113 protein-coding genes, 1 tRNA gene, 1 other RNA gene and 1 other annotated feature (2 of these 116 running past the window's edge) are annotated in these 114,093 nt (G+C 56.9%); of the genes, 63 read left to right on the forward strand and 52 right to left on the reverse strand.

Annotation, left to right across the window (positions count from 1 at the left end):
* Positions 1-39: the final stretch of an HMP-PP phosphatase gene (cof, locus tag RT657_RS10785; protein WP_313654430.1), read on the forward strand. The gene continues 783 nt to the left of window position 1, outside the view; the window shows 39 of its 822 coding nt (coding positions 784-822); its start codon lies off the left edge, out of view; its stop codon occupies positions 37-39.
* Between the two features lie 34 nt (positions 40-73).
* Here the strand turns inward: cof and RT657_RS10790 are convergent, their stop codons facing one another.
* Positions 74-1,108 (reverse strand): PLP-dependent cysteine synthase family protein, encoded by a 1,035-nt coding sequence (locus RT657_RS10790; RefSeq protein ID WP_313654433.1) that lies wholly within the window; start codon positions 1,106-1,108, stop codon positions 74-76.
* A 116-nt stretch (positions 1,109-1,224) separates the two neighbouring features.
* On the opposite strand from RT657_RS10790, the gene RT657_RS10795 reads away from it, so the two are divergent.
* The 5 genes from RT657_RS10795 to amtB all read left to right on the forward strand — a co-directional run bounded on the left by RT657_RS10795 (position 1,225) and on the right by amtB (position 7,165).
* Complete coding sequence (locus RT657_RS10795; protein ID WP_313654434.1) at positions 1,225-1,686, forward strand: Lrp/AsnC family transcriptional regulator; 462 nt, start codon at positions 1,225-1,227, stop codon at positions 1,684-1,686.
* Positions 1,687-1,710: 24 nt separating this feature from the next.
* Positions 1,711-3,480: a SmdA family multidrug ABC transporter permease/ATP-binding protein gene (locus RT657_RS10800; protein ID WP_313654436.1), complete on the forward strand. Its 1,770-nt coding sequence runs from the start codon at positions 1,711-1,713 to the stop codon at positions 3,478-3,480.
* Entirely contained in the window at positions 3,473-5,248 is a 1,776-nt protein-coding gene (locus RT657_RS10805; protein WP_313654437.1) for a SmdB family multidrug efflux ABC transporter permease/ATP-binding protein, read from the forward strand. The genes RT657_RS10800 and RT657_RS10805 overlap by 8 nt, the downstream gene beginning before the upstream one ends.
* A 257-nt stretch (positions 5,249-5,505) precedes the next feature.
* Positions 5,506-5,844 carry a P-II family nitrogen regulator gene (gene glnK / locus RT657_RS10810; RefSeq protein ID WP_003850469.1) on the forward strand — a complete coding sequence of 113 codons (339 nt, stop codon included), beginning with the start codon at positions 5,506-5,508 and terminating at the stop codon, positions 5,842-5,844.
* Between the two features lie 34 nt (positions 5,845-5,878).
* Positions 5,879-7,165 (forward strand): ammonium transporter AmtB, encoded by a 1,287-nt coding sequence (gene amtB / locus RT657_RS10815; RefSeq protein WP_313654439.1) that lies wholly within the window; start codon positions 5,879-5,881, stop codon positions 7,163-7,165.
* Positions 7,166-7,210: 45 nt separating this feature from the next.
* Here amtB and tesB read toward each other — a convergent pair whose 3' ends face one another.
* Positions 7,211-8,074 carry an acyl-CoA thioesterase II gene (gene tesB / locus RT657_RS10820; protein WP_313654441.1) on the reverse strand — a complete coding sequence of 288 codons (864 nt, stop codon included), beginning with the start codon at positions 8,072-8,074 and terminating at the stop codon, positions 7,211-7,213.
* Positions 8,075-8,264: 190 nt separating this feature from the next.
* Between tesB and RT657_RS10825 the strand changes: the two genes are divergently transcribed.
* Positions 8,265-8,822 (forward strand): YbaY family lipoprotein, encoded by a 558-nt coding sequence (locus RT657_RS10825; protein WP_313654443.1) that lies wholly within the window; start codon positions 8,265-8,267, stop codon positions 8,820-8,822.
* A 36-nt stretch (positions 8,823-8,858) separates the two neighbouring features.
* On the opposite strand, the gene RT657_RS10830 is transcribed toward RT657_RS10825, so the two are convergent.
* Positions 8,859-9,170 carry an MGMT family protein gene (locus RT657_RS10830; protein WP_313654444.1) on the reverse strand — a complete coding sequence of 104 codons (312 nt, stop codon included), beginning with the start codon at positions 9,168-9,170 and terminating at the stop codon, positions 8,859-8,861.
* Between the two features lie 175 nt (positions 9,171-9,345).
* Between RT657_RS10830 and ffs the strand changes: the two genes are divergently transcribed.
* An RNA gene (ffs, locus tag RT657_RS10835) (signal recognition particle sRNA small type) lies at positions 9,346-9,442 on the forward strand.
* Positions 9,443-9,574: 132 nt separating this feature from the next.
* Here ffs and RT657_RS10840 read toward each other — a convergent pair.
* The 3 genes from RT657_RS10840 to RT657_RS10850 all read right to left on the reverse strand — a co-directional run bounded on the left by RT657_RS10840 (position 9,575) and on the right by RT657_RS10850 (position 10,693).
* A complete protein-coding gene (locus RT657_RS10840; RefSeq protein WP_313654647.1) occupies positions 9,575-9,793 on the reverse strand; it encodes an HHA domain-containing protein in 219 nt (72 codons plus the stop codon).
* A gap of 21 nt (positions 9,794-9,814) precedes the next feature.
* Complete coding sequence (gene tomB / locus RT657_RS10845) at positions 9,815-10,192, reverse strand: Hha toxicity modulator TomB (RefSeq protein WP_313654445.1); 378 nt, start codon at positions 10,190-10,192, stop codon at positions 9,815-9,817.
* Between the two features lie 147 nt (positions 10,193-10,339).
* The gene (locus RT657_RS10850; protein WP_313654446.1) at positions 10,340-10,693 is read right to left on the reverse strand and encodes a hypothetical protein; all 354 of its coding nucleotides are present in this window, start codon (positions 10,691-10,693) and stop codon (positions 10,340-10,342) included.
* A 337-nt stretch (positions 10,694-11,030) separates the two neighbouring features.
* On the opposite strand from RT657_RS10850, the gene RT657_RS10855 reads away from it, so the two are divergent.
* From RT657_RS10855 to RT657_RS10865, 3 genes are read left to right on the forward strand one after another with little or no spacing between them, the layout of a single operon-like run.
* Complete coding sequence (locus RT657_RS10855) at positions 11,031-11,696, forward strand: metal ABC transporter ATP-binding protein (RefSeq protein WP_313654447.1); 666 nt, start codon at positions 11,031-11,033, stop codon at positions 11,694-11,696.
* Complete coding sequence (locus RT657_RS10860) at positions 11,693-12,532, forward strand: metal ABC transporter permease (protein WP_313654449.1); 840 nt, start codon at positions 11,693-11,695, stop codon at positions 12,530-12,532. Before RT657_RS10855 ends, RT657_RS10860 begins: the two co-directional genes overlap by 4 nt.
* 15 nt (positions 12,533-12,547) lie before the next feature.
* Complete coding sequence (locus tag RT657_RS10865) at positions 12,548-13,426, forward strand: metal ABC transporter substrate-binding protein (protein WP_313654452.1); 879 nt, start codon at positions 12,548-12,550, stop codon at positions 13,424-13,426.
* A 45-nt stretch (positions 13,427-13,471) separates the two neighbouring features.
* Here RT657_RS10865 and ykgO read toward each other — a convergent pair whose 3' ends face one another.
* The 4 genes from ykgO to RT657_RS10885 form a co-directional block, all read right to left on the reverse strand.
* A complete protein-coding gene (gene ykgO / locus RT657_RS10870; RefSeq protein ID WP_111140302.1) occupies positions 13,472-13,612 on the reverse strand; it encodes a type B 50S ribosomal protein L36 in 141 nt (46 codons plus the stop codon).
* A gap of 3 nt (positions 13,613-13,615) precedes the next feature.
* Positions 13,616-13,876 (reverse strand): type B 50S ribosomal protein L31, encoded by a 261-nt coding sequence (locus RT657_RS10875; protein ID WP_313654453.1) that lies wholly within the window; start codon positions 13,874-13,876, stop codon positions 13,616-13,618.
* Positions 13,877-14,075: 199 nt separating this feature from the next.
* Entirely contained in the window at positions 14,076-17,231 is a 3,156-nt protein-coding gene (locus RT657_RS10880; protein ID WP_313654455.1) for an efflux RND transporter permease subunit, read from the reverse strand.
* 16 nt (positions 17,232-17,247) lie between these two features.
* A complete protein-coding gene (locus RT657_RS10885) occupies positions 17,248-18,447 on the reverse strand; it encodes an efflux RND transporter periplasmic adaptor subunit (RefSeq protein ID WP_313654456.1) in 1,200 nt (399 codons plus the stop codon).
* A gap of 141 nt (positions 18,448-18,588) precedes the next feature.
* Here RT657_RS10885 and acrR point away from each other — a divergent pair, with 141 nt between their 5' ends.
* Complete coding sequence (acrR, locus tag RT657_RS10890) at positions 18,589-19,227, forward strand: multidrug efflux transporter transcriptional repressor AcrR (RefSeq protein ID WP_313654457.1); 639 nt, start codon at positions 18,589-18,591, stop codon at positions 19,225-19,227.
* On the opposite strand, the gene rsmS is transcribed toward acrR, so the two are convergent.
* The 3 genes from rsmS to RT657_RS10905 are packed head-to-tail and all read right to left on the reverse strand — an operon-like array spanning position 19,224 to position 20,218.
* Positions 19,224-19,376, reverse strand: a complete 153-nt coding sequence (rsmS, locus tag RT657_RS10895; RefSeq protein WP_128086417.1) for a pleiotropic regulatory protein RsmS — start codon at positions 19,374-19,376, stop codon at positions 19,224-19,226. The genes acrR and rsmS overlap by 4 nt on opposite strands.
* Before the next feature lie 8 nt (positions 19,377-19,384).
* A complete protein-coding gene (locus tag RT657_RS10900; protein WP_313654461.1) occupies positions 19,385-19,630 on the reverse strand; it encodes a hypothetical protein in 246 nt (81 codons plus the stop codon).
* A 57-nt stretch (positions 19,631-19,687) separates the two neighbouring features.
* Positions 19,688-20,218: a primosomal replication protein gene (locus RT657_RS10905; protein ID WP_313654463.1), complete on the reverse strand. Its 531-nt coding sequence runs from the start codon at positions 20,216-20,218 to the stop codon at positions 19,688-19,690.
* A 57-nt stretch (positions 20,219-20,275) separates the two neighbouring features.
* Between RT657_RS10905 and RT657_RS10910 the strand changes: the two genes are divergently transcribed.
* The 6 genes from RT657_RS10910 (at position 20,276) to htpG (ending at position 26,561) form a co-directional block, all read left to right on the forward strand.
* On the forward strand, positions 20,276-20,665 hold the full coding sequence (locus RT657_RS10910) for a DUF454 family protein (RefSeq protein ID WP_313654464.1): 390 nt from the start codon (positions 20,276-20,278) through the stop codon (positions 20,663-20,665).
* 144 nt (positions 20,666-20,809) lie between these two features.
* Positions 20,810-21,361, forward strand: coding sequence for an adenine phosphoribosyltransferase (gene apt, locus RT657_RS10915; protein WP_313654466.1), 552 nt, complete (start codon positions 20,810-20,812; stop codon positions 21,359-21,361).
* A 156-nt stretch (positions 21,362-21,517) separates the two neighbouring features.
* Positions 21,518-23,596, forward strand: coding sequence for a DNA polymerase III subunit gamma/tau (dnaX, locus tag RT657_RS10920; protein WP_313654468.1), 2,079 nt, complete (start codon positions 21,518-21,520; stop codon positions 23,594-23,596).
* Positions 22,938-22,999: a sequence feature (DnaX frameshifting element), on the forward strand. Its footprint overlaps the gene before it by 62 nt.
* Positions 23,597-23,651: 55 nt before the next feature.
* Complete coding sequence (locus RT657_RS10925; protein ID WP_313654469.1) at positions 23,652-23,984, forward strand: YbaB/EbfC family nucleoid-associated protein; 333 nt, start codon at positions 23,652-23,654, stop codon at positions 23,982-23,984.
* On the forward strand, positions 23,984-24,589 hold the full coding sequence (recR, locus tag RT657_RS10930) for a recombination mediator RecR (protein WP_140917132.1): 606 nt from the start codon (positions 23,984-23,986) through the stop codon (positions 24,587-24,589). Before RT657_RS10925 ends, recR begins: the two co-directional genes overlap by 1 nt.
* A 97-nt stretch (positions 24,590-24,686) precedes the next feature.
* Positions 24,687-26,561 (forward strand): molecular chaperone HtpG, encoded by a 1,875-nt coding sequence (gene htpG, locus RT657_RS10935; RefSeq protein ID WP_313654472.1) that lies wholly within the window; start codon positions 24,687-24,689, stop codon positions 26,559-26,561.
* Positions 26,562-26,594: 33 nt separating this feature from the next.
* On the opposite strand, the gene RT657_RS10940 is transcribed toward htpG, so the two are convergent.
* Positions 26,595-27,464, reverse strand: a complete 870-nt coding sequence (locus RT657_RS10940) for a LysR substrate-binding domain-containing protein (protein ID WP_313654473.1) — start codon at positions 27,462-27,464, stop codon at positions 26,595-26,597.
* A 187-nt stretch (positions 27,465-27,651) separates the two neighbouring features.
* On the opposite strand from RT657_RS10940, the gene RT657_RS10945 reads away from it, so the two are divergent.
* The 4 genes from RT657_RS10945 to RT657_RS10960 all read left to right on the forward strand — a co-directional run bounded on the left by RT657_RS10945 (position 27,652) and on the right by RT657_RS10960 (position 31,719).
* Positions 27,652-28,527 (forward strand): DUF6024 family protein, encoded by an 876-nt coding sequence (locus RT657_RS10945; RefSeq protein WP_313654474.1) that lies wholly within the window; start codon positions 27,652-27,654, stop codon positions 28,525-28,527.
* A 114-nt stretch (positions 28,528-28,641) separates the two neighbouring features.
* Positions 28,642-29,286: an adenylate kinase gene (gene adk, locus RT657_RS10950; RefSeq protein ID WP_313654475.1), complete on the forward strand. Its 645-nt coding sequence runs from the start codon at positions 28,642-28,644 to the stop codon at positions 29,284-29,286.
* A 113-nt stretch (positions 29,287-29,399) separates the two neighbouring features.
* A complete protein-coding gene (hemH, locus tag RT657_RS10955) occupies positions 29,400-30,359 on the forward strand; it encodes a ferrochelatase (protein WP_313654476.1) in 960 nt (319 codons plus the stop codon).
* Between the two features lie 58 nt (positions 30,360-30,417).
* Positions 30,418-31,719, forward strand: a complete 1,302-nt coding sequence (locus tag RT657_RS10960; protein ID WP_313654479.1) for an inosine/guanosine kinase — start codon at positions 30,418-30,420, stop codon at positions 31,717-31,719.
* An 87-nt stretch (positions 31,720-31,806) separates the two neighbouring features.
* Here the strand turns inward: RT657_RS10960 and ybaL are convergent, their stop codons facing one another.
* On the reverse strand, positions 31,807-33,501 hold the full coding sequence (gene ybaL, locus RT657_RS10965; protein ID WP_313654481.1) for a YbaL family putative K(+) efflux transporter: 1,695 nt from the start codon (positions 33,499-33,501) through the stop codon (positions 31,807-31,809).
* A gap of 571 nt (positions 33,502-34,072) precedes the next feature.
* On the opposite strand from ybaL, the gene ushA reads away from it, so the two are divergent.
* Complete coding sequence (gene ushA / locus RT657_RS10970) at positions 34,073-35,797, forward strand: bifunctional UDP-sugar hydrolase/5'-nucleotidase UshA (RefSeq protein ID WP_409520991.1); 1,725 nt, start codon at positions 34,073-34,075, stop codon at positions 35,795-35,797.
* Between the two features lie 34 nt (positions 35,798-35,831).
* Here ushA and RT657_RS10975 read toward each other — a convergent pair whose 3' ends face one another.
* Positions 35,832-36,263, reverse strand: coding sequence for a multidrug/biocide efflux PACE transporter (locus tag RT657_RS10975; RefSeq protein ID WP_313654484.1), 432 nt, complete (start codon positions 36,261-36,263; stop codon positions 35,832-35,834).
* Between the two features lie 89 nt (positions 36,264-36,352).
* Between RT657_RS10975 and RT657_RS10980 the strand changes: the two genes are divergently transcribed.
* Positions 36,353-37,222: a LysR family transcriptional regulator gene (locus RT657_RS10980; protein WP_313654485.1), complete on the forward strand. Its 870-nt coding sequence runs from the start codon at positions 36,353-36,355 to the stop codon at positions 37,220-37,222.
* On the opposite strand, the gene ybaK is transcribed toward RT657_RS10980, so the two are convergent.
* The 3 genes from ybaK to copA form a co-directional block, all read right to left on the reverse strand.
* Positions 37,219-37,698 (reverse strand): Cys-tRNA(Pro)/Cys-tRNA(Cys) deacylase YbaK, encoded by a 480-nt coding sequence (gene ybaK, locus RT657_RS10985; protein ID WP_313654486.1) that lies wholly within the window; start codon positions 37,696-37,698, stop codon positions 37,219-37,221. The two genes, RT657_RS10980 and ybaK, sit on opposite strands and share 4 nt — an antisense overlap.
* 175 nt (positions 37,699-37,873) lie before the next feature.
* Positions 37,874-38,677 carry a TraB/GumN family protein gene (locus RT657_RS10990; RefSeq protein ID WP_313654487.1) on the reverse strand — a complete coding sequence of 268 codons (804 nt, stop codon included), beginning with the start codon at positions 38,675-38,677 and terminating at the stop codon, positions 37,874-37,876.
* Between the two features lie 70 nt (positions 38,678-38,747).
* Positions 38,748-41,258, reverse strand: coding sequence for a copper-exporting P-type ATPase CopA (copA, locus tag RT657_RS10995; RefSeq protein ID WP_313654649.1), 2,511 nt, complete (start codon positions 41,256-41,258; stop codon positions 38,748-38,750).
* 96 nt (positions 41,259-41,354) lie between these two features.
* Between copA and cueR the strand changes: the two genes are divergently transcribed.
* Positions 41,355-41,759 carry a Cu(I)-responsive transcriptional regulator gene (gene cueR / locus RT657_RS11000; RefSeq protein ID WP_313654488.1) on the forward strand — a complete coding sequence of 135 codons (405 nt, stop codon included), beginning with the start codon at positions 41,355-41,357 and terminating at the stop codon, positions 41,757-41,759.
* Here cueR and RT657_RS11005 read toward each other — a convergent pair.
* The 5 genes from RT657_RS11005 to tesA form a co-directional block, all read right to left on the reverse strand.
* The gene (locus tag RT657_RS11005; protein ID WP_313654490.1) at positions 41,747-42,193 is read right to left on the reverse strand and encodes an NfeD family protein; all 447 of its coding nucleotides are present in this window, start codon (positions 42,191-42,193) and stop codon (positions 41,747-41,749) included. The two genes, cueR and RT657_RS11005, sit on opposite strands and share 13 nt — an antisense overlap.
* Positions 42,193-43,107 carry an SPFH domain-containing protein gene (locus RT657_RS11010; protein ID WP_313654491.1) on the reverse strand — a complete coding sequence of 305 codons (915 nt, stop codon included), beginning with the start codon at positions 43,105-43,107 and terminating at the stop codon, positions 42,193-42,195. Before RT657_RS11010 ends, RT657_RS11005 begins: the two co-directional genes overlap by 1 nt.
* A 58-nt stretch (positions 43,108-43,165) precedes the next feature.
* Positions 43,166-44,023, reverse strand: a complete 858-nt coding sequence (locus tag RT657_RS11015) for a co-chaperone YbbN (RefSeq protein WP_313654492.1) — start codon at positions 44,021-44,023, stop codon at positions 43,166-43,168.
* Between the two features lie 79 nt (positions 44,024-44,102).
* Positions 44,103-44,876 (reverse strand): SDR family oxidoreductase, encoded by a 774-nt coding sequence (locus RT657_RS11020; RefSeq protein WP_313654494.1) that lies wholly within the window; start codon positions 44,874-44,876, stop codon positions 44,103-44,105.
* 30 nt (positions 44,877-44,906) lie between these two features.
* Complete coding sequence (gene tesA / locus RT657_RS11025; protein WP_313654496.1) at positions 44,907-45,533, reverse strand: multifunctional acyl-CoA thioesterase I/protease I/lysophospholipase L1; 627 nt, start codon at positions 45,531-45,533, stop codon at positions 44,907-44,909.
* On the opposite strand from tesA, the gene ybbA reads away from it, so the two are divergent.
* Together ybbA and ybbP are read left to right on the forward strand one after the other, a co-directional pair.
* A complete protein-coding gene (gene ybbA / locus RT657_RS11030; RefSeq protein ID WP_313654498.1) occupies positions 45,501-46,187 on the forward strand; it encodes a putative ABC transporter ATP-binding protein YbbA in 687 nt (228 codons plus the stop codon). The genes tesA and ybbA overlap by 33 nt on opposite strands.
* Positions 46,184-48,601 carry a putative ABC transporter permease subunit YbbP gene (gene ybbP / locus RT657_RS11035; protein WP_313654499.1) on the forward strand — a complete coding sequence of 806 codons (2,418 nt, stop codon included), beginning with the start codon at positions 46,184-46,186 and terminating at the stop codon, positions 48,599-48,601. The genes ybbA and ybbP overlap by 4 nt, the downstream gene beginning before the upstream one ends.
* A 371-nt stretch (positions 48,602-48,972) precedes the next feature.
* On the opposite strand, the gene purK is transcribed toward ybbP, so the two are convergent.
* The 4 genes from purK to ppiB form a co-directional block, all read right to left on the reverse strand.
* Positions 48,973-50,037: a 5-(carboxyamino)imidazole ribonucleotide synthase gene (gene purK, locus RT657_RS11040; protein ID WP_313654501.1), complete on the reverse strand. Its 1,065-nt coding sequence runs from the start codon at positions 50,035-50,037 to the stop codon at positions 48,973-48,975.
* Positions 50,034-50,540, reverse strand: coding sequence for a 5-(carboxyamino)imidazole ribonucleotide mutase (purE, locus tag RT657_RS11045; RefSeq protein WP_313654503.1), 507 nt, complete (start codon positions 50,538-50,540; stop codon positions 50,034-50,036). Before purE ends, purK begins: the two co-directional genes overlap by 4 nt.
* Before the next feature lie 131 nt (positions 50,541-50,671).
* Positions 50,672-51,388, reverse strand: a complete 717-nt coding sequence (lpxH, locus tag RT657_RS11050; protein ID WP_313654504.1) for a UDP-2,3-diacylglucosamine diphosphatase — start codon at positions 51,386-51,388, stop codon at positions 50,672-50,674.
* Positions 51,388-51,882, reverse strand: a complete 495-nt coding sequence (gene ppiB, locus RT657_RS11055; RefSeq protein ID WP_111138987.1) for a peptidylprolyl isomerase B — start codon at positions 51,880-51,882, stop codon at positions 51,388-51,390. The genes lpxH and ppiB overlap by 1 nt, the downstream gene beginning before the upstream one ends.
* 212 nt (positions 51,883-52,094) lie before the next feature.
* Between ppiB and cysS the strand changes: the two genes are divergently transcribed.
* Positions 52,095-53,480, forward strand: a complete 1,386-nt coding sequence (gene cysS / locus RT657_RS11060) for a cysteine--tRNA ligase (RefSeq protein ID WP_313654505.1) — start codon at positions 52,095-52,097, stop codon at positions 53,478-53,480.
* Between the two features lie 147 nt (positions 53,481-53,627).
* Here the strand turns inward: cysS and ybcJ are convergent, their stop codons facing one another.
* A complete protein-coding gene (gene ybcJ, locus RT657_RS11065; RefSeq protein WP_128084145.1) occupies positions 53,628-53,840 on the reverse strand; it encodes a ribosome-associated protein YbcJ in 213 nt (70 codons plus the stop codon).
* Positions 53,841-54,707: a bifunctional methylenetetrahydrofolate dehydrogenase/methenyltetrahydrofolate cyclohydrolase FolD gene (gene folD / locus RT657_RS11070; protein WP_313654506.1), complete on the reverse strand. Its 867-nt coding sequence runs from the start codon at positions 54,705-54,707 to the stop codon at positions 53,841-53,843.
* 172 nt (positions 54,708-54,879) lie between these two features.
* On the opposite strand from folD, the gene RT657_RS11075 reads away from it, so the two are divergent.
* The 7 genes from RT657_RS11075 to RT657_RS11105 all read left to right on the forward strand — a co-directional run bounded on the left by RT657_RS11075 (position 54,880) and on the right by RT657_RS11105 (position 69,396).
* Entirely contained in the window at positions 54,880-55,383 is a 504-nt protein-coding gene (locus RT657_RS11075; protein ID WP_313654508.1) for a DUF1198 family protein, read from the forward strand.
* Positions 55,384-55,477: 94 nt separating this feature from the next.
* Positions 55,478-55,554 (forward strand) — tRNA-Arg (locus tag RT657_RS11080).
* Between the two features lie 490 nt (positions 55,555-56,044).
* Positions 56,045-56,572 (forward strand): hypothetical protein, encoded by a 528-nt coding sequence (locus RT657_RS11085; RefSeq protein ID WP_313654509.1) that lies wholly within the window; start codon positions 56,045-56,047, stop codon positions 56,570-56,572.
* A gap of 652 nt (positions 56,573-57,224) precedes the next feature.
* Positions 57,225-58,919: a ShlB/FhaC/HecB family hemolysin secretion/activation protein gene (locus tag RT657_RS11090; RefSeq protein ID WP_313654510.1), complete on the forward strand. Its 1,695-nt coding sequence runs from the start codon at positions 57,225-57,227 to the stop codon at positions 58,917-58,919.
* A 2-nt stretch (positions 58,920-58,921) separates the two neighbouring features.
* Positions 58,922-59,449 carry a toxin-activating lysine-acyltransferase gene (locus RT657_RS11095; protein ID WP_313654511.1) on the forward strand — a complete coding sequence of 176 codons (528 nt, stop codon included), beginning with the start codon at positions 58,922-58,924 and terminating at the stop codon, positions 59,447-59,449.
* A 12-nt stretch (positions 59,450-59,461) separates the two neighbouring features.
* The gene (locus RT657_RS11100) at positions 59,462-69,103 is read left to right on the forward strand and encodes a hemagglutinin repeat-containing protein (protein WP_313654513.1); all 9,642 of its coding nucleotides are present in this window, start codon (positions 59,462-59,464) and stop codon (positions 69,101-69,103) included.
* Positions 69,094-69,396 carry a barstar family protein gene (locus tag RT657_RS11105; RefSeq protein ID WP_038904231.1) on the forward strand — a complete coding sequence of 101 codons (303 nt, stop codon included), beginning with the start codon at positions 69,094-69,096 and terminating at the stop codon, positions 69,394-69,396. Before RT657_RS11100 ends, RT657_RS11105 begins: the two co-directional genes overlap by 10 nt.
* 41 nt (positions 69,397-69,437) lie before the next feature.
* On the opposite strand, the gene RT657_RS11110 is transcribed toward RT657_RS11105, so the two are convergent.
* Both RT657_RS11110 and RT657_RS11115 read right to left on the reverse strand, forming a co-directional pair.
* A complete protein-coding gene (locus tag RT657_RS11110; RefSeq protein WP_313654651.1) occupies positions 69,438-69,614 on the reverse strand; it encodes a SymE family type I addiction module toxin in 177 nt (58 codons plus the stop codon).
* Positions 69,615-69,920 carry a hypothetical protein gene (locus RT657_RS11115; protein WP_313654518.1) on the reverse strand — a complete coding sequence of 102 codons (306 nt, stop codon included), beginning with the start codon at positions 69,918-69,920 and terminating at the stop codon, positions 69,615-69,617.
* A gap of 3 nt (positions 69,921-69,923) precedes the next feature.
* Here RT657_RS11115 and RT657_RS11120 point away from each other — a divergent pair, with 3 nt between their 5' ends.
* The 3 genes from RT657_RS11120 (at position 69,924) to RT657_RS11130 (ending at position 72,036) form a co-directional block, all read left to right on the forward strand.
* Positions 69,924-70,925 (forward strand): VENN motif pre-toxin domain-containing protein, encoded by a 1,002-nt coding sequence (locus RT657_RS11120; RefSeq protein WP_313654520.1) that lies wholly within the window; start codon positions 69,924-69,926, stop codon positions 70,923-70,925.
* The gene (locus RT657_RS11125; protein WP_313654522.1) at positions 70,915-71,145 is read left to right on the forward strand and encodes a hypothetical protein; all 231 of its coding nucleotides are present in this window, start codon (positions 70,915-70,917) and stop codon (positions 71,143-71,145) included. Before RT657_RS11120 ends, RT657_RS11125 begins: the two co-directional genes overlap by 11 nt.
* Before the next feature lie 69 nt (positions 71,146-71,214).
* Positions 71,215-72,036, forward strand: a complete 822-nt coding sequence (locus RT657_RS11130) for a VENN motif pre-toxin domain-containing protein (protein WP_313654653.1) — start codon at positions 71,215-71,217, stop codon at positions 72,034-72,036.
* A 303-nt stretch (positions 72,037-72,339) separates the two neighbouring features.
* On the opposite strand, the gene RT657_RS19585 is transcribed toward RT657_RS11130, so the two are convergent.
* Entirely contained in the window at positions 72,340-72,486 is a 147-nt protein-coding gene (locus tag RT657_RS19585; protein WP_409520992.1) for a SymE family type I addiction module toxin, read from the reverse strand.
* An 85-nt stretch (positions 72,487-72,571) separates the two neighbouring features.
* Here RT657_RS19585 and RT657_RS19590 point away from each other — a divergent pair, with 85 nt between their 5' ends.
* The 3 genes from RT657_RS19590 to RT657_RS11145 all read left to right on the forward strand — a co-directional run bounded on the left by RT657_RS19590 (position 72,572) and on the right by RT657_RS11145 (position 73,880).
* Entirely contained in the window at positions 72,572-72,709 is a 138-nt protein-coding gene (locus RT657_RS19590; RefSeq protein ID WP_409520993.1) for a DUF6862 domain-containing protein, read from the forward strand.
* Positions 72,710-72,781: 72 nt separating this feature from the next.
* Positions 72,782-73,465 (forward strand): TNT domain-containing protein, encoded by a 684-nt coding sequence (locus RT657_RS11140; protein WP_313654526.1) that lies wholly within the window; start codon positions 72,782-72,784, stop codon positions 73,463-73,465.
* Between the two features lies 1 nt (position 73,466).
* Complete coding sequence (locus RT657_RS11145; RefSeq protein WP_313654528.1) at positions 73,467-73,880, forward strand: Imm63 family immunity protein; 414 nt, start codon at positions 73,467-73,469, stop codon at positions 73,878-73,880.
* Between the two features lie 49 nt (positions 73,881-73,929).
* Here the strand turns inward: RT657_RS11145 and RT657_RS11150 are convergent, their stop codons facing one another.
* Positions 73,930-74,163 carry a hypothetical protein gene (locus RT657_RS11150; RefSeq protein WP_313654529.1) on the reverse strand — a complete coding sequence of 78 codons (234 nt, stop codon included), beginning with the start codon at positions 74,161-74,163 and terminating at the stop codon, positions 73,930-73,932.
* Positions 74,164-74,292: 129 nt separating this feature from the next.
* Here RT657_RS11150 and ddpX point away from each other — a divergent pair, with 129 nt between their 5' ends.
* Positions 74,293-74,874: a D-alanyl-D-alanine dipeptidase gene (gene ddpX, locus RT657_RS11155; RefSeq protein WP_313654530.1), complete on the forward strand. Its 582-nt coding sequence runs from the start codon at positions 74,293-74,295 to the stop codon at positions 74,872-74,874.
* Positions 74,875-75,024: 150 nt separating this feature from the next.
* Here ddpX and RT657_RS11160 read toward each other — a convergent pair whose 3' ends face one another.
* The gene (locus RT657_RS11160; protein ID WP_313654532.1) at positions 75,025-75,261 is read right to left on the reverse strand and encodes a DUF2171 domain-containing protein; all 237 of its coding nucleotides are present in this window, start codon (positions 75,259-75,261) and stop codon (positions 75,025-75,027) included.
* 357 nt (positions 75,262-75,618) lie between these two features.
* Between RT657_RS11160 and RT657_RS11165 the strand changes: the two genes are divergently transcribed.
* From RT657_RS11165 to RT657_RS11210, 10 genes are all read left to right on the forward strand, one after another.
* Positions 75,619-76,212 carry a DUF1349 domain-containing protein gene (locus RT657_RS11165; protein WP_313654533.1) on the forward strand — a complete coding sequence of 198 codons (594 nt, stop codon included), beginning with the start codon at positions 75,619-75,621 and terminating at the stop codon, positions 76,210-76,212.
* Between the two features lie 107 nt (positions 76,213-76,319).
* On the forward strand, positions 76,320-77,285 hold the full coding sequence (locus RT657_RS11170; RefSeq protein ID WP_313654654.1) for a magnesium and cobalt transport protein CorA: 966 nt from the start codon (positions 76,320-76,322) through the stop codon (positions 77,283-77,285).
* Positions 77,286-77,659: 374 nt separating this feature from the next.
* A complete protein-coding gene (locus tag RT657_RS11175) occupies positions 77,660-79,027 on the forward strand; it encodes a cytochrome ubiquinol oxidase subunit I (protein WP_313654534.1) in 1,368 nt (455 codons plus the stop codon).
* A gap of 9 nt (positions 79,028-79,036) precedes the next feature.
* On the forward strand, positions 79,037-79,972 hold the full coding sequence (locus RT657_RS11180; protein ID WP_313654535.1) for a cytochrome d ubiquinol oxidase subunit II: 936 nt from the start codon (positions 79,037-79,039) through the stop codon (positions 79,970-79,972).
* Between the two features lie 66 nt (positions 79,973-80,038).
* Positions 80,039-80,551: a hypothetical protein gene (locus RT657_RS11185; RefSeq protein ID WP_313654537.1), complete on the forward strand. Its 513-nt coding sequence runs from the start codon at positions 80,039-80,041 to the stop codon at positions 80,549-80,551.
* A gap of 12 nt (positions 80,552-80,563) precedes the next feature.
* On the forward strand, positions 80,564-81,013 hold the full coding sequence (locus RT657_RS11190) for a YetF domain-containing protein (RefSeq protein ID WP_313654538.1): 450 nt from the start codon (positions 80,564-80,566) through the stop codon (positions 81,011-81,013).
* A 170-nt stretch (positions 81,014-81,183) separates the two neighbouring features.
* Positions 81,184-81,426: a hypothetical protein gene (locus RT657_RS11195; RefSeq protein WP_313654539.1), complete on the forward strand. Its 243-nt coding sequence runs from the start codon at positions 81,184-81,186 to the stop codon at positions 81,424-81,426.
* A 347-nt stretch (positions 81,427-81,773) separates the two neighbouring features.
* Positions 81,774-82,046, forward strand: a complete 273-nt coding sequence (locus RT657_RS11200) for an AraC family ligand binding domain-containing protein (protein ID WP_313654540.1) — start codon at positions 81,774-81,776, stop codon at positions 82,044-82,046.
* A gap of 12 nt (positions 82,047-82,058) precedes the next feature.
* A complete protein-coding gene (locus RT657_RS11205) occupies positions 82,059-82,484 on the forward strand; it encodes a DUF4186 domain-containing protein (protein WP_313654541.1) in 426 nt (141 codons plus the stop codon).
* Positions 82,485-82,622: 138 nt separating this feature from the next.
* Positions 82,623-82,940, forward strand: coding sequence for a hypothetical protein (locus RT657_RS11210; protein ID WP_313654542.1), 318 nt, complete (start codon positions 82,623-82,625; stop codon positions 82,938-82,940).
* A 65-nt stretch (positions 82,941-83,005) separates the two neighbouring features.
* Here the strand turns inward: RT657_RS11210 and RT657_RS11215 are convergent, their stop codons facing one another.
* On the reverse strand, positions 83,006-84,244 hold the full coding sequence (locus RT657_RS11215; RefSeq protein ID WP_313654543.1) for an AI-2E family transporter: 1,239 nt from the start codon (positions 84,242-84,244) through the stop codon (positions 83,006-83,008).
* A 352-nt stretch (positions 84,245-84,596) separates the two neighbouring features.
* Between RT657_RS11215 and RT657_RS11220 the strand changes: the two genes are divergently transcribed.
* Complete coding sequence (locus tag RT657_RS11220) at positions 84,597-84,923, forward strand: hypothetical protein (protein WP_313654544.1); 327 nt, start codon at positions 84,597-84,599, stop codon at positions 84,921-84,923.
* Positions 84,924-84,937: 14 nt separating this feature from the next.
* On the opposite strand, the gene RT657_RS11225 is transcribed toward RT657_RS11220, so the two are convergent.
* Positions 84,938-88,699, reverse strand: coding sequence for an NAD(P)-binding protein (locus tag RT657_RS11225; protein WP_313654546.1), 3,762 nt, complete (start codon positions 88,697-88,699; stop codon positions 84,938-84,940).
* Between the two features lie 565 nt (positions 88,700-89,264).
* Between RT657_RS11225 and RT657_RS11230 the strand changes: the two genes are divergently transcribed.
* Positions 89,265-89,957, forward strand: coding sequence for a DUF421 domain-containing protein (locus RT657_RS11230; RefSeq protein WP_313654548.1), 693 nt, complete (start codon positions 89,265-89,267; stop codon positions 89,955-89,957).
* 413 nt (positions 89,958-90,370) lie between these two features.
* On the opposite strand, the gene RT657_RS11235 is transcribed toward RT657_RS11230, so the two are convergent.
* Positions 90,371-91,564, reverse strand: coding sequence for a zinc-dependent alcohol dehydrogenase (locus RT657_RS11235; protein ID WP_313654549.1), 1,194 nt, complete (start codon positions 91,562-91,564; stop codon positions 90,371-90,373).
* A 148-nt stretch (positions 91,565-91,712) separates the two neighbouring features.
* Positions 91,713-92,303, reverse strand: a complete 591-nt coding sequence (locus RT657_RS11240; protein WP_313654550.1) for a hypothetical protein — start codon at positions 92,301-92,303, stop codon at positions 91,713-91,715.
* Between the two features lie 364 nt (positions 92,304-92,667).
* Between RT657_RS11240 and RT657_RS11245 the strand changes: the two genes are divergently transcribed.
* From RT657_RS11245 to RT657_RS11260, 4 genes are all read left to right on the forward strand, one after another.
* Positions 92,668-93,954 (forward strand): HAAAP family serine/threonine permease, encoded by a 1,287-nt coding sequence (locus RT657_RS11245; RefSeq protein WP_313654551.1) that lies wholly within the window; start codon positions 92,668-92,670, stop codon positions 93,952-93,954.
* 199 nt (positions 93,955-94,153) lie between these two features.
* A complete protein-coding gene (locus tag RT657_RS11250; protein WP_313654552.1) occupies positions 94,154-95,251 on the forward strand; it encodes an ABC transporter substrate-binding protein in 1,098 nt (365 codons plus the stop codon).
* A 238-nt stretch (positions 95,252-95,489) separates the two neighbouring features.
* Positions 95,490-95,951: an RcnB family protein gene (locus tag RT657_RS11255; RefSeq protein ID WP_313654554.1), complete on the forward strand. Its 462-nt coding sequence runs from the start codon at positions 95,490-95,492 to the stop codon at positions 95,949-95,951.
* A 102-nt stretch (positions 95,952-96,053) separates the two neighbouring features.
* Positions 96,054-96,890: a Cof-type HAD-IIB family hydrolase gene (locus RT657_RS11260; protein ID WP_313654556.1), complete on the forward strand. Its 837-nt coding sequence runs from the start codon at positions 96,054-96,056 to the stop codon at positions 96,888-96,890.
* Positions 96,891-96,964: 74 nt separating this feature from the next.
* Here the strand turns inward: RT657_RS11260 and RT657_RS11265 are convergent, their stop codons facing one another.
* On the reverse strand, positions 96,965-98,113 hold the full coding sequence (locus RT657_RS11265; protein WP_313654558.1) for an iron-containing alcohol dehydrogenase: 1,149 nt from the start codon (positions 98,111-98,113) through the stop codon (positions 96,965-96,967).
* 290 nt (positions 98,114-98,403) lie between these two features.
* Between RT657_RS11265 and gntT the strand changes: the two genes are divergently transcribed.
* Positions 98,404-99,720: a gluconate transporter gene (gene gntT / locus RT657_RS11270; RefSeq protein ID WP_313654560.1), complete on the forward strand. Its 1,317-nt coding sequence runs from the start codon at positions 98,404-98,406 to the stop codon at positions 99,718-99,720.
* 138 nt (positions 99,721-99,858) lie between these two features.
* On the opposite strand, the gene RT657_RS11275 is transcribed toward gntT, so the two are convergent.
* On the reverse strand, positions 99,859-100,104 hold the full coding sequence (locus RT657_RS11275; protein ID WP_128084117.1) for a hypothetical protein: 246 nt from the start codon (positions 100,102-100,104) through the stop codon (positions 99,859-99,861).
* Positions 100,105-101,397: 1,293 nt separating this feature from the next.
* On the opposite strand from RT657_RS11275, the gene cspE reads away from it, so the two are divergent.
* The 4 genes from cspE to tatE all read left to right on the forward strand — a co-directional run bounded on the left by cspE (position 101,398) and on the right by tatE (position 103,824).
* Positions 101,398-101,607, forward strand: coding sequence for a transcription antiterminator/RNA stability regulator CspE (gene cspE, locus RT657_RS11280; protein WP_006118399.1), 210 nt, complete (start codon positions 101,398-101,400; stop codon positions 101,605-101,607).
* Between the two features lie 223 nt (positions 101,608-101,830).
* Positions 101,831-102,253 (forward strand): GNAT family N-acetyltransferase, encoded by a 423-nt coding sequence (locus RT657_RS11285; protein WP_313654564.1) that lies wholly within the window; start codon positions 101,831-101,833, stop codon positions 102,251-102,253.
* A 354-nt stretch (positions 102,254-102,607) separates the two neighbouring features.
* Positions 102,608-103,402, forward strand: a complete 795-nt coding sequence (locus RT657_RS11290) for a deaminated glutathione amidase (protein WP_313654655.1) — start codon at positions 102,608-102,610, stop codon at positions 103,400-103,402.
* A gap of 218 nt (positions 103,403-103,620) precedes the next feature.
* Entirely contained in the window at positions 103,621-103,824 is a 204-nt protein-coding gene (gene tatE, locus RT657_RS11295; protein ID WP_313654566.1) for a twin-arginine translocase subunit TatE, read from the forward strand.
* A 102-nt stretch (positions 103,825-103,926) separates the two neighbouring features.
* On the opposite strand, the gene lipA is transcribed toward tatE, so the two are convergent.
* From lipA to holA, 11 genes are all read right to left on the reverse strand, one after another.
* On the reverse strand, positions 103,927-104,892 hold the full coding sequence (gene lipA, locus RT657_RS11300; protein ID WP_313654568.1) for a lipoyl synthase: 966 nt from the start codon (positions 104,890-104,892) through the stop codon (positions 103,927-103,929).
* Between the two features lie 169 nt (positions 104,893-105,061).
* A complete protein-coding gene (gene lipB, locus RT657_RS11305; protein WP_313654570.1) occupies positions 105,062-105,721 on the reverse strand; it encodes a lipoyl(octanoyl) transferase LipB in 660 nt (219 codons plus the stop codon).
* Between the two features lie 79 nt (positions 105,722-105,800).
* Positions 105,801-106,064, reverse strand: a complete 264-nt coding sequence (ybeD, locus tag RT657_RS11310; RefSeq protein ID WP_031377758.1) for a DUF493 family protein YbeD — start codon at positions 106,062-106,064, stop codon at positions 105,801-105,803.
* Positions 106,065-106,164: 100 nt separating this feature from the next.
* Positions 106,165-107,376: a D-alanyl-D-alanine carboxypeptidase DacA gene (gene dacA / locus RT657_RS11315; protein WP_313654572.1), complete on the reverse strand. Its 1,212-nt coding sequence runs from the start codon at positions 107,374-107,376 to the stop codon at positions 106,165-106,167.
* A gap of 131 nt (positions 107,377-107,507) precedes the next feature.
* Positions 107,508-108,602 carry an endolytic peptidoglycan transglycosylase RlpA gene (gene rlpA, locus RT657_RS11320; protein ID WP_313654574.1) on the reverse strand — a complete coding sequence of 365 codons (1,095 nt, stop codon included), beginning with the start codon at positions 108,600-108,602 and terminating at the stop codon, positions 107,508-107,510.
* 10 nt (positions 108,603-108,612) lie between these two features.
* Complete coding sequence (gene mrdB, locus RT657_RS11325; RefSeq protein WP_313654656.1) at positions 108,613-109,725, reverse strand: peptidoglycan glycosyltransferase MrdB; 1,113 nt, start codon at positions 109,723-109,725, stop codon at positions 108,613-108,615.
* A gap of 8 nt (positions 109,726-109,733) precedes the next feature.
* Positions 109,734-111,638 (reverse strand): peptidoglycan DD-transpeptidase MrdA, encoded by a 1,905-nt coding sequence (gene mrdA, locus RT657_RS11330; RefSeq protein WP_313654576.1) that lies wholly within the window; start codon positions 111,636-111,638, stop codon positions 109,734-109,736.
* Positions 111,639-111,672: 34 nt separating this feature from the next.
* The gene (gene rlmH, locus RT657_RS11335; protein WP_313654578.1) at positions 111,673-112,143 is read right to left on the reverse strand and encodes a 23S rRNA (pseudouridine(1915)-N(3))-methyltransferase RlmH; all 471 of its coding nucleotides are present in this window, start codon (positions 112,141-112,143) and stop codon (positions 111,673-111,675) included.
* Between the two features lie 3 nt (positions 112,144-112,146).
* Positions 112,147-112,464 (reverse strand): ribosome silencing factor, encoded by a 318-nt coding sequence (rsfS, locus tag RT657_RS11340; protein ID WP_111139027.1) that lies wholly within the window; start codon positions 112,462-112,464, stop codon positions 112,147-112,149.
* Positions 112,465-112,556: 92 nt separating this feature from the next.
* Positions 112,557-113,201: a nicotinate-nucleotide adenylyltransferase gene (nadD, locus tag RT657_RS11345; protein ID WP_313654580.1), complete on the reverse strand. Its 645-nt coding sequence runs from the start codon at positions 113,199-113,201 to the stop codon at positions 112,557-112,559.
* Positions 113,194-114,093 carry the 3' portion of a DNA polymerase III subunit delta gene (gene holA / locus RT657_RS11350; protein ID WP_313654582.1) on the reverse strand. Its footprint extends 132 nt past the window's final position, so the window shows 900 of its 1,032 coding nt (coding positions 133-1,032); the start codon falls outside the window, past its right edge — the gene reads right to left on this strand; it ends in the stop codon at positions 113,194-113,196. Before holA ends, nadD begins: the two co-directional genes overlap by 8 nt.

Genomic DNA, 114,093 nt, shown 5'->3' on the forward strand with positions numbered 1-114,093 from the left:
CTGGCAACACCCCACCTCGCGTATTCCCCCGACTGCTGAGGTTTGCCGTGTACCGGACAGGATGTCCGGTTTTTTACGCCAGCTCGCGCTGCCAGGCGGTGATATCACCAATATGTTTTGCGACCCATTCTGGCTGATAGTAGCTGTCGGGATAGCGCTCGCCGCTGTCGCACAGCAGCGTGACCAGCGATCCCTGCTGATTCGCGGCCCGTAAACGTTTTGCCACCTGCAGCATGCCCCAGAAGTTGGTGCCGGTTGAGGCACCGGGTTTGCGTCCCAGAATGCTCTCCAGCTTCAGCATCGCGGCCAGCGTCGCACCATCCGGTACTTTCAGCATTTCATCGATCACGTCCGGCATAAATGACGGTTCTACCCGGGGACGGCCAATGCCCTCGATCAGGCTGCCGCGCGTGCTGGTCAGCGTGGCATCACGCTGCTGCCAGTAATCGAAAAAGACCGAATGTTGTGGATCGACCACCAGCAGTTTCGTCTCCAGTCCCTGATAGCGGATATAGCGGCCCAGCGTTGCCGAGGTGCCACCGGTGCCAGCACTCATAATGACCGTATGCGGAATCGGATGGGGTTCATGCTGCATCTGGCGGAAAATGCTTTCTGCAATATTGTTATTGCCGCGCCAGTCGGTAGCGCGTTCCGCGTAGGTGAACTGGTCCATAAAGTGGCCATTTAGCTCGCGCGCCAGCCGCTCAGACTCTGCATAGAGCTGGCAGGGATCCTCCACAAAATGGCACTGACCGCCATAAAAGGTGATTTGCTCAATTTTTCGTCTGGCTGTGCTGGCAGGCATCACCGCAATAAAGGGCAGTCCCAGCAGCCTTGCGAAATACGCCTCAGAAACGGCAGTGCTGCCTGACGAGGCTTCGATAATCGGCGTATTTTGTTTAATCCAGCCGTTGGAGAGGCCGTAGAGAAACAGCGAGCGGGCCAGCCGATGCTTAAGGCTGCCGCTGGGATGGGTGCTCTCATCTTTCAGGTAAAACCAGATGCCGGGGAAGTCCGCCAGCTCGAAACGGATCAGATGGGTTTCCGCCGAACGTTGAAAGTCAGCGTTAATTTCGTTGATAGCGTGGCGAATCCAGCAGGTGTGCATCTCAGGCGTCCGGTAAAAAATAACAGGGCTATTTTATGGCACGTGCAGGAAAAAGAGATTGCATAATTACCGCTAAAATCGCACCAGTGGAGAAAATGATTCTCTCGGAGCCGCAAATGTTAGATAAAACTGACCTGAAATTACTGGCACTGCTGCAGCAGGACTGTACGCTGTCACTGCAATCGCTGGCGGAGGCCGTCAACCTTACCACCACCCCCTGCTGGAAGCGCCTGAAAAAGCTCGAAGATGATGGCATTATTCGCGCGCGCGTGGCGTTGCTGGACGGGGATAAAATCGGACTGTCACTGACAGCCTTTATGTTTGTTAAAACCCAGCAGCATAGCCGGGAGTGGTATCAGACCTTTGTTTCGGTTGTCAGCGTCATGCCCGAGGTGATGGCCTTTTACCGGATGGCAGGGGAGTATGACTACCTGCTGCGGATCCAGGTGGCCGATATGAAGAGCTATGATGCCTTCTACAAACGACTGGTGAAGGGTGTGCCTGGCCTGATTGACGTTACCTCCAGCTTTGCTATGGAAGAGATTAAATACACCACGGCCTTACCTGTTGCCCTCTGAGGGCCCGAGATTGAGAACAGCGTTGTGCGATTATTCAGTCAATTGAGTTGGTATTTTCTGCGGGAGTGGCGGCGCTATCTGGGTGCGGTCATCCTGCTGATCGTGATTGCGATCCTGCAGCTTCTGCCGCCGCATGTGGTCGGCGTGGTGGTGGATGGCGTAACGCGTGACAATATGAGCACCGGCCGCATCATGATGTGGATCGGGATCATGCTGGCGACAGCCGTGGTGGTCTATCTGCTGCGCTATGTCTGGCGCGTGCTGCTGTTCGGCGCCTCCTATCAGCTGGCGGTTGAGCTGCGCGAAAATTTTTATCGCCAGCTGAGCCGCCAGCAACCGGCTTTCTATCTGCGTCATCGCACCGGCGATCTGATCGCCCGCGCGACGAATGATGTGGATCGGGTGGTGTTTGCCGCCGGAGAGGGCGTTCTGACACTGGTCGACTCGCTGGTGATGGGCTGCGTAGTGCTGCTGGTCATGAGCACGCAGATTAGCTGGCAACTGACGCTGCTTGCGCTGGTACCCATGCCGATCATGGCACTCGTAATTCATCGCTACGGCAATCAGCTGCATCACCGCTTTAAGCTGGCTCAGGCCGCTTTTTCCAGCCTTAACGATCAGACGCAGGAGAGTCTGACCAGTATCCGGATGATAAAAGCTTTCGGGCTTGAGCAGCATCAGTCGCAGCAGTTCTCCGATATCGCCCGCGATACCGGGGAAAAAAACCTGCGCGTAGCGCGGGTCGATGCCCGTTTCGATCCGACGATCTATATCGCGATCGGCTTCTCTAACCTGCTGGCGATTGGCGGTGGCAGCTGGCTGGTGTGGCACGATCAGATGACGCTGGGCCAGCTCACCAGCTTTGTGATGTACCTGGGCCTGATGATCTGGCCGATGCTGGCACTGGCGTGGATGTTTAATATTGTCGAGCGCGGCAGCGCGGCCTGGAGCCGCATCAGCGCGCTGCTGGCGGAGGCGCCGGCTGTAGAAGATGGCGACACCACTCTGCCAGCCGAACCCGGCACGCTGCAGGTTGCGATTCGCGCCTTTGACTATCCGGCCAGCGCCGGTCCGGTGCTGAGCGACGTCAGCTTCCAGCTGAAACCGGGCGAGATGCTGGGGCTATGCGGCCCGACCGGCAGTGGCAAAAGTACCCTGCTGAGCCTGATTCAGCGCCACTTCGATATTCAGCAGGGTGACATTCGCTATCACCAGATCCCGCTGCCGCAGCTGCGGCTGGACAGCTGGCGCAGCCGTCTGGCGGTCGTGAGCCAGACGCCGTTTCTTTTCTCCGACAGCGTGGCAAACAACATTGCGCTGGGGAAACCGGATGCCACCCGCGAGGAGATCGAACGGGCCGCTACGCTGGCCTGCGTTCATGACGATATTCTGCGTCTGCCGCAGGGCTATGAAACCGAGGTCGGTGAGCGGGGTGTAATGCTGTCGGGTGGGCAGAAGCAGCGCCTGTCGATCGCCCGCGCACTGCTGCTGAATGCCGAAATCCTGATTCTGGACGATGCGCTTTCGGCAGTGGATGGCCGGACCGAACACGAAATCCTGCATAACCTGCGCATCTGGGGGCAGGGTCGCACGCTGATTATCAGCGCCCACCGCCTGTCGGCCCTCACGGAAGCCAGCGAGATTCTGGTGCTGCAGCAGGGCCGTGTGGCGCAGCGTGGCGACCACGACGCGCTGACCAGCCAGGCGGGCTGGTATCGCGATATGTACCGCTACCAGCAGCTGGAAGCCGCGCTGGATGATGATGAAAATGAAAAAGGAGTGCCGCATGGCTAAGTCCGCACGCGTGTGGCCGACCCTGAAGCGTTTGCTCAGCTACGGCAGCCCCTGGCGTAAGTCGCTGTCGCTGGCCGTCGGGATGCTGTGGATCGCCGCCGCAGCCGAAGTGACCGGACCGGTGCTGGTCAGCTACTTTATTGATAACCTGGTGGCAAAACGTCAGATGCCCTGGGGGCTGGTCGCGGGGCTGGTGGCTGGTTTTATTCTGCTTCAGCTGCTGGCCGCCATGCTGCATTACTGGCAGGCGCTGCTGTTTAACCGCGCCGCCATCGGCGTGGTGCAGCGATTACGCAGTGATGTGATGAACGCGGCGCTCTGTCAGCCGCTGAGCGCCTTTGATACCCAGCCGGTCGGGCAGATTATTTCGCGCGTCACCAACGACACCGAAGTGATCCGCGATCTCTATGTCACCGTGGTCTCCACCGTACTGCGCAGTGCGGCGCTGGTCGGTGCCATGATGGTGGCGATGTTCAGCCTTGACTGGCGCATGGCGCTGGTGGCGATGATGATATTCCCGCTGGTATTCATGGTGATGTTTATCTATCAGCGCTATAGCACACCGATTGCCCGCCGGGTCCGCAGTTATCTGGCTGACATCAACAACGGGTTTAACGAAGTCATCAGCGGCATGAGTGTGATCCAGCAGTTCCGTCAGCAGGCCAGATTTGGTGAGCGAATGGGCGAAGCGAGCCGTTCTCACTATCTGGCGCGTATGGAAACGCTGCGTCTCGATGGCTTTCTGCTGCGTCCGTTGCTGAGCCTGTTCTCCGCCATGGTGTTGTGCGGGCTGCTGATCCTGTTCAGCTTCTCCGTGCCTGGCGTGTTTGAGGTCGGTGTACTTTACGCTTTCATTACCTATCTGGGCCGGCTGAATGAGCCGCTGATTGAGCTGACCACGCAGCAGTCGATGCTGCAGCAGGCGGTGGTTTCTGGTGAGCGAATCTTTGAGCTGATGGATGCGGCCCAGCAGCAGTATGGTGCCGACCAGCAGCCTCTGGCGTCCGGTCGCATTACGCTGAACCAGCTGAGCTTTGCCTACCGTGAAAACCGCAACGTGCTGAGCGACATCAATCTGGAGGTCGCACCGCGTGAATTTGTGGCGCTGGTGGGGCATACCGGCAGCGGCAAAAGCACCCTGGCGAACCTGCTGATGGGCTATTACCCGGTGACGCCCGGCGCCATCCGGATTGACGATCGGCCCATCGGCGATCTGAGCCACGCCGTGCTGCGTCACGGTATCGCGATGGTGCAGCAGGATCCGGTGGTGCTCGCCGATACGCTGCTGGCAAACGTGCGGCTGGGGCGTGACATCAGCGAAGAGACGGTCTGGCAGGTGCTGGAGCAGGTGCAACTGGCTCCGCTGGCGCATGCGCTGCCGCAGGGGATTCATACCCGTCTGGGCGAGCAGGGCAACAACCTGTCGGTGGGCCAGAAGCAGTTACTGGCGCTGGCCAGGGTGCTGGTCGACCTGCCGCAGATCCTGATCCTGGATGAGGCGACGGCCAATATTGACTCCGGCACGGAGCAGGCCATTCAGCAGACGCTGACGAGGCTGCGCCAGCACAGCACGCTGGTGGTGATTGCGCACCGTCTCTCGACGATTATCGACGCAGATAAGATTCTGGTGCTGCATCGCGGTCACGTTGTGGAGCAGGGCACCCATCAGCAACTACTGGCAATGCAGGGGCGTTACTGGCAGATGTATCAGCTTCAGCAGGCGGGTGATGAACTGGCGTCGGGCGCGACGGCGACAGTGGAAAGCTAAGTTGCACCTTTTTTGCGCACCTTTATCAGAATAATCTGTATAAATGCACTCCTTTGACGCCTGAAGCACCAAAGGAGTGCACTCTGCGACTGTGATCCCCGTCATACTGCGCGCCTGTTCAGGCAACACACCAACCCACCCCTTGCCGCGTCTCATCCGAATCACTGATTTGTGCCGGTTTTACACTCTGGCACAGGCTTTGCTTATATCCCTGCGTGTCCGTAAACGTTACCTATTTACTCGCTGGAGGGGATCCAATGAAGCTGGTTACCGTCGTAATTAAGCCATTCAAGCTGGAGGATGTGCGTGAAGCTTTATCCTCTATCGGCATTCAGGGGCTGACCGTCTCCGAAGTGAAAGGATTTGGTCGTCAGAAGGGCCATGCGGAGCTTTATCGCGGCGCAGAGTACAGCGTGAACTTTCTGCCCAAGGTCAAGATTGATATCGCCATTGCCGACGATCAGTTAGACGAAGTGGTGGATGTTATCAGCAAAGCCGCATACACCGGCAAAATTGGCGACGGTAAAATTTTCGTGGCTGAACTGCAGCGCGTTATCCGTATTCGTACCGGCGAAACCGACGAAGCCGCTCTGTAATTACGACTCAGTACTGTGATGGGATGGGATAAAAATGAATAAAATGTTAGCGAAGTTGGGCCTCACCAGCCTGGCACTGTTACCCTCACTCGCGATGGCCGCCCCTGCCGTTGCGGACAAGGCTGATAACGCATTTATGATGATTTGCACCGCACTGGTGCTGTTTATGTCAATTCCAGGTATTGCACTCTTTTATGGCGGTCTGATTCGCGGCAAAAACGTGCTGTCGATGCTGACACAGGTGTCGGTCACCTTCTCACTGGTCTGCGTACTGTGGGTGGTTTACGGCTACTCGCTGGCCTTCAGCGAAGGCAACGCCTTTTTCGGCGGCTTTGGCTGGGCGATGCTGAAAAACATTCAGCTCACCGCCGTTATGGGCAGTTTCTATCAGTACATCCACGTGGCGTTCCAGGCCTCCTTTGCCTGTATCACTGTGGGACTGATTGTCGGTGCCATTGCCGAGCGTATCCGCTTCTCTGCTGTCCTGATCTTTGTCGGTGTCTGGCTGACGCTCTCTTATCTGCCAATCGCACACATGGTCTGGGGAGGCGGCTTCCTGGCTCAGGATGGCGCGCTGGACTTTGCTGGCGGTACCGTTGTACACATTAACGCCGCGGTAGCAGGCCTGGTGGGCGCTTACCTGGTAGGCAAACGTGCCGGTTTTGGTAAAGAAGCCTTTAAACCCCATAACCTGCCGATGGTCTTTATCGGAACGGCCATTCTCTATGTCGGCTGGTTCGGCTTCAACGCCGGTTCCGCGTCTGCAGCGAATGAAATCGCGGCACTGGCCTTCCTGAATACTGTTGTTGCGACCGCAGGTGCCGTGCTGTCATGGACCTTCGGCGAGTGGGCTGTGCGCGGTAAACCTTCTCTGCTGGGCGCCTGTTCAGGCTTTATTGCCGGACTGGTTGCAATTACCCCTGCCTGTGGTTACGTCGGCGTGGGCGGCGCGTTAATCATCGGCCTGGCCGGTGGTCTGGCAGGGTTGTGGGGTGTAACTACCCTGAAAAAATGGCTGCGCGTGGACGATCCCTGCGATGTGTTCGGCGTGCATGGCGTGTGCGGTATCGTGGGCTGTATCCTGACCGGTGTGTTCGCCTCCACTTCACTGGGCGGTGTGGGTTATGCACAAGGCGTGACCATGGGCCATCAGGTATGGGTGCAAATCTTCAGTGTGGGCGTAACCGTTGTCTGGTCCGGTGTCGTTGCCTTTATCGGCTTCAAGCTGGCCGATATGATTGTTGGTCTGCGCGTGCCGGAAGAGCATGAACGTGAAGGTCTGGATGTGAACAGCCACGGCGAGAACGCTTACAACCAGTAATCGCCGGGCAGTAAAAAGAATCGGGGGCGAGCAATCGCCCCTTTTTTATTCGCTGCGCTGCCGCATCACGCCTTCCTGAACGGTAGATGCCACCAGCACACCCTGCTGATTATAAAACTCACCCCGGACAAAGCCACGTGCCCCGGAGGCGGAAGTACTGACCACGCTGTATAGCAGCCATTCGGTGAAGTCGAACGGGCGATGGAACCACATAGAGTGGTCGATCGTCGCGACCTGCATATCCGGCTCTAAAAAACCTTTGCCGTGCGGCTGCAGGGCAACCGGCAGGAAATTAAGATCTGAGGCATAGCCGAGCAGGTACTGATGGATACGCAGGTCGTCAGGCAGTGGCCCGGTGGCCCGGATCCAGACCTGACGCTCAGGCTTATCCACATGTCCCCGCAGTGGGTTATGGATCTGCACCGGACGGATCTCCAGCGGGCGTTCGGCAATAAATTTTTCACGCAGCTTTTCGGGCAGCAGATGAGCCATCTTCTGCGCCATCGCCTGCTCGGTTAACAGATTCCCGGGGCCCGTGACCTGCGGCATCGGATTCTGATGTTCAAACCCCTGCTCCGGTGACTGGAAGGAGGCGGTCATATAGAAAATCGGTTGTCCGTTCTGAATAGCACTGACCCTGCGGGCACTGAAGCTTTTGCCATCGCGCAGTGTTTCAACATCGTAAATAATCGCTTTCTGACTGTCGCCAGGCCGCAAAAAGTAACTGTGAAAAGAGTGAACGGTGCGATCTTCTGCGACGGTCTGCTTTGCAGCATACAGCGCCTGACCCACTACCTGACCGCCAAAGACCTGGCGCAGACCCAGATCTTCGCTCTGGCCGCGATATAAACCCTCTTCCAGTTTTTCCAGATTCAATAAATTCAGCAGATTCTGCAGTGCCTGACTCATGGCGCATTCCTCAATGTAGTAACCTGCTCAGTGTGAAAGATCGGACCAGTTAACGTCAATCAGACTTTCAGCTTTACCTGTGCCAGGCAAAATCTCATTTTTGTGCCAACATTAAGGACATACGGCGAGTGAAGCGCTGTAAGCAGGATTCGCTGCCGATAATCATTTTGATCAAATGGAGACGACATCAATGAAACTCAGGCATGTGTTCAGTGGAGTAGTTATGGCGGTTGCTGTTGCGGGATGCGCCGATAAAAGTAAACCTGTGCCAACGCCGACGCTGGGGTCTGCCGTGGCGGGTCAGACGACGGCGATTGCCCAGCCCAACGTCAGTGGCTCAATCTATATTCGCCAGCGCATTGCGCTGCCGCCGGATGCCGTATTAACCGTGACGCTGTCTGATGCGTCAATGGCCGATGCGCCGTCAAAAGTACTGTCACAGCGGGTTGTGCGCACCGAGGGCAAACAGGCGCCGTTCCAGTTCGTTCTGCCGTTTAACCCGGCCGACATTCAGCCCAACGCCCGTATTCTGTTAAGCGCGGCGATTGCCATCGATGGCAAGCTGGCCTTTGTGACCGAAGGCGTGAAGCCGGTGATCAATCAGGGTGGCACCAAAGCTGAGCTGATGCTGGTTCCGGTTCCGTCTATGGCGATGCCGACTCAGCCAGGCGCGGCGACCACCGTGCCTTCGACCTCACCGACGATGGTGACACCATCCGCTGCGGTTCCGGCACCCACCCACATTTAAGCTTTTTTCGGGGCGACGCTGTCGCCCTTTTACTGTCTAAAATTGCCAGCGCCAGCTGGCCAGATCAAGCTGCCCATCATCACTTATCTCAATCCCCTCTGATGCCAGTGCATCCCGCTGACGCAGGAGACGCTCTCCCTGTAGCGAAAGCGTGCCATGCCGGTTGACGACACGATGCCAGGGCAGTGTGGTGTCTGCAGGCAGGCGGCTCAGCACGCCGCCGACCTGTCGTGCCGCGCGTGGCGAACCGGCCAGCAGAGCAACATCGCCATAAGTGGCAACGCGACCATACGGAATTGCGGCAACAATCTGCCAGATGCGGTGCTGGAAAGTGTCAGGCTGATCCATCTGTTTATTTCATCAGGAAAAAGGACCTCAATTTTAGCATGGGATAGGGCGGCTGAACGCTTTGTGGTGCGGGTTGTTCAAGAAAACAACGGTTGCCCCGACTACGCTTGCAATTGCCCCCTCCTTCCCAGATAATGCCCCCGCTCTCGTAAAGAGGGCTTGTCAATGGGGGCCCTGTTGGTTCTCCCGCAATGCTAGCTTGTGAACTCGGTCAGATCCGGAAGGAAGCAGCCGCAGCAGGTGACGCGTGTGCCGGGATGTAGCTGGCAGGGCCCCCACCATTTATCCCTTCAGAAATCCTCCCGAACGTCAGACAGGCAAAACCCGCCCGGGCCGATCCTTTGCCGGCAGGCAGGAATGTCTGGTACTAAACAGGGGGTAAAAATCAGCAATAAACGATTAGATTAACGGACAAATTTCCATACTGAACCGGGGACTTTATCGTAAAGCTTGTTCATCGTCAGTTCCGCCAGACGATGGTCAGCCGCTGAATAGAATATGGCTAATTCCTCATCTGATAATTCATACTTATTTTTTTCAATCACCCTTTCCAGGGTATCCAGTGAGCGACAGCGCCGCAGTCGCATCAAATAATCGGTTTTTGTCAGGGTTTTGTTCATAATTAAACCGTTCTCATCTCAGTACTATAACGAATGGCTCGGCTGCTGGAGAAAAGCGCACTCTTCAGTGAACAGATTAAATAAGCGTTTCGCTGAACGTCGCCACCGCTGAAGATCCGGACCTGTGACACTATAGTTGCTGAATAGCATAAAAGTATCGTCAAGATATTCATCGATTTGCGAAATCAGCGCTTCATCTTCAACGTGCTTGATTTTGTAATTCATGGTGAAAGAGGCGATATGCTCAATCAAATCATTAAGCTGCAAATTGCTTTCGGAAGTAGGATCATTTACCCAGCCATGATGACTGTCAGTTAATGATGCCATACTCTCGTCAAACAGACTCTCACACAGGTATTTAAGCTGCGCAATATCATGCCGTTTCGGTGAGTATTCGTCCATCTTTTTCCCCTCCATAGCTAGCACAGTTGCCGCAGGGCGGCGCGATAGGATAACGCGGCCAGGAAGCGATTATCGGGGCAGTTATTAAACGGGACATCCTAAAGATAGTGTAAAACCATTAGTTCTGCTCACCTCCATTACCAAATATTACAATTCATCGCCAGGGGAGGGTTGCTGATTGTCGATGACATCAAACTCAAGTGCGCCGGGCCTGATGTGAAAGTTTACCTGTTCCGACTGGGTCACTGTTTCATTCAGATCCTGACAGGGGCTAAATAAATTCCAGTCAAAATCGTAAAGTAATTTAAAACTATTCAGAGCCCGATATTCAACAGAAATAATTTTTAAACTACCTGGAACGAACCGGGCATTTTGTGAATACCAGCGTAAATCGCCTACCAGGAGAACGGTTATTTTGAGAATATTCCGCTGAACAACTTCAGCTATTTTTGCGCAGTCCGTTTCGCCTGCGGCAATATTACATTCAATGCGTGACAGCATATCCAGTCCACTTAAGACTATTAATAACCTATCATTGGTTTTCTGCAACGGGTTTGCAAGTCTGCGAAGCACAAAAGCGTCAGTTCAGAAACAGGGTGAGCGTGACTGCACACGTTTCTTCTGTTCAGGCCCGTCTGCCACTCCCCGCCTGTTTATCTTTTGATACACATTCTCCCGTTTGACCACGCACAACATCAGGTATGCTTATTGTTATGTTATAACATATTGGTGAACTGATGCGTCAGAGCGGATTACTTATGTCACTGGGCGGGCGGCTGGCTGTTGCACTGCTGATTATTGCGCTGCTTGCCGTGGCGATGAAATGGGGGATTAGCGCATGATCCGGTTTGATTCGCTGCGGGCGGGCTACCAGGGTGAGGCCGTTACCCCGGCCCTGAACGGCCAGCTCACTGCAGGCTCAATGACCGCTCTGGTCGGTGCGAACGGCAGCGGCAAATCGACGCTGCTTAAGACGATTGCGGGTCTGTTGCCCCCGATAGCCGGACGCTGCGAACTGCAGATTGCGCGGCGGGATGTCGGCTGGTTACCGCAGCGTACCGAACTGGAAACCCGTTTTCCCCTGACCGTCTTTGAACTGGTCTCAATGGGCTGCTGGCCTCGCTGCGGCTGGTTCGGCGGTATTAACCGGATGCTGCGCCGGGAAATCTGGCAGGTACTCGAGGCGGTACAGATGCATGATTTTGCCACTGCCCAGCCTGCAACCCTGTCAGGCGGCCAGCTTCAGCGCGTACTGTTTGCCCGGCTGATGCTGCAGCGCAGCGCGCTCTGGCTGCTGGATGAGCCATTTAACGGCATCGACAGCCAGACGGTAACACTCTTGATGTCGATCCTGGAGGAGGAGCAGCGGGCGGGGACTACGCTGCTGGTGGTTCTGCACGATCGTCCGCTGGTGGCCCGCTATTTCAGCCGCGTACTCTCAATGGATGAAGGCGATAGTGCGCGCTGTTCACCGTTATCTGCGGCGTGGAGTGTGGAGCCGTGACCCTGATACAGCCTTTTATTGAGTTCGGTTTTATGCGACGCGCGCTGGTCGCCTGCCTGGCACTGGCTGTCAGCGCCACCCCGCTCGGCGTATTTCTTTCGTTGCGCCGTATGAGTCTGATCGGCGACGCGTTATCCCACGCGGTGCTGCCAGGGGCCGCCATCGGTTATCTGATCTCTGGCCTGTCACTGGTTGCCATGGGCGTGGGAGGGCTGATCGCCGGTTTAGCCGTGGCGTTGCTCTCTGGCGCCGTGAGCCGCTATACACCGCTGAAAGAGGATGCCAGCTTTGCCGGATTTTATCTGGGTTCACTGGCACTGGGCGTGACGCTGGTTTCCCTGCGAGGCTCAGGCGTGGATCTGCTGCATGTGCTGTTTGGTTCGCTGCTGGCAGTGGATAACGCGGCCCTGCTGCTGGTCGCTGGCATCGCGGCGTTTACGCTGATTATGCTGGCTGTCATCTATCGGCCGCTGGTGATTGATGCGTTTGACAGTGACTTCCTGCGGGCACAGGGAAAATGGAGCGCCCCGCTGGTTCATGGTCTGTTTTTAATGCTGGTGGTCCTGAATCTGGTGGCCGGTTTTCAGGTGCTGGGCACCCTGATGTCGGTGGGATTAATGATGCTGCCCGCCGCCAGTGCACGTTTCTGGAGCCGTCATCTGGCGGCCATGCTGCTTATTGCGATGGTGATCGCCATGGTATCGGCGCTGGTGGGCCTGATGCTCTCCTGGCACTTCTCCCTGCCAGCCGGACCCGCAGTGGTGCTGAGCGCCGCCATGCTCTTCTTTCTTTCCATTCTGACAGGGCCGTGCGGCGGAATTTTACGCCGCCATTAAATCTAAGAGGACATTATGAAAAAATTACCCGTAACGCTGGCGCTCGCTGCGCTGTTTGCCGCGCCTGTGACGATGGCAAAAACGGTGGATGTCGTGGCCAGCTTTACCGTACTGGGCGATATCGTCAAGCAGGTGGGCGGCGATCATGTGAAAGTAAAAAGTCTGGTGGGGCCGAATGGCGATCCCCATACCTTTGAACCGACACCGCAGGACAGCGAGGCGCTGGCGAAGGCCGACCTGGTGTTTGTCAGCGGACTGGGCCTGGAAGGGTGGATGGATCGGCTGGTCACCGCCTCTGGCTATCGCGGGCAGCCCGTTGTCGCTTCAGCGGGCGTCACCACCCGCAGCATGGAGGATGAGGGCAAAACCATCACCGATCCGCACGCCTGGAACAGTATGCAGAACGGCGTGATTTACGCGACAAACGTGATGAATGCGCTGGTCAAAGCCGATCCTGAAGATGCACCGGCCATCCGTCAGCGCGGACAGAACTATATAGAGCAGCTGCAGGCGCTGGATCGCTGGGCGAAAACTGCCTTTGATCGCGTACCGGTCGATAAACGCAAAGTGCTGACCAGCCACGATGCGTTTGGTTACTTCGGTCAGCGCTATGGCGTGACGTTCCTGGCACCGGTGGGCTTTTCTACGGAAGCAGAAGCGAGCGCCAGCAATGTGGGCGCCTTAATTACCCAGCTGAAGCAGCAGCACATTACCCGCTATTTTATTGAGAACCAGACCGACCCGCGTCTGGTCAGGCAGATCGCCAGTGCCACCGGCGCGGAGCCGGGAGGCGAGCTCTATCCGGAAGCCCTGTCCACGGCCTCTGGTCCGGCGGCGACCTATCAGGCCGCCTTTAAACATAACGTGAATGCGATGCTGAAGAGCATGCAGTAAGCATAAAAAAGGCCGGGCAAGCCCGGCCAGTCATCACGACACATACTAGCGTCTTTTTTTTCTTCCCTGTACTGCTTTAAAACGTGGATTGGTTTTACAGATAACGTAAACACGTCCTTTCCTGCGCACTACTTTGCAATCGCGATGGCGATTTTTAGCGGAGCGCAATGAGCTGACAACCTGCATGACTTACTTCCTCTTTGCGCCCAGGAAAGACCCGAAACGCTGGTTAAAGCGTGCGGTGCTGCCCTCTTTGGCGAAATCTTTCTGTTTACCGGTGTAGAAAACGTGTGAGGCCGATGACACATCCAGGGTGACGTAGGGCAGGGTTTCGCCTTCAAATTCCACGGTACGTTCGGTTTTGATGGTCGATCCGATTTTGAACCAGACATCAGCTGACGTGTCGTGGAAGACCACCGGACGATAGTGAGGATGAATATTCGCTTTCATAATGCTCTCAAATGTAATGTTATACTATAACAATAGTATGCAGCAGGCCGCCCAGGATTGCAACGATCAGCAGGTCCGGAAAGCGTAAAGCGAGAGGCAAAAGGGAAGGGCAAAGCCGCGACCTGAAGAGGGCCGCCGGTGAAAGGGAAGAACGCAGGCAAAAAAAAGGCCGCTTGCGCGGCCTTTCATTCGTTACAGCTTAGTGTGTCTGGTCAGAGGTGACCGGATGACCTTTAGCTGCGTTGTCTTTTTTCTTGCCGAAGCGGCGGCGGACCACCACAAAGAACACCGGCACGAAGAAGATGGCTAACAGCGTTGCGGTGACCATGCCCCCGATAACGCCCGTACCCACTGCGTTCTGGGAACCGGAACCGGCGCCCGTACTGATCGCCAGCGGCAGCACCCCGAGAATGAACGCCAGTGACGTCATCAGAATAGGACGCAGACGCATACGACACGCCTCCAGCGCCGCCTCAATCAGCCCTTTGCCCTCTTTATCCATCAAATCTTTCGCAAATTCGACGATAAGGATGGCGTTCTTGGTTGAGAGACCGATGGTTGTCAGTAATCCCACCACGAAGTAGACGTCATTGCTCAAGCCTCGCAGCGTGGTAAAGATCAGCGCACCGATCACCCCGAGTGGCACCACCAGCATGACCGAGAACGGAATTGACCAGCTCTCATACAGTGCGGCGAGACAGAGGAAGACCACAATCAGCGAGATGGCGTAGAGGGCAGGGGCCTGGTTACCCGACAGGCGTTCCTGGTAAGACATACCGGTCCAGTCATAACCAATACCTGCAGGCAGTTTCGCCGCCAGCTCTTCCATCAGGTCCATCGCCGCGCCCGAACTCTTGCCCGGTGCGGCCTGTCCCAGGATCTCCATTGCCGGCAGACCGTTATAACGCTCAAGGCGCGGTGAACCATACTGCCACTTCGCAGTTGAGAAGGCTGAGAAAGGCACCATGGTTCCGCTGCTGTTTCGCACGTACCACTTACCAATGTCATCCGGCAACATACGCGAGTCCGCCTTACCCATCACGTACACTTTCTTCACACGACCACGGTCAATGAAGTCGTTAACGTATGAGCCGCCCCAGGAGGCTGCCAGCGTGGTGTTGATATCACTCAGTGATACGCCCAGCGCCTGCGCTTTCTCCTGATCGATCGTCAGCTTGTACTGCGGGGTATCTTCCAGCCCGTTCGGACGCACACCTACCAGGGTATCAGGATGCTGAGCGATCATGCCAAACAGCTGATTACGCGCTTCCGTCAGCTTCTCGTGACCGAGGTTATTCTGATCGATCAGCTCGAAGTCGAAGCCGGTGGCGTTACCCAGTTCGATAATCGCAGGCAGGTTGAACGGAATCACCATCGCATCTTTGATCGCGCCCAGTGCCTGCATGGCACGGCCCGCGATTGCCGGCACTTTCAGGTCACTGCTGGTACGTTCATCCCAGGGTTTGAGACTGACGAAAGCGATACCGGTGTTCTGTCCGCGACCGGCAAAGCCGAAGCCGTTAACGGTAAACACGGATTTAACCGAATCCTTCTCTTTAGTCAGGAAGTAGTCGGTGACCTGGTCCAGAACCTTCTGGGTACGCTCCTGGGTTGCACCGGCAGGCAGCTGAGCCTGAGCCAGCAGCAGCCCCTGGTCCTCTTCCGGTAAGAAGGAGGAGGGCAGTCGCATAAACAGAAACGCCATACCCACCACGATCAGCAGATAGATCAGCATATAGCGACCGGTACTGCGGATCATGTGGCCCACACTGTCCACATAGTGGTTAGTGCTCTTGTCGAACATGCGGTTGAACCAGCCGAAGAAACCGGTGGTTTTGCTGTGCTCGCCTTTTTCAATCGGCTTCAGCATGGTGGCGCAGAGTGCCGGCGTCAGAATAAAGGCGACCAGCACCGACAGGGCCATGGCAGAAACGATGGTGATGGAGAACTGACGATAAATCACGCCGGTCGATCCGCCAAAGAACGCCATCGGAATGAAGACCGCAGCCAGCACCAGCGCGATACCGACCAGGGCGCCCTGGATCTGCTCCATGGAGCGTTTGGTCGCCTCTTTTGGCGGCAGGCCCTCTTCGGCCATGACGCGCTCGACGTTCTCGACCACGACGATGGCGTCATCCACCAGCAGGCCGATCGCCAGCACCATCCCGAACATCGTCAGGGTGTTTATCGAGTAACCGAAAGCACTGATCACGGCAAACGTACCCAGCAGAACCACCGGCACGGCGATAGTCGGGATCAGCGTCGCGCGGAAGTTCTGCAGGAAGAGGTACATGACCAGGAACACCAGCACAATCGCTTCAATCAGCGTTTTCACAACTTCGAAAATCGAGATTTTTACGAAGGGCGTGGTGTCATACGGATAGACCACTTTCATGCCGGCCGGGAAGGTCGACTGCATTTTAGCCAGCTCGGCTTTCACCGCATTGGCGGTATCCAGCGCATTCGCACCGGTGGCCAGCTTGATACCGATACCGGATGCTGGCTTGCCGTTGTAGCGGGCGATGATCTCGTAGTTTTCCGCTCCCAGTTCGATCTTTGCCACGTCACGCAGGCGAACCTGAGAGCCATCCTCATTAACCTTGAGCAGGATTTTGCCGAACTCATCGGTAGAGGTCAGACGGGTCTGCGCAATGATCGAGGCGTTAAGCTGCTGACCCGGAACCGGTGGCGTACCGCCTAACTGACCGGCTGCCACCTGGGTGTTCTGGGTATTCAGCGCGCTGATCACATCAACCGGCGTCAGGTTGTAGTTATTCAGCTTGTGCGGATCCATCCAGATACGCATAGCATACTGCGCACCGAAGACCTGGGTATCACCCACGCCCTTGGTACGGCTCAGCGGATCCTTGATGGTTGACGAAATATAGTCAGAAATATCGTTCTGCGTCATATTGTCGTCGTCGCTGATGAAACCGGCCACCATCAGGAAGCTGCTGGAGGATTTTTTAACCTGAATCCCCTGTTGCTGAACTTCCTGCGGCAGCAGTGGCGTCGCCAGCTGCAGTTTGTTCTGCACCTGAACCTGGGCGATATCTGCATCGGTGCCTGACTCAAACGAGAGCGTCAGGGTCAGCGTACCGGAAGAGTCACTGCTCGAGGACATATACATCAGTCCGTCGATACCGTTCATGTTCTGCTCGATGACCTGCGTCACCGAGTCCTGTAGCGTTTTCGCATCCGCACCCGGGTAAGAGGCCTGAATCTCAATCGCCGGCGGCGCAACATTGGGATATTGCTCGATCGGAAGTTTGAGAATCGATAGCGCACCGACCAGCATGATGATGATGGCGAGCACCCACGCAAAGATGGGGCGATCGATAAAGAACTTAGCCATGAATCAACGGCTCCTGTTATGACGATGACTTGTCAGACTGCGGCTTTGCATCGGGTGCCGCTTTCGCATCGTCTGAGACTTCTTGTGGAGTAACCTGTGCGCCAGGTTTGGCACGCTGGAGACCGGTGCTGATCACGCGCTCGCCCGCTTTTACACCGCCCGTGACCAGCCACTTGTCGCCAATCGCCTGCGAGGTGGTGACCGGACGTGATTCCACTTTATTATCCGCACCCACCACCATCACCGTGGCCTGACCGGTTGGGGTGCGGGTGACCGCCTGCTGTGGCACCAGCAGTGCATTCGGATTGGTGCCCTCATCCAGACGCGCACGGACAAACATGCCCGGTAGCAGGGTATGGTTCGGGTTTGGCACGATGGCGCGCAGCGTGATAGAACCGGTGGTTTCATCAACGGTCACGTCGGAAAACTCCAGGGTGCCCGTCTGCGCATAGCTGCTGCCATCCTGCATCAGCAGGGTAACGTTGGCTTTGCCGTCATTCTGCTTCAGCTGACCTGATTCCAGCTCTGAACGCAGGCGCATAAAATCTTCGCTCGACTGTGTGACATCGACATACATCGGATCCAGTTGCTGAACCGTGGCCAGCGCGGTGGTCTGTCCGCTCTGTACCAGCGCACCTTCCGTGACTGACGATTTGCCGATTCGGCCACTGATAGGGGAGGTCACGCGGGTATAGGCCAGGTTAATACGGGCCGTTTCCACATTGGCTTTGGCAACCTGAACGGCGGCCTCGTTTTGTGCGGCGGTCGCCACGGCGGTGTCGTAATCCTGCTGACTGATATATTTCGTGCCGAGCAGCGGCTTGTAACGCTTAACGGTCAGTTGCGCGATACGGGCATTCGCCTGCGCCTGCGTTAAGTCGCCTTTGGCGCTGTCATAGGCGGCCTGATAGGTCGCTGGATCGATCTGATAGAGAGACTGACCCGCTTTAATATCGCTGCCTTCAACAAAATTACGCTTCAGAATGATACCGGACACCTGCGGACGGACTTCAGCCACACGATATGCCGAGGTGCGGCCGGGTAATTCAGTTGAAATCTTAAGGGGCTCAGTTTTCAGCGTCACCACACCCACGGCTGGCGGTTGCTGCTGCTGGGCGGCTTGTTCGGATTTATTGTTGTCACATCCTGTTAATAAAAAGCTGCCTGATAGCATCAGGGCGGCCGCCAGAGGCGATAATCCTCTGTTTTTATTCATAAATAAACCTCTAGTGTCCGGTATCAATTGGTCAATGGATCACAAACTGGAAACCCATTGCTGTGTCAGGTCGCAGGTCATGCTATGGTACATACATTCACAAATGTATGTAAACTTACCCGTTTGTAAAAAAAGCCCCTTATGGCACGAAAAACCAAAGCGCAAGCACTTGAAACGCGTCATCAAATTCTCGATGCCGCCATCATTCTGTTTTCACAACAGGGCGTCTCAGCCACCTCTCTGGCAGACATTGCAACCGCGGCCAGCGTCACGCGAGGCGCAATCTACTGGCACTTTAAAAATAAAGCCGATGTATTACACGAAATATGGCTTCGTTGTGATGCTGGTCTGGACGATGTGGAACTTGAGTATCAGACAAAATACCCGGGGGATCCACTCTCTGTGTTGCGCGCAATGCTGGTCTATATCTTTGATGCGACAGCAAAGGATCCTCAGCGTCGTGCTCTGATGGAGATCATTTTCCACAAATGCGAATTTGTGGGTGAAATGTCAGCGCTGAAGAGTATGCAACAAAGTTTACTGCTGGAATGCTATGACAAGATTGAAGATGTCCTGCGCCAGTGTATTGAGGCAGGCCAACTGCCGGACACGCTCAGCACACGTCAGGCCGCGCTAATCCTTCGCGGTTATGTTAACGGGATGATGGAGAGCTGGCTGTTTGCGCCAGAGAGTTTTGATCTGTCAGCGTACGCACCCACGCTGGTCAACGCCGTTATCGATATGCTGCGTCTCAGCCCGACGCTGACCGCCGGCCACTAAGCCGACTGGCTATCGCGCTTGTTCTCGAAATCGCGCTGAACCATCGCCAGCGCGGAGAGCACCGTCTCCACCGGCAATTGATGCTCTTCCAGAAGCTGAATCAGATCAACCGCCAGTTTGACGTCATCAGGGGCATTTTCCAGGGACATCACTTCTCCTAAATACGTAATCGGGCCACGACCAGCAGCATCAGCAGGGCGCCAAGGATCGCCATGCCCAGTGCGCCAGCATGCAGCGTTGTCAGGCTGCCCAGCTCAAAATAGGTGGCGATATAGCCGCCAAGCAGTGCGCCGATCATCGACAGCGTCAGGGTGGCGACCAGACCGCCGGGTCGTCCCGGCATCAGCAGCCGTTTCAGCCAGCCCAGCAGCAGCCCCACCATCAGCCAGGTCACTAAACCCATCGTTCTTCTCCACGCAGAATTACACCCAGTATAGAAGTGCTTTTGTCACGCTGCGTTTTATTCGTCCCGATCGCGGCCACGCAGCGAGGCGGCCCACTCAACGGCGCGAATCGCCTGGCGGCAGCGGGCCAGCCGGCCCTCCAGCGTCTCCAGCTCCTGTTTTAGCTGCTGCTGAACCGCCAGCGTTTCCGCCTGCGCCAGTCGCGCCTCCCGCTGCGCGATCATCGCCAGTAGCCGGCGCTCAAACTCACGGTACTCCTGATATCTGGAGGTACGCGGTTCACGCACCGGCTGTTCGCGACGGAGGCGCAGCTGCTGGGTCATCGCCTCACGCTGCAGGGCAGCAATCTGATCGACCAGCCGTTCCGCCAGCCAGGCGCTGCGGGCCAGATCGTGGCTGGCGTCGCGCAGTCGGGCGACATTCTCTTCGACTTCCTGCAGGTAGTCAGCCAGACGCGTGCCTTTAGTGCGGAACAGCTGAGCATCAAAACGTGGCTGACGGCAGGCGCCATCGGGATGACGCGCGATCTCCTGGCGCAGCGCGGTCAGAAGGTGCTCCAGACGTGCCTGTGTCACAATCGCACTCATGGCATAACGCTCTGTTGTGTTACCGTAAGCGGATGAGAGGTAAGCTGGACAGCATTCATGCAACGCATTCTGTTATTGACCCTCGGCTGGCTGGCGATTGTGCTGGGAATGCTGGGCATTGTATTACCTTTATTACCGACTACGCCATTTATGCTGCTGGCTGCCTGGTGTTTTGCCCGCTCATCGCCACGTTTTCATCACTGGCTGCTGTGGAAATCCCCTTTTGGCCGCTATCTGCGCCACTGGCAACAACATCGCGCGATGCCGCCGGGTGCTAAAGCGCGCGCGGTCTGCCTGATCATCACGACGTTCAGCCTCTCTCTGTTTCTGGTTCATCAGTTCTGGGTGCGCATTATGCTGCTGATCATGCTGGCGGCGCTGCTGCTGTTTATGTGGCGTATTCCGGTGGTGGCAGAAGCAGCGGACGCACCGAAACCGCCGCGATAAAGTTGCATTTAGCCGGTCATTTGCTTAGATTTGGGCGTCTTCATGCGTGGCTTCCCTTTGTGAATCAACTTCCGCTGAGCCTTTTATCAGGTATTAGCGCTTTTGAAGCTGCGCGAAACAGAATTTTTTACCAGGCGTATCATTATGACCGACACTGCGCAGCAGCTTGAATTGATTAAAAACAGCATCAAAAGTATCCCCGATTATCCTAAGCCAGGCATCCTGTTCCGCGATGTCACCAGCCTGCTGGAAGATCCCCGCGCCTATGCCGCGTCGATTTCGCTGCTGGTAGAGCGCTACCGTAACAAGGGCATCACCAAAGTAGTGGGAACCGAAGCGCGCGGTTTCCTGTTTGGTGCCCCGGTGGCATTAGGTCTCGGCGTGGGTTTTGTCCCGGTACGTAAGCCGGGTAAACTGCCTCGCGCGGTCTTGAGCGAATCCTATGAGCTGGAATATGGTACCGACACGCTGGAACTGCACAAAGATGCTATCCAGCCAGGCGACCTGGTGCTGGTAGTCGATGACCTGCTGGCGACCGGCGGAACGATCGAGGCGACCGTGAAGCTGATTCGTCGCGCAGGCGGTGAAGTCAAGGATGCGGCTTTCATCATTAATCTGTTCGACCTGACCGGTGAATCCCGTCTTGAGGCCCTGGGCGTCGAGAGCTACAGCCTGGTCAACTTCCCCGGCCACTAAGCCACTTTTTCGGCCTTGCGACCCGGCGAGGCCGTCATACCCCGGCATTAAGATAACGAGTGCCAGCTAAAAGCGTAGCTGATAGACTACTGCAATCTTATACAGGGGTTGCAGAGCGTCTGCGCTCATCTTTCCATCCAACTTCGTCGAATCCACATGAGCTATCAGGTACTTGCGCGAAAATGGCGTCCCCAGGCTTTTGCTGATGTTGTCGGTCAGGAACATGTTCTGACGGCGCTGGCGAATGGATTGTCTCTGGGACGCATCCATCATGCTTATCTCTTCTCCGGCACCCGCGGCGTCGGGAAAACCACCATTGCGCGTCTGCTGGCCAAAGGCCTTAACTGTGAAACGGGCATCACCGCTACCCCCTGTGGCGTATGTGATAACTGCCGGGAAATCGAGCAGGGCCGCTTTGTCGATCTGATTGAGATCGATGCCGCCTCACGCACTAAAGTTGAGGATACCCGCGACCTGCTCGACAACGTACAGTACGCTCCGGCGCGCGGCCGCTTCAAAGTCTATCTGATCGATGAAGTGCACATGCTCTCACGACACAGCTTCAATGCGCTGTTAAAGACGCTGGAAGAGCCGCCTGCGCACGTCAAATTCCTGCTGGCGACCACCGATCCGCAGAAGCTGCCGGTGACGATTCTTTCGCGCTGCCTGCAGTTTCATCTCAAGGCCCTTGATGTTGACCTGATTCGTCAGCAGCTTGAGCATGTCCTGAAACAGGAAGAGATCGAGAGCGAAACCCGGGCACTGCAGCAGCTGGCCCGCGCCGCAGATGGCAGTATGCGCGATGCGCTGAGCCTGACTGACCAGGCGATCGCCATGGGGCAGGGCGCAGTAACCAGCAGCACCGTCAGCGTCATGCTTGGCACCCTGGATGATGAACAGCCGCTGGGGCTGCTGGAGGCGCTGGTGGACGGCGACGGTCAGCAGGTGATGAATCTGCTGAGTCAGGCCGCGTCACGCGGCGTGGAGTGGGAAGCGCTGCTGGTCGAGATGCTGCGCCTGCTGCACCAGATTGCGATGGTGCAACTGTTACCTGCCTCGCTCAACGACGACGATGAGAGCAATGCGATCCGCCTGCGTGAGCTGGCGCGCGTCGTGCCGCCTGCCGATCTGCAACTTTATTATCAGACCCTGTTGATGGGCCGCAAAGATCTGCCGATTGCGCCCGATCGCCGCATGGGTGTTGAGATGACCCTGCTGCGTGCGCTGGCGTTTCATCCCAAAGCGGCGGTGGCGGAACCCATTGCGCGTCCTGCGCTGACCCAGCAGATGTCGCCCGTTGCGCCCGGCGCGGCGGCAGAAACCACCGCTTCCCCGGCAACATCGACGCCGGCTGCGCGCTCCGCGACGCCGTCATCGCAGGCCACCTCACCGTCAGCCCGGCAGGCAGCCTCTCAGCCAGCGCCGCGACCGGCCGCTGCGCAGCCGCAGATGGCCGCGCCCGATCCGGCTCCGCACAGTGCGCCACCCTCGGATGCGCCGCCGCCAGAGGCGGCATCCGGTGGTGCGCTTTCCAGTTCCACCAGTCAGCTCCTGCAGGCGCGCACGCAGTTGCTGCGTCAGGGAGCGAACAAACCAAAAAAGAGTGAGCCGGCGGCGCCAGGTGCGCGGCCGGCCAACTCCGCGCTGGAGCGGCTGGCCTCGGTTACCGAGCGCAGCCAGCAGCGTATCCGCGATCGCGAACCGGCCGCCCCGGTAAAAGAGGAGGCCTATCGCTGGAAAGCGGTGAATCAGCCGATGGAAGTGGCAGAGCCGGTGGCGACGCCAAAGGCCTTGCGTTCTGCGCTGGAGCATGAGAAAACCCCTGAGCTGGCGGCGCGACTGGCGGAAGAAGCGCAGGCGCGCGACCCGTGGGCTGCAGAGATCCCCACGCTGCCGCTGCCGAAACTGGTGCAGCAGCTGGCGCTGAATGCCTGGAAAGAGGTTACCGAAACCGGCGTCTGCCTGCATCTGCGCAGCAGTCAGCGCCACCTTAATTCACCGTCAGCGCAGCAGGTCTTAAGCGAGGCGCTGAGTCAGCGTGCCGGGCAGAGAGTTGAACTCTCGGTAGTTGAAGACGATAATTCATCGGTGTTGACGCCACTGGAGTGGCGTCAGGCCATTTACGAAGAGAAACTGGCGCAGGCGCGTCAGTCGATCACCTGTGATACCCACATTCAGACGCTGCAGCGCTTTTTTGATGCTGACCTGGATGAGGAGAGTATCCGACCTGTTTAGACACGCTGCGGCTATCTCAACGGTAGCGCTGCAGCCTCAGCTGAGAGAGAAGACTATGTTTGGTGGTAAAGGCGGATTGGGCAACCTGATGAAACAGGCCCAGCAGATGCAGGAAAAAATGGCCAGGGCTCAGGAAGAGATCGCCGCGATCGAAGTCACCGGCGAGTCCGGTGCAGGTCTGGTCAAAGTGACCATTAACGGTGCGCACAACTGCCGTCGCGTGGAAGTCGATCCGAGCCTGCTGGAAGATGACAAAGAGATGCTGGAAGATCTGATCGCCGCTGCGTTCAACGATGCGGCACGTCGCATTGATGAAACCCAGAAAGAGAAAATGGCGTCTGTCTCCTCAGGCATGCAGCTGCCACCAGGCTTTAAGATGCCGTTCTGATGCAAACCAGCCCACTGCTTGAAGCATTGATGGAGTCGCTGCGCTGCCTGCCCGGCGTTGGGCCGAAGTCGGCGCAGCGTATGGCTTTTCAGCTGCTGCAGCGTGACCGCAGCGGCGGCATGCGGCTGGCGCAGGCGCTGACCCGGGCGATGTCGGAGATTGGGCACTGTGCCGATTGCCGCACCTTTACCGAGCAGGAAATCTGCACCATCTGCGCCAATCCACGGCGTCAGCAGAATGGTCAGATCTGCGTGGTGGAAAGCCCGGCGGACATTCACGCCATTGAGCAGACCGGCCAGTTCGGCGGACGCTACTTTGTGCTGATGGGCCACCTCTCGCCGCTCGACGGGATCGGTCCGGCCGACATCGGCCTGGATCGTCTGGAACAGCGTCTGGAGAGCGAACCGCTGCAGGAGGTTATCCTCGCCACCAACCCGACGGTGGAGGGCGAGGCGACCGCCAACTATATCGCGGAGCTTTGCGGCCAGTATGGCGTCGATGCCAGCCGTATCGCGCATGGCGTGCCGGTGGGCGGTGAGCTGGAGATGGTCGACGGCACCACGCTGTCCCACTCCCTGGCGGGCCGCCAGAAGTTTAAATTTTAAGCACTTGCCGGTGTTGTGACAGACACCGGCTTGAAAATCTCGCCGTCATCCCCACATCAACCTCAACGTTTGTTCAACCTGTTTTGTTGAGGTAGCAATGACCATGAAAGGACAAGAGACCCGTGGCTTTCAGTCGGAAGTAAAACAACTTCTGCACCTGATGATCCATTCTCTCTATTCAAACAAAGAGATTTTCCTGCGTGAGCTGATCTCCAACGCCTCGGATGCGGCCGACAAGCTGCGCTTCCGCGCGCTGTCAGATTCCAGCCTCTACGAAGGTGACGGCGAGCTGCGTGTTCGTCTCTCTGTTGACAAGGACAACCGTACCCTGACGCTCAGCGACAACGGTATCGGTATGCGTCGTGACGAGGTCATTGAGAACCTCGGGACTATCGCCAAATCGGGCACCAAATCTTTCCTCGAATCCCTGGGCTCCGACCAGGCGAAAGACAGCCAGCTGATCGGCCAGTTCGGTGTTGGTTTCTACTCCGCCTTTATCGTGGCGGACAAAGTCACCGTGCGCACCCGTGCCGCAGGCGCAGCCGCCGACGAAGGGGTGTTCTGGGAGTCAGCAGGTGAGGGCGAGTATACCCTGGCTGAGATCGAGAAGGCCGATCGCGGCACCGAAATCACCCTGCATCTGCGCGAAGGCGAAGATGAGTTCCTGGATGCCTGGCGCGTCCGCAATATCATCAGCAAATACTCCGATCACATCGCGCTGCCGGTGGAAATCGAAGCCAAAGATGAAGAGGGTGAGGGCACCCACTGGGAGAAAATTAACAAAGCGCAGGCGCTGTGGACCCGCAACAAATCTGACATCAGCGACGAAGAGTACAACGAGTTCTACAAGCATATCGCGCACGACTTCAGCGATCCGGTCGCCTGGAGCCACAACCGCGTGGAAGGCAAGCAGGAGTACACCAGCCTGCTCTACATTCCGGCGCGTGCCCCGTTCGATATGTGGAACCGCGATCATAAGCATGGCCTGAAACTCTATGTGCAGCGCGTCTTTATCATGGATGACGCTGAGCAGTTTATGCCGAACTACCTGCGCTTCGTGCGTGGCCTGATTGACTCCAACGATCTGCCGCTGAACGTTTCCCGTGAAATCCTGCAGGACAGCCGGGTTACCCAAAGCCTGCGCGGTGCGCTGACGAAGCGTACTCTGCAGATGCTGGAAAAACTGGCGAAAGATGACAGCGAAAAATATCAGACCTTCTGGAAAGAGTTTGGTCTGGTGCTGAAAGAGGGCCCGGCAGAAGATCACGCTAACCAGGAAGCGATCGCGAAGCTGCTGCGTTTTGCGACCACCCAGAGCGAGGGCGCGGCGCAGACCATTTCGCTGGAAGATTACGTCAGCCGCATGGTGGAAGGTCAGGAGAAGATCTACTACATCACCGCTGACAGCTATGCCGCCGCGAAGAGCAGCCCGCATCTGGAGCTGTTCCGCAAAAAAGGCATCGAAGTCCTGCTGCTCTCCGATCGCATCGACGAGTGGATGATGAGCTATCTCACCGAGTTCGACGGCAAAGCGTTCCAGTCAGTCAGCAAGGCGGATGAATCGCTGAGCAAGCTGGCGGACGAAGAGACCGACGAGCAGAAAGAGGCAGAAAAGGCGCTGGAGCCGTTTGTTGAGCGGGTGAAAAATCTGCTGGGCGAGCGCGTCAAAGAGGTGCGTCTGACGCATCGTCTGACCGATACGCCTGCCATCGTGACCACCGATGCCAACGAGATGACCACCCAGATGGCGAAGCTGTTTGCGGCGGCCGGACAGGAGGTGCCGGAGGTGAAGTATCTGTTTGAAATTAACCCGGATCACCCGCTGGTGAAACGCGTTGCGGATACCCAGGATGAAGCACGCTTCGGCGAGTGGATCGAGCTGCTGCTGGATCAGGCGCTGCTGGCAGAGCGCGGCACGCTGGACGATCCTAACCAGTTTATCCGTCGCATGAACCAGCTGCTGACGGCATAACGCTAAAAAGCCGGTGAGATTCACCGGCTTTTTTTATGGCTGCGCGGCATCCTGCAGCCAGGCGCGAAACAGGCTGATCTCTCTGTCGTGACGGCGGCTCTGCTTCGTCATCATCCAGGTGGCGCGTTCCATACGCACAAAACCTAACGGGGCCAGCAGCGTTCCCTCTTCCAGCTCCCGGCGCACCAGCAGACGCGGAGCCATCAGGATCCCAAGACCACTTCGCGCGGCCTGAATGCCCAGCGTCAGCGTTTCAAAATGCTGACCGCCGTCAAACTGGCCGCGATTTCCTGTTTTTTCTGCCCAGTCTGACCAGGCGTGCCGCCGCGTATCGGCATGCAGCAAAGGCATTACTGCCAGATCCCTGCCTGCCCGCAGCTGTGAGGCAAAGTGTGGCGCGCAGAGTGGACCCATCTCCTCCTCGCTGATAAGCGTGGCGTCAATGTCGGCTTCAGGTGGTTCGCTCTGGCTCAGGATCAGCACATCCACATGCTCGCTGCGCAGCTGCGCGACCGCTGTCAGCGGCTGAAAGTGAACCTCGATCTCCGGATAGCGCTGATAAAACGTGGCAATACGAGGGATGAGCCATTGGGATAAAAAACTGGGGGGGCAGGAGATGCGGATCTGCTTAAGCACACTGGCCCGGATCTGCTCGCAGCAGCTGCGTAATTCGCTGAAGGCCTGCTGACAACTTAACAGCAGCTGATCGCCGTGTGAGGTGAGTCTGACACGGCCATTACTGCGCACGAACAGCGGTTTCCCCATCCAGCTCTCAAGCTGACGAATCTGATGGCTGATGGCGCTGTGTGTGACATTCAGGTGGACCGCCGCTACGCTAAAACTGCAGTGTAAGGCCGCCTGGTGAAAATAGTGCAGTGCTCTCAGTGGCGGCAAACCGTTCATTCTTAACCCCTGTGCAAAAAACTAACAGGGATTGTCAGTTTATATCATTTTAAAGTCCAGCCGCATTGACCTACTCTACAGGGCAAATTCTGGCGGGTTGACTCAGCCTTATATCTGTGACTTTTTACGGATATTCCGCCTCGCTTAACCTGCGCTTACGTCGCACACTTACCAAAGCGAGACACCCATGGCACATGGTCCTTTATCCTCTGAAACTTCAGCAGAGGCGCGCCATCGGTTACGTCTGGCGCTTTCACGCTTTTACAGTCTGGAGCAGTTCGACCTCTTCTTTGCGCCTTCGCTGCATGTGGCAAAAGTATTCCTTTCTCAGCTGTTTCTGCGGCAGGAGCAGGCGCGCAACCAGCAGCGTTACGCCTCGCGCTATCCGGTAACCGAACTCAATGTTCTGCCTGCGGTGCCGCTTATCGCGGGCAGTATTATGCTGGTGCCGCATGTCGAACTGCCTGATGGGCGGATTCGTCCGCTGCGCGATTGCCAGAATCAGGGGGTAACGGAGGCAAGCGAAAGTTTTGCCAGCGTGCTGCATACTAAGCTGATTGATGAGGCGCATCTGTTTGTCACCCGGCTGGATCGTCATGCGGAGATCTGCAGCGATCTGGTGCTGGTGGCGTTACGGACCCACGATTTCAGTACCCTGGTACGCAGCGAACTGCGCCTGTTTGAACAGGGACTGACGCTGACCGCGACGCAGGCGGCCCTGCGTCGCTTCAGCGATCCGCAGTGGCGGCCTTACAATGCTGCCACCGTCGATGCGCTCTCTCTCTCCAGCCCGCTGCCGCTGAACTCCTGTCATCAGCCCGGCCTGCCGTTTGCCAGTTTTAACGTGCCGGCTTCCCTGATTTCGATGCTCTCCGATGCTGACGATGTGGTGAAATGGCCGCAGCAGTCCCGGCTGCAGCTCAATGCAAACGTGCGTGGCAGCGGAAAAAAAAGCGTGAACATGACGCATCATCTGAGCCGGCGGCTGCAGTTGCTGCTCGGTGCAGGCGGTAAATCTGAAAAAATGGCGGGCAGACCCGGCGGACCCGGTTCGGGCCGCTGAATCCCCTCTGATTGCCCTGCGCAATCCGTGCGCTTCCTTGTGATGCGCGGGTCATAATGGTATGTTCTTCCGCTTCGAAGATAGATCAATGCGATTCGCAAGGGGATTTACGCAATGCGTATTATTCTGCTCGGAGCTCCGGGCGCAGGTAAGGGGACTCAGGCCCAATTCATCATGGAGAAGTACGGCATTCCGCAAATCTCCACCGGCGACATGTTGCGTGCAGCAGTAAAAGCAGGCAGCGAGCTGGGCAACCAGGCGAAAGCCATTATGGATGCTGGCAAACTGGTGACCGATGAGCTGGTGATTGCGCTGGTTAAAGAGCGCATCACCCAGGAAGACTGCAAAAAGGGTTTCCTGCTGGACGGTTTCCCACGCACCATTCCTCAGGCGGATGCAATGAAAGAAGCCGGGATCACCGTTGATCACGTGCTGGAGTTTGCTGTGCCGGATGAGCTGATCGTTGAGCGTATCGTGGGCCGTCGCGTTCACACGCCATCTGGCCGCGTCTATCATGTCACCTTTAATCCACCGAAAGTGGAAGGCAAAGATGACGTGACCGGCGAAGAGCTGACCACCCGCAAAGACGATCAGGAAGAGACCGTGCGCAAGCGTCTGGTGGAGTACCATCAGATGACCGCGCCGCTGATTGCTTACTACAGTAAAGAAGCGGAAGCGGGTAACACTGCCTATCACAAAATCGACGGCACCCGTAAGGTGACCGAAGTGAGTGCCGAGCTTGCTAAGATCCTCGGCTAAGCACTCAGGGGCCGGGATTACCGGCCCCTTTTGCAGTAATTGCTTTTACCTCCTGCCAATTCCGCTACAATTTCCCTGTTTTCACGCATCCCCGTAGTCATCAAGGAACTCAAATGAGGCAAGATAAGCCCGGCGTGTTACTGGTTAATTTAGGTACGCCAGACGCCCCAACCACACCTGCAGTTAAACGCTATCTCAAACAATTTTTAAGCGATCCGCGCGTGGTCGATGCGCCGCGCTGGCTCTGGTGGCCGGTGCTTAATACTGTAATTCTGCCGTTTCGCTCGCCGCGCGTGTCGAAGCTCTACGCCTCCGTCTGGATGGAGGGCGGTTCTCCGCTGCTGGTTTACAGCCAGCGTCAGCGTGATGCCCTGGCGGCGCGCGTTGATATGCCTGTCGAACTGGGCATGAGCTATGGCAATCCCAGTCTGAAAAGCGCGGTCGATAAGCTGATGGCGCAGGGCGTGACCCGCCTGATCGTGCTGCCCCTCTATCCGCAATTCTCCTGCTCCACCGTGGCGGCAGTGTGGGATGGTCTGACAACCGTTTTCAGAGGCTACCGATCGCTGCCCGACGTGCAGTTCATTCGTGATTATGCCGAACACCCGGCCTATATCGCTGCACTGAAAGCGACGGTGGAGAGATCCTTTGAAAAGCACGGTCAGCCTGACCTGCTGGTCCTGTCGTTCCACGGTATTCCACAGCGGTTTGCCAACGAAGGGGACGACTACCCGCAGCGCTGCGCCGATACGACGGCGGCCCTGGTCAAAGCCCTGGGGCTGCGCGACGATCAGTACATGATGACTTTCCAGTCGCGCTTTGGCCGTGAGCCCTGGCTGATGCCTTATACCGACAAAACCATGGAGAGTCTGCCGGGCAAAGGAATAAAGCATGTGCAGGTGATGAGTCCGGGCTTCTCCTCAGACTGTCTGGAGACGCTGGAAGAGATTAGCGGTGAAAACTGCGAAATCTTTATGCATGCCGGCGGAGAGAAATTTGAGTATATCCCTGCGCTGAACGCCGATGAGGCGCATATCGACATGATGGAGCAACTGGTTAACGCTCGCCGTTAAAGCCAGGGCGGAGAGTGTGGTATCATTCTCCGCCTGTTTTTCCAGACGGCACCTCCTGATGAAATTTCCCGGCAAACGCAAATCCAAGCACTACTTTCCTGTCAGCGCACGCGACCCCCTGTTACAGCCTATTCAGCACGATGCTGATACAGGCAGCTGGGTGGTGGGTATCGATCAGACGCTGGTTGATATTGAAGCCAGAGTCGATGACGCTTTTCTCGCCCGCTATGGCCTGAGTGCCGGGCACTCGCTGGTAATCGATAATGATGTCGCGGAAGCGTTGTACAGTGAGCTGATGCGCGACGCGCTGATCACGCATCAGTTTGCCGGTGGCACTATCGGTAACACGCTGCATAACTTTTCGGTCCTGGCTGATGACCGGTCGGTGCTGCTGGGCGTCATGTGCAATAACATCCAGATCGGCGGTTACGCCTATCGCTATCTCTGTAACACCTCCAGCCGGGTCGATCTTAACTATCTGCAGGGCGTGGATGGTGCCATTGGCCGCTGCTTTACGCTGATTGGCGATCATGGCGAGCGAACCTTTGCGATCAGTCCCGGCCAGATGAATCAGCTGCATCCGGATAACGTGCCGGAAGCCGTGATTGCCGGTGCCTCTGCGCTGGTGCTGACCTCTTACCTGGTGCGTTGTGCCGAGGGTGAACCGATGCCGCAGGCGACGCTGAAGGCGATCGAGTATGCCAAACGTCACAACGTGCCGGTCGTCCTGACGCTGGGCACGAAGCATGTCATTGCTGACAATCCTCAGTTCTGGCGCGACTTCCTGCGAGAGCACGTCAGCATCGTGGCGATGAACGAAGAGGAGGCGCTGGCGCTGACCGGCGAGGCCGATCCGCTGCTCGCGTCCAACATGGCGCTGGACTGGGTAGATCTGGTGTTGTGCACCGCCGGTCCCATCGGGCTTTATATGGCGGGCTATACCGAAGAGGAATTCAAACGCAAAACGAACCATCCGCTGCTGCCTGGCGCGATTGCGGAGTTCAACCAGTATGAGTTCAGTCGGGTAATGCGCCAGCAGGATTGTGAGCAGCCGCTGCGCGTTTTCTCGCACATCGCGCCTTACATGGGCGGCCCCGAAAAGATCATGAACACCAACGGCGCCGGAGATGGCGCGCTGGCAGCGTTGCTGCATGATATTACTGCCAACAACTACCACAGCCTGAATGTGCCGAACTCCAGCAAACATGCGCGTCCTTACCTGACCTACTCGTCGCTGGCGCAGGTCTGTAAGTATGCCAACCGTGTCAGCTATCAGGTGCTGAACCAGCACTCGCCGCGTTTAACCCGCGGCCTGCCAGAGCGGGAAGACAGCCTGGAAGAGTCTTACTGGGATCGGTAATGCAGGCCCTGCCGGGCATAAAAAAGGCCCTTCTCAACAGAAGGGCCCGAAGAGGGCGTCGGCGCCTGCCATACGGCTAAACAGGGATCAGCGCACCACATCGCAGGGCTGTAAATCTTCGCCCTGCGTCATCTCATCCTGCAGAATCTGTAGCATACTGCTGGCGATCTCACGCTCACCCATCACCACGCGTGAGGCTCCCCGTTCCATGATGTACTCCACTTCGTCGTCATAGTGAGCCCGGGCGATAATCTCGATATCAGGATGTTTTTCCCGCGCGGCGGTAACCACTTCACCCGCCTCATAGCCATTCGGGATCGTCAGCAGCAGCCAGCGTGCGCAGTCGAGCCGTGCCAGCTCCATGGTTTCCGCGCGGGCGGCATTTCCCAGTACCGCCCGGATACCCTGTTCGCGCAGTGCTTCGACCCGGGGCCGGGAGTTTTCCACCACCACCAGCGGGACATTCGCCTCCAGCAGTTTCTGACCAATCAGGCTGCCCACCCGGCCATACCCCACGATCACCGCATGATTGCAGAAATCGACCGGGATCTGCTTCTCCTCTTCGATCGCCTCTTCCAGAGTCTGCTGTTCCATGCTTTCGGTTTTCGTCAGGAATCGCTCCAGCAGGGTAAACAGGATCGGGTTCAGCATAATCGACAGGATGGCGGCGGCCAGCACCAGGTTACGGCCCTCATCACTCAGCAGGCCCAGTGAGATACCCAGACCGGCGAGGATAAAGGCGAACTCGCCAATCTGCGCCAGGCTGACCGAGATGGTCAGGGCAGTACGACGGGAATGGCCAAGCAGCGACACCAGCAGCCAGGCGGCGACGGATTTACCGACCACAATAATCACCAGCGCGCCCAGCACGGCCAGCGGCTGCGTCACCAGAATGGCCGGGTCGAACAGCATGCCGACCGAAACGAAGAAAAGTACCGCAAAAGCGTCGCGCAGGGGCAGGGTATCGCGCGCGGCGCGTTGGCTCAACTCTGACTCATTCAGCACCATACCGGCGAAGAATGCCCCCAGCGCAAAAGAGACATCGAAGAACTCTACCGCGCCAAAGGCGATGCCCAGCGCCAGGGCCAGCACCGCCAGCGTAAACAGCTCACGTGAACCGGTGGCGGCGCTGCGGGCGAGGATCCAGGGCACAGCGCGGCGTCCCACCACCATCATCAGCACCATAAAGGCCGCGACTTTTCCGATAGTCCACAGCAGGTCCCAGGCCAGCAGTCCGGCGCTGGCGTTGCCCTGTTCCATCATGCCGGCAATCGCTGGCAGCAGTACCAGCGTCAGCACCATCACCAGATCTTCAACAATCAGCCAGCCAATCGCAATCTGCCCGCGCTGGCTGTCAATCAGCTGCCGCTCCTCTAACGCGCGCAGCAACACTACGGTACTGGCGGTGGAGAGACAGAGACCAAACACCAGTCCGGTCATCCACGACCAGCCCAGCGTCCATGAGAGGCCCATTCCCAGTAACGTCGCGACCGCAATCTGTGCGATGGCACCGGGAATGGCGATCGACTTTACCGACATCAGATCTTTCATTGAGAAGTGCAGACCCACACCGAACATCAGCAGGATAACGCCCAGCTCTGCCAGTTCAGGGGCCAGATTGGTATCGGCAACAAAGCCGGGGGTAAAGGGGCCCGCCATCACGCCCGCTATCAGATAGCCGACCAGAGGCGAAATACGCAGGCGATTCGCCAGCATTCCAAGGAGAAATGCCAGAACCAGGGCTCCGACAATGGTGGTGATCAACGGGGTGGTGTGATGCATGCCTGTCTCCTTGTGTGCAAATGTATCCGCTTGTAACAAGCGAGTTTAATGCAAAATCTATTCTCTCGCTGTGTAATTTGTGGGAATAGCTGAAAAAAATCGTGAAAAAATTGATATGTGCAACCGACGGGGTGTTTTAGTGCATTATCCATAATGATGGCCGATTTGACGGTTTAAACCGGGACAGGTAAATAAACAATTATTCCTGCTAAATACCCAGCAGATGACCGGTTGAGGCAAAAAATGGCTGTACCGTAAGGATAAAACCCGGCAGCTGCTGTTTTGCTGAAGTAAGCCATTGATTAACACAATAAGTCCTGCCCTGCGCGGATAAACGCCGCAGAAAATAAGGGGCTGTGATGCGGTCTGACGTTGGTCATTACGCGCCGAAAAAACGCATCAGAGAAAAAACGCGTCGTCACTTCCGGACAGTGAAAGCGAGTTGGCCTTGAGTTCGGCAAGGGAATGTGCGACACAGTGGGGCAAAATGGCAGAAAATCGGGCCAGACAGTCATTAAGGAGAATCATAGTGTTGTTATCAAAATGGACAGGGGCGGGCGCGGCACTACTGATGGTCCTGATGCCGCTGTTGTCACAGGCCGCCGGGGCCGATCGCACTTATCGCTTCAGCCTGTTGCACACCAATGATGAGCACGGCCATTTCTGGTTCAGCGAGCAGGGCGAATATGGCCTGGCGGCGCAGAAAACCCTGATGGATACGATGCGCTACGATGTGCAGGCCAGAGGCGGGGGCGCCCTGATCCTCTCTGCCGGTGATGTGAATACGGGCGTACCGGAATCTGATGAGCTGGATGCGGAACCCGATTTTCGCGCGATGAACCTGATTGGTTACGATGCCATGACGCTGGGCAATCATGAGTTCGACAAACCGATTGCGGTTCTGCGCAAGCAGGAGAAGTGGGCGCGCTTCCCGCTGCTGGCCGCCAACGTTTATCAGAAAAGCAGCGGTGAACGTCTGTTTAAGCCGTGGGCCGTTTTCAACCGTCTCGGACTGAAAATTGCGGTCATCGGACTGATTACGCCGGACACGGCAAAACTCGCTAATCCCGCTGGCCTGAAAGATACTGAGTTCCGCGATCCTGTCGCTGAAGCGGTGAAAGCGGTGAAAGAGCTGCGTGCAACGGAGAAGCCGGACGTGATAGTTGCGCTGACGCATCTTGGCCACTATGACGATGGCCAGCATGGCAGCAACGGCATCGATGACGTCACCCTGGCGCGCAGCCTGCCGGCCGGCACGATCAATCTGATCGTCGGCGGGCATTCCCATGACGCGGTGTGCATGGAAAAAGAGAACGTCAGCGTAAAAAATTATCAGCCTGGCCAGCCATGTCAGCCTGATAAGCAGAATGGGATCTGGATCATGCAGGCCGACAAGTGGGGCAAATATGTCGGACGGGGTGACTTCACGTTCCGCAATGGTGAGGTGGCGCTGGAGGCGTATCAGCTGGTGCCGGTCAACCTCAAGCATCGGGTAAAAAATGCGGATGGCAGCGAAACCTGGCTTAACTGGCAGGCGGAGATCCCGAAGAATACGGCCATGATGAAGCTGCTAATGCCATTCCAGAAACGGGCAGAAGCGAAGCTAAGCGAGAGTGTTGGCAGCGCCGATGGCAGCTTCAGCGGCGAGAAAGAGCAGGTTCGCTTTCAGCAGACCAGCCTGGGTCAGCTGATTCTGCGTGCGCAGATGGCGCACACGCGAGCCGATTTTGCGGTGATGAGCGGCGGCGGTATTCGCACCTCGCTGAAATCGGGCGCGCTGAACTGGCGTGATCTGTTGCAGGTTCAGCCATTTGGTAATCAGGTGGTGTCGGTCACCCTGACCGGTGCGGAAATTAAACGCTATCTGGCAGTGGTCGCGAACATTCAGCCTGACTCAGGCGGTTACGCGCAGTTTGCCGGCATCGGCCTGACCGCTGATGGAAAAGAGGTCAGTAACGTCACGATTAACGGCAAGCCGATCGACGACGCGCAGCACTATCGCATGGCGACGAACAGCTTCAACGCGGCGGGCGGCGATGGCTATCCGCGACTGGACAATCATGCCGGGTATCTCAACAGCGGCGCCGTTGATGCGCAGGTCCTGCGTGACTGGATCAGGACGCATTCACCGGTGAAAGCCAGCGATTATCAGCCGAAGGGACAGATTGTTTATCTGACTGATGAACAGATCCGGGCCAGGGATGAAGCGGCGGAAAAGGCGCGTAAGCGCAACTATCCCAAAATGATACTGGCGTGGATCTGGCCGTGGGGAAATAACACGGCTGCCTCGCATTGAACGTACCGGGAGGCGCCTGCGCCTCCCGTTTTCGTTACGCCCGGCAGGGGTGACGCTTGATCCAGCGCTCGCGCAGTTTGTCCCAGATCCAGTTGTAGAGCATCGTGTAGGGCAGAAAGAAGAGGAAAAAGACGATTTCCACCAGCAGCGCCTGCCACAAAGAGATGTGCAGCATCGCGGCCGCAATCGGCAGGCCAATCAGGATAAACCCGCCTTCGAATCCCAGCGCATGCACTATGCGCACGCCCGTGCCGCGTTTCTGGCCTGGCGCATAGAGACGATCAAATCCGCTGTTGTAGATCATGTTCCAGAGCATCGCAACGGTCGACAGTATAATCGCCAGCGATCCCATCTGAAACAGGGGCTTATTCATAATCCAGGCCGCCAGCGGCGACACGGTCAGAATCGCCAGCGTTTCAAAACAGACAGCGTGCAGAATACGTTCTTTCAGTGAGCGGGTACGCATGATTCATTCTCCTTCAATAATGCGGCGCATTCTTGCATGCCGGAATGCTAAGATAAAATGACTACCTATCGGAAAAAGCGATGGATTAAATGCGTTACTCCCCAGAATCCCTTGAGGCCTTTATGCAGACCGTGGCGAGCGGCTCTTTCTCAGCAGCGGCACGTGCGCTGAGTAAAAGTCAGTCCACCATCAGCGCGGCGGTCGCCAGTCTGGAAGACGATCTCGGCTTTGCGCTGTTTGACCGCGCAGGGCGTCAGCCGATGCTCACCGAGCAGGGGCGTCGCGTCATCCCACAGATCCAGCAGATCCTGTCGGCGAGCGAGCGGCTTGATGCCCTGGCCATACGGCTGTCGCAGGGCGTCGAGCCGCGCCTCAGTTTTGCCATGTCTGACTTCTGGCAAACCGATCACCACGAACAGCTGCTCAGGCAGTTTGATGCCCGCTATCCGGAGATTGAGCTGGAGGTCATGATTGCTGAGGATGGTGATGTGCTGGATCTGCTGCAGGCCGGGCGGGTCCATCTGGGCGTGGTGCGCGCGCAGCCTGTTCTGCCGGTGGATATCGCGGTGGCACGCCTGCAGGTTGAGGCGCAGATGGCGGTCTTTTTACATCGCGATCATCCGCTGGCCCGGCATAGCGCCCTCAGCGAAAGCGAGCTGGAAGAGGTGCGGCATCTGCGGTTAAACACCTGGGTGGAGGCCGCTGAACCCGTACCGACGGGACGTATCTGGTCAGCGCCGACCTATCTGCTGCTGCTGGAGATGGCGGAGCAGGGATTTGGCTGGACGATTCTGCCACGCTGGCTGGTGAAACAGTTCGGGCATGGCGTCCTGAAGGAGCTGTCGATGCCGGGCTGGCCGCAGCATATCGCGGTGGAGGTCGTCTGGTCACGACGCACGCCACCCGGCCCGGCAGGGCGCTGGATGATCGATCAGCTCTGCGCTCAGCCCCGGGTTTAGTCGTGGCGGGCGATATCAGCAAACGGGGCATCCAGCAGGCTAGCCAGATCGTCAGGCGCCAGTTCAATATCCAGCCCGCGTTTGCCGCCAGAGATAAACATGGCGTCGAAGTCGCGGGCGGAATGGTCGATAACTGTGGGCAGCCGTTTTTTCTGACCGAGCGGACTGATTCCGCCCACCAGATAGCCTGTCACCCGCTGTGCCAGCTGCGGATCGGCCATCTCAGCTTTTTTTGCACCTAATGCTTTGGCCACCTTTTTCAGATCCAGTTGTGTCGGCACTGGCGTCACCGCGACGGCCAGCTGTTTCGCCTCACCATTCAGCGCCACCAGCAGCGTTTTAAATACCTGGCGCGCGTCCAGATTCAGTTTCCGGACCGCTTCATCACCAAAGTGGGTTTCGCTGCTGTCATGCTCATAAGGGTGAAGCGTGAAGCTGACCTTCTGTTTTTCCAGCAATTTTACGGCGGGCGTCATACAGGTTCCTTACTCAGAAAAATCTTATTACGCATAAGCAGGGGAAAAAGATGGCGAAAGTTTGTGCTTTGAGTGAAAATTGGCCGCGCGCCAGCAATCCGATTGCTGAGCGATAACCAGAATCATAAACAACTTCCTCTTTGATGGGCCAATAATATTATCGGCTCTCTTTTTTTCAGGGCCGCTTCAGCATCTCTGGCAGATTATCCTGGCCATAAAGGTGCAGGGCACCGACCGCTACCACATAGTTTCCCGCCGCCAGCGCCTGTAGCCGGTGACACCACTGCGCATTACGCTGTCCGATCAACGTCTCATTCAGGGCCTGGCTGAAGGTGACCGGCAGGGTGATGTCAGGCTGGCGTGGCGGCGTATCCATCCACCAGCTCACCATCATCTGCAGCAGTCGTGCGTTGGTATGCCAATGCTGCAGCGTATCCTGCAACAGTGCCATGCCATCATCCGGCAGTGCGGTCAGCAGGGCGATCTGTGCATCGGCCCCTTCCAGTTCAATTACCGGCTTGTTCAGCCCCTTAGCCACTTGCAAAAGCTGATAATCAATGCCGTAATCCGGGCGCAATCCCAGCATCTGAGCCTGCTGAGCCTGCAGCATCAGCGCAACCTGCCAGGCTGGCAGATGGTCAAACAGGCTCAGGCTGAGGTTCATCTCCTGACACAGCGCGATCAGGGTATCCATTGCGTGACTCTCCAGGCGGGTGGAGAGGGCCGGACGATCGCCGCGATGATCAAAGGGTGAGCCGCCCTGAGTAATATCGGCTTCCACAATCAGCGCATCTGCCTGCTGTAGCTGACGCAGCAGGCGGGCGGGCAGCGGCTGCATATCGCGCGTGCCCATGTGGATGCTGCCGACCAGGTGCAGATAACGGTCACCCAGCCGGACATCCATCGCAGGCCAGCGATAACTCGCGGGAAAAAGCGGGCTGATAAAGCTGCGCAGTGAGCGCCAAATGTTGCCTGACATTCCCGTTCCTTAGCGATTCAAAACCCCATGCTAGCGACTTCAGCGCGTGAAAAACAGCGCTGAAACGGGATTACGGGCGTGGCGGCCGGTAGCGCAGCAGCCGGTTGGCATTGCTGACCACAGTGATAGAGGAGAGCGCCATCGCCGCTCCTGCCACAATCGGGCTGAGCAGGGTGCCGGTCAGCGGATAAAGCACACCGGCCGCGACCGGAATGCCGATGCTGTTATAAATAAATGCGCCAAACAGATTCTGCCGGATATTGCGCAGCGTGGCTGAAGAGAGCGCTAACGCATCCGCTACGCCGTTGAGATCGGCGCGCATCAGCGTAATGCCCGCCGTTTCAATCGCCACATCACTGCCGCCGCCCATCGCAATGCCTACATCGGCCTGCGCCAGCGCAGGTGCATCGTTAATGCCGTCGCCTACCATTGCAACGCGACGTCCCTGCTGCTGTAACTGTGCGATAGCCTCGGCTTTGCCTTCCGGCAGTACCCCCGAAATCACCTCATCGATTCCGGCTTCGTCAGCAATGGCACGCGCGGTCTTCTCATGATCGCCGGTCAGCATCATCAGTCGATGACCCTGCTGATGCAGGCGTTTCAGCGCCGCAACGCTCTCCGGTCGCAGCGCATCGCGCAACGCAATCAGGCCAGTGAGCTGACCCTGCACGGCCAGTAAGACCGGTGTGGCACCCTGTTGCGTCAGGCGCGCTATCTCTGCGTCTGCCGCCCGGCAATCCACGCCATTCTCCTGCAACAGGGCAGCGTTGCCCAGCAGCAGCGTTCTGCCATCGAGCGTACCGCTGACCCCTTTGCCGCGTATTGTACGAAATTGCGTTAATTCAGGAGTGCGGGTCAGTTTCGCTTCATCCACAATGGCTTTCGCCAGCGGATGACCCGAGGTCAGCTCCAGCGCCGCGGCCATCTCCAGCACGGCTTCGCGGCTGGCCCCGTCCCAGGTCAGCACGTCACTGACCTGCGGTGTGCCCGCGGTCAGCGTGCCGGTTTTATCAAAGACCAGGGTGTCGATTTCACTGGCGCGTTGCAGGGCGTCTGCATCGCGTACCAGCACGCCCAGCTCGGCCGCGCGGCCCACACCGGCAATAATCGACATGGGGGTCGCCAGGCCCAGGGCGCAGGGGCAGGCGATAATCAGTACGGTTGTGGCAATCACCAGCGTGTAGGCGATCTGCGGCTGTGGCCCGAACAGATACCAGATCGCACCGCTCAGCAGGGCGATCAGCACCACAACGGGAACGAAAATGGCGGAGATGCGGTCAGCCAGACGCCCGACATCCGGTTTACTGCTTTGCGCCTGTCGCACCAGCCGGATAATTCGCGAAAGGGTCGTGTCATTGCCGGTGGCCCGGGCAATAAAGGTGACTGACCCATCCTGCACCAGGGTGCCAGCAAAAACCTGCGCTCCTGCGCTTTTGGTCTGGGGCACCGCTTCGCCGGTCAGCATCGCTTCATCAAGCCAGGCTTCACCGGCGCTGATTTCGCCATCGACCGGTACCCGGTCGCCGGTGACCAGGCGCAGCGTCATGCCGGATTCGACCGCGCTGACCGGGATCAGCCGGTCACCTTCAGGATCCACCAGGCGTGCCTGAGCAGGCGTCAGATCCAGCAGCCGCTCCAGCGCCTCAGACGATCGCTGACGTGCGCGCTGCTCAAGGGCGTGCCCCAGATTGATCAGACCCAGAATCATCACACTGGCTTCAAAGTAGAGATGGCGTGCCTGAAGCGGGAAAAAGCCAGGCCACAGCACCACGCTGAATGAGTAGATCCAGGCGGCGCCTGTACCGAGCGCCACCAGCGTATCCATGGTGGCGCTGCCATTGCGCAGACTGCGCCAGGCGCTGCGATAGAAATGGCTGCCGGTAAGCACCATGATCAGCAGGGTCAGCGCGCTCAGCACGCGCCAGAGGCCCTGGTTATCTTCAGTGAGCATCATGTTGTCGCCCACCATGCCCCAGATCATCAGCGGCACGCCGAACGCCAATGCGACCCCAGCCTGCCAGCTAAACCGGCGCATCGCGCTGCGGGCGCTGTGCTGCTGCTTTTCACGGCGCTCCTGTTCGTTGTCCACGACCTCTGCACCATAGCCCGCGGCATCGACGGCGGCCACCAGCTGCTGCGGGTCAGCATCCCCCAGCACCAGCGCACTGCGTTCGCCAAGATTGACCCGCGCCTGGCTGACCCCCGGGACCTGCTGCAGCGCCTTCTCTACCCGACTGACGCAGCTGGCGCAGCTCATGCCCTCAATCAGCAGCATGCGAGTGGACTCTGTGTGTTCTGCCGGATAAGAAGCGGACTCCGTTGTCAGCGCCTCCGGCGGCGGCTCCGATGCTGTCAACGGTTCAGGCTTTGGGGAAGCCGCCGGTTTCAGCGTGGCGTGATAACCCGCCTGTTCGATAGTTGCGATCAGCGCAGCGGCGTCCGCCCGACCGGAGACATGCGCCTCCTGCTGAGTGACATCGGCGTGATCAACATCGTCGCGCTGTTCCAGTGCCTCTTTGACACGTTTGACGCAGTGTCCACAGGAGAGGCCATCAAGTGACAGTGAAAGGGTATGTGACATCATCAACTCCCTGGTTAACAGATTTGACCCGCAGGCCAGTTTCGATTCATGCTTAAGCATAAACCTTCCATCAAGGGGAAGGTCAAGGGGACCCGAATGAACATCAGCGATGTGGCGAAGAAGACCGGACTGACCAGCAAGGCGATCCGTTTTTACGAAGAGAAGGGGGTCGTCACCCCGCCGTTACGCAGTGAAAATGGCTACCGTAGCTACAATGCACATCATCTCGATGAGCTGAACCTGCTGCGGCAGGCGCGGCAGGTCGGCTTCACGCTGGATGAGTGCCGCGAGCTGGTGGCGCTGTTTAATAATCCGTCGCGCCACAGCGCGGATGTCAAAGCCCGGACGCTGCAGAAAGCGGACGAAATCGCGGCGCATATCGAAGAGCTTCATGCGATGCGGGCGCGACTGCTGGCGCTGGCAGAAGCCTGTCCGGGCGATGAGGGAGCCGAGTGTCCCATCATCAAAAATCTGGCCGGTTGCGGCCATCAGCGTGGCTGAATACGCAGGGTGATCCCCTCTATGCCCACCACCACGACCGGTGTGCCCGCTGGCAAATCCTGATCTGCCTCCACCCGCCAGCTGCTGTCCCCGATGCGCACATGGCCGGTGCGGTTTTGCAGTGCGTGCTCCAGCGTCAGCTGCAGGCCGATCATCTGCCTGCCACGTGCGTTCAGGGCCGCAGGCGGCTGATGCGTTTCACGCTGGCGCATCCAGCGATACCACAGGAAAACGCAGAGCAGCGTCAGCACGGCAAACAACAAGCCCTGAGTTGTCCAGCTTAGCGGTACAACCCACTCAATGATGCCGACGATGAGTGCGGCCAGCCCGCTCCACAGAAGGTAACCGCTAGTGCCCAGCATCTCCGCTGCCAGCAGTAATCCCCCCAGCGTCAGCCAGAACCAGTGTGGATGCGCAACAATCCCGGCCAGCATCAGCGTGTCGTCTCAGTGCGCGATTCTTTAAGCAGTTCACCAATGCCCGCAATCGAACCGAGCAGACTGCTTGCCTCCAGCGGCATCATCACCACTTTGCTGTTGTTGGCCTCACCGATCTTCTGCAGCGCATCGGTGTATTTCTGCGCCACGAAATAGTTGATGGCCTGAATATCACCCGCGGCGATCGCTTCCGAAACCATTTTGGTTGCATTCGCTTCCGCCTCCGCCTGACGCTCACGCGCTTCTGCCTGCAGGAACGCCGAGGTTCGTTCACCTTCGGCCTTGAGGATTTGCGATTGCTTATCTCCTTCTGCCCGCAGGATCGCCGCCTGGCGTACCCCTTCGGCCGTCAGAATATCGGCGCGCTTGGTTCGCTCCGCTTTCATCTGCGCATTCATTGCCCCTACCAGCTCCTGCGGCGGACGTACGTCGCGGATCTCGATACGGGTGATCTTGACGCCCCAGGGGTTGGTCGCCTCATCCACGATATGCAGCAGACGGGTATTGATGCTGTCGCGCTGAGAGAGCATTTCATCCAGCTCCATGCTGCCCAGCACGGTGCGCATATTGGTCATGGTGAGATTCAGAATCGCCTGTTCAAGGTTGCTGACCTCATAGGCGGCGCGCGCCGGGTCAACGACCTGAATAAAGCAGACCGCATCGATGGTTACATTGGCATTATCTTTGGAGATGATCTCCTGAGAGGGGATATCCAGTACCTGTTCCATCATATTGATCTTACGACCGACACGATCCATGAACGGGATCACCAGGCTTAACCCTGGCGACAGAGTACGGGTGTAACGGCCAAAACGCTCAACCGTCCACTGAAAGCCCTGCGGCACAATTTTAACGGTCGCCCAGACAGCCACCAGCGCCAGAATAATCAGGGCAGGAATTACGGTGATCATATAACCTCCACATTGTCAGAGTGACGGGCCGAGTCGCTTCGGCCCGTGGTGATGCCGGTTAGTAGAGCAGGGAGTAGAGCTGACGACGATAACGGGCGGCCAGTGCATCGCCGGTTCCCAGCGCCGCCAGAATCTCCTGCAGCATTTTACGCGCCTGGCCATCAGCGGCATTGAGATCGGATTTCAGGAAGCTAAACAGCAGCTCCAGGGCCTCTTCGTTCCGGCCAACCTGATGCAGCTGTAACGAGAGTTTAGCAGCCAGCCCGGCGTTAGTCGGGTCGGCCTCCAGTTCCGATTGCAGCTGCTGAATCTCTGGCGTGTCCGCGGCCTGCTTCAGCAGGTCGATCTGCGCCATCAGGCTCTGATAGCGGGTATCCTGATCCTGAAGCGGGACCACCTTCAGTACCGCTTCCGCTTCATCGCTGCGGCTCAGCGTAATCAGCACCTCAGCCAGCAGGAAACCAATCTCGCTGGACTGATTGCTCAGCTGCCACGCCTCTTTCAGCAGCGGCAGTGCCTCCAGCGGTTTACCATCCTGCATCAGCAGCATCGCCTGCTGTGCCTTCAGCTCTTCTTCACGCGGCAGGACTTTTTCCAGCAGGGCGCGGATCGCCTCTTCCGGCTGCGGCCCCTGGAAGCCATCAACCGGCTGGCCATCCTGGAACAGATAGACGGTCGGAATGGAACGCAGACCAAACTGTGCTGCCACCCGCTGCTCTTTGTCACAATCCAGTTTTGCAAGAATAAACTGTCCCGCGTACTCCTGCGCCAGGCGCTCCAGCACCGGCGTCAGTTCCAGACAGTGCTGGCTGCGCTCAGACCAGAAGTAGAACAGCACCGGCAGCTGCATCGACTGCTCAAGGGTCTGCTGCAGGTTAGATTCGTTGATGTCGACGATCGAAGCATGTGGTGACATGAATAAGTCTCTTTGCAAAAAGTGTTCTAAGGATATGGGGCCAACTGGCCCGGCTTCAAGCGCAATTACACCTGGTGAATCAGTGGTTGCGCAAAATGCGATCCAGCATCCAGCCCGGCAGTAACCTCTTCAGCAGGCTCATGACGTGTGCGACCACGGTCACCGGATAGCGTAAACGCGGATGATGACTCTCGAGTGCGTGACGCAGTTTAGGCAGAATAGCCTCTGGTGGCAGGGTAAAGCGCGCCGCGATGCCGGGATTGCGCACCGGATTATGCTGTTCACCCTGGGTCACGTTGTCGGTAAAGCGGGTCTGGATCGGGCCGGGCTCAATCAGGCTGACCCGAATCCCGCTGCTGCGTACCTCAAGCCGTAGCGCATCGCTCCAGGCCTCCAGCGCATACTTACTGGCGGCATAGGCGCCCCGACCCGGCGTCGAAATCAGGCCCAGCACGGAACTGGTGTTAATAATGCGGCCATCGCCACTGGCCTGCAGGGCCGGTAAAAGCCGCAGGGTCAGCTGATGTACGCCAAAGAAGTTGCTGGAAAACTGCTGTTCAAGCTGCTGGCGTGAAAGTGTCCGCAGCGGGCCATAAAGGCCAAACCCGGCGTTGTTAAATAGCGCCGCCAGACGGTTGTCGCAGAGCGCAAGCACGGTATCTGCCGCCTGATCCACGCTCTGCGGATCGTCCAGATCCAGCTGTAAGCCCGTAAAGCCCAGCGTGTTCATGCGCTGGACATCGTCCGCTTTGCGGCAGGCGGCGATGACCCGATACCCCCGCGTCAGCAAATCCTGCGCGGCAACCAGGCCAATTCCGCTGGAACAACCTGTAATGAGAATGGTTTTTTGCATTTCTTTACCCTTTTTGCGCATCCAGGCGCACTATGGCTGCTTAACTAAGGGAGCCAATTCTTTTGCCATCAACCCGGCGATAAACGGCTGGGCATCGGGATTGGGATGAATGCCATCCTGCTGCATCCACTCGGGTTTCAGGTAGACCTGCTCCATAAAGAAGGGGACCAGAGGAATGTTGTGCTGCTGCGCTAAGCCGGAATAGATACGGCTGAACGCCTCGGTGTAGCGGCGGCCATAGTTAGCGGGCAGACGGATCTGCATCAGCAGCGGTTTGGCATCGGCGGCTTTGATATCGTCGATAGCCTTGCTCAGCGTCTGCGCAATGGTATCGGGCGGAAAGCCGCGCAGACCATCATTACCGCCCAGTTCGATTAACACCCACTGGGGCTGATGCTGTTTTAATAGGGCGGGCAGACGCGCCAGCCCCTGTGCGGCCGTATCACCGCTGATGCTGGCGTTGATGACTTTCGGTTTCTGTTGCCACTGTTTATCCAGCAGGCTGGGCCAGGCCGCCGTGGCAGACATGCGATAGCCTGCGCTCAGGCTGTCACCCAGCACCATCAGCGTATCGGCAGCCGCGAGACGCGACACCAGCAGAAGAATCAATAACAGGAAAGGATAATGCCAGCGGAAAACATTGTTGAAGTTCATCATCTTACTAAGTCCGTCGGTCAGGGAGAGCATCAGTTAACCATCCTTACCGGAGTTGAGTTGGTTGTCAAACCAGCCGAGACCATTGCACTGATTGGCGAGTCCGGTTCCGGCAAGTCTACTCTGCTGGGCATCCTGGCGGGTCTGGACGACGGCAGCAGCGGTGAAGTTCATCTGCTGGGGCAGCCGCTGCATCGGATGAATGAAGAGCAGCGCGCGGCCCTGCGTGCTAAACAGGTCGGTTTTGTATTTCAGTCTTTTATGCTGGTGCCCACCCTGAATGCGCAGGAGAACGTGCAGCTGCCTGCACTGCTGCGGGGTGACAGCGATCGTCAGAGCCGGGAACAGGCGCGCGAGCTGCTGACGCTGCTCGGACTGGGTGAACGTCTGCACCATCTGCCCGCGCAGCTTTCAGGAGGCGAGCAGCAGCGGGTCGCACTGGCCCGCGCCTTCAGTGGCCGTCCGGGCCTGCTGTTTGCTGATGAACCGACCGGCAATCTCGATCGCAAAACCGGTGACCGCATTGCCGATCTGCTGTTTTCCCTGAACCGCGACTTCGCCACGACCCTGATTCTGGTAACGCACGATGAGCAACTGGCGGCGCGCTGCGACCGTCGCCTGCGGCTGCGTGATGGCAAACTGTGGGAGGAGCAATGATCTGGCGCTGGTTCTGGCGGGAGTGGCGGTCGCCTTCGTTGCTGATTGTCTGGCTGGCCCTGACGCTGGCGGTCGCCTGCATCCTGGCGCTGGGGTCGATCAGCGATCGCATGGAAAAGGGACTGAATCAGCAAAGCCGTGATTTTATGGCGGGCGACCGCACGCTGCGCAGTAGTGCGGCTGCGCCGGAAGCCTGGCTGGCGAAAGCGCGCGAAACCGGCCTGACGGTGAGTCGTCAGCTGACTTTTATGACCATGACCTTTGCCGGTCAGTCGCCGCAGCTCGCCTCCGTCAAGGCGGTGGATGACGCTTACCCGATGTTTGGCACGCTGCAGACTCAGCCGCCGGGTCTGAGGCCGCAGGCGGGGACCGCCCTGGCTGCACCCCGGCTGATGGCGCTGCTGAATCTGAAAGTGGGCGATATGCTGGAGGTCGGAGACACCCAACTGCGCATCAGCGGCGAGGTGATCCAGGAGCCGGATGGCGGCTTTAACCCCTTTGAGATGGCGCCGCGTCTGCTGATCAACCAGGTCGATGCCGCAAAAACCGGGGCGATTCAGCCGGGCAGTCGACTCACCTGGCGCTACAAATTTGCCGGCGAACCCGATCAGCTGGCCCGCTATGATCGCTGGATTGAACCGCAGATCAGGGCAGATCAGCGCTGGATCAGCACAGAGAACTCAGAGGATGCGCTGGGGCGTTCGATGCAGCGTGCGCAGCAGTTCCTGCTGCTGTCGGCTTTGCTGACGCTGATGCTGGCGATTGCGGCCGTGGCGGTCGCCATGAGTCACTACTGCCGTAGCCGCTACGATCTGGTGGCGGTACTGAAAACGCTGGGCGCGACGCACGGCGCGCTGCAGCGACTGATCATCGGTCAGTGGCTGGCGGTGCTGCTGCTGGCGGCGATAGCCGGCGGCCTGGTCGGACAGGGCGTGGAGGCAGTCCTGATGACGATGCTGAAACCGGTACTGCCCGCCAGCTTACCGGCGGCCAGCCTCTGGCCGTGGGTCTGGGCCCTGGGCTCGCTGTTTGTGATTTCACTGCTGGTGGGACTGCGCCCTTATCGCCTGCTGCTGGCGACACAGCCGTTGCGGGTGCTGCGGCGTGATGCGGTTGCCCGCCTCTGGCCGCTGAAGTTTTATATGCCGGTGATGGCCGCGGTTGTCATCGCGCTGTTAGCCCTGCTGGTGGGTGGCAGTAAGATGCTCTGGGCGCTGCTGGCGGGTGTGGTGGTGCTGGCGGGCTTACTGGCCATCACTGGCTGGGGCGCGTTGCTGTTACTGCGACGGCTGGTGGTGCGCAGGCTGGCCCTGAGGCTGGCAATCAACCGGTTGCTGCGCCAGCCCGGCATGACGCTGAGCCAGCTCGCGGCCTTTTCGCTCTCGTTTATGCTGCTGGCCCTGCTGCTGGTGATGCGGGGCGATCTGCTGGATCGCTGGCAGCAGCAGTTACCGGCCGACAGTCCGAACTTCTTCCTGCTGAACATCACTGCAGATCAGGTGCCGCAGGTGCGGGATTTCCTGCAGGCGCACCAGATTAAGCCCGAAACCTTCTACCCGATTGCCCGGGTACGGCTCAGTGAGCTTAACGGTAAACCGGCCGATCCTACGCGGGATAATGCCCTGAATCGCGAACTTAACCTGACCGCACTGGCCAGGCGTCCGGATCACAATCCGCTGGTGGCGGGTCACTGGCCGCCAGGTGCAGGAGAAGTGTCAATGGAGGTGGAACTGGCAGAGCGTCTGGGCGTGAAGCTCGGTGATACGCTGACGTTTGAAGGTGATACGCAGACTTTCAGCGCCCGCATCTCCAGCCTGCGTAAAGTGGACTGGGAGAGCCTGAAGCCGAACTTCTTCTTTATTTTCCCGCCGGGGGCGCTGGACAGCCAGCCGCAGACCTGGCTTACCAGCTTCCGCATGGCGGCCGATCCTGCGCTACTGGCCCAACTGAATCGCGCCTTTCCGACGCTAAGTCTGCTGGACATCGGCAGTATTATGCGGCAGATCGGGCAGGTACTGACGCAGGTCAGTCAGGCGCTGGAGATCATGGTGGTGCTGGTCACCGCCTGCGGTCTGCTGCTGCTGCTGGCGCAGGTTCAGGTCGGGATGCGTCAGCGCCGGCAGGAGCTGGTTGTCTGCCGCACGCTGGGGGCCGGTAAGCGCCTGCTGCGCACAACGCTGTGGTGTGAATTTGCCCTGCTCGGTGTGGTTTCCGGTGTGGCGGCGGCGATGGGGGCAGAGGCGGCGCTGTGGGGATTGCAGACCCGAATCTTTGATTTCCCCTGGCAGCCTGACTGGACGCTCTGGCTGGCGCTGCCGTTGTGTGGCGCACTGCTGTTGTCACTCTGTGGTGGCTGGCTGGGAATCCGGTTACTGAAAGGGAAGGCACTGTTCAGGAAGTTCGATGCGGCGTAAGGGATAGCCGGATTTAAGCCTCATCCGGACTGCATGTAGCCAGCATCCGGTCGTCCTCCGGAACGCACCCGTTATCCGCAAGCGGATAACGGGAAACAGAGAGCAGGGCGTCACGCACCAGGGGTAAAACGCCGGGCGCGTTTCTGAACGATGCAAAACGCCGGGCGCGTTTTTGAACAACGCAACGTGCTGGCCCTTCGCGGGCGCACCTCAGGGATGAGATGCGCAATCATCCCTGCCGGGCTGGCAGGGAGGCCGTTTTTGCGAGGGTTTACCGTTACCCGCGTCTTCCTGTGACTGACAGGTAACGGCTCCATCGCGCTGTGCTTTTTTGCTGCCCTTAAGCCATCATCAGGCTTAAGTGCGGGAGATTACAGCCTCTCAACCGCCCATGCGATTCCGCTGGCATACTCTGCGGGCAGTTGCGGCACCAGCGCCTGCAGCGCCGCCTTAAGCCGCTCTGTGTCGCTGTCGGTCAGATTGAGATGGCCTACCTTACGGCCCGGACGCACCTCTTTGTCATACCAGTGCAGATGCACCAGCGGCTGCTGCAGCCAGCTGAGATTCACATCGGTGCCAATCAGGTTGACCATCGCCGACGGCGCAAAGACTACCGGCTGCGGCAGCGGCAGGCTGAGAATGGCGCGCAGATGCAACTCAAACTGGCTGATTGAAGCGCCGTTCTGCGTCCAGTGGCCGCTGTTATGGACACGTGGCGCCAGCTCATTGATCAGCAGGCCGTCAGGCGTGACAAAGCACTCCATCGCCATCACGCCAACATAGTTCAGCGCCTGCATAATCGCACTCAGCATCGCTTCGGCCTGCTGCTGCTGAGCCCGATCCACCTGGGGCAGGGCGACGCTGGTGCGCAGAATGCCCTCCTGATGCAGGTTGTGCGTCAGCGGATAGAACACGACATTGCCATCGTGACCGCGTGCGCCTACCAGCGAGACTTCACCGGAAAAGTTGATGCCCTGTTCAACGATGCATTCGCCGTAACAGGCATCCGGCAACTGGTGCGTATCCGCGGCGCGCAGACGCCACTGACCGCGTCCGTCGTAACCGCCAGTGCGGCTTTTTACAATCGCCAGCTCGCCCAGTGTGGCAAACACCGCGGGCCATTCGCTTTTATCCGCCAGCAACTGCCAGGGCGCGGTGGCCAGGCCAAGCTCGTCCAGCAGCTGCTTCTGCGTCAGGCGATCGGCCAGACGCGGAAAAATATCGCGGTTAACAAAGGCCGGATGGCGGGCCAGTTCACGCGTCAGCGCGGTCTCCGGCCAGCGTTCGATTTCCGCTGTGATCACGCTGTCGGCGATCGGCAGGGCCGCAGGATCGGCGTCTAGACCCACCGGATGAACGGCAATCCCCAGGGGTTCCCCCGCCTGGCGCAGCATACGGCCTAACTGACCGTTGCCCAGTACACAAACCGGCTTCATGCCTCCTCCCGTGGATCGGGATGGTTAAGCACCTCATCGGTCTGGCTCTGACGCCAGGTCTCGAGACGTGACGCCAGCGCACTGTCATGCAGCGCCAGAATCTGCGCCGCCAGCAGGGCGGCATTGGCGGCCCCGGCTTTACCGATTGCCAGCGTGCCGACCGGAATACCCCGCGGCATCTGCACGATCGAGTAGAGGCTATCCACGCCGCTCAGCGCTGCGCTCTGCACCGGTACACCCAGCACCGGCACCAGGGTCTTGGCTGCCAGCATTCCCGGCAGATGAGCTGCGCCACCCGCGCCCGCAATAATTACCTGAAAGCCGTTGTCCGCTGCGGTTTCGGCGAAGCTGAACAGTTTATCCGGGGTACGGTGTGCAGAGACCACTTCAACATGAAAAGGGACGTCCAGGCTGGTAAGAATGTCAGCGGCGAACTGCATGGTGGCCCAGTCACTTCTGGAACCCATAACAATGGCGATGCGAGCCGGGGCGTTGGATGACATGCGGTCAACTCCTGTGGATGAACAAACAGACCTGGCCGGGCGGACAGGTTTTGAAGGGCACAGAGAATAACATGACAGCGGCGGAAGGAAAACGGTTGCGTCGCGCTTAATGCCGTCGGTTTAACGGCAGATCAGAAGTCAAATTCGATGAGCTGAATGCCGCTGGCGTCGAGCTGAATCATGGAACCCCGCTCATGCCAGGCACCCAGTACGGCACGCTGTGCCGTTTCTCCCTGCACTTCCAGCGTATGAATCGCCGGGCGGTGCGTGTGGCCGTGAATTAACAACGCTACCTGCTGGCGCAGCAGGGCAGAAATGACCGCATCCGGGTTCACATCCATAATGCTCTGTGATTTGTGCTGGTTGGCCTGCTTACTGTCGGCCCGCATCCGCGCAGCAATCCGCTTGCGGATCCGCAGTGGCAGCGCCAGAAAGAGCCGCTGGATCCAGGGCTTGTGCACTTTGGCGCGAAAGCGCAGATAACCCGCATCGTCTGTGCAGAGCGTATCACCGTGCATGATCAGCACGCGCTGACCATAGAGCGTTAACACCTGCTCTTCCGGCAGCAGCGTCATGTTGCTGGCGCATGCAAAGCGGCGACCCAGCAGGAAATCGCGATTGCCATGGATAAAATAAACCGGCACCGGCAGGGCGCGCAGGGCATCGGCAACCTGCTGATGCAGCGGATTGGGATCGTCATCGCCTATCCAGGCTTCAAACAGATCGCCAAGAATATAGAGCGCGTCACAGTGGGGCGCTTCGCGCGCTAAAAAATGCAGAAAACCGGCGGTAATCGCCGGTTCTTCCTGACACAGATGGAGATCTGCGATAAACAGGGTGCGCGACATTACTCGCTGACGGTCACTTTCTGGATAACAACGTCATCCTTTGGCACATCCTGATGCATGCCGCTGCGGCCGGTTGAAACCGCTTTAATCTTCTCAACCACATCCATGCCTTCAACCACTTCAGCAAACACGCAGTAGCCCCAGCCCTGAACGCTTTCATCACGGAAGTTCAGGAAGTCGTTGTCAGCCACGTTGATGAAGAACTGTGCGGTCGCAGAGTGCGGCGCAGAGGTACGTGCCATAGCCAGCGTACCTTTGGTGTTTTTCAGACCGTTGTTCGCTTCGTTTTTGATTTCAGCTTTGGTTTCTTTCTGCTTCATGCCCGGTTCGAAACCGCCGCCCTGGATCATAAAGCCGTTGATGACACGGTGGAAAATGGTGTTGTCGTAAAAACCTTCACGGCAGTAATCCAGGAAGTTCTGTACGGTGGCCGGCGCTTTATCATCGAAAGTTTTGATTACGATATCGCCATGGTTCGTCTGGAAAGTTACCATTTTTGTTGTCCTGTAAAGGTTGTGATCAGTAGCTGAGGTCGCTCTGTTAATTGGCGTACCCCTTTTAGTCGACGGTTCTTATATCATAATTTCCGATGACGCGTCAGCAGCGCGGCGCAGTTGGCTTGCTTTGCGTCGCGCGAGCGATAAAAATACGGCACAATGTCTGGCTAGTTAAAAGTATCAACCACACGCGAAAACGGAACCGTTCAATGCTTAAGATTTATAACACCCTGAGTCGACAGAAAGAGGAATTCAGACCCATTCATGCCGGTAAAATCGGGATGTATGTTTGCGGCATCACGGTGTATGACCTCTGTCACATTGGTCATGGGCGGACGTTCGTGGCGTTTGATGTAGTGTCGCGCTATCTGCGCTACCTCGGTTATGAGCTGAACTATGTGCGTAATATTACGGACATCGATGACAAGATCATCAAACGTGCTAATGAAAATGGCGAAAGCATCGAAACTCTGACTAATCGTATGATCGGCGAAATGCATAACGATTTTGCTGCGCTGGGGATTCTGCCACCCGATGAGGAGCCACGCGCAACCCGCCATATCGCGGAGATTATTGCGCTGGTGGAAACGCTGATCGCACGCGGGCACGCTTACGTCGCGGAAAATGGCGACGTCATGTTTGATGTCCTCAGTGATACCGACTACGGCGCGCTGTCACGTCAGGATCTGGAACAGCTGCAGGCGGGCGCACGGGTCGAAGTGGCCGATGTGAAGCGGAATCCGATGGATTTCGTGCTGTGGAAAATGTCTAAAGCGGACGAGCCCGCCTGGCCATCACCATGGGGCAATGGTCGTCCGGGCTGGCACATCGAGTGCTCGGCGATGAACTGCAAACAGCTGGGGAGCCATTTCGACATTCACGGCGGCGGCTCTGACCTGATGTTCCCGCACCATGAAAACGAAATCGCCCAGTCGAGCTGCGCGCATGATGGCCCTTACGTCAATTACTGGATGCACTCCGGCATGGTGATGGTCGATCGCGAGAAGATGTCAAAATCGCTCGGCAACTTCTTCACCGTGCGTGACGTGCTGCAACACTATGATGCGGAGACGGTGCGTTACTTCCTGATGTCCGGTCACTATCGCAGCCAGCTCAACTATGGCGAAGATAATCTGAATCAGGCGCGTGCGGCGCTGGAGCGTCTCTACACGGCGTTACGTCACACCGACAGCAGTGTTCCGGCCAGCGGTGGTGAAGCGTTTGAAGCGCGATTCCGTGCGGCGATGGATGATGACTTTAATACGCCGGAAGCCTACTCGGTGCTGTTCGACATGGCGCGTGAGGTTAACCGCCTGAAAAGCGAAGCGGGCGCCTCGGCCGATGCCCTGGCGTCGAAGCTGCGCGAGATGGCCAACGTACTGGGCATCCTGCAGCAGGATCCTGAGCTGTTCCTGCAGAGTGGGGCGCAGGTGAATGATGAAGAGGTTGCCGAGATTGAGCATTGGGTGAAAGCCCGTGCCGATGCGCGTGCCGCCAAAAACTGGGCGGATGCCGATATCGCCCGCGACAAACTCAACGCGCTGGGCGTGATTGTCGAGGATGGGCCACAGGGCTCAAGCTGGCGTCGGAAATAAAGTGGAAAGGGCGAGCCATCGCCCTTTTTTTGACGACCAGCGGGCAGGTCGCCTCTGTTCTCTTAACGTGCTGGCGGGCTGATACCGCGCAAACGGGCAGGGCTGACGCGGGTGCTGCAACGGCGTCCCCGCAGGAACGCCAGCGCATCACTCAACGACAGTGGTGCGGAAACCGGAGAACTCGACGGTCTGGCCAGCCACGATTTTGCAGCGTTTACGGGTTTCGACCGCACCATCGACCTTCACTTCGCCTTCGGCAATCACGATCTTAGCCTGTGCACCGCTCTGAACCCAGCCTTCCAGCTTCAGCAGGTCACACAGATCGACATGCGGGAATTTTCCCAGTGAAAAACTTGCCATTTAAAAAACCTCTTTATCGTGAAACTCTTCACACGCCTGCAGCGTGTTCTGGATCAGGGTAGCCACCGTCATCGGGCCAACGCCGCCCGGCACCGGGGTAATATAGGATGCACGCTCAGATGCACTGTCGAAATCGACATCGCCCACGACCTTGCCGCTCTCCAGCCGGTTAATGCCGACGTCGATGACGATAGCGCCGGGTTTGATCCAGTCACCCGGAATAAAGCCCGGTTTACCGACCGCCACCACCAGCAGATCGGCATGCTCAACGTGATGGCGCAGATCTTTGGTAAAGCGGTGCGTTACGGTGGTGGTGCAGCCTGCCAGCAGCAGCTCCATACTCATCGGACGACCGACGATATTAGACGCCCCGACCACCACAGCGTTCAGGCCATAGGTGTCAATGTTATAGCGTTCCAGCAGCGTGACAATGCCGCGCGGCGTGCAGGGACGCAGGGTCGGCGCTCGCTGACACAGACGGCCGACGTTATAGGGATGGAATCCATCGACATCTTTGTCTGGCGTGATGCGCTCCAGCACTTTGACGTTATCGATACCAGCGGGTAGCGGGAGCTGGACCAGAATGCCATCGATCTCATCGTCCTGATTGAGCGCATCAATCAGATCCAGCAGCTCAGCTTCGCGGGTCGAGGCGGGCAGATCATAAGAGCGGGAATGGAAACCCACCTCTTCACAGGCGCGGCGTTTGCTGGCCACGTAGATTTGCGAAGCCGGGTTTTCACCTACCAGAACGACAGCCAGGCCTGGTGCACGTTTTCCGGCCGCCAGACGCTGCTTCACTTTTTCCGCAACCTCAACGCGCACCTGCTGCGCAATCGTTTTACCGTCAATAATTTTTGCTGCCATTAGAGAGGAAATCCACTGTGTTGTGTTGAATCGGGGAAGATGGCTATTTTGTCAGAAGCGTGGGCTGCTGTCAGTCACAGTTTCAGCCACGTCTGCGCTTTCCGACTTTTCATCGCGACTAGTAGCTATCTGTATGCGTATGATATCTGCAGGACTATCAGGGGAAGATGTCATGATCTGGATTATGTTTGCTACGCTGGCGGTCGTGTTTGTCGCCGGATTTCAGCTACTGACTGCGGGCTCACGTCACGCCGTTCAGCGGCTCAGCAAACGGCTGCAGCTGCCACCGGTTGAGGTGGAGTCGATGACTGCGATGATGGGCAAAGAGGCGGCGAAAGAATTTACCGACTATCTCAGCCACGATAATGAAACGCATCTGCATAATGGTGCGGCGGTTCTGTTGATCTGGCAGGTGCTGATTGTGGACGGCAGCGAGAAAAACAGTCAGCGCTGGCATGGGATTCTGAGTCGCGCCGGTTTTTCACCGCTTATCAGCCGTCAGCAACTGCTGCTCGCGCTGGGCTTTCTGCGTCAGCTGGAGCCGGACAGCCAGACGCTGCACGCCCTGTGCGAACAGTACAATGCGCGTTTCACACCGCAAGGGGTTGAGCTGGAAGGAGAATCAGCCGCCACCCGTCAGGTTGTATCGCTCAGCGAATGGCGCAGCCGTCATTGACGCGAATTGGTTAATCCCGCAGCACTTCGCTGCCGCGAAACGGCAAAAACGTTGACGTACCCGCTTCCCGACGTATAATCCGTGCCATCTTCATGCGCCCTTAGCTCAGCTGGATAGAGCACCGGCCTTCTAAGCCGTAGGTCACAGGTTCGAATCCTGTAGGGCGTGCCAGATTCCTGTTAAGAGACGCCAACGGGTGTCTTTTTTATGCGGCAAATTCAGTCAGCACCTCATCAGCCATACAAATTCAGCCTGCGTCTATCGCCATAATCCCCCTGAAAATTTTGCGCAGCTTCCTGTTCCGGAGTAATTGAAAGCGAGCCTGATGAGAATCAGGGCTATTTAATTGATACCGGGAAATACCCTTTACCCAGCCTGTAACGCATTTCTTTAAATATCAATAAACTTTTGCAGAGAGACAATAACAGGCTTTCATCTTTTGTTCTCTCTGTAAGGTTCAGGTAACAGGCAAACATATTTTAAATATGTCCGGGATATTACGGTCAGAGAATAGTCTGTCAGGCGATAAAATGTTCAGCAATCCATGCTGTCAGGAAGAGTGCCGGACAGTGGAGATTTTCTTTCAGAAATAAGCGTTAAAGTTTTCTCGCGGCCTGCCGAATATAGTGGGGTTATTAACGCAAATTAATAAGGGAATATTGTGAAGCATCATCTGTTAGCCAGCCTGGTCATTGGCGGCTCTTTAATTTTATCTGCTGCAATTGTTTCAGGCGCGATCCCACTGAAAAACGAAAACGTGCTGCCGGTCGTCGATGGCGGCATAAAGCTGGGTAACGTCTATAGCGAAGACGATCTGGTTTCAGCCAGACTGGTATTCAGTGATGATAATCAGGATCAGGTATTATTCGAAAATGTAGGGCCTCAGGAAGCGAATGCGCGTCTGCAGGAAAAGATGAATGAGCTTGCAAAGCAGGTTAACTTTAATCAGAAGGATGAGGCGAAAAAAATAACAGCAGAGAACTTATCCATTAAGGTTCCCGCAACACTGGTATTTACGTCATCAGTTAAATATCGCTCTGAATATCAACCTTCATTTACGCTGACGCTGACGAAAAAAAATGTGGATGTGCCAGCGAATGCGAAGATGCTGGAAACCCTGAAGTCCGCAACCGCTGATTTTGTTAAGAGTCAAAAAGCGCAGTTTGAATCGTCGCACTTTATAAAGTAACCCAGTTAACCTAAACCCGCCCCGGCGGGTTTTTTATTGTCTGTCGTCAGCGGATCGGTCGGGGTGAAAATCTGCCAGAGTGTTCACCGCAGGATGGGCTGCTTCGGGCGCAGGCGGATAAGTCTTACCTGGCACCGGAACAAGCGGCAAGCGATTTTCCCGACATCTGCCCGAAGCAAATGCAGTGCAGGGGATGTGCTTTAGCCGGCTGGTATAGCAAGAGGGTGAGCCTGACTTGTTGTAAAGATGCGGGTTGGCCATAAAACGACCCTCATCCCTCTGGCTATGAGTAACCCCTGTCTTTCGTGCACAGGCACGCCGCAGTCACGCTTCTGTTACGTTCATACCCCCATACCCGCACGCTGCAGACGTTCACTACCCCAGCTCGGGCAAAATATTTTTATCCCGTCGCCCGCTTTTTCTTTAAACGGGTGCTTTACTAAATCATGGCTCTGTATTTGCGCCTTTTTTCATCTTGTGCCCGGCTTTTTTGCCTGCGGCAGACGACAGATTTAATGATTAATTTTACTGAACTGGCAGGCAGAAAAAGCCAGGTGAATATTGTTGTTAATTCGGTTTTATGGATAATACGCAGCTATATTTACTCAAATTAACAATTTTTACGTTTAGTTTACGCGACAGGGATTGTCTTATGGCTTTGAAAAATACATCAATTCCGCTTTGCTTTTCTCTGCTGGCTGGCGCTTTTATCACCACAAAAGCCATTGCAGCAGACGCGCTGCCTGATGCAGGTGAACAGATCCGGCAGCAGCAACAGCGCCAGCAGGCGCTGGAGCAACAAATAGAGCCGAAAGCGCCCGATGTGCGGCTTTCACCGCCCGCTTCGGGTTTTGGCCGCATCCGGTTTCCTGATGAAAAACCCTGTTTTCCTGTCGCCCGCGTCATGCTGGAAGGGCAGCAGGCACTGCCTCACTGGTTGCCGCTTGACCATATTGCCAGCCAGGCCCAGGGAAAATGTCTGGGCGCGCGCGGCATTAATCTGCTGATGAGTACGCTGCAAAACCGGCTGGTGGATCATGGCTATGTCACCACACGCGTGCTGGCACCGTCACAGGATCTCAACAGTGGCGTGCTGCGTCTGGTGATCCTGCCCGGCTATGTCCGCGAAGCAAAACTGACGCCAGACAGCGATCGCCATCTCTGGCTCTACAGCGCCTTTCCTGCGCACGATGGTAACCTGCTGGATTTGCGGGATATCGAGCAGGGGCTGGAAAACCTGCAGCGGCTTCCTACCGTGGACGCTGATATGTCGATAGTGCCTGGTGAACAGCCGGGAGAGAGCGATATTCAGGTGCGCTGGAAGCAGAAGAAGATGTGGCGTGTCGGTGTCTCGCTTGATGACTCCGGAACCCGCAGCACCGGACGTTATTCCGGTGGGGTGACGCTGTCGCTCGATAATCCTTTTGCGCTGAGCGACCTCTTTTATCTGTCAGCCACACACGACCTGCAGAGCGGAGGCGGTAAAGGCAGCAAAAACCTTACCGGCCACTACTCCGTGCCGTTTGGTTACTGGATGTTCTCTGCGACGGGCAGCGACTATGACTATCACCAGACGGTGGCGGGGATTAATCAGGACTACCGGTACAGCGGTAAAAGTAAAAACCTGGATCTGCAGCTCAGCCGTGTCCTGCATCGCAACGGCTCACAGAAAACCTCTCTGACCTATGATGTCCTGACGCGCGAAACCCATAACTATATCAATGACACCGAAGTTCAGGTGCAGCATCGTCAGACCGCGGCGTGGCGTATCGGCCTGCAACACCGCCACTATATCCGTCAGGCGACGCTGGATGCAGGCATCAGCTATCAGCGGGGGACGCGCTGGTTCGGTGCGCAGCCCGCGCCCGAAGAGTACTTTGGCGAGGCAACGGCGCTGAGCAAAATCGTTCAGCTTAACGCGCAGTTTAATCTGCCATTCAGCCTCGGCGATCAGGATTTTCGATACAACGTTCAGTACCTGCGCCAGATGAGCAGCACGCCGCTCACGCCACAGGAACAATTCTCTATTGGTAACCGCTGGACCGTGCGCGGCTTTGACGGCGAGCGCACCCTTAATGCCAGCCGTGGCTGGTTTGTCCGCAATGACATTGCCTGGCGTACGCCGCTGCCTGCGCAGGAGTTCTACCTTGGCGCGGACTATGGCGAGGTGGGCGGCTCAGGCAGTGAACTGCTGACGGGGCAACATCTGGCAGGCGGTGTCGCCGGGCTGCGCGGACAGGCTTTCAATACCGGCTATGACCTGTTTATCGGCACCCCGCTGTCGAAACCAGAGGGCTTACGCACCAGCAACGTCACGCTTGGCTTCAACCTTAACTGGAGCTACTGAAGATGCGCGCGGGAAAATATGAGATTAAATCTCCCCTGATTCTGGGGGGTGAAGAGAGCGAAGCAGAAGTGCTGGGCGCCGCTGTGTGGCTCTGGATGCACTCGCCGCTGCATCGTGATGCCCCGTTGCATGCACTGCCTGCGCTTCTGCTGCCGATCATCAAAGAGCAGCAATATGTGCTGGTCGCTGAAGCGGATACGCCGGTTTTCTTCTTCAGCTGGGCCTGGCTGAACGAGAAGACCGAAGCGGTCTATCTCACGCAGCCTTCCATCCATTTCCCGCCTGACGCGTGGAACAGTGGCGAGCGCATGTGGTGCTGTGACTGGATTGCGCCGTTTGGCCATACCGTGGCGATGAGTCGCCTTATCCGTCGCGATCTTTTTCCTCATGCCTGCTGGCGGGCGTTAGACCATCGTGGTGAACAGCGCGGCAAGCGCGTATTCAACTTTCATGGCAGTCGTGTCAGTCATGAGGCAGCAAAACAGTGGCGGCAGCAGCATCCGGTTGCCGTGGCGTTACCCCAAATCTGATAAGGACATTAGATGAACAGCAACCTCTATCGCATCATTTTCAACAAAGCCCGCGGCATGCTGATGGTGGTGCCCGATATTGCAAAATCAGGCCGGGCCGGTAGCGCGCGTGCTGCAGGTGTCAGCCGCACGCTCAGCAGGCTGATTGGCCGGGTCGGGGCGTTAAGCTTCAGTCTCTGGCTGGCGATGGGGGTGATACAGCCTGCCAGTGCCGCCATTGTGGCGGACGCGCAGGCACCGGGTGGTCAGCAACCCACGATTGTAAACAGTGCTAACGGGACGCCGCAGATTAATATCCAGACGCCTTCCGCAGGTGGCGTTTCCCGTAATACCTATAGTCAGTTCGATGTCGGTCAGCAGGGAGCGATTCTTAATAACTCCCACAAAAACGTTCAGACTGAACTCGGCGGCATGGTCAGCGGCAACCCCTGGCTCGCCCGGGGTGAAGCCAGAGTCATCCTGAATGAGGTGAACTCACGCGATCCCAGCCGCCTCAACGGTTTTGTTGAAGTTGCGGGTCAGAAAGCTCAGGTCGTCATTGCCAACCCATCCGGTATTACCTGCAACGGCTGCGGATTTATTAATGCTAATCGCGGCACGCTGACCACCGGTCAGGCGCAGCTGAACAATGGCAACCTGACCGGCTTTAACGTCGAGCGTGGTGAAGTGGTGGTTGAGGGCGCGGGTATGGACAGCTCACGCCAGGACTACACCGACATTATTGCCCGCTCGGTGAAGGTTAACGCCAGCGTCTGGGCGAATGATCTCAGGGTTACCACCGGGCGAAACCAGGTCGATGCCGCACACCAGCAGGTCACGAAGCAGGGCGACGATCCCGCCACACAACCGCAGATGGCGCTTGATGTGTCCAGTCTGGGGGGAATGTACGCCGGTAAAATCCGTCTGATCGGCACTGAGACGGGCGTCGGCGTGCGCAGTGCGGGCAATATCGGCGCGCAGGCGGGATCGGTGGTCATCACTGCGGATGGCCGTATTGAGAACAGCGGCGCGATTCAGAGCCGTGATGATGTGCAGATCGCCACATCTGGCGGCGTCAGCAACAGCGGCACGATGTTTGCTGGCGGCAATGCGTCGGTAACCCGTGCGGCAGAGGTGCAGAACAGTGGCTCTGTTGCCGCACGCAACAACGTTACGCTGCAGGCTGGCAGCCTCAGCAGTACGTCTTCAGGCATTCTCGCGGCTGGTATTCAGGATGATGGCAGACCGGGAGAGTCAGGTGACCTGACCCTGACGACAACGGGCCAGTTAACTGCACAGGGGCAAAACGTGGCAGGCGGGAGCCTGACCGCAAGCGGACAGAGTATTGATCTCAGCAGCAGCCGTACTCAGGGGAAAAACCTGACGCTCGACGCCCGCGAAGGCGATATCGTGACGCGCAGCGGCACGCTGGTCGCGCAGCAGCAGCTCAGTGCCCGCACCGGCAAAATGCTGAACAACGATGGCGGCACGCTGTCCGCCAGTCAGCTCAATCTGCAGGCCCATGATCTCTCCAGTCAGCAGGGCCAGATACGCCAGACCGGCAGTGACGATCTCACGCTCAGTTTAGCGGGCAGCCTGAATAATCAGGGCGGCCATATCGCGACGAACAGCGACAACCTGACGCTCAACGCGGCTGTGCTCGATAACCAGTCGGGTGACATCACCCATGCCGGTCGTAACACGCTGGCGATCACGACCGGCGATCTGCGCGGCAACGCGGGTTCACTGCGCTCAAATGGTCAGCTCACGCTGCGTGGTGGCAATATTGATCTTGATAGCGGCACCACCTCGGCACAGCAGATTGATATTGATGCGGAGCGTTTATCGAATCGGCAGGGCTCGCTTGTTCAGGGGGGCAGCGGCGAAATGCGCCTGCACAGCCGCGATCTTTTCGATAATGAGAAGGGCTATCTGGCTACCCGTGGCGATATGGTGCTGGAAGCGTCCGGGCTGAATAACCTGCAGGGGCAGCTCTCTGGCCGCGATCTTACGCTGTCACTGAACCAGGGGGCGCTGGCTAATCAGGAGGGTGTGATTGCCGCTTCCGGCGTACTGCGCAGTGACAGCGGCGCGCTGAATAACGATGGCGGGCTGCTGCAGGCCGGGAGCGATCTGCAACTCGACACGCACGGCGAGCGCATCAGCAATCAGCTCAGCGGCGACACCGGTGGCATTCTCAGTTCAGGAACGCTGACAGTGCGCAGCGGCGGATTTGATAACCGCCAGGGCATGCTGGCGAGTGGTGGCGACGCCGGGCTGACGACGCAGGCTTTCGATAACCAGGACGGCCAGCTGATCGGTAAACAGCGCCTGCAAATCACCACGCTCGGCGCGCTGAATAACGACAGAGGGCGGATAGCATCGGGTGGGGATGCCAGCATCACTACGGGCGACTACGCGCTCATTAATCGTGACAGCGGCAGCGACGGCGGCATCAGCAGCCTGGGTACGCTGGCGCTGGATACGGGCAGGCTTGACAACCAGCAGGGCTTTATCGCCAGTGGCGGCGATTTCAGCCTGCGGGGCACACAGCTGAACAATCAGCAGGGCACGCTGGCTTCACAAGCCGCGCTCTCTGCCGAAGCAGAGGGGGTCAGCAACCTCAGTGGCGCGATTCAGACAGGCCAGGGGTTAACGATGAATGTGGCGCAGCAGCTGGACAATCAGCACGGCGTCATTGAGGCGGGTAAAACGCAGCGCATCACGGCGGCTGCGCTGCTGAACAACCACGGCAGACTGATCAGTGGCGGCTCGGGGCGGCTGGATGTCGGCACACTGGATAACCGGAACGGCCAGCTGACGGCGCAGCAGGCGCTGACGCTGCGCGGCGATGCAGTGGATAACCGTGACGGCGGCCTTATTCAGAGCGGTGCGCAGCTTGATATCGGCGTTGAGACGCTGCTTAATCAGAACAGCGGCGAGAAAGGCGGACTGACCAGCCAGGGGGATATGCTTATCCGCGCCGGACACGCAGACAATACGCAGGGTCTGACGCTGAGTGGAAAAGCCTTGCAACTGGCGGTGGGCAGCCTGAATAATGCCGCTGGCACGCTGGTGGCACAGAATCAGCTCAGTCTCGACACGCAATCCGCACTTAATAACCGGGCAGGTCTGCTGCAGGGCGGTAGCGTGCTTATCGACAGCCACGGTCAGAAAATCGATAACCAGCGTGGCACCCTCTACAGCCTCGGCAGTTTCAATCTGCAAAGCGGTGATATCGACAATCAGACTGGAACCGTGGGCGCGAAAGGCGATCTCTCGCTGCAAAGTGCCGGCGTGGATAACCGCAGCGGCGGACGCCTCGTCAGCGAGCAGACGACTTCGCTGGAAACAACGCACCTGGACAACCGTGGCGGAGAGATCCAGAGCATCGGCGATCTGCTGGTGACAGCGCAGAGCATGATTGACAATGCGGGCGGCCTTATCCGCAGCGGCGCGAATGCCGTGCTGAACGCACTGCAGCTGAATAATCAGGACACCCGGAATAACCAGCAGGGTATTGAAGCGGCCAGTCTGCAGATTAACAGCGACGACGTGTTCAATCAGCGCGGCGCATTACTGGCAGACCGGCAACTGACCATCAACAGCCGTGGAGTGATCAATAACCAGCAGGGGATGATCTCGGCGGGAGAAGATCTGCTGCTGCAGAGTCACCCCCAGGCACCCTTCAGTCGCCTGCGCAGTTTCAGCGTAGCGCAGCCTCAGGGCGATAGTCTGACGCTGGAAAATAGCGCGGGCCTCCTGAAAGCGGGTCGATCGCTGACGATCCGCGCCGATCGCGCAGCGGGTGACGGGCAGATCCTCTCCCTGGGTGACATCACACTGGTCAGTCAGCAGAGCCTGAATAACAGCGGTGAAATGATTGCCAACGGTAATTTCAATTTCACGACCGCAGGCGACGTCAACAACAGCGGTAAACTGCTGGCAGGCAGTAAGCTCGATCTGCGCGCCAGTAATCTGCTGAACGGTGCCACCGGCGAAATCAATGCCGGACAGGACTGGCTGAACCTCAGCGGAGAGCTGACCAACTATGGCCTCATTGACGGTAAGCAGACGCTGCTGAAAGCCGCGACCCTGACGAATATCGGCACCGGCCGGATCTATGGCGACAGCGTTGGCGTGCAGGCCGGTACCTTCAACAACCTGGCGGAAAATGGCACTGCGGCCACGCTGGCAGGTCGTGAACGGGTAGATATCGGTGTGCAGACGCTGAATAATCGCGACCACGGCCTGATCTACAGCGCAGGCGATATGGCGCTGGGCGGCAGCCTGGATGCCGACGGCATTGCGACCGGCAGCGCGGGCATCCTCAACAACCACAGTTCTGCCATCGAGTCAGCGGGCAACATGCAGATGGCTGCCGGTGAGATCAATAACGTTAACGACCATTTCAGCACCGCGCTGGTGACTGTCTCTACGGAGGCGATCACCGAGTATCAGCACTCGGGCGACACCGTTCGCTGGAAAGCCGGTGAGCCCGGTGTCTTTGTCGATAACAACTCCGCCGACTCCCTGCTTAACCTCAACACGCCAGGCAATACCGGCAGCAATAACGACAACTTCTATCAGTATGACTACACCCATACGGTGCAGGAGACGCAGATTACCGAAAGCGATCCGGCGAAGATTATCGCGGGTGGCGATATGACGATAAATGCTGACCGCGTGCTGAACGACAAAAGTCAGATTGTCGCGGGCAACACGCTGACGATAAATGCGGGTGAACTTAATAACGCCGATGTGGCGGGTCAGCATATCACCAGCGACGTCGGTAAGGTTATACATTACAAACGCATCCGCAACAAAGGCAGCGACGATCAGGGTGACAACGAATCGGACTACACGCCGCCGGATGTCATTGCGACGATTGCGCTGAAGCCCGGACAGCTTGTCGACCATGGTGAACTGAGTGGCAATCCCATTTCCCTTGCCCCACAGAGCACAGCGGGAACTGATGCCACAATTGGCCGCGTGGGCGGCGTGGATGCGCATATCACAGGCAGTAACCTGATACCCGCGATGCAGAATCCAGGCAGTCGTTCACTGCCTGACATTGCCGCTGTACTCAAACCGGGCCAGCGTTTTGAAGTCCCCAGCAGTCAGGGGGAGAGCGCGAGTGTGGTTCGCATCGTCGGGCCGGACACGCGCCTGCCGGACAACAGCCTGTTCAGAACGAATCCGTCGCCGGGTGGCAAATATCTGATAGAAACCGATCCGCGCTTCACGCAGGAGAAGCAGTGGCTGAGCAGCGACTATATGCAGGACGCCCTGACGCAGAACAGCGATTATGTGCTGAAGCGCCTTGGCGACGGCTATTATGAGCAGCGCCTGATCCGGGAGCAGGTCATTAACCTGACGGGCCAGCGTTATCTCGACGGTTTCAGCAACGACGAAGATCAGTACAAGGCGCTGATGAACAACGCTATCGCCTTCAGCCAGCAGTATCATCTGACGCCTGGTCTGGCGCTGACGCCAGAGCAGATGGCGCTGCTGACAAAAGATATTGTCTGGCTGGTCAACGCGCAGGTCAGACTGCCGGATGGCTCCAGTCAGACGGTGCTGGTGCCGCAGGTTTATGCGCGGGTTCAGCCGGGCGATGTCGACGGCAGCGGTGCGCTGATTGCGGGCCGTAACCTCAATCTGAATCTGGGTGGTGGCCTGTTCAACAGCGGCACGCTGGCCGGGCGCGAAGTCGTGAAACTCAGCGCCGACAACATCACCAACCTGACCGGCACCATCAAAGGCGCCAGTGTCGATCTTAACGCCCGCACGGATATCAACAACACTGGCGGCGTGATCCAGGCAACCGACTCGCTACTGGCTCGCGCCGGACGGGATATCAATGCCATCAGCACGACCCGCAGCGTCAGTCGCCAGAATGGTGAGAGCCAGTTCTCGCGCACTAACGTGGATAGCGTAGCGGGCTTGTACGTGCAGGGCGACGACGGCAGGCTGATATTGCAGGCCGGACGCGATATCACTCTGACAGCGGCGCAGGTGGTGAACAGTGGCGAGAACAGCCAGACGGTATTGCATGCGGGCCGCGACCTCAGCCTCAACACCGTCACCACGGCCAGCCGCGACGATCTCGTCTGGGATGGCGATAACAGCCTGAAGCAGGGTAATACCCAGGAGGTTGGCAGCGACGTGGTGGGCAAAGGCGACGTCTTACTGCTGGCTGGCAACGATCTTAACGCACGCGCGGCTACGCTGTCGGCAGATGTCGCCCTGGCGCTGACCGCCGGCCATGACGTCACACTGACCAGTGGCGAAAACACCCAGGATCTGGACGAGCGGCAAAAGACGACGGGCAGCAGCGGCTGGCTGTCGAAGAGCACCACGACCACGCGCGATCAGATTGCGCGGCAGACCACGCAGGGAAGCTCACTGAGCGGCGACAGCGTCACGGTGGCAGCAGGCAACGACCTGCGTGTGCAGGGCAGCCAGATAGCCGGGACGAATGATGTCGTCCTGCAGGCCGGTAACGATCTCAGCATCACGGGCGCCACCGAGCGCAACAGCGAACTGCATCTGTCGCAGGAGAAAAAGAGCGGGCTGTCCGGTACCGGCGGCATCGGTTTCAGTTACGGCACGCAGAGCCTGAAAACCACCGACACCACACAGACACTGACGAACCAGGGCAGCACCGTGGGCAGCGTGAACGGCAACGTGTCGCTGACGGCGGGCAACCGGCTGGATATCAGTGGCTCCGATCTCGTTGCCGGTAAAAACCTGGCCCTGGACGGTCGCGAGGTCAGCATCACCGCGGCAGAGAACCAGAGCAGCCAGACGCACAAAGTGGAGCAGAAAACTTCCGGGCTGACGCTGGCGCTCTCCGGCACGGTGGGCAGTGCGCTGAATACGGCAACGCAGACGGTACAGGAGGCGAAATCCGCCGACAGCGGTCGGCTGGCGGCGCTGCAGGGCACCAAAGCGGCGCTCAATGGCGTGCAGGCGACTCAGGCCGCGCGCCTCTCGGCGGCGCAGGGCGACAGCCCTGATAACAACAACACCATCGGCGTCAGCCTTTCTTACGGCAGCCAGTCCTCCACCTCCACGCAGCGCAGCGAACAGCGCACCGCGCAGGGCAGCAGCCTGACGGCGGGCGACAACCTGAGCGTGGTGGCACGTGGCAGCGGCGTGAAAGGAGAGGACGGTGATCTGACGGTGCAGGGCAGCCAGCTGCAGGCGGGTAAAGACCTGCTGCTGTCGGCGAACCGGGACCTGAACCTGCTGTCGGCCACCAATACCTCGTCGCTGGAGGGCAAAAACGAGAGCCACGGCGGTACGGTCGGCGTGGGCATCGGCGCGGGTCAGGGGGGCTGGGGCATCAGCGTGTCCGCCAGCGTCAATAAGGCGAAAGGCAGCGAGCAGGGCAGCGGCGTCACCCATACGGAAACGCAGGTGAGCGCGGGCCGTCAGGTGACAATGGTCAGCGGGCGCGACACCACGCTCCGGGGCGCGCAGGTCAGCGGCGAGCAGGTGAAGGCGGACGTTGCGCGCAACCTGACGCTGGCGAGCGAGCAGGACAGCGACCGGTACGACTCGAAGCAGCAGAGCGCCAGCGCGGGCGGCAGCTTCACATTCGGCTCGATGACCGGGTCGGCAAACGTGAATCTGAGCCGGGACAAAATGCACAGCACCTGGCAGAGCGTGGAAGAGCAGACCGGAATTTTTGCCGGCAAAGGGGGCTTTGACGTCAGCGTGGGCGAACACACGCAGCTGGACGGGGCGGTCATCGGCTCGACCGCGACGGCGGACAGGAACCGGCTGGAAACCGGCACGCTGGGCTGGAATGACATGGAAAACCACGCGGACTATAAAGTGGAGCACCAGAGCGCGGGGATGAGCACCGGGGGCAGCATCGGCGGCCAGTTTGCGGGGAACATGGCGAACGGTCTGCTGACGGGGGCGAACCGCAGCGGCAGCGACAGCTCGGTGACGAAGGCGGCGGTAAGCGAGGGCGCGCTGGTTATCCGCAACCCGGACAGGCAGGCGCAGGACGTGAGCGGGCTGAGCCGCGACGCGGCGCACGCGAACCAGACGCTGTCGCCGATATTCGACAAAGAGAAGGAGCAGAACCGGCTGCAGGAAGCGCAGCTGATAGGTGAGATAGGGAACCAGGCGGCGGATATCGCGCGGACGGAGGGGCAGATAGCGGCGACGAAAGCCGGTAAGGAAGAGCTGGCCCGGAAAGGCGTTAAAGAGCCGGGTAAAGGCGCGCCGGAGGAAGAGTGGGCCGCCTACAACAAAGCGCTGGCCGCGACCGGCAGCTACAGAGCCGCACAGCAGCAGTGGGGCACCGGCAGCGATATCCAGCGGGGTATTCAGGCCGCCACGGCGGCGATTCAGGGTCTGGCGGGGGGCAACCTGGCGCAGGCGGCGAGCGGGGCGGCGGCACCGTACCTGGCGGGGGTCATCCACAGCATGACCACCACGAAGGATGCGAACGGTAAAGACGTGGTGAACGTGCAGGCGAACCTGATGGCGCACGCGGTGGTGGGGGCGGTGACGGCCTACGCGGCGGGCAACAGTGCGGTAGCGGGCGCGTCGGGCGCGGCGATGGGCGAGTACATCGCGCAGCAGATGTATCCGGGCGTTGACCGTAACGACCTGAGTGAAGAGCAGCGCCAGACGATAAGCGCACTGGGCACGCTGGCGGCGGGGCTTGCGGGCGGCGTGACGGGCGACAGCACGGCGGGCGCGGTGGCGGGCGCGCAGGCTGGCAGGAATGCGGTGGAGAATAACTATCTGAGCAACCAGCAGAAGGCTCAGAAGAAGAAGGAGCTTGAAGAGTGCCAGACTCAAGCCTGCAAAGTGCAGGCTGAGGCGAAGTGGACGGCGATAGATTTAGGGCAGGATGGGAGCTTTGCAGCCGGGATGGTTGCCGGGGTTCCAGCAGGTCTGTATGACACGATCGACGGTATCGTGAAAACGGCAAGCAGCCCGATGGAGACATATGAGGCGCTGAAATCGCTGTTCAACAGTGGTGATGTGCTGGGTAATGTGTCGGATGCGGTGAAACAGTCGTATATAGACCGCATCAACAACATGGAAGCGGAATACCAGAAGGCCGGAGCCAGTGGCTCGTTCAATGCTGGTGTTGAAGGCGGAAAACTGGTTACGGATATAGCGGGTCTGCTTGCCGGTGGTACGGGTGTGGTAAAAGTGACCGCAGGCGTAACGGAGAAGATCGTTGCCAAGGTAGCAGGTAAGGTAGCCGGTAAAGCTGAATCGGCGGCGGCTGGGTTTATAGGTAATGAAGCCCATAACGCAGCAAGCTACGCTGGATTAAAATTGGACTTACAGACTACTCAAGCAGCAAATGATGTTGTGGATAGCTTGCGGACTACCGGAACATTACCATCGAATTATGTAGATAAGGCCCAAGCTGTTGCTAATGGCTGGAAACCTGGGAAAGCATTGAATAATACAAACCCCGGTGGGCAATTAGGCGGTGATATCTTCGAAAATTCAAATAACCTGTTACCGTCTTCGCCAGGAAGAGTATGGCGCGAGGCTGATATAGGATTGAATAATACGATGTCGAGAAGCAATCAGCCGGGAACAAGGTTGTTATATTCGAGTGATGGGTTGTTGTATATCACTACTGATCACTATGAAACAGCAACATCAATAGGTAAATGGAAGTGAGTAAACGCGAAATTATTTTAGATGGTTTAAACATATATACCGAGTCTGATGTTCATGGTGTTCTATCGGAGAAACTAGATTTTGGTCCCTATTATGGAAGAAATCTTAATGCGCTCTGGGATCGATTAAGCAATGACGTCGAGCGGCCAGTAACGCTGGTATGGACGAACTCAGATACAACCCGACAGCGCTTAGGAGATACGTTTAATCGAATAGTGGAAGTGTTAGAGAGGGTAAGAAAGCAGGATATCGAATTAAACTTCGATGATAAGTTCGATTATATCTTGAAATGATACCGATCCCGGCTCCGCGCCGGGATCGTCGTTTTTACCGGTCAGATCCTAATCTCCGCCTCAATCACCAGCCGCCCGCGCTCGACGGTGACGGTAACCGGCTGGCCGGTGTTAAAGCCGAGATCTTCCAGCCAGCGGCCTTTAATGATCAGCTGCGGCAGCGGGTTAGGCTGGCCTTTATTAGGCCGGTACTCACGTTGTAATAATGCGCCTGCGATTTACCGGCGGCGGATATCGCGCGGACGGAGGGGCAGATAGCGGCGACGAAAGCCGGTAAGGAAGAGCTGGCCCGGAAAGGCGTTAAAGAGCCGGGTAAAGGCGCGCCGGAGGAAGAGTGGGCCGCCTACAACAAAGCGCTGGCCGCGACCGGCAGCTACAGAGCCGCACAGCAGCAGTGGGGCACCGGCAGCGATATCCAGCGGGGTATTCAGGCCGCCACGGCGGCGATTCAGGGTCTGGCGGGGGGCAACCTGGCGCAGGCGGCGAGCGGGGCGGCGGCACCGTACCTGGCGGGGGTCATCCACAGCATGACCACCACGAAGGATGCGAACGGTAAAGACGTGGTGAACGTGCAGGCGAACCTGATGGCGCACGCGGTGGTGGGGGCGGTGACGGCCTACGCGGCGGGCAACAGTGCGGTAGCGGGCGCGTCGGGCGCGGCGATGGGCGAGTACATCGCGCAGCAGATGTATCCGGGCGTTGACCGTAACGACCTGAGTGAAGAGCAGCGCCAGACGATAAGCGCGCTGGGCACGCTGGCGGCGGGCCTTGCAGACGGTGTGACCGGCGACAGCACGGCGGGCGCGGTGGCGGGCGCGCAGGCTGGCAGGAATGCGGTTGAGAATAACTCGCTGTCTGGCCTTGACGGGTTCGGCACTGGCTTCTGGAACAATGTTCAGGCTCAGGGGTCACTGATAAATAATACCAACCTAATAGATGAAAAAGGCAAAGTGCTAAACCCGGCAACGACAGAAGAAATTAAGTATGCCTCTGATAAGCTGGTGACAGGGCAATTACCTGATGGCCAGAATGCGGCAACCGGCTTGTTAACAGCTTGGGGGGCTGGAGCGACCACTGTTGTCGCGCCTGTTCTTTTGCCAACTACAGCAACAGCAGGAAGTGTCATCGGTGCAAGCGCTATCGGTGGTGCGGCTAATGTGTTTAATCAGCTAAATAGTGGAGAACCGTTCAGTGCTACTGATGCACTTATTGCCACAGGTATCAGCGGAGTAACTCAGGGTAAAGGGTTCTGGTTTACGGAAGCAGTAAGTATTACTGGAGCGTATGTGGGAGCTAGCTTGCAGGGAAAAGATGTCGCAGCGCCGATGATCGGAGCAGGTTTGGGAACTCTCGGTGGCGCAACTATAGGTAAAGGAGTGGAGAAGGTGCAGTCCACTATCCCTCAGTTTACGATACCTAAAATAACAGGGGCAGTCGCTGAATCTGCCGGTTCTGAATACCTTGGCAGTTCTGCACAAAGTTTGGCGGAAAAATTTCAAAAAAAATTGGAGAAAAATAATGCCAAATAAAAAATTGAAGCTTTTGGTATTGTTGGTGGTTTTATGGATTATTGGGCTTTCTGTATTTCTTATTGGCGGTAAATTACTTATCTCATTAGCATCCTATTTTTTAGTGGGTGATTTTGATTTTGACAGAAGTGATTTGATAAAAGGTGCTGAAATATCAATTGGCTGTGGGATTATTATCGGCGTGGGTCAGACTCTCATGTCTAAAGAAAAATCAGACTGATTATATCCGGGCGTTGACCGTAACGACCTGAGTGAAGAGCAGCGCCAGACGATAAGCGCGCTGGGCACGCTGGCGGCGGGCCTTGCAGACGGTGTGACCGGCGACAGCACGGCGGGCGCGGTGGCGGGCGCGCAGGCTGGCAGGAATGCGGTTGAGAATAACTCTCTCGCCGATATCGTACAGGCACAGTCTGAAGGTAAAACGCTGGAGCAGAAGGCCGGTGAGTACGTTGAGGCCGAAAACGAACGCTATAAGAAGGCCAACTGCGGCGGCATAAGCGCAGAAGCCTGCTCGGTGAAGATGTACAACGAGCGGCGTGAAGCGCTGAAAGATATGGCGTCAGCGGGTGCAGAGTTTGGCAGCGACTTTATACCTGTTTATGGCGACATCAAGAGCTTTGCGGAAGCGCAGTCGGCTCTTGATTATCTTGCGGCTGCAATCGGTATCATCCCCGGCGCAGGTGATGCGGCAGGAAAGGTCATCAAGGCCGCAGAAACGGTGCTGAAGAAAGGGGATGTGGCTGAAGCGTCGAAGCTGATAAATGAAGGCAGCCAGCAGATCTCAGCGAAAGCTAAAGATGTTCAAGTTTGGTCGGAAACTAAGAAAAAAGAACCTATCTCAAATGCTTATGGTCACTGGGATAAACATAAAAATGAATTCCCTGAGTATCATAATTCCAAAGAATACGTAGAAGCAGCTCACAGTTTTGTTAACAATCCACCTCCAGGAACCCTTACAAGGATTCGGAGTAATGGTGAAACGGTGTATTACAATCCTTCTACTAATACTTTTGCTGTGAAAAGAGTCGATGGAGTCTCTAGGACAATGTTTAAACCAGACCCTGCCGATCATGGGGTCAAAACAAACTTGGATTATTTTAATGCACAATAATAAAGAGCTATATGCTTGCAGAGTCTGTAGAGCCATTCAGACTGATCTACCTTGGGGTGATACAGGTCAGGATGCGAGCTTTAATATATGCGATTGCTGTGGCGTTGAATTTGGTTATGAAGATGCCACCCTATTGGGCCTGAAACGTTATAGAGATAAGTGGTTATCTGACGGAGCTAAATGGAATAATCCGAAATATAGGCCAGAAAACTGGTCCCTGGACGAACAGCTTAAAAATATTCCGATAGAATATCGTTAACAAACAATCCCGGCCTTACGCCGGGATTGTTTGTTACCAGGCAGTTACTTCTTGTCAGCCAGTCGGATGATCAGTTGCCCCGCCTCCAGGATCACTTCGATCTTCTGCCCGGTCTCAAACCCAAACGCTGTCATCCAGTGCCCTTTCAGGGTGATGGACGGTGACGGCAGGTGCTTGATGTGATCCCGGATATACTCCTGTAGCGCCGGGCTTTGGTTAAGACGTGTTGCTAAGAATAACTGGCTGAGCCTTCAGAAAGCCGACAAAAAGAAACAGCTGGAGACGAAGCACGATTACCTGAAACAGAAGTTAACACCGGCTGAAGTGAAAGAACTGGCGACGATTAATCAGACAGATAAAGCGCGTGATGAAGCGATAAAAGCGGTCTGTACGGATGGTAATAAAGGTGGTTAGGCCTGTGGTGCGTTAATTGTTCCGGCGCAGGAAGCATTGAAGAAATACGGTGAAAATGCCACCTAATCATTATTGTACAAAGATTTATACCCACAGGATGTGAAAAATCTGGAAGGTGCTTTGCAGGGACTGGATGCAGGCAGCATCAGCCGCGACCAGGCCATCACAGCAATAGCAAAGGCTTCCGGTGTAAGCTGGGAAACAGCAGCAGGCCGTTATGATACGGCAATACAGACTCAGGAACTGGTTGCTGCTCTGGCTGGTGCATATGGGCTGAAGAGTGTAATTAAGGAACCGACAAAAGAGACTTCAGCTAAACAACAATCTCAGCCTTCAACGGGAAGAACGGTAGAGCCGAATAGAATTGCTGCTGATGAGGAAGCTTCAGGATGGTCACAGTACGATAAATACCGTAATGAAAGTGGAGACTGGAACTGGCCTGCAAAATTAGGTTTTGCCGAAGAACCAGTTAAAACAACGCTTCCTGTAGGCACTCGTTTGGATAGGTATGGAGAACCAAGTGGGTCTTTTCTGGCACCTAAGGGAACGCCTTATGAACAGCGCGCTCTTGCACCCGGAGCTGGCGCAGAGAAATACTATGAATATGAGGTCATTAAGCCTTTGCCAGTCATACAAGGAAAAATAGCCCCTGCTTTTGGTGAAGCTGGAGGAGGCGTTCAGATTCTGCCTAATATGCAAGAGCGTGTGAATGTTGAGTGGCTTCTTAAAAATGAATATATCCGTGAGGTTCACTAATATGCTAAGTATTGAAGAGTTGCAAAAAAAAGTTGATGAACTGGTTTTTAAAGCAGGTCTGCCAAGGCTTTCAGTTAATCTTTGTACAACTCCTGCTGGTGATGGAACTCCTTACATTTCATTTGAAAATGAAATGTATAATTACGTTTTTTCCGAAAGAGGATATGAGTTCTCCAGAAAAATTACAGATTCTACAGATGAGCTCCTTTATTGGATTATGTCAGGGCTTGCTTATAAGATTGCATTTCAATATGAATTAGAAAATCGTATTTCGGGTGAAGATGGAAGGCGTATTGCTTTTCCAAAGTATATTGAACTAATGACGAAAATGAATTTGTCATGGAAATCAAAAGCAGGAGATGAAATTGAAAAAACTCTTGCTGCCAATCCCTACGACGATAGCCTCTACTTATAATTTAACTCAATAAATCCCGGCTATTGAGCCGGGATGGTTTGTCTGCCTATTACACCTCAGCCAGCCTGATGATTAACGGTCCCGGCCCGGTGACCACTTCGATCTTCTGCCAGTTCGAAAAAACCAGCGTTTCCGCCAGCGTCAGTAAGGCGAAGGGCAGCGAGCAGGACAGCGACCGGTACGACTCGAAGCAGCAGCGCGCCAGCGCGGGCGGCAGTTTCACGTTCGGCCCGATGACCGGGTCGGCAAGCATGAACCTGAGCCGGAACAGGATGTAGAGCATCAGCGCCAGTGAAGTGAAAAGCAACTGGCAGGCTGGCAAACCGGCTCATAATTCTGCACACAGGTGCTATGATATTCACCCTGCTTCGGCCAGCCCGGCACAGAGCGTACAAACAGGGAATGACGCATCATGGAAAGTAAAAATCTGGTTGATATTGCGGAAGCATTTCCGCAGCTGCTCATCGATCTGAAATATGCTACCGCTGACAACATAACGGGTCGGCCGATCTATTACGACCCGCGCTGTCTGCTACACACTGATGCGGCTAACGCGCTGGCGAAAAGTATCAGCATTGCAAAGGTGGCTGGCTACAGGTTGCTGGTCCTGGACGCTTACCGGCTACCGTCCGCCCAGGCCGTTCTCTGGGAAGCCTGTCCGGACCCGGCCTATGTCGTGCCACTGTCACGTGGATCAAACCACAGCCGGGGCACGGCAATCGACGTGACGCTGATTGACGAGTATGGCGCGATCGTGGATATGGGAACCGGATTCGATGAGATGAGTGATCACTCTCACCCTTATCATCCTGCCGTCGCGGTTCAGGCACAGCACAACCGGCTGATGCTCAACGCTATTATGCTGGGAGGCGGCTTTACCGGCATTACAACAGAATGGTGGCATTTTGAATTGCCCGGCGCAGAAAGCTATCCGCTGATCGATGGTGTTTTTGGCTGCTATTCCTCACCGCAGGCGGAAAATATCAGCACCTGAATGTCGGACGAATCGCAGTTATTCGCTGTCAGAAACCGTTCAGGATGCACTGATTAATAAAAGGGAATTTAAGCGATGTCAGGCGGGTTAACGCGGAAAATAAATGCGGGAAAAGAGAAATAAGCCGTGGCAGAAGCCACGGCTATCAGATCAGGCAGACTGCCACTCGCTCTCAATATCCGCTTTGGCTTTAGAGAGGATGACTTTGTTGTCGTCTACTTCTTTAACCCAGCTGAATGGAATAATGTGGTGTTTGCCGCCCGCTTCAGGATCGCTTTTTGCCAGTTTAATTTTGTCGTCGCCTTCGAAATGGTCAACAATCCCGACATGTTCGCCATTCACATCTACAACCTGTGCGTGATCTAAAATCTCTGATTTATCTACCATGGTGACTTAATCCTTATATTTGATGAATGCTGTATTTCTCAGACAGAACAAGTCTGGTTGTTAAATGCGGTTTTCGCTAGGTGGTTAACAAAATGAAATATTTGTGTGGTCCGGATCTAATCGTCTCAGGCTTATTTCTTTCAGCATGAACAGTGAAAAGTCAGCAACGCCTGAAACAGAGATTCATCTCACCGACATCACACTCTGCTACAAGAGGCTGCGCTGTCAGGCTCACCTGCGTCAGCAGAGTGATGTCATGCCTTCTGCACAATTAACGCTATGATCATCAGGTCAGTTGTTGCGCGGCAGTGCTGTCTGACTCTGCGCCGGGCTGACTCATTTAACGGAGAGTGACTAATGACGGTCAGTTCAATCATTTCTGAAGGGGGTGTCTGGATTAATCAGCCACCCGTTCACAGTCTGGATGGTGATGTCCTGCAGTTTGAAACGGCGCTGAACAGCGATTTCTGGCAGCGTACCTGGTACGGTTTTGAGCGGCACAGCGGCCACGCCTTTGGCTTTTGGGTCGAAAGCGATTTTACCGTGCAGGTACAGGTGAACGCGGATTTCAGCCAGCTCTACGATCAGGCAGGTCTGTTTATTCAGGACGATGAGACGCACTGGGTAAAAGCGGGCATTGAGTTTAACGATGAGCAGCCTGCCATCGGCTGTGTCGTGACACGCCACGACTCCGACTGGTCTACTGGCGTGTTTCCCGGCGATGCCCGCCAGTTCTGGCTGCGCGCAACGCTGATCAATGCGGCACTGAGAATTCAGTACTCTACGGATGGCGTGACCTGGCCACTGCTACGGCTCTGTTCATGGCCAGGCCGGGTGCGACGTTTTGTCGGCGTGATGGGCTGTTCGCCTGAGCGCGAGGGACTGGCGATTCGCTTCAGCGATTTCACGCTGGGCCCGCCGCTCGGCAAAGCGTTACACGACCTGTCATAACGCTGGCCGCTGATCGCCAATCTGGCAGCAAATGCTTACGGTTTTTCTCCGGTTCCTGGCCCCCGATTGGCTAAGCTCCATAGAGTCACAGAACGGGAATGCAGATGATGATCGTAAGCAGCAGGGTATATCGTCCGGGATGCGCGGGCGAAGAGGTCGGGGTCGACGATATCAGCGAAGTGATCAAAGAGCCGGAGGGGTTTGTCTGGCTCGGACTATGGCAACCCGACGCTGAGTTTATGGCGAAGATAAAAGAGGAGTTCGGCCTGCATGAACTGGCGGTTGAGGACGCGCTGAATGCCCATCAGCGACCCAAAATCGAACAATATGGCGAGTCTCTGTTTATTGTGGTTAAGACGGTGTGTGCCAGAGATGACAACTGTGCGCTGGGCGAAACTCATTTCTTTGTCGGAAAAAACTTTCTGATCACTATCCGTCACGGCGCCTCTGAAAGTTATACGCCGGTGCGGAAACAGGCCGCTGAAAATCCGGCGCTGCTGAAATATGGTCCCGCCTGGCCGCTCTACTGTCTGCTCGATTTTATCGTTGATCGTTATGCCGAGCTTTCCACCTCGCTGAATGAGCGCGTCGGACAGATGGAGAATGAGCTCTTTACCAGCGAATTTGACCGCCAGTCGGTGCAGCAGGTCTACACCATGCGCCGTCATCTGCTGACGCTGCGCAATGCTGCGCAGCCGCTGGAGGAGATCTGTAATCAGCTGATCCACCTGCATGAAGATCTGATCCCGCGGCCGCTGCGCGCCTATATCCGTGACGTGCAGGATCACGCCCGTCATGTGGTGACGGACGCTGAGGATATGCGTGAGATGCTGACCAGCGCCATGCAGGTCAATCTGGCACTGGTGACGGTGCAGCAGAATGAGGTGGTAAAAAAGCTGGCGGGCTGGGGCGCTATTCTGGTGATCCCGACCGTCGTATTCAGTATGTACGGCATGAACTTTGAGCACATGCCGGAACTGAAGTCGCTGTATGGCTATCCGCTGGCGGTAGGACTAACGCTGGTAGCCTGTGGCGGACTCTGGGCCAGGCTGCGTCGCGCCGGCTGGCTGTAGGCGAATCACTATCGTCACCGCGAGGCTGAATTTATTTCCGCCTCGTTTAATCATCTTTTGCTTATTTAAGCGCAGCGGTTTGTGGCGGCAAAAATAATTATTTATCTGCCTGTTCAGAGTGTAATAATTAAAAATCATTCGGACGGGGGGGTATTCTGGCTTTCGCTTCGCTGGCCCTTTGATTATTTATTCACTACGATAATCTGATTGCCTTATTCAGAATAATTATCGCGGCGAATCAATCAGGATGCTGAAACTCTGCACGTGCATCAGACCTCTCTTTTCTGTGATTAGCGATCGTCGGATGGCTGACGGCTACGTCTCTGACAAAGGCAGATGCGCAGCCTGGATCGCTGCGTTTGCGGGGAACGCTCATGATGAATGACAGCGACTGGGTCTTACTACTCGCCCGTGCACAGTTTGCCGTGACTATGGGTATGCATATTACGCTGGCGGCGTTGACGCTGGGCCTTGCGCCATTTCTGGTCTGGTTTGAAGCACGCTGGCTCTGGGGAAAGCAGAAAGCGGCACGGGAGGCACTTCACTTCTGGCTGACGATCTTTTCTCTGACGGTGGCGATTGGCGCGGCCTCCGGTGTGGTGATGGAGTTTCAGTTTGGCACACACTGGGCGCGCTTTTCACATCAGACAGGCGGTGTGATTGGCCCCCTGATGTTTTATGAAGTGCTGATCGCTTTCTTTCTGGAGTCAGCCCTGACGGGAGTCATGCTGTTTGGCTTCAATAAGATCCGGCCAGGCGTTCATTTTGCTGTGACCTGTCTGGTGGCGATTGGTGCGCTGCTTAGCGCGTTCTGGATTCTGGCTGCCAATTCCTGGATGCAGACGCCAGTGGGTTTCCTTCGTAACCCGCAGGGGGTGTTTCTGGTCGAAAACTGGTGGTCAGTTTTACACTCTCCCTCCTTTCCTTGGCGTTTCAATCACATGGTCATGGGCTCGCTGATTGCGGTGGCGGTCATGATGATGGGCGTGGCGGCCTGGCGCCTTCGCCATTTTAGCGGCGAGCCCGCTTCGCGGCTGATGCTCAATAGCGCACTGACTTTTCTGCTGGTCGCCATGCCATTGCAGATCCTGCTTGGCGATCTGCATGGTGAAAACACCCGTGATTATCAGCCTGCTAAACTGGCTGCGATAGAAGGGAGCTGGCTTCCCCCTGCCCGCGGTGACGGGGAGCCGCTGCGCCTGTTTGCGATACCGGATCAGCAGGCGCGGCGTAACCATCTGGAAGTCAGCCTGCCGGACGTGGGTTCACTTTATCTGCGTCATAATCTTTCCGGTCATATCCGCAGCCTGAACGACTTTACGGCAGATGCCATTCCGCCCGTGCTACCGGTTTTTTTCGCCTTTCGCCTGATGGTGGGGCTGGGATTGCTCCTGTTTTTCACCTCCGTCGTGGCCAATTTTCAGCGCTGGCGTGGACGACTGGCGGTGTCATGGCGCTTGCTGCAGTGGCTGACCTGGCTTGCACCTGCGGGCTTTATCGCGCTGCTGTCTGGCTGGGTTGTTACCGAAGTCGGACGTCAGCCATGGACGGTTTATGGCCTGTTACGCACAGCGCAGAGCGTATCACCGCTGCCGCTCAGTACCACGCTCGCTATTTTTGTGGCTGTCCTGCTGATTTACCTTCTGGTTTTCGCGCTCGGTTTGCACTATCTGTTACGCCGGGTTAAAGGTGAATTGCCCTCGGGAAACCCGGTGGTGATTCAGCTGAAAACACCGCATTAGGAATCTGCGATGACCGATCTCTCTGCGTTAGTTATCTCTTTCTCGCTGCTCCTCTATCTGCTTCTGGATGGAACCGATCTGGGGGTGGGAATGCTGTTCTGCTGGTTTCACGATGAGGCACAGCGTGAACTGATGACGCACAGCATCCTGCCCGTCTGGGATGCCAATGAGACCTGGCTGGTGCTGGCGGCAGGGGGGCTACTGGCGCTGTTTCCCCCGGTCTATGCGCTGCTGTTCAGCCAACTGAGTGTGCCGATTTTCGCCATGCTGCTGGCGCTGCTGGTGCGGGCGATGGCACTGGAGTATCGCGCCCAGAGTTCAGCCCGGCTGCGTCCCTGGCTGGATCGCATCATGGTCTGTAGCTCGGCGCTGGCAACCTTTATTCAGGGCTGGTGCGGCGGAATGGTGATCGGCGCACAGCCGCAGAGTGGTCTGCCGGATGGGCTGAGTATGGTTCCGCTAATCAGTGGTGTGGGCCTGCTGGCCATCAATTTACTGCTGGCCTGCTGCTGGATTGGCTGGCGGATTGGCGACAGGATACAGCCGCTGGCGGCAGCACAGAGCTGGCTATGGTGGCTGCTGGCGCTGATCATCTTTCTGGCTGAATGCTATCTCAACGCAGATATCTGGCGGCAAAGCTGGCAGCGGCTACCCGGTCAGGTGGTAATTATAACGATCGTGATGCTCTGGATCGCGTTGCCTGTTGCCCTGTGGCGAGCCCGGCCGCTTATCCAGCTTATCCTCACGCTACTGCTGATTGGCACGGTGTTTACCGGATTGCTGTGTGGTCTCTATCCGTGGCTGGTTCCTCACCATTTCACCCTGAGTGACAGCGCGTCACCGCCGATGACCCAGGGTTTTGTCCTGGTGGGGGCCGTAATTGCCATGCCGCTGACGCTGCTTTATCACAGCTGGTCGTTCTGGATTGAGCGCCGGAAAACATAGTGCCCATGCGCACGGCGTCAGGCCGCGCGTCATCGCAGCAATTGCCCTGACCGGAGAGATCATATCGTGAAAAAAGATTGTTCAGTGAGCCGGGGTTATCCAGTAAAAGAAAACCTTCTGTGGGTCCGTCGGGAATGGCGCATTCAACGGGCAGGGGAGTGTCTGTTAATCGTGCTGGTGCTGCTGGGAGCCTGCGGACTCTTCTCTAAAGGGATCCTGAGCGACAGTCGCACCCGTTCAGCGGATGGCAGCATTCAGGTGGCGTATGAGCGGTTTGGCCGCGTTGAAAGCAATATGGATATGCGTATTCGCTATCATGCACCTGCGGGGGACCGTTTTTTCACTATTACGCTCGGCGGCGGAGCACTGGAGAAGCTGGAAATCCAGACGCTGCAGCCTCAGCCGCAGGTGGCGGAGACGATCGGCAGCGATCTGCGGCTGACCTTTTCTGCCGCAAATACCGGCCCGGATCACGCGATCTGGATCGGGTTACAGCCACGCAGTGCGGGCCGCATTCACGTAGCCATTCATGGCGGCAACGCATCGCAGGTTCATTTTACGCAATGGGTCTATCCCTGACCGGGGCACATTATGGAAACAGTATTACGGGCGGCAGCTATCTATCTGGTACTGATGGTGGTGTTCAAAATTGCGGGCAGACGTACGCTGCTGCAGATGACCTCATTTGACCTGATTCTGCTGCTCATCATCAGTGAAGCGACCCAGCAGGCGCTGCTGGGCGACGATTTCTCAGTCACCGGCGCGACGCTGACCATCATTACGCTGGTGACGATCGACATTGTGCTGGGCAAAGTAAAAAATCGTTTTCCGGTGGTGGAGCAGATGCTCGATGGCGGCCCGGTGATTCTGGTGGAGCATGGCAATATGCTGACCGACCGCATGAAGATGACAGGTGTCAGTGCAGACGATGTGCTGGAAGCGGCGCGCTCCGGTCCAGGGCTGGAGCGGTTCGACCAGATTAAATATGCGGTGCTGGAGATAAATGGTCACATCTCAATTATTCCCCGCCCGGATGCGTAGCCGCGAGCGCGGAACCCTGTCCCGGATTGCCATCTTCTGCGATTGCCTTGCGGCGCTGTAAGTTTTCCTGGTGATTCTGCGAATGTGCGCCAGGATTAATAAACCACCCACGCAACTTATCTGAGCTGGCCTGACACTCAATCAGGGTTATGCTTCATAGTCAGGTTTATGTGAATGAATTTAATCGTTTTACCTTTTATCCCGTCACCGGCTGGCACATCGGGCCTCTGAACAATCATCAGGCACTGGTATTGCAGTTTGGCTATGTCGATCCAGACGCACCGGATGCGCAGGCGCCGCAGGAATCACGCTTTTTTGGCCTGACTCTGGATATGGCCAGAGCCCTGGTCAGCCATCTCTCCGAACAGATTGCCTCTGCGGAAAACGACGCCAGTCCCGCCTCCAGACAATAACGGTCAGACAGAACGTCCGATGTCCTACCGCCATGCAATTGTGCGTTCTGTTCCCTGTCCGGCGCGGCATCGTTGCGTATGCCGCTTCAGCCGGCTTTAACCATGACGCGCTTTACCGTTCCGCCGTTGCCGCAGAGGGCGGCTGTCCAGTGTCTGCCGATCCGGTGCCGCATCCTTCTTAGCGGGCGCAGCAAATTTTTGTGCCGTTCTGCTGTCCAGACCGGTTAACGGAAAGGCCGATGGGGCAGGGCGTCAGGTGCTGAAGGGCCGCCCTTCTGTTGCCTGACCTGAACAGCCAGCCCCATCGTCTACACTGCTAAAAGAACAACCCACGTTAAGGCGACGCGATGACAGAACACGAATTCAGAAATTTATTAGCTGAACAGGGCTTTGACCCGCCGCTGCTGGTGGAGCGCGCAGCCTCCACTGAGCTGGACAATCACGTTCATCCCTTCGAAGCGCTGGCACTGATTCTGAGTGGCGATATCACCATCAGCACTGAACAGGGCGAGAGTACCTATCACCCGGGTGAGACTTTTCACCTGCAGCCAAATGAGTTGCACCGTGAGGCGTTCGGCCCTCAGGGTGTACGCTATCTGGCAGGACGTAAATATGAGTAACTGGCTTTCAGCATGAGAGATGTCGAGGATCTTTTTACCCGCCTGGCGCGTTCGCCGTTTCGCCAGCGTTTTCGTCTGGGACGGACTGAATTTGATTATGCATCCGGCAAAGATGAGGCAGTCTTACGCCAGCACGCGGCCGGATTTGTGGCACAACGTCTGGCGCCAGCCGAACCGGAAAATGACGGCCGGCAGACACCGATGCGCGGTCACCCGGTGTTTATCGCGCAGCACGCGACGGCGACCTGCTGTCGCGGCTGTCTGAGCAAATGGCACCACATTGACCAGCATCAGCCACTCAGCGCGGAACAGCAGGCTTATGTGGTCGCGGTGCTGCTGCAGTGGATTCATCAGCAGCTGCAGAAACCGGCGCCGCCCGCTCGTGTGCGTCGCACTAAACCAGAACAGGACGACGACCCGCAGCTCGCCCTGTGGTAATGAACAAAAAAGCTACAGCCAGCGGCTTTTTCTGGTGAAAACTGGCCCTTTTTCATTCCTGGTTTATTCTTAAATCTTTCCTGGAAACGCTATGCCAGGATTAAAATCTACACGGCAACAATGAATACAGAGGGAATTATGAAGAAATCAATTATTGCACTGTCTGCTATTTTACTGGCTTCGCCGGTTTTTGCTGCTACCACCACAGACAACACCGTTGCGGAAGCGCATAAAGGCGCAGACACCGCAAAAGAAAAGCTGCACAAAGCGCAGCACGAAGGCCAGGAGATGAAGCTGAAATCTGAGCACGCTGCCGAAGGCAAAAGCCACACGACCGGCAGCAAAATCACTGAAGGCGCTCAGGAAGGCTGGAACAAAACCAAAGAAGGCACCGAGAAAGGCTGGGATAAAACCAGGCAGGGTGCTGAAGAGCTGAAAAACAAAGCGACCAACTGATTCGCTGCTGTTTTCAGACAAGAAAAAACCCACCTGCTGGTGGGTTTTTTTATGCCAGTTGCGCATTACGCTTTATTTTCCGCCGCCTTACTTTCTGCGGCCTCTCTTTCCGCTGCCGCTAACGCCGAGACTTTAATCTCAGCCTCAGCAGCAGCGTCTGCGGCAGCGGAAGCCGCTTCAGCCGCCGCCTCTGCGGCAGTTTCAGATTGCTTCTTGCCTTCCTCGATCACTTCTTCATCAATGACTTCAATATTTTCGCGGTTATCGCGGCCGGAAAGCAGATTCCAGCAGGCAATAAACAGGGCCGCAATGACCGGTCCAATTACAAAACCGTTGATGCCGTAGATCTCCATGCCCCCCAGAGTGGCGATCAGGATCATATAATCGGGCATCTTGGTGTCTTTGCCGACCAGCAGCGGACGCAGAATGTTATCGACCAGGCCCACAATCACCACGAAGAAACCGACCAGGAACAGCCCTTTCCAGACGGCACCGGTGGCAAAGAAGAAGATCGCGGCAGGCACCCAGATGATGGCTGAACCAACCGCCGGAATCAGTGAGAGGAATGCCATCAGGGCACCCCACAGCAGACTGCCGTCAATATCGGTAAACCAGAACGCCAGCCCGCCGAGAATACCCTGAACGATACCGACCACCACCGTGCCTTTCACTGTCGCACGGGCTACAGCGGCAAACTTCACCAGCAGGTGGTGTTTTACGTAGGTCGAAAGCGGCAACGCTTCCAGAATCAGATGCACCAGATAGGAGCCGTCTTTCAGCAGGAAGAACAGCAGATAGAGCATCACGCCAAAGCCGATAGTAAAGCTGAAGGTCCCTTTACCAATGACAAAGGCGCTGCCTGCGACATACTGACCGCCTTTCAGGGCAAACGAGGAGAGCTTCTGCTGAATCTCTGCGGTGCTGTCCAGATTATTTTCAGCCAGATAGTGTTTCGCCCACCGGGGCAGGTGCTGCAGCAGATCGGCGAAAACCGCCGGGAACTGGGCTGAGTTGGTCTGGAGTTTGTGATAGACCGCGTTGGTTTCAACCACCAGCGATGAGGCGATAATGGCCAGCGGCGTAAACACGATCAGGCAGATAAAGAGCAGCGTGATCAGCGCGGCCAGGCCATTACGATCGCCCATGCGGGTCCGCAGGATCGTTTTCAGCGGGTGGAAAATGACCGCCAGAATCGCCGCCCAGAGGATCGGGGAGAAATAGGGCGAAAGCACATCAAAGAAAGCGACGGTGGCGACCGCCAGAATTAAAAGGAAAAACCCGATGTTCAATCCTTTAAAACGCATTGAAAAACCTCATCTGAAACATGCTCTGATAAAACTGATGCGCGACTGGTCACGGTCTGGACGGGCTCAGGCCACGGCTTTATCGCAGATTGGCGTCCAGAGTTAACCGTAAATACGCTGCCGTTTACAGCGTCGTACTGACTAACAGGTTGAAAGATCAGGCAGAAAGCGTGAACGTGCCGTGCGCGTTCGCTGCATGACTTTCGGCGGGTAACAGACGGCGACAGGCTGCCGTGCGCTGAATCCTACATTAGCGTAGCGGTTTCGACCATTATTGGTAGTTCAGAGCCTCATGATCTCTGCGGAGGCTGCCGATAATCCGGTTAACCGGACAAAAAACAGGCAGTGAAACATGAATACACAACGCGTCATCCTGCTGCTGGCGCTGGTCGTCACCGGCTGCGCCACCAAGCACTATCCGCAGTCGGCGACGGTCACGCCAGAAGAGTCAGCGATGCTGAGCTGCAGCGCGCTGGATCAGGAGCTGATCAGAGCACACAACGTAGAGCATGATATTGAACAGACCGGCCAGTTTGATGCACTGACCGTACTGGGCTTTGTCGGTGATTTCGGGCTGGGCAATGGCATTGCGAAATACAGTGCCAGCCAGAAAGCCGAGCGGCGGCTGACCCAGCTGCAGTCGCTGAAAGCCGCAAAATGCAGCCAGCGGCTTTCATAGCAGACTGTGCCAGGTCAGCCAGGCATCTGTTTGCTGAGATGCTGCTGCCGGACATTCTCCGCGGCGCGTTTACCGGCCAGGAAGGCGTGGTCGGAATTGTAGTACTCCCACTCACTGTAGCGGCCTGACAGATGAATATCCTGCGTCAGGAGCCACTGGCGAATCAGTGCGACGTTATCGCTGCGCGCATGGTCGTAGACCACGTAAGCGTAGGGCATATCAACCTCGGAGGCGCAGAGCAGTGGATCCTCAGCGGTTATCATGCCGACCCGGATGCAATCCTGACGGCAGCGCTCGATCAGCGCATCGCCTGTCAGTGGCAGCGGATGGGCGGCGTTATAGGTAATTTCACAGGTTAAGCCAAAACCGCCGGGTGGATTGCAATGCGGGCTGGCATTCCCCTGCACAAAAATGCGATGAAACAGCGTATCGCCAGGGTAGTAAATCCAGTGTTTTTCGGTCAGGTCTGCCCGACCAATCCCCAGATTTACGCAGCGCACAGAGACAAACTGAAGCTGTTGTGCCGCCTGTTGCACCTTCTCCGGCACCTCGTCGCCCATCAGTTTAATCAGCTCCGGGAGCGGCATAGTGCTGATCAGCTGTTCGTAGCGGTAGTGCCGGCCATCCGCCAGCAGCGCGACATGCGCCTGGGGATAGAGGCGGGTCAGGCTGGCATCCGTTTCCAGCGTACATTTCAGATGCGGTAAAAAGCCGGACATCAGTGCCTGGAAGCCACCGCGGAGTGGATAGCCAAAACGCGCGTTCGGGCCGACGGGCTTCGCCAGCGGTTGCAGCGCCCCGTCAATGATCTGCGCCAGATCAGGCAGGGGGACGCGTCCGCCCAGCCACGACGTTTCCATGTCGGTCAGTGGCACTTTCCACAGTTTCTGGTTGTAGGGCAGGGCGAAGTGACGCGCGATACCTTTGCCCCAGGTTCGCATGATGAAGTGCTGGAAATCCTCATCGCCAGCGACGTCGCCCGTGCTGCTGCCCTCATCGGGAATTACGCCATCAGCGCAGCAATCCCGCCGCGTCCGGGTCCGGTCCAGCGGTGTGGCGGTAGACGTTGTTTCACCGTAACGCGCCTCGATAGCCCCCAGCACGCACTCTTTGACGACCCCGACGGGCAAGCCATGCAGTGCGGACTGGAAAGGATAACGGGTATAAATCCCGTCGCTATAAACCCAGGCTTCACGATCCTGCCAGTGCAGATTATCGCCCAGCAGCATCTCATAAAGCCCTAATACATAGGGGTCCTGCGAGAACATGATGTGACCGGCATAATCGAAGGTGAATCCCCGATCGTTAATGGATCGGCACCAGCCACCGGGTGTGCCATTTTTCTCCAGCAGCACTGCGCCTTCGCCATAGTGATAACCGGCACTCAGTCCGGTCGGCCCCGCGCCGACAATCAGACAGGGTACCGCTTCACTTTCCAGCATTGCGGGCGTCAGCAGCGTAACGTTTCCCTGCAGCCCTGCCGGACCCGACGCCTCGGCAACGGGCTGACGCTGCGTCAGCGCCTGCTGAATCAGCCTGTGGATCTGCTCTGCGGTGCGATCCCACGAGGTGGCATCCACTTTTTCCTGCATCCGGCCTGCCAGTACCCGCCGTTCTGCAGCACTCATCGCCATCGCCTGTTCACAGGCGGTGATAAAGTCAGCGTGGGTCTCTGCCACCGCCACCTCCTCTGCGTAGTGGCGTGCCACATCAACAATGGCGGTACTGACAATCGGCAGTTGCGCCGCCATATACTCCAGCACCTTGGTTGGCGAGATATAGCGGGTCGAGGCATTAATGGCAAATGGCATCAGGCAGACATCCCAGCCTGCCAGAAACTGCGGCAGCGCCTGGTAAGGTTGCTGGCCGAGCCAGTGAATATTATCGCGCTGTGGCAGGCTGGCAGGATCGATTTTCACCACCGGCCCGACCATCACAATCTGCCATTCCGGATGACTGTCTGCCAGCGCCGCAATCAGCGGCAGGTCGATGCGCTCATCCAGCACGCCGTAATACCCCAGACGCCGCGCCGGAATGGTATCCTGCAGCGGATGATGGTTACTGCGGTCGCGCGCCTGCTCAAAATGGATTGCATCAACGCTGCTGGGGAAGCAGTAAACCTGCGGATGTTTATCGCGTTTAGCTTCATAGAGGCTGGTGCCGCCAGTGAAAACCAGACTGGCGCGTGCCATCAGCGCCGATTCACGCTGCTGGAGTTGACGGGGCGCATTCCGGAAGGCGGAAAGCTCATCCATACAGTCATAAATCACCAGTGCCGGATCAAACGGTGTAAGCAACGGCAGCGCCATCGGCGTATAGAACCAGATTAACGGCTGTTCACCCTCCTCCAGCAGTGGCGTCAGCAGCAACAGTAGCGGGGCGATCTGGCTGTCATGAAAACCGGGTGCGTCGCTATCCGTATGCGGCTGGATCACCGTGATATTAGCAGCAGGTGAACTCTGATGCAGGCCCGGCGGCCCCGCCTGCCAGACCGGCTCCTCAATAAATATCACGCGATAGTGCTGCGCCAGCCGTGTCAGTAACTGCTGCGGCCGCTGGAAAACAAATCCCCAGCGCAGATGGCTGAATACAAGCAGAACAGGTGGCTTCATAGTGTGCTCCTGACGTTGATGGTGTTGAGCGTGGATGTGCTGTAAAAAGCGTTGCGACTGACGGAGTGCCTCAGCATAGGGCTGCTGCAACTGGCGGGCGTAAGGATCCGGCCCCAGCCGATCGAGATCCCATAATCCGCTGCGGGTCCAGAAGGTCGTTTCTTCCCATAACGGGCGGTCGAGGATCGGATAGAGGCAGATGCCGAGTAGCTCAACGCCTGCCAGCTGGGCCTGCGCAACCTCTGCTGCAATGTCACGAATCCAGGCTCCGCGTCCACTGCCGACGTGGCTCGTTTCAGCCAGCAGCAGCGGTCGCTGGTAACGCTGCCAGACCTGCTGCAGCATCAGATGCAGCGGCTGGCGGCGAGCGTCGCCCAGATGCCAGTAGAGCCGCCGGTTTGAGCCCTGCTCCCACTGGTTGTCGTGGTAGTAATTAACGCCGACCAGGTCGAGATAGCGGGGGACGCCGCCCAGTTCCGGATTGCGTCGGCCGCTCAGCATGTCCCACGCCTGATACTGGGTATCGCACAGCGCGCGCGCCACATCGGATCCGGCAGGATCGGCGGGATCGGGTGCAATATGAATCAGCGGATCGCAGTGCAGCAGACGCGCACGCGGATCCGCCAGCCAGATCGCATCACAGGCGGCCAGCGTCGCGCGTACCAGCTGCTGTTTGGCGGCATCCGCCGGATCCGTCTCCGGAACGTCGTCACAGGCGAACAGCCCGACCGAGATGCCCCAGCTGACAAACGAGATCTCATTCATCGGCGAATAGACCGGTGGCTGCCGATATAAGGGGGCCAGAAAGCGGGCCAGTGCACCGCAGAAAGCGGCGAAACGGCTGACAAAATCGCGATCAAACAGGCTGAGGCCCTCAGGCCAGCCGTAGTGACAGATCGTCCAGCTCAGCTGGATGCCCTGCTGCTCTGCGGCCTGCATCCGGGCGGCAACGGAGGAGAAGTCGTAGAGGCCATCGCGCTCACACAACCGCCAGCCCACGCTTTCGCGCACGGTGCGAAGTGAGAAGGGTGCCAGTGCGGCATAATCTTCTGCTGCCCGCGCCTGATGCTGATTGAGCGCGTTCATGGATAGCGCAAGACCCGCCGGATTAATGTGATCCGCGCCTTCGTAACCGGCCTGCCAGAAACTGGAAAAGGGCGTCATGGCATCTCCCGAAAAAAGCCAACAGGATCCCCGCTGACGAGCCGTTGCAGAACGGGTCAGGGAGTTGAGTATGCAAAGCAGACTGGCCGCTCTGAACGGACGGGCGATCCTTGCCATAAGCCACAGTGAGTCCTGTGGAAAATGCACGAATGAGATAGCAGATGTTAAATGGACACGCTATCGGCAGGAAAAGGCTGAGTTTCCGGGCGGCTAACCGGTTTCAGGAAGCCTTACCGGAAAGTATAGGCTGAGAAAGTTGCATGACAAGGCATTGAAGTGAAAAGAAAAAAAACGAAGCGGCAAAAATAATCCAGCCAAAATCAGGCGGATCTGTACTCTTTTTTCCAGAAAACGGAATAAGCGCAGCGTAAATCCATCTGAGCCTGTTTTCAGCTTTATTAACCTTTTCCTCTACATGCGGGCAGGTCAGACTTACCGTCTTCAGCTCTGCTGCTTCGCTTGCCTTTTATCCGGCCGACGCCAGAATTGATTTATCACTGGCCTGAATCGCCGAATCATCAACAAGCCTGTGAAGAGGCGCTTATTACAGGACGTTTAGCAGACTATGTTCTCATTTGACTGGCATCGATTTTTACTTAATGACCAACCGGCCACCTTTCTGTTTGAGGTGATGGCGCGGGTCCTGATCGCTTATCTGGTGGTCTTTACCTTTCTGAAAGTGTCCGGCCGGCGCGGTGTGCGTCAGCTGTCGCTGTTTGAACTGGTCGTGATTCTGACGCTGGGGTCGGCATCCGGTGACGTAACGTTTTACGACGATGTACCGGTGCTGCCGGTCATCATGGTGTTTGTGGTGCTGCTGGCGCTGTACCGGCTGACGACCTGGCTGACGGCACACAGCCCGCGCTTTTCCCGGCTGATTCAGGGCGACGTTATTACCCTGATTCAGGAAGGCGTGTATGTGCTGGAGAGTCTGGACCGGCTCAATATTTCCGAAGATGAGTTTTATATGGAGCTGCGTCAGAGCGGCGTTGAGCATCTGGGCCAGATCCGGCTGGCGCTGGTCGAGGTTGATGGTCAGCTCAGCCTCTACTTTTATGACGATGACGAAATGCGCGCCGGATTAAGTGTGCTGCCTCCCGCGCACCGGCAGGATTACAGCCGCGTGCCGCACAGCGCACTCTACGCCTGTACCCGTTGTGGCATGACGCAAAGGATTGAGGCGCAGCAGCAGGCCGTCTGTCCGCGCTGTCAGCGACAGCGCTGGTCTGCGGCACTAAGCGTACGCCGTCTGCATTAAGGAGCAGCCCGCGTCCCGTTAACTGCTGTTAAATACGTCGCAGTCTGTTGCTGCTCCCCACATAACTTTGCCTGTTACTGACAGAAAACGAAAACCTTTCGGGCAGGATAACCGCACCGTTTCTGCTGAGGTGTGCGTATGAAAGTGAGGCTGGCCAGTGCATTACTGTTTTTATTTCTTTCCTGTGGCGCATTTGCACAACAGGTGATCGGTGAAAGTCATCCGCACTTGCGCAGTGCGCGATGGCTGGAGCAGGGGAGTCAGGTAGATACGGCGGACTCGCCGGATGAACATCTGCTGGAAAGGCGGGAGTGGCGAAGCAGCCTGCAACGCAGGCCGTCCTGAATCCGGTTCCCGGCAGAGAGGTCTGCCGGGAATGCCGGCGCGACGCTGGCGCGCCTGAAGCGCTGATATTATATCGTCGCCTGGGTGGCGGCCATGCCGGGAACCAGAATGATCTTGCGGCACTCCTCTTCACGTTTGGCGAAAATGTCATAGCCACGAGCGGCATCTTCCAGCGGCAGATGGTGGGTGACAATCTCCTCTGGCGTCAGATGCCCCTGCTCGATCAGCGTCAGCAGGTCAGGCAGATAAGCGTGAACGTGCGTCTGCCCCATCTTAAAGGTCAGCCCTTTGTCGAAGGCATCACCAAACAGGAAGCCGTGAATAAATCCGGCATAAACACCCGGTACGCTGACGATACCGCCACGACGTACCGCGGCAATACACTGACGCAGCGCCTTGCCGCTGCTGCCCTCCAGTTTGAGGTTGGTGAGCACCGTCTCCGTCAGGCTGCCTTTTGCCTCGAACCCGACGGCGTCGATCACCGCATCCACACCCCGGTTGCCAGTGCTGTGTTCGATGATCCAGCCAGCCGGATCGTCAATGTCGTCGAAGTTAATCGGGATGACACCGTAGCGTTCGCGGGCAAAGTCCAGACGGTAGTTATTGTGGTCAATCATGAAAATCTGTTCGGCACCCTGCTGACGGGCGCAGGCGGCACTCAGCAGGCCCACTGGCCCCGCCCCGAAAATCGCCAGGCTGGAGCCTGGTTTCACTTCGGCATTTTTTACCGCCTGCCAGGCCGTAGGCAGAATGTCTGACAGGAACAGCACTTTCTCATCTGACAACACCGACGGCACCTTAAACGGGCCGGTATTAGCCTTCGGCACCCGTACATACTCTGCCTGGCCGCCGGGCACGCCGCCATAAAGCTTACTGAAGCCAAACAGCGCCGCAGGTGGCGTAATGTTTTTGCGGTTCAGGATCGCGCCCCGACCGCTGTTGGTATTTTCGCAGGCAGCATACTGATTCAGCAGACAGAAAAAACAGTCACCACAGGCGATAACGAATGGAATCACCACCCGATCGCCTTTGGCCACGGCTGTCACGGCGCTGCCGGTCTCAACCACTTCACCCATAAATTCATGACCAAAGATATCACCATGCCCGGTTCCGGGAATCTTGCCCCGATAGAGGTGCAGATCGGAGCCGCAAATCGCGGTGGCGGTGACGCGCAGAATAATATCATCTGCGGCTTCCAGCCCCGGGTCCGGTACGTTATCCACGCTGACTTTATGCGGGCCGTGATAGGTTAATGCTTTCATCTGTTTATCTCCTGCTGATAGGGGAACGGCGGTCAGACCGGAGGAGCTGACCGCCGGCGGGGAAGCGTCAGGCAACCTGAAATTGAAACCTGCCTGAAGTGTAGTAACCCTTTACAGAGTAAGCAGAGCGGTATCGGGCCGGACGGTTTCAGCCGGGCTGGCAGGGCGGATGCACCTGACTGGTGGTCGCTGCCACGGTGGGGACGTCGGGCTGCCAGTGCCTCAGGTCGGCCAGCGCCCGCCGGTAGTCCGTGTCGATCTGAGCCGGAACCTGTTCGAGGTAGTGATACGCGTGTGCCCGCGTTTCCCCCGTAAGCTGTTGCAGATAGTGACGGGCATCATTCAGCGTCGGGATATGGCCCTCAACGCCCGCCATCCGTGCAGGCAGGCCGGTCCAGATCAGACCTTCAATGCCCTTTGCCTGCGCCCATGCCGCCAGCGGCCCGGCGGCGGTGTCGGTCACGGTCATCATGCCAATGCCGTCGACGCGACTGTCTGGAATCGCCTCACGAATGCGCAGGGCACGGCAGGCGCTTTCCAGCGATGCGGTGTTCAGCCACGCCCAGAGCACCGGCACCGGACGGGCATTGAGGCAGATGGCTGTCGAGAGTTCGCCGCCATCTGCGATACGCACGAATTCAATCGGTACAGCAGGACCATCATGGTGCCACTGGCTGGCTACCGGCAGTGCGCCGGTTTTCCAGATCAACGAGCCCCATCCAAGGCAGGCAATTTTCATTCTTTTCTCCTGAGTACCGGCAGGCGTTATCGCGACGCCGTTCGTTAAAGCGTAGACCGTTGCGCTAATCCGTTACAGGGATCGCTTTTTCAGGACGGAAATTCCTCGGCAAAGATGGCATGATTGCCGCGCGTGACGCTGCACAACCTGACGATTTTTTCAGCAATGTATGCGTGTTTATCAGCACGGCTTGAACTTTTATCGTCAGGTAGTGTAAAAAGTGGCGCACGCAAACGATTACCTATGCGCGGAGGAGCAGTCAGCATCACGGCTGATTTCTCTGGTGGCAGCTGCGGCGCACGGCAGGGGGAGATGACCTGCCTGACGCCTCAGGTTACTGGCGGCTTTTAATACGGAATATCTGATGAAAACCACGCAAACTGGCACGCTGGGCGTGCCTGAAAGGGGCGTCGATACAGAATGGCGTAAAACAGACACCATGTGGATGCTGGGCCTGTATGGCACCGCAATAGGCGCGGGTGTGCTGTTTCTGCCCATTAATGCGGGTGTCGGTGGACTGGTTCCGTTGATTATTATGGCAATACTGGCGTTTCCGCTGACCTTTTACGCGCATCGCGCCCTGACACGGTTTGTCCTCTCTGGTAAAAATCCCGCTGGTGACATCACGGAAGTCGTCGAGGAGCATTTTGGCGTCGGCGCGGGCAAAGTCATTACGCTGCTCTATTTCTTCGCTATTTACCCAATCCTGCTGATGTACAGTGTGGCGATTACCAACACGGTAGAGAGCCTGATGGTCAACCAGCTCGGTCTGGTGCCGCCGCCTCGCGCGCTGCTATCGCTGCTGCTGATTGTCGGATTGATGACTATCGTGCGGTTTGGCGAAAAGATGATCGTCAAAGCAATGAGCGTGCTGGTTTACCCTTTTGTCGCGGTACTGATGCTGATGGCCTGCTACCTGATCCCGCACTGGCACGGCGCGGCGTTCTCTACGCTCAACATTCAGCCTGCGGGCAGCAGCCTGTGGATGACGCTGTGGCTGGCAATCCCGGTGATGGTCTTTTCATTTAATCATTCACCTATTATCTCTTCTTTTGCGCTGGCAAAGCGTGAAGAGTATGGCGACGCCGCAGAGAAAAAATGTTCACGGATTCTGGCCTGCTCGCATCTGATGATGGTGGTCACGGTGATGTTCTTTGTATTCAGCTGCGTGCTGAGCCTGTCACCGGCAGATCTGCAGGCGGCCAAGGCGCAGAACATCACCATCCTCTCCTATCTGGCCAACCATTTTCAGGTGCCGATGATCGCCTGGCTCGGGCCGCTGATTGCTATCGTGGCGATCACCAAATCGTTCCTGGGTCACTACCTGGGTGCGCGTGAAGGGTTTAACGGCATGATGAACAAGGCGCTGCGCAGCCGGGGCAAAAGCCTCGCGCCCGCACGACTGAATCGCCTGACGACTCTCTTTATGCTGCTGACCACCTGGCTGGTCGCGACGCTGGACCCGAATATTCTCGGCATGATTGAAACGCTTGGCGGACCGGTCATCGCCATGATCCTGTTCCTGATGCCCATGTATGCCATTCAGAAAGTCCCGGCAATGCGGCAGTACAGCGGCAAAATCAGCAACCTGTTTGTGGTGCTGATTGGGCTGGTTGCGATCTCCGCCATTTTCTATTCACTGGTGAAGTAATCCGAATGGCACATCTCCCCGAACCGGGATGTGCCTGCTGCCTTTCCTCCGACTTTCCTCTTCTTGCCCTGACCGGTTGGAGGCGGGCAGCAGGGCATGCCTTTCAGACGCATCTGGTCAGCAATAGTTACATTTCCTGCCGTTTCACATGGTAAAGTAAACGCGAATAATTATTATTTCTTTGAAGGACAGGAGAAACATGAAACTCGGGATTGCTGCTGCCACCACGCTTTTACTCTCTGCCACCTGTGCCGCAACCACCTATCCGGTCACGGTGACCGACATGGATGGTCAGAAAATTACGCTGCAGAAGGAGCCACAGCATGTGATTTTGCAGGATGGCCGCGACGTGATGGCGCTGGCATTACTGGATAGACACAATCCGTTTCAGCGGGTCGTGGCCTGGAACAATCTGCCGAAGAAGCAGGATACCCAGACCTGGGATCTGCTCAAGCAGCGCTGGCCGCAGGCGACATCAATTGTGGATATGGGCTTCAACGATCAGGGACAGGTGAACCTGGAGAGTGTGCTGGCGAAACAGCCGGATCTGATGATTGCGCAGCTGCGTGCGAAACCGGCGCTGGCCCAGTCGGGCGTGCTTGCCACCCTGAAAAATCTCCACATCCCGGTGCTGTTCCTGGATGATGAGCTTCATCCGAAAGAGAACACGCTGAAGAGCGTGAAGGTGCTGGGCACCGTGCTGAACCGTGAAGCCGAGGCGAAAGAGTACGCTGATTTTTACCAGCAGCGCTGGGAGATGCTTCAGCAGAAGATTGCAGGTGTGTCACACAAGCTAACGGTCTTTATTGAACCCATTGCCGGTAACAGCGACAGCTGCTGCTTTACTCACGGTCACAACGGCTGGGGCGCGCTGGTGGAAGCGGTCGGCGGAAAAAATATCGGCTCTTCGCTGCTGCCCGGCAGTTCAGGCTTTGTGTCGCTGGAAAAGATTATTGCCATGAAGCCGGATGTCTACATCATGACCGGTTCTAAGCGTCCGAACAGCAACGTGCTGCCGTTTGGCTATGGTGCCAGTCAGAGCGATATCACTGCCACCTTTAACCGCCTGCAGAGCCGCACCGGGGTGGCGCAGATTGAACCGGTGAAACAGAAACGGGTCTATGGTGTTTACCACCATTTCTATAATCATCCCTACAACATCATTGGCATGGAAATTCTGGCAAAAGATCTCTATCCGGAGAGCTTCCGGGATCTCGATCCTGCCGCCGATTACCATCACATCGTGACACGCTTTACGGGATTACCGGATGCGCCAGTGATCCTCAGTACCCCCTGAGTGAAACGCGTATAGTAGCCTGATGCGTTTCAGCGTGATCGGCCGGGCGGAGGCCTCTCTGTCCGGCTGGTGACCCTGTTGGCGTTAACGGGCGTGGCCGATGTTAAGAAAACGATAAGTAAGCGTAATTCTGTGTAAGTTGCTGGTTTTTAAGATTATTACCGATGATTAACGCATCAGGGATTGCCATGATGCCGCTGAACGGTGCCTGAATCGCCGTTATTCCGGAGGCAAGACCATGAAAAGAACAACGTTAACGCTTATCGCTTCGCTTTTGACATGCAGCACACTTTTTTCTCAGGCTACATGGGCGGACGGGCATCCTATGCCGGTGCCGCCTCAAAACAGTGACCGCGGTCCGGACAGTCACGATCACAATCCAAATCGCGGCCGCGACAATCCGGGCCATGGCGACAGAAAACTGCATGACCAGGGCCGGGAACACCATGAAGATCACAGCCGTCGCAACAGAGACCATGCGCGTGATCATTTTGCCTGGCAGGGAGATGACTTCCGTCGCGGTCATCCGGTTCCGCCGGAATATCGCGGCGACCGTTACCGCGTAGCCGACTGGCATGAACGCGGCCTGCGTGAACCGCCGCGCGGTTATCACTGGGCAGACATTGACGGTAACTATGTGCTGATTGCGGCCGCAACCGGTGTCATTACCGCTCTGGTGCTGAACAGCGCCATGAACTGATCCTCCCGGGATGGCGTCGGCCATCCCGCTTTCTTTCCGTTTTGCTGCCCCAGCGTCTATCCTGAGATTCCATGCTGAACATTCCCTGTGTAAGGAGTCATGATGACGACGGTTAAGATGGTGGCGGTAGATATGGACGGCACCTTTCTGGACGATAGCAAGCAGTACAACCGATCCCGCTTTCTCGCCTGCTATCAGCAACTCATCGCCCGTGACATCAGATTTGTGGTGGCCAGCGGCAACCAGTACTACCAGCTCAAATCATTCTTCCCGGAGATTGCTGGCGAGATCGCCTTTGTCGCAGAGAACGGTGCCTGGATTATTGACCGTGATGAGGAGCTGTTTTGCGGTGCCTTTGAACGCCGCGATGTAGAGGCCGTGATCGCTACACTGCAGAACGGTGACTACCCGGGCCTGCGCTACCTGCTGTGCGGCCGGGAGAGTGCTTACTACTTCGAGGGTATGGACGAAACGTGGCTGCAAAAGATGCGGCATTACTGCCACCGCCTGAAACCGATTAACCGGCTGGATGAGGTGCAGGATGACCGGCTGTTTAAGTTCGCGCTGAACCTCTCTGATGACTTTATTGAGCCCCTGATGGCAGATATTGAGCGGCTGCATCAGGGTCGCGTGGCCGCAACCTCAAGCGGTCACGGTTCGGTGGATCTGATCGTGCCCGGAAACCATAAGGCGCATGGTCTGGACCTGCTGGCCCGGCGCTGGGGGATTTCACATGACCAGGTGCTGGCCTTTGGCGACGGAGGCAACGATCTGGAAATGCTCAGGCAGTCCGGCTTCAGTTTTGCGATGGCGAACGCGCCGGAGCGGGTGAAGCAGGCGGCACGCTATGCGGCTCCCTCAAACAACGAACAGGGCGTGCTGCAGGTGATTGAGCAGATGCTGGCAGGCAGCGGGCCCTTCAGCACCGCATCGGCTTAGCTGAGCGGTAAACTGCAGCGCCGCTCAGCCAGAAAACCGCCTGCGATGACGCCCGGCGGGTGAGGCCGCTGGGGTTACGCTGTTACCGGCCAGGCCTGCACGAGCATTCTCTGCATCTGCTCATGGCTGTAATTTACCAGTGAGTTTTTGCTGTTGGCACGCGCCAGAATCCACGCGATTTCCGTATGGCTCAGTGGCGGTCCATTCTGCCAGAATGGATCAATCGCCTGCTGCTGCAGCCACTGCTTAAGAAACTGTGCTGGCGAGTTTGTGGGTTCGTTAAAGAGCTGTGCATGCAACGCCTCCATCAGCTGGTTCTGTAGCGGATGCTCGCTGTCGGCTAAAAGATCCAGGAACGGGAACAGCAGACGGCCGCACACTTCACCATGATGAAACGCTTTGATCGCCCCCAGCTCACCGGCGATACCGTGGATCACCCCCAACCCGGCGCTGCTGAGACTGGCACCGCCCAGCCAGGAAGCCATCATCATCGCTTCCCGGGCCCGATCGCCTTCGTCATCCTCCCGGTTCAGGCCAGGCCAGGCCTGAATAAACTGACGCAAGCCCGTCAGCGCCAGCTGGCGAGTGAAGAGATTCCCTTTGCTGGAGAGATAAGCTTCAAACAGATGGGTAAAGGCATCAATACCGCAGGTTGCCAGCACCCGATCCGGCGCGCCTTTCAGCAGGTCAGGATCGAGAATCGCGACCTCCGGCACAAAGACCGGATGGCGCAGCGACGCTTTGATCTGAATATCGCGCTGATCGGTAACGACCGCATTCTGGGTGACTTCACTACCGGTTCCGGCGGTGGTCGGAATGGCGATCAGCGGCAAGGTGATTGGCTGAACCGCCGTGTCACCCACTTTTTCCAGATAGCGGGCGACAGGTAACGGATGCTGCACCATCGCGCTGAAAGCTTTCGCCGCATCCAGCACGCTCCCTCCACCAATTGCGACTACCCGATCGACATGACCGCGCCAGCGCGCCACCCAGCTATCAATCTCGGCGGGGGAGGCTTCATGACTGACGATCTCATATCCGATGATGTGGTCGTTGAGTCCGGCTTTCAGCCGGGCATAGGCCGGGCCCTGCAGAAAAGAGTGCCCGCAAAACAGCAGCGTAGGCTGCGGACGGGCGGCCAGCAGCGGCACCAGTTTATCCAGGCTCCCGCGGCCAAAGAGGGTTCGTTGATTACTGTACAGCTCACTCAGATTCTCACTCACCAGCGCATCCTTTATCTGTTTCGCTAAAATCTGAGTGTAACGAAAAGCGCCAGACAGGCAGTGGCAAACTTTCTGATAACGTACCGGCAAAAAGTTGATCACCTTCGCAAAACAGAAATTCACCCCGGTGGAGTGGTGCTTTCACGCGGATGTTACCCTTAACATGTTATCGGTAACAGCGTTTGTCGGAATGTGTAAACGTTTTTCAGACGCTCTGTTTTGTCGCCTTTCGGGGCTCATGATAATAACCGACATCGAATGCTGTTCGGTGCACAAGGTGGAGAAAAGCTATGCCATTACTCTATGTGGCGATCGGCGTCGCGTTACTGCTGCTGCTGATGATTCGCTTTAAGCTCAATGGATTTATCGCGCTGATTCTGGTGGCGCTGGCGGTCGGTGTGATGCAGGGCATGCCGGTAAATAAAGTGATTACCTCGATCAAAGCGGGGGTTGGCGGCACGCTGGGCAGCCTGGCGCTGATCATGGGCTTTGGTGCCATGCTCGGTAAGCTGCTGGCCGACTGCGGCGGGGCGCAGCGTATTGCGACCACCCTGATTGAAAAATTCGGTACGAAACATATCCAGTGGGCGCTGGTGCTGACCGGTTTTATTGTCGGTTTCGCGCTGTTCTATGAAGTTGGCTTTGTGCTGATGCTGCCGCTGGTGTTCAGCGTGGCGGCCTCGGCGCGCGTGCCGCTGCTCTACGTTGGGGTGCCCATGGCGGCTGCCCTCTCCGTGACGCACGGCTTCCTGCCGCCGCATCCGGGTCCGACCGCCATTGCTACGCTCTTTAATGCCGACATGGGGAAAACACTGCTGTTCGGCACGCTGCTGGGCATTCCGACAGTGATTCTGGCCGGACCGGTCTACGCCCGTTTCCTGAAGAACATCGACAAACCGATTCCTCAGGGCCTCTATAACCCGAAAACCTTTACCGAAGCGGAAATGCCCGGGTTTGGTGTCAGCGTCTGGACGGCGCTGGTGCCGGTGGTACTGATGGCGCTGCGTGCCGTGGCGGAGATGCTGCTACCTAAGGGCCATGCACTGCTGCCTTACGCAGAGTTCTTTGGTGATCCGGTGATGGCCACGCTGATTGCCGTGCTGATTGCGATCTTCACGTTTGGCCTCAACCGCGGCCGCTCGATGGAACAGGTCATGGATACTCTGACAGATTCCATCAAAATTATCGCCATGATGCTGTTGATCATCGGCGGTGGCGGGGCCTTTAAACAGGTGCTGGTTGACAGTGGCGTGGATAAATATATCGCCAGCATGATGCACTCGACGCAGCTTTCGCCAATTTTCATGGCCTGGTCTATTGCTGCAGTATTGCGTATCGCACTCGGTTCGGCGACGGTCGCAGCGATCACCGCTGGTGGGATTGTGGCTCCGCTAATTGTCACCAGTGGTGCCAGTCCGGAACTGATGGTCATCGCGGTGGGATCGGGTAGCGTGATCTTCTCTCACGTCAATGATCCGGGATTCTGGTTATTTAAAGAGTATTTCAACCTGACAATTGGCGAAACGATCCGCTCCTGGTCAGCGCTGGAAACCATTATCTCGGTGTGTGGACTGGTGGGCTGCCTGCTGCTTTCGTGGATGATTTAATCGCGGGCGGTCCGCGCGCGTGGCCGGGAGACAGATACATCCGGTCGGGCCGAGAGGGGCCATAACATCTGCAGGACAGACAGATAAAACGGGCCGCATCGTGCGGCCCGGCATCGCTTTCGGCCTCAACAAGCCGTCTTAGTGAGAGGGGCCAAAACCGGCTTTCACCATCTCTTCGCGCAGCGCACGCGCTATCTCGCGGTTGCCACCGGTGACCGGATAGATCACATTATTGACCACATCATCAAGGTAATGCTCATCAAACTCCTGCATCGTGAGTTGAGTGCCGCCTTCGTCGTTGATGGCGAAAGAACCTTTGATGTGATTACCGCTGTTTTTTGCCTTGAGGCTATAGCGGCCCATGCTGGTATTAATCGTGCTCATAAGATCTCCTCGCGACTCATTTCAATCTCATTACTGTTGAAGGCTGCCTTGCCGCCTAAATTTTAGCCAGGAGTTGCCTGGTAAACGAAAAAGTCGTGCCACTAAAAGGTAGTGTTGCGATCCTAATCTCAGAACAGGAATAAAAGCGAAAATTGCTGAACTTATGAACAGTTGAGCCTTAAGTGAAGCGGTATAAGATATTTTTCTGTCTATACTGCTTACAGGAAACGTGTTTAACCGATGAGGGGCAAAGGAAATGAAAATTATTCTGTGGATTATCGCAATCATCTTTATTGTAGGCTTGCTGACCCTGACCGGGGTATTCAAACTGATTTTCTGATGGCAGAAAGCTGAGACAGTCTCTGTAGCGGGTACCTAATCAGGTGCCCGCAATGTTTTATGGCTGGCCAGCAGACACTGAGAAATAGGATCCATTGGTGTATCAGGCAGCAGATCCTGCAGACCCAGCGGCTTTTGACAGCACGCACAGCAGGCGCCATGGAAGTTATGTCTGTTCTTGCTGAAATCCGTGAAAACAAACCGGGCGCTCCCACACTGCGTACAGCGTATCTTCATCACCATTCTGTTTCTTTCCCTTCCAGTTAACGTACCTATTCGGATTGCCTCTGTCTGACCGGTTAAGCGGGCGTTATCTATTACCAGGCAATATTATTTCGTGCTGCGACGAGAAACGTAATTTTTTCTGGCCCGCAGTTTTTGTTGCCAAATGCGAATCTGACCGCTAAAAGACGTTTCCCTGATGTCGATCAATGTTTGCCCTGTGATGGCTAAAATATCCACGAATAGCGCGTTATTACTGGAATTAACGATACAACTGGTTCATTTTTGTCCGGACAGACGTGACTCTGTTATGAGATAAATCGGGGGCAGGCGCATGTTTTTTGATCTTTCGTGCTATGGCAGGTGGCTCAGGCGAAAAAAACTGACGTGAGTGTGGCGACAAATGCCCTGGCGGGCGCTGAAAATTCGCGGAACAGTCCACCGAAAGCGGCAATTCTCTTTAATAAGAATTTTCTTTTTATCAGTAATGCTGCGTAAGTATCAAAACGAAAAAGCATTGTTTTTCCAGCGAGTTAGCGGGCAGGCCAGTTTAGTCATCCGCTTTCTCTTTTGTACCAATACGCAAGCCGAAAAGCAGGAAAGTGTGATGTGTGCACAGAAAGTCGATATTTATCACTTTTTCATCAAATCGGACTGGACAAATCCCTCCGCAATTGCTGTACTAGAGCCCGACACAGTTTAGTGTCCATTTTTCATGTAAAGGTAATATAGATGTCTAAGATCAAAGGTAACGTTAAGTGGTTTAATGAATCTAAAGGATTCGGTTTCATTACTCCTGAAGATGGCAGCAAAGATGTATTCGTACACTTCTCTGCAATCCAGAGCAACGGCTTCAAAACTCTGGCTGAAGGTCAGCGCGTTGAGTTTGAAATCACCGACGGCGCGAAAGGCCCATCTGCTGCTAACGTTATCAGCCTGTAAGTTAACAGTCAGAATTCTAAAAACCCGCCTTATGGCGGGTTTTTTTATGCCTCCAGTCCGCCGGCGCGCTTCACGCCAAACTTCCTGTCGCGGCAAGGCGCAGCACAAACTGCGCGACGCCTCACAATAAATCCTCGTAACATATTTATAACAAACTGAAATGCAGCTTTTTCGCGGACAACGCTATATAACTGTGCGACAGAACCCGGTATGAGGAGGCAGGATGAAGATACGACAGGCTGAGTTGAAAGACAGTTTTGCACTGAGCGCCTTGCTGAGCGAATTAGGCTATAAGGGCACCGAAAGCTTTATCGAACAGCGGCTGGCACAATTGTGCAGCGATCCCAGTGAAGCGTTGCTGGTGGCGGAGCATGGCAGCCAGGTACTTGGTTTTCTGTCGCTGCATTTTATTCCTCAGCTGGCTCTGGCGGGTGATTTTGCCCGTATCAGCTATTTTTGTATCGCAGAAGGGGAACGCAGCAAAGGCGTGGGTCAGCAGCTGATTCAGCATGCCGAAACGCTGGCGGCGCAGCGCGGCTGCGATCGTATGGAAGTTCATTGTCATCAGTCACGCCTTAAGGCCAATCAGTTTTACGCCCGTGAAGGCTACAGTGAATCCCCCTGTTATCTCGTCAAAGCCCTGTAGCTTGCTCGGAAAGATCGCAGAAGAATGGCCCGCTTCTCTCTGTCTGCCCTGACAACCGCAGGCTGGGGCTGCCGCTCACTGCACTGCTGAGCCGCATCTCAGCCGTTTATGTTCTCCGGATGGCGTTCCGCCAGCAGAAACCCTCTGCGGCGTGCTTTATCCCTGAACGCTGCCAGCGGCTGCAGAAAGAGGATCGGCGCAGGCACAGGCTGCTGCGGCAGCAGAGTGGCCATGGAGGAGCGGACTGACCGCAGCCAGAAAGATCGTGTACAGGCGGGATGCTGGCTGCTGTCAACCATTTACCTTTCATCAGACCAGCAACGACGTTACCGGATGCTATGGGAGAAGAGAACAATGAAAGTTGGCCTGGGGCAGTTTGCGGTGAGCCGTGAATGGCAGGAGAACGCCACGCTTTGTCTGGATTTAATGCAGCGCGCGGCAGAAAGCGATGCCGATCTGCTGGTGCTGCCCGAAGCCGTGCTGGCCCGTGATAACAGCGATCCCGATTTTGTGATTCAGGCGGCACAGCCGCTGGATGGTCCTTTTCTGAGCCAGTTGCTCGCCGCCAGTCAGCATAATGCGCTGACTACCATCATGAGCGTACATGTTCCCTCCGTTCAGCAGAAAGTGCTTAATGTGCTGGTGGCTATCCGCAGCGGAAAAATCATTGCCGCCTATGAAAAGCTCCATCTCTACGATGCTTTCGCGATGCAGGAGTCTCAGCGCGTCAATCCGGGCCATGCCGTCCCGCCACTGATTGAGGTCGCAGGCATGAAGGTCGGTCTGATGACCTGCTATGACGTGCGCTTTCCGGAGCTGGCACGGAGGCTGGCACTGGATGGCGCAGACGTGCTGGTACTGCCCGCCGCCTGGGTTAGAGGTCCACTGAAAGAGATGCACTGGGCGCTGCTGACCCGCGCCCGTGCGCTGGAGAATACCTGCTACATGGTGGCGGTGGGAGAATGTGGTCCACGCAACATCGGCAACAGTCTGGTCGTCGATCCGCTGGGCGTGGTGGTGGCGAATGCGGCAGAAGCGCCTGCACTCCTGTTTGCTGAAATCGATCCGGAACGCGTTGCCTATGCGCGTCGGGTTCTGCCGGTGCTGGAGAACCGGCGCTTTGCGCGTCCTGAACTCAACGGTTCGTGATAAAGCCTGTCAGATGCGGAAACAGATGATACACTTCTGACGCCTGATGCCACCTATGCGGTCGCCTGATGGGTCGGGGGAGGGCGTGGCCTCTGTCGGCCTGACGATGCCCGGCGTGGTGCTGGCGATCTTACTCTGTTACAGATTGCAGTTGTCGCCACAGGCGAACTGCGCGTAAATAACAGTCACCGTGATTCGATATAATTGAAAGGTTAAATATGGAAGGTATCAGTATTGCCAAGCTGCTGATTATCGGTGCGCTTATCGTACTGCTTTTTGGTACTAACAAGCTGCGCTCACTGGGTGGCGATCTGGGCTCTGCCATCAAGGGCTTTAAGAAAGCTATGAAAGATGAAGACACCAGTTCGACCCGAACGACAGCGGATGACGTGCCGGCAGAGCGCGTTGTTCACAAAGATTAAGCGGTTATTGGCAGCAAATAACTGTTACTTTTTATGTCAGGCACATAAAAAAACCAGACCGCACAGTCTGGTTTTTTGTTTTGGGCATCCTGAAGGGCGAACTTATTTCACTTCTTCGCCTTTAGCCTGCATATCGGCATGATAGGACGAGCGGACAAACGGACCGCATGCGGCATGGGTAAAGCCCATCGCCATCGCCTCTTCTTTCATCTCATCAAACTCTGCCGGGCTGACGTAGCGCTGAACCGGCAGGTGATGACGGCTGGGCTGCAGATACTGTCCCAGCGTCAGCATGGTGACGCCATGACGACGCAGATCGCGCATCACCTCGATAATTTCGGCATTCGTTTCGCCCAGACCCACCATCAGACCTGATTTGGTCGGGATATCCGGATGCGCTTCTTTAAAACGCTCCAGCAGCTTCAGTGACCACTCGTAGTTCGCGCCCGGACGTACCTGACGATAAACGCGCGGAACGTTTTCCAGATTGTGGTTAAACACATCTGGTGGGGTCGCGGTGAGGATGTCCAGCGCACGATCCATACGGCCACGGAAGTCCGGTACCAGCGTTTCGATTTTAATGGTGGGATTCTTTTCGCGGATCGCGCTGATGCAGTCGGCAAAGTGCTGCGCACCGCCGTCTCGCAGATCGTCGCGGTCAACCGAAGTAATCACTACGTAACGCAGGCCCATATCAGCGATGGTCTGCGCCAGCTTCATAGGTTCATTGGCATCCGGCGCGTTAGGACGACCGTGCGCTACATCACAGAATGGGCAGCGACGGGTGCAGATTGCGCCAAGGATCATAAACGTGGCGGTGCCGTGGTTGAAGCATTCTGCGAGATTAGGGCAGGATGCCTCTTCACACACTGAGTGCAGCCCGTTTTTACGCATTGCGGCTTTGATGCCCTGAATACGACTGGAGTCAGCGGGCAGCTTGATTTTCATCCATTCCGGCTTACGCAACATCTCCTGCCGTTCAACAGCCACGGTTTTCACCGGGATCAGCGCCATTTTGTCTGCGTCACGATATTTGACGCCGCGTTCCATCTGAATTGGTTTACTCATAAATCAGCGGGTTCCGGTCGGATTGCGATTTGAAAGCGTTCCCGCTCAAACCGGGAAGGAGGCTTTCAACTTTATTTGAAAAAAGTGCAAAAATTATATCATCTCATCGTCTGCGAAGCAGCCACCCTCGGCGCAGATAAGTTACATATTTGTAAATCCGCACGCTGCGCTAAGGCTTAACAGGCAAATCGCCAGCGACCCATTCAACATTTTCATAACCTGCCAGTCGCGCAAACGCGCTGACCAGCAGTGGCTGTACCTGAGCGGTGGTCACGTCAGGCTGAAAGTGTTTCAGCTGGGTCATGCTCATTCCGGCATAGCCGCAGGGATTAATGCGCAGGAAGGGCGTGAGATCCATCGCCACATTCAGCGCCAGACCATGAAACGAGCAGCCTTTGCGGATACGTAAGCCCAGAGAGCAGATCTTCTCTTCACCGACATAGACGCCGGGCGCATCGGCGCGGGCCCGGGCGCTGACGCCGAAATCCGCCAGCGTGGCAATGACCGTCTCTTCCAGAATAGTCACCAGCTGGCGGACGCCGAGCTTTCGGCGTTTGACGTCGATTAATACGTACATCACCTGCTGACCAGGACCGTGATAGGTGACCTGGCCGCCACGGTCACTCTGCACCACCGGAATGTCACCCGGCATCAGCAGGTGCTCTGCTTTCCCCGCCTGGCCCTGGGTAAAGACCGGAGGATGTTCGACCAGCCAGATTTCATCACGACTGTGTTCGTCGCGCTGGTCCGTATAGGCATGCATGGCATCGGAGGCGACTTGCCAGTCACACAAACCTGACTGGCGGACGAGAAGAGTTTCAGATGACAAAACAGGCGTCCGTTAAAAGAGATACGCTAAGGAGAATGTCGGCAAAGCGTCAGGCAGAGGCGTCTTGCCGACCCGTCAGTTACAGAACCATCCGCACAATTTCGATTTTGCCCAGCTCTTCATACAGGCGTTCAACCTGTTCGATATGGGTGGCGGTGATAGTGATGTTAACGGAGTGATAGTTGCCTTTGCTGCTCGGCTTAACTTCAGGGCTGTAGTCGCCGGGCGCATGGCGTTGCACCACTTCAACCACTTGATCAACCAGCTCCGGTTGCGCCAGACCCATCACTTTATAGGTAAAGGGGGTAGGAAATTCGAGCAGTTCATTCAGTTTGGTTTTCATATTTACTCCGGTGCATAAAAAACAGGCTCCCGCCTGAGCGGGAGCATCATAATAGCTGGTAATGGGGGCGATGGGGTGATTTTTCAATCACCCGCCACGCTTAACCGAACCAGTGATGGAACATCAGTTTGATGTAATCCACGATACGGCCAAAGAAACCGCCTTCCGAAACTTCGTTCAGCACCACCAGCGGACGCTGCTCGATAGTCTTGCCATCCAGCTGGAAGTTGATGCTGCCAACCACCTGGTTTTTCTTCAGCGGCGCATGCAGTTCTGTATTGGTCAGCACATAGCTGGCTTTCAGATCTTTCATCCGGCCACGGGGAATGGTCAGGTAAGCATCTTTTTCCACACCCAGCTGTACATGGTCGTTATCGCCAAACCAGACCGGCTCAGAAGCAAACTCTTTGCCTGCTTTCAGTGGCGCAACGGTTTCAAAGAAACGGAAGCCCCAGGTCAGCAGTTTCTTACTTTCGGTTTCACGGCCTTTGAAGGTATGGCCGCCCATGACGGCAGAAATCAGGCGCATCTGGCCTTCCGTCGCGGAGGCCACCAGGTTATACCCCGCAGAGTTAGTATGACCGGTTTTAATGCCATCCACATTCAGGCTGGTGTCCCACAGCAGACCATTACGGTTCATCTGACGGATGTTATTGAAGGTAAATTCCTTCTCTTTATAGATGGCGTACTCATCCGGCACATCGCGGATCAGCGCCTGACCAATCAGCGCCATGTCGCGCGCGGAGCTGTACTGCCCTTCAGCATCCAGACCATGGACGGTGCCAAAGTGAGTATTCTGCAGGCCAATCGCTTTGACATAATTGTTCATCAGGTTAACGAACGCATCCTGACTGCCAGCGACATAGTCAGCCATGGCAACACAGGCATCGTTACCGGACTGCAGCACGATCCCACGCGTCAGCTGAGAAACCGGCACACGGTCACCAGGCTTCAGGAACATCAGCGAGGAGCCCTTGAATACCGGGTTGCCGGTCGCCCAGGCATCCTGACCCACGGTGACCATATCGTCCTGATGAATTTTTCCCGCTTTTACAGCCTGACCAATGACATAGCTGGTCATCATCTTGGTCAGACTGGCAGGATCGCGGCGTGCATCGGCGTTTTTCTCAGCCAGCACTTTGCCTGAGTTGTAGTCGATCAGGACATACGCTTCGGCATCAATGTCCGGTACGCCCGGAATCATGGTTTTGAGATTGACGTCATCAGCAATAGCAGCATGGCTGAGAGAGAAGGCGATCAGTGATCCCACTGTCAGGCGTTTCAGCAAACGAGATGATTTCAGCGTGTTCATGTGTAGGACTACAACATCCGTGAGTTTAAGGTTAAAAATGTCACTCATCATACCCAATGCCAGATCATCTGACACCGGGCATGATGATTGGGTTGTTAGCAGACGTAACCTGCAGCGGTCTGATTAACGACTCAGCGACGCGTATTCGTAATAAATGAGGCGGTCTGCCCCTCACTGCTCAGACGCTGTTGCAGCGCAGCCGCTTCAGCGCGGGAGGCATAGCCGCCGAGCTGAACGCGATAGACATTGTTGCCCGCGGCTTCAACTTTGCCCGGGACGCCGTAACGCTGGCTCAGGCTTTTCATCATCTGACGCGCACGGGCAGGATCGTTCAGCGCACCCACCTGCACCACATAGCCTGCGGCTTCACCGCTGCTGGCAGCGGGGGCCGCCGCCGCCGCAGGTGCCGCGACAGCCGCGGGTGTCGCCACGGCGGCAGGGGACGCCGCAGGGGGCTCGCTGCCTTCCAGTACGCCATTCGCTAAGGGCTGAGGCGCGCCAAGGAAGCCGCTGCTCTGAACCGGAGCACCCATGTTGTCACTGCTCTTCAGCGTGCTGTTGCTGATGGCATCGACATTCTGGGCAGGCGGCTCAGCGGTGGCCGCGCTGCCGCCGTTCATCACGTTACCCCCGCTCAGATCCGGACGAGACGGCAGTGCGTAGCTCTGTTTAGCAACCACAGTGCCAATGGTGCCCGGGCCGGAGAGCGTGCCGTCAGGCGCGACCTTGATATAGTCGACCCGGACCCGTGAATTGTTGGAAATGTTCAGACGGTCACCCGCCGCCCGCGACAGGTCGATAATGCGACCAGGCGTATAGGGCCCACGATCGTTTACGCGGACTACAATCTGACGGCCATTTGCCATGTTCGTCACCCGCACATAGCTCGGCAGCGGCAGCGTAGGGTGAGCGGCAGTCAGAGCATCGGGATCGTAGCTTTCACCGGTGGCGGTGCGGTTGCCCTGTGCCTCTTCGCCATACCAGGCCGCGATGCCGATTTCGCTATAGTTCGAGGGATCTTTAATAATGCGATAATTTTTGCCGTTAACGCTGTAATCCTGGCTGGTCCCCGGATTAACCGGTTCATAGCGTGGCTCCACGCCTGGAATCTCCACGACCGGCCCATTATAAGCCGGTTGCGGCGGTGCCGTATTTTGGGGTTCTGGCGTGGTACAGGCCGCCAGAACCAGTGATGCCAGTGCAACGCCAAGCCATTCCTTACGCATCTGCAGCCTCTTAAACACTTTTAGATAACATTTTTCGGTGGGTGTGGATCGACATCACAATGCCAAATCCTGCCATAAGCACGATCAGCGCGGAGCCGCCATAACTGACCAGCGGCAGCGGTACGCCGACCACCGGTAAGATACCACTAACCATGCCAATGTTAACGAAAACATAAACGAATAAAATCAGCATCAAACCGCCTGCCATGACCCGGCCAAAGGTGGTCTGCGCGCGGGCAGCCACCACTAATCCGCGCATAATCAGCAGCAGATAAAGGGCCAGCAGCAACAGAACACCCACCAGCCCTAACTCTTCGGCCAGAACCGCGAAGATAAAGTCGGTGTGACGTTCCGGTAAGAACTCCAGCTGAGACTGGGTGCCCTGCAGCCAGCCTTTGCCGCGCAGCCCCCCTGAGCCGATGGCAATCTTCGACTGGATAATGTGGTAACCGGCTCCCAGCGGGTCCGTTTCCGGATCGAGCAGCATCATCACGCGGTCACGCTGATAATCATGCATCAGGAAGAACCACAGAATCGGAATAAAAGCCGCCACAAGCAGGACCGCCACGCCAATCAGTTTCCAGCTCATGCCGGAGAGGAACAGGACAAAAAGGCCTGAAGCAGCAATCAGTATCGACGTACCCAGATCGGGCTGCGCCGCTACCAGCAGGGTAGGGACAAAGATCAGCACCAGGGCAATACCGGTGTTTTTCAGCGTCGGCGGACAGACATCACGGTTGATAAAGCGCGCCACCATCAGCGGCACGGCAATTTTGGCAATCTCCGAAGGCTGGAAACGGACGAAGCCGAGATCGAGCCAGCGCTGTGCGCCTTTACTGATCTGCCCAAAGGCATCGACCGCTACCAGCAGGATAACGCAGACAATATAAAGATAGGGTGCCCAGCCTTCGTAGACGCGCGGTGGCACCTGCGCCAGCACAATCATAATCACCAGACCCATCGCGATCTGGCCCAGCTTGCGCTCCATCATGCCAGGGTCCTGACCACTGGCACTCCAGATCACCACGGCGCTGTAGGTCAGCAGGCCGAGAATGATCAGCATAAACAGCGGATCGATGTGGATACGCATCCAGATCGATCGTTTCTGCGGACTATCTTGCATCGACATGTTTATTCACCTTCATAACCGGGCGGCACAGGTGCGGCGTCCGGCAGGACTGTATTGTTATCACCCAGCATGATGTGATCCAGAATCTGGCGCATAACGGTGCCGACCGCCGGACCGGCGCCCCCGTTTTCCAGGATAATGGTCACTGCGACCCGAGGCTTATCAAAAGGTGCAAACGCGGTCATCAGTTTATGGTCGCGTAATCGTTCAGCAATCCTGTGCGCGTTATAGGTTTCGTTCTCTTTCAGGCCAAAGACCTGCGCCGTACCGGACTTTGCGGCGATTTTATAGGGCGCATCAGCAAAACTCTTATGTGCGGTTCCGTTGGGCCGGTTTGCCACGCCATACATGCCATCTTTGGCGATTTCCCAGAAGCCGGAGTGAATGTCGCCGATCGGGGCTTCAGGCGGCTGGCGATAGGGCACCAGAGTGCGGCCTTCGCGGGTGGCCCGCAGGATATGCGGCACTTTGACCACGCCATCGTTGATCAGGATCATCATCGCTTTGTTCATCTGCAGCGGTGTGGCTGTCCAGTAACCCTGGCCGATGCCCACCGGAATGGTGTCACCCTGATACCATGGCTTTTTGAAACGTCTCATCTTCCAGTCGCGTGTCGGCATGTTACCGGCACTCTCCTGCGGCAAATCGATGCCGGTCCGGCTGCCATAACCGAATTTATTCATCCACTCCGACAGACGGTCGATGCCCATGTCATAGGCGACCTGATAAAAGAAGGTATCGGCAGACTCTTCGAGCGCCTTGGTCACGTTCAGACGACCGTGGCCCCATTTTTTCCAGTCGCGGAACCGTTTTTCAGAGCCCGGCAACTGCCACCAGCCGGGATCGAACAGACTGGTATTACGGTTAATGACGCCTGCGCTCATGGCGGAGACGGCGACATAGGGTTTTACCGTCGAGGCGGGTGGGTAGGCGGCCTGAATCGCGCGGTTATAGAGCGGACGGTTTTCATCTTCCAGCAGGCCGCGGTAATCCTTACTGGAGATACCGTCGACAAATAAATTAGCATCATAGCTGGGCGTGGACACCATCGCGAGGATTTCACCGGTGCGCGGATCGCTGACGACTACGGCCGCGCGACTGCCCGCCAGCAGCGTTTCAATATATTGCTGCAGTTTCAGGTCGATCGTCAGATAGATGTCGCGGCCAGCCTGCGGCGACTCCTCATGCAGCTGACGGATCACACGCCCACGGTTATTGACCTCCACCTCTTCAAAACCGGTTTTTCCGTGCAGCAAATCCTCGTAATAGGCTTCAATCCCGAGCTTGCCAATATCATGGGTGTCGGCATAGTTGGCGAGCTTGCCCTCTTTGTCGAGGCGGGCCACATCGCGGTCATTGATCTTAGAGACGTAGCCGACCACATGGGTCAGCGTCGCGCCGTAAGGGTAGTAGCGGCGCTGATAGCCTCTGACTTCCACGCCGGGGAAACGGTACTGATTGACCGCAAAACGCGCCACCTGAACCTCATTCAGGCCCGACTTTATCGGAATTGACGTAAAGCGGGGCGCACGCTTGCGCTCTTTCTGGAAATTCTCGAGGTCATCATCCGTCAGCTCCAGAATCGGCCGCAGATTTTGCAGCGTCTCCTGCAGGTTATCGACTTTCTGCGGAACCAGCTCGGCCCGATAAATGGTGCGGTTCAGCGCCAGCGGCGTGCCGGTACGATCGTAAATAATGCCGCGACTGGGGGCGACAGGCACCAGTTTGATCCGGTTCTGATTGGAGCGGGTGCTGTAATCCTCAAAGCGAAGGATCTGCAGATGATAGAGGTTAACGACCAGGATTGAAGAGAGCAGTAAGATGCCGACAAAGGCGATAAATGCCCGACGGACAAAGAGTTTCTGTTCGGCGCTGTAATCGCGAAAGGCGTTGCTTTGTAATTTCATCCGCTACTTGTCATGTCTGAAGTGGGCTGATCGGTCATTCACGATGATAAGGATGATTTGTCGTGACACTCCAGGCGCGATAGAGACTTTCCGCGACCAGCACGCGCACCAGCGGATGGGGCAACGTCAATGCTGACAGGGACCAGCTCTGTTCTGCTGCTGCTTTACAGGCAGGGGCCAGGCCTTCAGGCCCGCCAATCAGCAGGCTGACATCGCGACCATCCAGCTTCCAGCGTTCAAGCTGCTGTGCCAGCTGCGGGGTTTCCCACGGATGTCCGGGAATATCCAGCGTCACGATGCGATTGCCTTTGCCGACCGCTGCTAACATCGCGTCGCCCTCTTTTTCAAGAATGCGTCTGATGTCGGCATTTTTGCCGCGTTTACCCGCGGTCACTTCAGTCAGCTCAAGCGGCATATCTTTCGGGAAGCGGCGCAGATACTCCATGAAACCGGTTTGCACCCAGTCGGGCATTTTCGTGCCGACGGCAACAAGTTGCAGTTTCACCGATTAGCTCCAGAGTTTTTCCAGCTCATACAGCTGGCGACTCTCTTCCTGCATCACATGCACGATCACATCACCGAGATCAACCACGACCCAGTCTGCTGCGCTTTTGCCTTCGATGCCCAGTGGCATCAGGCCCGCTAAACGGGATTCCTGCTCAACGTGTTCTGCGATAGAGGTCACATGACGCGTCGAGGTCCCGGTGCAGATGATCATGAAGTCGGTGATGCTGGATTTGCCCTGAACGTCGATGGTGACAATGTCCTGGCCTTTGAGATCATCAATCTTATCAATAACGAACTCTTGGAGTGCTTTACCTTGCAAAAGGTTCCCCTTGAAATCTGGTAGTAACGAGCCGGCTGTAAGCCCGGAGAGTGCAGCCAAAAAATTAAGCGGCGTAGTATAGCATGCCTGGATCAGTCGCGATATAAGCCTTCGCGGTCGATATAATCGATAACCGACGCCGGCAGCAGATCGCCACAGGGCTGGTTCTGATGGCGGCGACGGCGAATTTCGGTCGCCGAAATGTCATAGAGCGGGGTGTCCGCCAGCCAGATATGGCCCGCGGGTTGTTCATGCAGCTGCCGGATATCGCGGGTGACATGGCGGCCGAGCCAGTGCTGCATCTCCGGCGTGTCGAACCGGGTCGGGTAGCCGGGGCGCTGGCAGACCAGCAGGTGGCAGAGCGACAGCAGATCCTGCCAGCGATGCCATTTTGCCAGGCTGAGCAGCGAATCCTGACCGATGATAAACCCCAATGGCTGCTGCGCACCGCGCTCCGCGCGCCAGCTCTCTAACGTCGTTACCGTCCAGGAGGGGGTATCACGCTGCAGCTCGCGGGTGTCGACGTCAAACAGGGGTAAATCGCGGATAGCGCAGCGCAGCATCGCCACTCGCTGAGCCGCCGTCGCTTCCGGCTGCGGACGATGCGGCGGCACATTATTGGGCAGCAGCGTCACACGCTGCAAGCCGGTTTGCTGCGCCAGCGACTCGACCGGGCGCAGATGGCCAAAATGGATAGGATCGAAGGTGCCGCCAAACAGCGCGTGTAACTCAGACATGCGCAAAGCTCGTCGGAAAAGCACGACTGCTGAGCAGTAGCGTCAGCGTCTGTAGCTGCGGCCACACCGACTGGCCGTAATCCTGCTTCAGGGTGATTTCAATCTGACTCAGCAGATGGATAGCGCGTTGCAGACGCGCACTGTCCAGGCGTTGCAGGGCTTCCGTGAACAGGGGGCGGCGATTCTGCCAGATACGCTGCTGATCCATCAGCGTGCGCAGCGGCTGTTCATGCTGATGGCGTTGCAGATGCAGCAGCGTCAGCAGATCGCGCTGCAGTGTGCGCAGCAGAATGACAACTTCGCTTTCCTCTTTCTCCAGCTGGTGCAGGATATGCAGAGCGCGACGGCTTTTGCCGGCCAGCAGCGCATCGGCCCAGTGAAACGGTGTGAAGTGTGCCGCATCGCTGACCGCCTCTTCAACCCGGGGCAGGGTCAGTTTACCATCGGGCCATTGCAGCGAGAGACGCTCCAGCGCCTGGGCCAGGGCCAGCAGATTACCTTCATAGCAGTAACAGAGCAGCTGAATAGCCGCATCATCGACCGAGAGTTTCTGCGCCTTAGCCCGATTGGCGACCCAGCGAGGCAGCTGCGCCTGTTCCGGTGTCTGGCAGGGCACCAGTACAGCGGAGACGGATAACGCTTTAAACCAGGCGCTGTTCTCCTGCGCTTTGGTGAGTTTCGGCATCCGGCAGATCAGCAGAATATCGGCGTGCAGCAGTTGAGCGAGCTTAACCAGCTGCTCGGCCATCGCGGCGTTGGGGCCATTATCGGGAAACTGCAGCGTCAGGGTCTGACGCTGGGCAAACAGACTCAGCGACTGGCAGCTGACGAACAGGCTCTCCCAGTCGGTCTGGGCATCCAGAGTAAAGCTGAAATGCTCTTCAAATCCCTG

This window comes from Pantoea sp. (assembly GCF_032114055.1).
In the GTDB taxonomy this organism is placed as follows: domain Bacteria; phylum Pseudomonadota; class Gammaproteobacteria; order Enterobacterales; family Enterobacteriaceae; genus Pantoea.

Bases quoted from the DNA above. Each gene is read 5' to 3' on its own strand.
- RT657_RS10905 (WP_313654463.1), bottom strand. From the start codon at position 20,218: ATGAGTGCGATTGTGACACAGGCACGTCTGGAGCACCTTCTGACCGCG.
- RT657_RS11255 (WP_313654554.1), top strand. From the start codon at position 95,490: ATGAAAAGAACAACGTTAACGCTTATCGCTTCGCTTTTGACATGCAGC.
- lipA (WP_313654568.1), bottom strand. From the start codon at position 104,892: ATGAGTAAACCAATTCAGATGGAACGCGGCGTCAAATATCGTGACGCA.
- RT657_RS11150 (WP_313654529.1), bottom strand. From the start codon at position 74,163: ATGCTCTACATCCTGTTCCGGCTCAGGTTCATGCTTGCCGACCCGGTC.
- RT657_RS10875 (WP_313654453.1), bottom strand. From the start codon at position 13,876: ATGAAAGCGAATATTCATCCTCACTATCGTCCGGTGGTCTTCCACGAC.
- RT657_RS11100 (WP_313654513.1), top strand. From the start codon at position 59,462: ATGAACAGCAACCTCTATCGCATCATTTTCAACAAAGCCCGCGGCATG.
- RT657_RS11105 (WP_038904231.1), top strand. From the start codon at position 69,094: ATGGAAGTGAGTAAACGCGAAATTATTTTAGATGGTTTAAACATATAT.
- folD (WP_313654506.1), bottom strand. From the start codon at position 54,707: ATGGCAGCAAAAATTATTGACGGTAAAACGATTGCGCAGCAGGTGCGC.
- mrdA (WP_313654576.1), bottom strand. From the start codon at position 111,638: ATGAAATTACAAAGCAACGCCTTTCGCGATTACAGCGCCGAACAGAAA.
- RT657_RS10910 (WP_313654464.1), top strand. From the start codon at position 20,276: ATGCAACGCATTCTGTTATTGACCCTCGGCTGGCTGGCGATTGTGCTG.
- apt (WP_313654466.1), top strand. From the start codon at position 20,810: ATGACCGACACTGCGCAGCAGCTTGAATTGATTAAAAACAGCATCAAA.
- RT657_RS11250 (WP_313654552.1), top strand. From the start codon at position 94,154: ATGAAACTCGGGATTGCTGCTGCCACCACGCTTTTACTCTCTGCCACC.
- RT657_RS11125 (WP_313654522.1), top strand. From the start codon at position 70,915: ATGCCAAATAAAAAATTGAAGCTTTTGGTATTGTTGGTGGTTTTATGG.
- hemH (WP_313654476.1), top strand. From the start codon at position 29,400: ATGAGGCAAGATAAGCCCGGCGTGTTACTGGTTAATTTAGGTACGCCA.
- tomB (WP_313654445.1), bottom strand. From the start codon at position 10,192: ATGGACGAATACTCACCGAAACGGCATGATATTGCGCAGCTTAAATAC.
- recR (WP_140917132.1), top strand. From the start codon at position 23,984: ATGCAAACCAGCCCACTGCTTGAAGCATTGATGGAGTCGCTGCGCTGC.
- nadD (WP_313654580.1), bottom strand. From the start codon at position 113,201: ATGTCTGAGTTACACGCGCTGTTTGGCGGCACCTTCGATCCTATCCAT.
- RT657_RS10805 (WP_313654437.1), top strand. From the start codon at position 3,473: ATGGCTAAGTCCGCACGCGTGTGGCCGACCCTGAAGCGTTTGCTCAGC.
- RT657_RS10790 (WP_313654433.1), bottom strand. From the start codon at position 1,108: ATGCACACCTGCTGGATTCGCCACGCTATCAACGAAATTAACGCTGAC.
- RT657_RS11180 (WP_313654535.1), top strand. From the start codon at position 79,037: ATGACCGATCTCTCTGCGTTAGTTATCTCTTTCTCGCTGCTCCTCTAT.
- RT657_RS11220 (WP_313654544.1), top strand. From the start codon at position 84,597: ATGAATACACAACGCGTCATCCTGCTGCTGGCGCTGGTCGTCACCGGC.
- RT657_RS11230 (WP_313654548.1), top strand. From the start codon at position 89,265: ATGTTCTCATTTGACTGGCATCGATTTTTACTTAATGACCAACCGGCC.
- purE (WP_313654503.1), bottom strand. From the start codon at position 50,540: ATGTCATCCAACGCCCCGGCTCGCATCGCCATTGTTATGGGTTCCAGA.
- RT657_RS11215 (WP_313654543.1), bottom strand. From the start codon at position 84,244: ATGCGTTTTAAAGGATTGAACATCGGGTTTTTCCTTTTAATTCTGGCG.
- RT657_RS10850 (WP_313654446.1), bottom strand. From the start codon at position 10,693: ATGCTGTCACGCATTGAATGTAATATTGCCGCAGGCGAAACGGACTGC.
- RT657_RS11010 (WP_313654491.1), bottom strand. From the start codon at position 43,107: ATGATCACCGTAATTCCTGCCCTGATTATTCTGGCGCTGGTGGCTGTC.
- RT657_RS11005 (WP_313654490.1), bottom strand. From the start codon at position 42,193: ATGCTGGCCGGGATTGTTGCGCATCCACACTGGTTCTGGCTGACGCTG.
- ybcJ (WP_128084145.1), bottom strand. From the start codon at position 53,840: ATGGCAAGTTTTTCACTGGGAAAATTCCCGCATGTCGATCTGTGTGAC.
- RT657_RS10990 (WP_313654487.1), bottom strand. From the start codon at position 38,677: ATGTCAGGCAACATTTGGCGCTCACTGCGCAGCTTTATCAGCCCGCTT.
- RT657_RS11285 (WP_313654564.1), top strand. From the start codon at position 101,831: ATGAAGATACGACAGGCTGAGTTGAAAGACAGTTTTGCACTGAGCGCC.
- RT657_RS10885 (WP_313654456.1), bottom strand. From the start codon at position 18,447: ATGAATAAAAACAGAGGATTATCGCCTCTGGCGGCCGCCCTGATGCTA.
- purK (WP_313654501.1), bottom strand. From the start codon at position 50,037: ATGAAGCCGGTTTGTGTACTGGGCAACGGTCAGTTAGGCCGTATGCTG.
- ybaK (WP_313654486.1), bottom strand. From the start codon at position 37,698: ATGACGCCCGCCGTAAAATTGCTGGAAAAACAGAAGGTCAGCTTCACG.
- RT657_RS11170 (WP_313654654.1), top strand. From the start codon at position 76,320: ATGATCGTAAGCAGCAGGGTATATCGTCCGGGATGCGCGGGCGAAGAG.
- RT657_RS10945 (WP_313654474.1), top strand. From the start codon at position 27,652: ATGGCACATGGTCCTTTATCCTCTGAAACTTCAGCAGAGGCGCGCCAT.
- cysS (WP_313654505.1), top strand. From the start codon at position 52,095: ATGCTTAAGATTTATAACACCCTGAGTCGACAGAAAGAGGAATTCAGA.
- ybbP (WP_313654499.1), top strand. From the start codon at position 46,184: ATGATCTGGCGCTGGTTCTGGCGGGAGTGGCGGTCGCCTTCGTTGCTG.
- ddpX (WP_313654530.1), top strand. From the start codon at position 74,293: ATGGAAAGTAAAAATCTGGTTGATATTGCGGAAGCATTTCCGCAGCTG.
- RT657_RS10980 (WP_313654485.1), top strand. From the start codon at position 36,353: ATGCGTTACTCCCCAGAATCCCTTGAGGCCTTTATGCAGACCGTGGCG.
- RT657_RS11020 (WP_313654494.1), bottom strand. From the start codon at position 44,876: ATGCAAAAAACCATTCTCATTACAGGTTGTTCCAGCGGAATTGGCCTG.
- ykgO (WP_111140302.1), bottom strand. From the start codon at position 13,612: ATGCAGGTTGTCAGCTCATTGCGCTCCGCTAAAAATCGCCATCGCGAT.
- ushA (WP_409520991.1), top strand. From the start codon at position 34,073: ATGGTCCTGATGCCGCTGTTGTCACAGGCCGCCGGGGCCGATCGCACT.
- RT657_RS10855 (WP_313654447.1), top strand. From the start codon at position 11,031: ATGATCCGGTTTGATTCGCTGCGGGCGGGCTACCAGGGTGAGGCCGTT.
- RT657_RS11145 (WP_313654528.1), top strand. From the start codon at position 73,467: ATGCTAAGTATTGAAGAGTTGCAAAAAAAAGTTGATGAACTGGTTTTT.
- amtB (WP_313654439.1), top strand. From the start codon at position 5,879: ATGAATAAAATGTTAGCGAAGTTGGGCCTCACCAGCCTGGCACTGTTA.
- cspE (WP_006118399.1), top strand. From the start codon at position 101,398: ATGTCTAAGATCAAAGGTAACGTTAAGTGGTTTAATGAATCTAAAGGA.
- RT657_RS11175 (WP_313654534.1), top strand. From the start codon at position 77,660: ATGATGAATGACAGCGACTGGGTCTTACTACTCGCCCGTGCACAGTTT.
- RT657_RS11260 (WP_313654556.1), top strand. From the start codon at position 96,054: ATGACGACGGTTAAGATGGTGGCGGTAGATATGGACGGCACCTTTCTG.
- RT657_RS11205 (WP_313654541.1), top strand. From the start codon at position 82,059: ATGAGAGATGTCGAGGATCTTTTTACCCGCCTGGCGCGTTCGCCGTTT.
- RT657_RS10925 (WP_313654469.1), top strand. From the start codon at position 23,652: ATGTTTGGTGGTAAAGGCGGATTGGGCAACCTGATGAAACAGGCCCAG.
- RT657_RS11075 (WP_313654508.1), top strand. From the start codon at position 54,880: ATGATCTGGATTATGTTTGCTACGCTGGCGGTCGTGTTTGTCGCCGGA.
- adk (WP_313654475.1), top strand. From the start codon at position 28,642: ATGCGTATTATTCTGCTCGGAGCTCCGGGCGCAGGTAAGGGGACTCAG.
- tesA (WP_313654496.1), bottom strand. From the start codon at position 45,533: ATGATGAACTTCAACAATGTTTTCCGCTGGCATTATCCTTTCCTGTTA.
- RT657_RS10865 (WP_313654452.1), top strand. From the start codon at position 12,548: ATGAAAAAATTACCCGTAACGCTGGCGCTCGCTGCGCTGTTTGCCGCG.
- ybbA (WP_313654498.1), top strand. From the start codon at position 45,501: ATGCCAGCGGAAAACATTGTTGAAGTTCATCATCTTACTAAGTCCGTC.
- gntT (WP_313654560.1), top strand. From the start codon at position 98,404: ATGCCATTACTCTATGTGGCGATCGGCGTCGCGTTACTGCTGCTGCTG.
- RT657_RS10960 (WP_313654479.1), top strand. From the start codon at position 30,418: ATGAAATTTCCCGGCAAACGCAAATCCAAGCACTACTTTCCTGTCAGC.
- RT657_RS10830 (WP_313654444.1), bottom strand. From the start codon at position 9,170: ATGGATCAGCCTGACACTTTCCAGCACCGCATCTGGCAGATTGTTGCC.
- ppiB (WP_111138987.1), bottom strand. From the start codon at position 51,882: ATGGTAACTTTCCAGACGAACCATGGCGATATCGTAATCAAAACTTTC.
- RT657_RS10975 (WP_313654484.1), bottom strand. From the start codon at position 36,263: ATGCGTACCCGCTCACTGAAAGAACGTATTCTGCACGCTGTCTGTTTT.
- RT657_RS11240 (WP_313654550.1), bottom strand. From the start codon at position 92,303: ATGAAAATTGCCTGCCTTGGATGGGGCTCGTTGATCTGGAAAACCGGC.
- RT657_RS10900 (WP_313654461.1), bottom strand. From the start codon at position 19,630: ATGGGTTTAGTGACCTGGCTGATGGTGGGGCTGCTGCTGGGCTGGCTG.
- dnaX (WP_313654468.1), top strand. From the start codon at position 21,518: ATGAGCTATCAGGTACTTGCGCGAAAATGGCGTCCCCAGGCTTTTGCT.
- RT657_RS11200 (WP_313654540.1), top strand. From the start codon at position 81,774: ATGACAGAACACGAATTCAGAAATTTATTAGCTGAACAGGGCTTTGAC.
- ybaL (WP_313654481.1), bottom strand. From the start codon at position 33,501: ATGCATCACACCACCCCGTTGATCACCACCATTGTCGGAGCCCTGGTT.
- RT657_RS11165 (WP_313654533.1), top strand. From the start codon at position 75,619: ATGACGGTCAGTTCAATCATTTCTGAAGGGGGTGTCTGGATTAATCAG.
- RT657_RS10940 (WP_313654473.1), bottom strand. From the start codon at position 27,464: ATGAACGGTTTGCCGCCACTGAGAGCACTGCACTATTTTCACCAGGCG.
- RT657_RS11290 (WP_313654655.1), top strand. From the start codon at position 102,608: ATGAAAGTTGGCCTGGGGCAGTTTGCGGTGAGCCGTGAATGGCAGGAG.
- copA (WP_313654649.1), bottom strand. From the start codon at position 41,258: ATGTCACATACCCTTTCACTGTCACTTGATGGCCTCTCCTGTGGACAC.
- lpxH (WP_313654504.1), bottom strand. From the start codon at position 51,388: ATGTCGCGCACCCTGTTTATCGCAGATCTCCATCTGTGTCAGGAAGAA.
- RT657_RS11095 (WP_313654511.1), top strand. From the start codon at position 58,922: ATGCGCGCGGGAAAATATGAGATTAAATCTCCCCTGATTCTGGGGGGT.
- tesB (WP_313654441.1), bottom strand. From the start codon at position 8,074: ATGAGTCAGGCACTGCAGAATCTGCTGAATTTATTGAATCTGGAAAAA.
- mrdB (WP_313654656.1), bottom strand. From the start codon at position 109,725: ATGCAAGATAGTCCGCAGAAACGATCGATCTGGATGCGTATCCACATC.
- glnK (WP_003850469.1), top strand. From the start codon at position 5,506: ATGAAGCTGGTTACCGTCGTAATTAAGCCATTCAAGCTGGAGGATGTG.
- htpG (WP_313654472.1), top strand. From the start codon at position 24,687: ATGACCATGAAAGGACAAGAGACCCGTGGCTTTCAGTCGGAAGTAAAA.
- rlpA (WP_313654574.1), bottom strand. From the start codon at position 108,602: ATGCGTAAGGAATGGCTTGGCGTTGCACTGGCATCACTGGTTCTGGCG.
- ybeD (WP_031377758.1), bottom strand. From the start codon at position 106,064: ATGAAAACCAAACTGAATGAACTGCTCGAATTTCCTACCCCCTTTACC.
- dacA (WP_313654572.1), bottom strand. From the start codon at position 107,376: ATGAACACGCTGAAATCATCTCGTTTGCTGAAACGCCTGACAGTGGGA.
- RT657_RS11190 (WP_313654538.1), top strand. From the start codon at position 80,564: ATGGAAACAGTATTACGGGCGGCAGCTATCTATCTGGTACTGATGGTG.
- RT657_RS11225 (WP_313654546.1), bottom strand. From the start codon at position 88,699: ATGACGCCCTTTTCCAGTTTCTGGCAGGCCGGTTACGAAGGCGCGGAT.
- rsmS (WP_128086417.1), bottom strand. From the start codon at position 19,376: ATGTCCCTGGAAAATGCCCCTGATGACGTCAAACTGGCGGTTGATCTG.
- RT657_RS11160 (WP_313654532.1), bottom strand. From the start codon at position 75,261: ATGGTAGATAAATCAGAGATTTTAGATCACGCACAGGTTGTAGATGTG.
- RT657_RS11090 (WP_313654510.1), top strand. From the start codon at position 57,225: ATGGCTTTGAAAAATACATCAATTCCGCTTTGCTTTTCTCTGCTGGCT.
- RT657_RS11120 (WP_313654520.1), top strand. From the start codon at position 69,924: ATGACCACCACGAAGGATGCGAACGGTAAAGACGTGGTGAACGTGCAG.
- acrR (WP_313654457.1), top strand. From the start codon at position 18,589: ATGGCACGAAAAACCAAAGCGCAAGCACTTGAAACGCGTCATCAAATT.
- RT657_RS11235 (WP_313654549.1), bottom strand. From the start codon at position 91,564: ATGAAAGCATTAACCTATCACGGCCCGCATAAAGTCAGCGTGGATAAC.
- RT657_RS11275 (WP_128084117.1), bottom strand. From the start codon at position 100,104: ATGAGCACGATTAATACCAGCATGGGCCGCTATAGCCTCAAGGCAAAA.
- RT657_RS11245 (WP_313654551.1), top strand. From the start codon at position 92,668: ATGAAAACCACGCAAACTGGCACGCTGGGCGTGCCTGAAAGGGGCGTC.
- RT657_RS10795 (WP_313654434.1), top strand. From the start codon at position 1,225: ATGTTAGATAAAACTGACCTGAAATTACTGGCACTGCTGCAGCAGGAC.
- RT657_RS11210 (WP_313654542.1), top strand. From the start codon at position 82,623: ATGAAGAAATCAATTATTGCACTGTCTGCTATTTTACTGGCTTCGCCG.
- cueR (WP_313654488.1), top strand. From the start codon at position 41,355: ATGAACATCAGCGATGTGGCGAAGAAGACCGGACTGACCAGCAAGGCG.
- RT657_RS11015 (WP_313654492.1), bottom strand. From the start codon at position 44,023: ATGTCACCACATGCTTCGATCGTCGACATCAACGAATCTAACCTGCAG.
- RT657_RS10825 (WP_313654443.1), top strand. From the start codon at position 8,265: ATGAAACTCAGGCATGTGTTCAGTGGAGTAGTTATGGCGGTTGCTGTT.
- tatE (WP_313654566.1), top strand. From the start codon at position 103,621: ATGGAAGGTATCAGTATTGCCAAGCTGCTGATTATCGGTGCGCTTATC.
- RT657_RS10880 (WP_313654455.1), bottom strand. From the start codon at position 17,231: ATGGCTAAGTTCTTTATCGATCGCCCCATCTTTGCGTGGGTGCTCGCC.